At 45.6% G+C, this 115,343-nt stretch carries 91 protein-coding genes, 1 other RNA gene and 1 other annotated feature (2 of these 93 cut by a window edge); of the genes, 27 read left to right on the top strand and 65 right to left on the bottom strand.

The genetic code is table 11. From position 1 onward, the window contains the following. The 4 genes from L5M37_RS09660 to L5M37_RS09645 form a co-directional block, all read right to left on the bottom strand. Positions 1 to 164, bottom strand: partial view of a hypothetical protein gene (locus tag L5M37_RS09660; RefSeq protein ID WP_263200274.1) — the 5' portion only. 190 nt of this gene lie to the left of the window's left edge; the window shows 164 of its 354 coding nt (coding positions 1–164); the start codon lies at positions 162 to 164; the stop codon falls past the left edge of the window. Positions 165 to 273: 109 nt separating this feature from the next. Beyond that, positions 274 to 741 (bottom strand): DUF6386 family protein, encoded by a 468-nt coding sequence (locus L5M37_RS09655; protein WP_251071031.1) that lies wholly within the window; start codon positions 739 to 741, stop codon positions 274 to 276. Positions 742 to 862: 121 nt separating this feature from the next. Then, a complete protein-coding gene (locus L5M37_RS09650; RefSeq protein ID WP_263200272.1) occupies positions 863 to 2,374 on the bottom strand; it encodes a hypothetical protein in 1,512 nt (503 codons plus the stop codon). Positions 2,375 to 2,762: 388 nt separating this feature from the next. Further along, on the bottom strand, positions 2,763 to 4,118 hold the full coding sequence (locus tag L5M37_RS09645) for an MATE family efflux transporter (protein ID WP_263200270.1): 1,356 nt from the start codon (positions 4,116 to 4,118) through the stop codon (positions 2,763 to 2,765). Positions 4,119 to 4,518: 400 nt separating this feature from the next. Between L5M37_RS09645 and L5M37_RS09640 the strand changes: the two genes are divergently transcribed. Beyond that, a complete protein-coding gene (locus tag L5M37_RS09640) occupies positions 4,519 to 6,060 on the top strand; it encodes an MFS transporter (RefSeq protein ID WP_263200269.1) in 1,542 nt (513 codons plus the stop codon). A 100-nt stretch (positions 6,061 to 6,160) separates the two neighbouring features. Here the strand turns inward: L5M37_RS09640 and L5M37_RS09635 are convergent, their stop codons facing one another. Further along, positions 6,161 to 6,685, bottom strand: a complete 525-nt coding sequence (locus L5M37_RS09635) for a DUF3087 domain-containing protein (protein ID WP_263200267.1) — start codon at positions 6,683 to 6,685, stop codon at positions 6,161 to 6,163. A gap of 384 nt (positions 6,686 to 7,069) precedes the next feature. Between L5M37_RS09635 and L5M37_RS09630 the strand changes: the two genes are divergently transcribed. Further along, complete coding sequence (locus tag L5M37_RS09630; RefSeq protein WP_168823321.1) at positions 7,070 to 7,831, top strand: substrate-binding periplasmic protein; 762 nt, start codon at positions 7,070 to 7,072, stop codon at positions 7,829 to 7,831. Positions 7,832 to 7,909: 78 nt separating this feature from the next. On the opposite strand, the gene L5M37_RS09625 is transcribed toward L5M37_RS09630, so the two are convergent. The 9 genes from L5M37_RS09625 to malQ form a co-directional block, all read right to left on the bottom strand. After that, positions 7,910 to 9,016, bottom strand: a complete 1,107-nt coding sequence (locus L5M37_RS09625; protein WP_263200266.1) for a CobW family GTP-binding protein — start codon at positions 9,014 to 9,016, stop codon at positions 7,910 to 7,912. 240 nt (positions 9,017 to 9,256) lie between these two features. Next, complete coding sequence (locus L5M37_RS09620; protein ID WP_263200265.1) at positions 9,257 to 10,675, bottom strand: DEAD/DEAH box helicase; 1,419 nt, start codon at positions 10,673 to 10,675, stop codon at positions 9,257 to 9,259. A 129-nt stretch (positions 10,676 to 10,804) separates the two neighbouring features. Further along, positions 10,805 to 13,852 carry an EAL domain-containing protein gene (locus L5M37_RS09615; protein WP_263200263.1) on the bottom strand — a complete coding sequence of 1,016 codons (3,048 nt, stop codon included), beginning with the start codon at positions 13,850 to 13,852 and terminating at the stop codon, positions 10,805 to 10,807. A 128-nt stretch (positions 13,853 to 13,980) separates the two neighbouring features. Beyond that, positions 13,981 to 15,600 carry a glycogen synthase gene (locus L5M37_RS09610; RefSeq protein WP_263200261.1) on the bottom strand — a complete coding sequence of 540 codons (1,620 nt, stop codon included), beginning with the start codon at positions 15,598 to 15,600 and terminating at the stop codon, positions 13,981 to 13,983. Between the two features lie 103 nt (positions 15,601 to 15,703). Beyond that, a complete protein-coding gene (gene glgC, locus L5M37_RS09605) occupies positions 15,704 to 16,966 on the bottom strand; it encodes a glucose-1-phosphate adenylyltransferase (protein WP_006085131.1) in 1,263 nt (420 codons plus the stop codon). Positions 16,967 to 17,212: 246 nt separating this feature from the next. Beyond that, positions 17,213 to 19,747 carry a glycogen/starch/alpha-glucan phosphorylase gene (locus L5M37_RS09600; RefSeq protein ID WP_263200260.1) on the bottom strand — a complete coding sequence of 845 codons (2,535 nt, stop codon included), beginning with the start codon at positions 19,745 to 19,747 and terminating at the stop codon, positions 17,213 to 17,215. Then, the gene (gene glgX, locus L5M37_RS09595; RefSeq protein ID WP_263200259.1) at positions 19,740 to 21,956 is read right to left on the bottom strand and encodes a glycogen debranching protein GlgX; all 2,217 of its coding nucleotides are present in this window, start codon (positions 21,954 to 21,956) and stop codon (positions 19,740 to 19,742) included. The genes L5M37_RS09600 and glgX overlap by 8 nt, the downstream gene beginning before the upstream one ends. A 1-nt stretch (position 21,957) precedes the next feature. Further along, positions 21,958 to 24,192 (bottom strand): 1,4-alpha-glucan branching protein GlgB, encoded by a 2,235-nt coding sequence (glgB, locus tag L5M37_RS09590; RefSeq protein ID WP_263200257.1) that lies wholly within the window; start codon positions 24,190 to 24,192, stop codon positions 21,958 to 21,960. A gap of 128 nt (positions 24,193 to 24,320) precedes the next feature. Further along, positions 24,321 to 26,753, bottom strand: a complete 2,433-nt coding sequence (malQ, locus tag L5M37_RS09585; RefSeq protein WP_263200256.1) for a 4-alpha-glucanotransferase — start codon at positions 26,751 to 26,753, stop codon at positions 24,321 to 24,323. Between the two features lie 567 nt (positions 26,754 to 27,320). Between malQ and L5M37_RS09580 the strand changes: the two genes are divergently transcribed. Further along, a complete protein-coding gene (locus L5M37_RS09580) occupies positions 27,321 to 27,950 on the top strand; it encodes a peptidylprolyl isomerase (RefSeq protein WP_173497052.1) in 630 nt (209 codons plus the stop codon). Between the two features lie 128 nt (positions 27,951 to 28,078). Here the strand turns inward: L5M37_RS09580 and L5M37_RS09575 are convergent, their stop codons facing one another. From L5M37_RS09575 to betI, 6 genes are all read right to left on the bottom strand, one after another. After that, complete coding sequence (locus L5M37_RS09575; protein ID WP_006080852.1) at positions 28,079 to 28,555, bottom strand: MarR family winged helix-turn-helix transcriptional regulator; 477 nt, start codon at positions 28,553 to 28,555, stop codon at positions 28,079 to 28,081. Between the two features lie 101 nt (positions 28,556 to 28,656). After that, positions 28,657 to 29,361, bottom strand: coding sequence for a TorF family putative porin (locus tag L5M37_RS09570; protein WP_263200254.1), 705 nt, complete (start codon positions 29,359 to 29,361; stop codon positions 28,657 to 28,659). 14 nt (positions 29,362 to 29,375) lie between these two features. Beyond that, positions 29,376 to 30,593 carry a BCCT family transporter gene (locus L5M37_RS09565; RefSeq protein ID WP_263200252.1) on the bottom strand — a complete coding sequence of 406 codons (1,218 nt, stop codon included), beginning with the start codon at positions 30,591 to 30,593 and terminating at the stop codon, positions 29,376 to 29,378. A 372-nt stretch (positions 30,594 to 30,965) separates the two neighbouring features. Then, entirely contained in the window at positions 30,966 to 32,651 is a 1,686-nt protein-coding gene (gene betA / locus L5M37_RS09560; RefSeq protein ID WP_263200251.1) for a choline dehydrogenase, read from the bottom strand. A 9-nt stretch (positions 32,652 to 32,660) separates the two neighbouring features. Next, entirely contained in the window at positions 32,661 to 34,130 is a 1,470-nt protein-coding gene (betB, locus tag L5M37_RS09555; RefSeq protein ID WP_263200250.1) for a betaine-aldehyde dehydrogenase, read from the bottom strand. Beyond that, positions 34,115 to 34,714 (bottom strand): transcriptional regulator BetI, encoded by a 600-nt coding sequence (betI, locus tag L5M37_RS09550; protein WP_263200249.1) that lies wholly within the window; start codon positions 34,712 to 34,714, stop codon positions 34,115 to 34,117. The genes betB and betI overlap by 16 nt, the downstream gene beginning before the upstream one ends. A 600-nt stretch (positions 34,715 to 35,314) precedes the next feature. On the opposite strand from betI, the gene yiaY reads away from it, so the two are divergent. The 3 genes from yiaY to L5M37_RS09535 all read left to right on the top strand — a co-directional run bounded on the left by yiaY (position 35,315) and on the right by L5M37_RS09535 (position 38,174). Next, positions 35,315 to 36,463, top strand: coding sequence for an L-threonine dehydrogenase (yiaY, locus tag L5M37_RS09545; RefSeq protein ID WP_028760717.1), 1,149 nt, complete (start codon positions 35,315 to 35,317; stop codon positions 36,461 to 36,463). Between the two features lie 850 nt (positions 36,464 to 37,313). Then, positions 37,314 to 37,679, top strand: a complete 366-nt coding sequence (locus L5M37_RS09540; protein ID WP_028760718.1) for a hypothetical protein — start codon at positions 37,314 to 37,316, stop codon at positions 37,677 to 37,679. 288 nt (positions 37,680 to 37,967) lie between these two features. Next, the gene (locus tag L5M37_RS09535; RefSeq protein ID WP_028760719.1) at positions 37,968 to 38,174 is read left to right on the top strand and encodes a hypothetical protein; all 207 of its coding nucleotides are present in this window, start codon (positions 37,968 to 37,970) and stop codon (positions 38,172 to 38,174) included. Positions 38,175 to 38,254: 80 nt separating this feature from the next. Here L5M37_RS09535 and L5M37_RS09530 read toward each other — a convergent pair whose 3' ends face one another. The 3 genes from L5M37_RS09530 to aceB form a co-directional block, all read right to left on the bottom strand. Then, positions 38,255 to 38,623 carry an acyl-CoA thioesterase gene (locus tag L5M37_RS09530; RefSeq protein WP_006080843.1) on the bottom strand — a complete coding sequence of 123 codons (369 nt, stop codon included), beginning with the start codon at positions 38,621 to 38,623 and terminating at the stop codon, positions 38,255 to 38,257. A gap of 536 nt (positions 38,624 to 39,159) precedes the next feature. Continuing rightward, a complete protein-coding gene (gene aceA / locus L5M37_RS09525) occupies positions 39,160 to 40,485 on the bottom strand; it encodes an isocitrate lyase (protein ID WP_028760720.1) in 1,326 nt (441 codons plus the stop codon). A gap of 139 nt (positions 40,486 to 40,624) precedes the next feature. After that, positions 40,625 to 42,274 carry a malate synthase A gene (aceB, locus tag L5M37_RS09520; protein WP_263200248.1) on the bottom strand — a complete coding sequence of 550 codons (1,650 nt, stop codon included), beginning with the start codon at positions 42,272 to 42,274 and terminating at the stop codon, positions 40,625 to 40,627. Positions 42,275 to 43,134: 860 nt separating this feature from the next. On the opposite strand from aceB, the gene L5M37_RS09515 reads away from it, so the two are divergent. After that, a complete protein-coding gene (locus L5M37_RS09515) occupies positions 43,135 to 45,579 on the top strand; it encodes a TonB-dependent receptor (protein WP_263200246.1) in 2,445 nt (814 codons plus the stop codon). A 92-nt stretch (positions 45,580 to 45,671) separates the two neighbouring features. On the opposite strand, the gene L5M37_RS09510 is transcribed toward L5M37_RS09515, so the two are convergent. The 4 genes from L5M37_RS09510 to L5M37_RS09495 all read right to left on the bottom strand — a co-directional run bounded on the left by L5M37_RS09510 (position 45,672) and on the right by L5M37_RS09495 (position 50,631). Continuing rightward, positions 45,672 to 47,441, bottom strand: coding sequence for a monovalent cation:proton antiporter-2 (CPA2) family protein (locus tag L5M37_RS09510; RefSeq protein ID WP_105249794.1), 1,770 nt, complete (start codon positions 47,439 to 47,441; stop codon positions 45,672 to 45,674). A gap of 330 nt (positions 47,442 to 47,771) precedes the next feature. Beyond that, on the bottom strand, positions 47,772 to 49,505 hold the full coding sequence (locus L5M37_RS09505) for a GGDEF domain-containing protein (protein WP_263200304.1): 1,734 nt from the start codon (positions 49,503 to 49,505) through the stop codon (positions 47,772 to 47,774). A gap of 63 nt (positions 49,506 to 49,568) precedes the next feature. Then, positions 49,569 to 49,781 carry a hypothetical protein gene (locus L5M37_RS09500; RefSeq protein WP_105249796.1) on the bottom strand — a complete coding sequence of 71 codons (213 nt, stop codon included), beginning with the start codon at positions 49,779 to 49,781 and terminating at the stop codon, positions 49,569 to 49,571. A 58-nt stretch (positions 49,782 to 49,839) separates the two neighbouring features. Next, positions 49,840 to 50,631 carry an SAM-dependent methyltransferase gene (locus tag L5M37_RS09495; protein ID WP_028760726.1) on the bottom strand — a complete coding sequence of 264 codons (792 nt, stop codon included), beginning with the start codon at positions 50,629 to 50,631 and terminating at the stop codon, positions 49,840 to 49,842. A 428-nt stretch (positions 50,632 to 51,059) separates the two neighbouring features. Here L5M37_RS09495 and L5M37_RS09490 point away from each other — a divergent pair, with 428 nt between their 5' ends. Then, complete coding sequence (locus tag L5M37_RS09490; protein ID WP_028760727.1) at positions 51,060 to 51,551, top strand: outer membrane protein assembly factor BamE; 492 nt, start codon at positions 51,060 to 51,062, stop codon at positions 51,549 to 51,551. Positions 51,552 to 51,640: 89 nt separating this feature from the next. On the opposite strand, the gene L5M37_RS09485 is transcribed toward L5M37_RS09490, so the two are convergent. Beyond that, on the bottom strand, positions 51,641 to 51,973 hold the full coding sequence (locus L5M37_RS09485; protein WP_006080834.1) for an RnfH family protein: 333 nt from the start codon (positions 51,971 to 51,973) through the stop codon (positions 51,641 to 51,643). After that, entirely contained in the window at positions 51,963 to 52,400 is a 438-nt protein-coding gene (locus L5M37_RS09480) for a type II toxin-antitoxin system RatA family toxin (protein WP_028760728.1), read from the bottom strand. Before L5M37_RS09480 ends, L5M37_RS09485 begins: the two co-directional genes overlap by 11 nt. 278 nt (positions 52,401 to 52,678) lie before the next feature. Here L5M37_RS09480 and smpB point away from each other — a divergent pair, with 278 nt between their 5' ends. Together smpB and ssrA are read left to right on the top strand one after the other, a co-directional pair. Beyond that, on the top strand, positions 52,679 to 53,170 hold the full coding sequence (gene smpB, locus L5M37_RS09475; protein ID WP_006080832.1) for an SsrA-binding protein SmpB: 492 nt from the start codon (positions 52,679 to 52,681) through the stop codon (positions 53,168 to 53,170). 71 nt (positions 53,171 to 53,241) lie between these two features. Then, positions 53,242 to 53,597, top strand: a transfer-messenger RNA (tmRNA) gene (gene ssrA / locus L5M37_RS09470). Positions 53,598 to 53,771: 174 nt separating this feature from the next. On the opposite strand, the gene L5M37_RS09465 is transcribed toward ssrA, so the two are convergent. Both L5M37_RS09465 and L5M37_RS09460 read right to left on the bottom strand, forming a co-directional pair. Next, positions 53,772 to 55,010, bottom strand: coding sequence for a DEAD/DEAH box helicase (locus tag L5M37_RS09465; RefSeq protein ID WP_263160779.1), 1,239 nt, complete (start codon positions 55,008 to 55,010; stop codon positions 53,772 to 53,774). Positions 55,011 to 55,109: 99 nt separating this feature from the next. After that, the gene (locus L5M37_RS09460) at positions 55,110 to 57,818 is read right to left on the bottom strand and encodes a bifunctional diguanylate cyclase/phosphodiesterase (RefSeq protein ID WP_263200244.1); all 2,709 of its coding nucleotides are present in this window, start codon (positions 57,816 to 57,818) and stop codon (positions 55,110 to 55,112) included. A 519-nt stretch (positions 57,819 to 58,337) separates the two neighbouring features. Here L5M37_RS09460 and L5M37_RS09455 point away from each other — a divergent pair. After that, the gene (locus L5M37_RS09455; protein WP_263200243.1) at positions 58,338 to 60,755 is read left to right on the top strand and encodes a Lon protease family protein; all 2,418 of its coding nucleotides are present in this window, start codon (positions 58,338 to 58,340) and stop codon (positions 60,753 to 60,755) included. A gap of 76 nt (positions 60,756 to 60,831) precedes the next feature. Here the strand turns inward: L5M37_RS09455 and L5M37_RS09450 are convergent, their stop codons facing one another. Continuing rightward, on the bottom strand, positions 60,832 to 61,899 hold the full coding sequence (locus tag L5M37_RS09450) for an alkene reductase (RefSeq protein WP_028760775.1): 1,068 nt from the start codon (positions 61,897 to 61,899) through the stop codon (positions 60,832 to 60,834). A 133-nt stretch (positions 61,900 to 62,032) separates the two neighbouring features. On the opposite strand from L5M37_RS09450, the gene L5M37_RS09445 reads away from it, so the two are divergent. Next, a complete protein-coding gene (locus tag L5M37_RS09445) occupies positions 62,033 to 62,614 on the top strand; it encodes a TetR/AcrR family transcriptional regulator (protein WP_219250108.1) in 582 nt (193 codons plus the stop codon). Between the two features lie 176 nt (positions 62,615 to 62,790). On the opposite strand, the gene L5M37_RS09440 is transcribed toward L5M37_RS09445, so the two are convergent. Then, entirely contained in the window at positions 62,791 to 63,015 is a 225-nt protein-coding gene (locus L5M37_RS09440; RefSeq protein ID WP_028760777.1) for a TIGR02922 family protein, read from the bottom strand. Between the two features lie 332 nt (positions 63,016 to 63,347). Further along, positions 63,348 to 64,916: a methyl-accepting chemotaxis protein gene (locus tag L5M37_RS09435; RefSeq protein WP_263146127.1), complete on the bottom strand. Its 1,569-nt coding sequence runs from the start codon at positions 64,914 to 64,916 to the stop codon at positions 63,348 to 63,350. Between the two features lie 435 nt (positions 64,917 to 65,351). Here L5M37_RS09435 and L5M37_RS09430 point away from each other — a divergent pair, with 435 nt between their 5' ends. Further along, positions 65,352 to 66,074, top strand: coding sequence for a YebC/PmpR family DNA-binding transcriptional regulator (locus tag L5M37_RS09430; protein WP_028760779.1), 723 nt, complete (start codon positions 65,352 to 65,354; stop codon positions 66,072 to 66,074). A gap of 65 nt (positions 66,075 to 66,139) precedes the next feature. Here the strand turns inward: L5M37_RS09430 and L5M37_RS09425 are convergent, their stop codons facing one another. Then, positions 66,140 to 67,804 carry a carotenoid oxygenase family protein gene (locus L5M37_RS09425; protein WP_263200242.1) on the bottom strand — a complete coding sequence of 555 codons (1,665 nt, stop codon included), beginning with the start codon at positions 67,802 to 67,804 and terminating at the stop codon, positions 66,140 to 66,142. 14 nt (positions 67,805 to 67,818) lie between these two features. Then, positions 67,819 to 68,325, bottom strand: a complete 507-nt coding sequence (locus L5M37_RS09420; protein ID WP_263200241.1) for a DUF2141 domain-containing protein — start codon at positions 68,323 to 68,325, stop codon at positions 67,819 to 67,821. Positions 68,326 to 68,508: 183 nt separating this feature from the next. Here L5M37_RS09420 and L5M37_RS09415 point away from each other — a divergent pair, with 183 nt between their 5' ends. Continuing rightward, positions 68,509 to 69,702 (top strand): sensor histidine kinase, encoded by a 1,194-nt coding sequence (locus L5M37_RS09415; RefSeq protein ID WP_263200239.1) that lies wholly within the window; start codon positions 68,509 to 68,511, stop codon positions 69,700 to 69,702. A 30-nt stretch (positions 69,703 to 69,732) separates the two neighbouring features. Beyond that, positions 69,733 to 70,383: a response regulator transcription factor gene (locus tag L5M37_RS09410; protein ID WP_173246072.1), complete on the top strand. Its 651-nt coding sequence runs from the start codon at positions 69,733 to 69,735 to the stop codon at positions 70,381 to 70,383. Between the two features lie 92 nt (positions 70,384 to 70,475). Here L5M37_RS09410 and hpf (L5M37_RS09405) read toward each other — a convergent pair whose 3' ends face one another. Then, a complete protein-coding gene (hpf, locus tag L5M37_RS09405) occupies positions 70,476 to 70,832 on the bottom strand; it encodes a ribosome hibernation-promoting factor, HPF/YfiA family (protein ID WP_028760784.1) in 357 nt (118 codons plus the stop codon). A gap of 248 nt (positions 70,833 to 71,080) precedes the next feature. Further along, positions 71,081 to 72,649: a methyl-accepting chemotaxis protein gene (locus tag L5M37_RS09400; RefSeq protein ID WP_263180822.1), complete on the bottom strand. Its 1,569-nt coding sequence runs from the start codon at positions 72,647 to 72,649 to the stop codon at positions 71,081 to 71,083. Between the two features lie 428 nt (positions 72,650 to 73,077). On the opposite strand from L5M37_RS09400, the gene L5M37_RS09395 reads away from it, so the two are divergent. From L5M37_RS09395 to L5M37_RS09375, 5 genes are all read left to right on the top strand, one after another. Continuing rightward, entirely contained in the window at positions 73,078 to 73,452 is a 375-nt protein-coding gene (locus tag L5M37_RS09395) for a DUF3649 domain-containing protein (protein ID WP_212600001.1), read from the top strand. A 1-nt stretch (position 73,453) separates the two neighbouring features. Beyond that, the gene (locus tag L5M37_RS09390) at positions 73,454 to 75,124 is read left to right on the top strand and encodes a PepSY-associated TM helix domain-containing protein (protein ID WP_263200237.1); all 1,671 of its coding nucleotides are present in this window, start codon (positions 73,454 to 73,456) and stop codon (positions 75,122 to 75,124) included. Continuing rightward, complete coding sequence (locus tag L5M37_RS09385; protein ID WP_198572115.1) at positions 75,121 to 75,471, top strand: DUF3325 domain-containing protein; 351 nt, start codon at positions 75,121 to 75,123, stop codon at positions 75,469 to 75,471. The genes L5M37_RS09390 and L5M37_RS09385 overlap by 4 nt, the downstream gene beginning before the upstream one ends. Positions 75,472 to 75,558: 87 nt before the next feature. Then, complete coding sequence (locus L5M37_RS09380; protein ID WP_131523019.1) at positions 75,559 to 75,996, top strand: OsmC family protein; 438 nt, start codon at positions 75,559 to 75,561, stop codon at positions 75,994 to 75,996. Positions 75,997 to 76,220: 224 nt separating this feature from the next. Continuing rightward, positions 76,221 to 76,661, top strand: coding sequence for a hypothetical protein (locus L5M37_RS09375; protein ID WP_263200235.1), 441 nt, complete (start codon positions 76,221 to 76,223; stop codon positions 76,659 to 76,661). A 106-nt stretch (positions 76,662 to 76,767) separates the two neighbouring features. Here L5M37_RS09375 and L5M37_RS09370 read toward each other — a convergent pair whose 3' ends face one another. The 6 genes from L5M37_RS09370 to thrA form a co-directional block, all read right to left on the bottom strand. After that, positions 76,768 to 80,052 carry a S41 family peptidase gene (locus L5M37_RS09370; protein WP_263200233.1) on the bottom strand — a complete coding sequence of 1,095 codons (3,285 nt, stop codon included), beginning with the start codon at positions 80,050 to 80,052 and terminating at the stop codon, positions 76,768 to 76,770. A 346-nt stretch (positions 80,053 to 80,398) separates the two neighbouring features. Further along, positions 80,399 to 81,256, bottom strand: coding sequence for a substrate-binding periplasmic protein (locus L5M37_RS09365; protein ID WP_263200231.1), 858 nt, complete (start codon positions 81,254 to 81,256; stop codon positions 80,399 to 80,401). Between the two features lie 280 nt (positions 81,257 to 81,536). Beyond that, positions 81,537 to 81,830 (bottom strand): hypothetical protein, encoded by a 294-nt coding sequence (locus L5M37_RS09360; protein ID WP_028760793.1) that lies wholly within the window; start codon positions 81,828 to 81,830, stop codon positions 81,537 to 81,539. A 284-nt stretch (positions 81,831 to 82,114) separates the two neighbouring features. Next, complete coding sequence (thrC, locus tag L5M37_RS09355) at positions 82,115 to 83,398, bottom strand: threonine synthase (protein ID WP_263200229.1); 1,284 nt, start codon at positions 83,396 to 83,398, stop codon at positions 82,115 to 82,117. A gap of 70 nt (positions 83,399 to 83,468) precedes the next feature. Continuing rightward, a complete protein-coding gene (gene thrB / locus L5M37_RS09350; RefSeq protein ID WP_263200226.1) occupies positions 83,469 to 84,431 on the bottom strand; it encodes a homoserine kinase in 963 nt (320 codons plus the stop codon). Then, positions 84,428 to 86,896 (bottom strand): bifunctional aspartate kinase/homoserine dehydrogenase I, encoded by a 2,469-nt coding sequence (gene thrA / locus L5M37_RS09345; RefSeq protein ID WP_263200224.1) that lies wholly within the window; start codon positions 86,894 to 86,896, stop codon positions 84,428 to 84,430. Before thrA ends, thrB begins: the two co-directional genes overlap by 4 nt. A gap of 640 nt (positions 86,897 to 87,536) precedes the next feature. Here thrA and slyD point away from each other — a divergent pair. Further along, positions 87,537 to 88,193: a peptidylprolyl isomerase gene (slyD, locus tag L5M37_RS09340; RefSeq protein WP_028760797.1), complete on the top strand. Its 657-nt coding sequence runs from the start codon at positions 87,537 to 87,539 to the stop codon at positions 88,191 to 88,193. A 237-nt stretch (positions 88,194 to 88,430) separates the two neighbouring features. Beyond that, positions 88,431 to 88,802, top strand: coding sequence for a hypothetical protein (locus L5M37_RS09335; RefSeq protein WP_028760798.1), 372 nt, complete (start codon positions 88,431 to 88,433; stop codon positions 88,800 to 88,802). A 64-nt stretch (positions 88,803 to 88,866) separates the two neighbouring features. Here L5M37_RS09335 and trpR read toward each other — a convergent pair whose 3' ends face one another. Then, positions 88,867 to 89,142: a trp operon repressor gene (trpR, locus tag L5M37_RS09330; RefSeq protein WP_263200222.1), complete on the bottom strand. Its 276-nt coding sequence runs from the start codon at positions 89,140 to 89,142 to the stop codon at positions 88,867 to 88,869. A 190-nt stretch (positions 89,143 to 89,332) separates the two neighbouring features. Here trpR and L5M37_RS09325 point away from each other — a divergent pair, with 190 nt between their 5' ends. Beyond that, positions 89,333 to 89,782 carry a c-type cytochrome gene (locus L5M37_RS09325; protein ID WP_028760800.1) on the top strand — a complete coding sequence of 150 codons (450 nt, stop codon included), beginning with the start codon at positions 89,333 to 89,335 and terminating at the stop codon, positions 89,780 to 89,782. A 73-nt stretch (positions 89,783 to 89,855) separates the two neighbouring features. On the opposite strand, the gene L5M37_RS09320 is transcribed toward L5M37_RS09325, so the two are convergent. Next, a complete protein-coding gene (locus tag L5M37_RS09320) occupies positions 89,856 to 90,548 on the bottom strand; it encodes a cytochrome b/b6 domain-containing protein (RefSeq protein ID WP_263200220.1) in 693 nt (230 codons plus the stop codon). A 299-nt stretch (positions 90,549 to 90,847) separates the two neighbouring features. Between L5M37_RS09320 and hpf (L5M37_RS09315) the strand changes: the two genes are divergently transcribed. Together hpf (L5M37_RS09315) and L5M37_RS09310 are read left to right on the top strand one after the other, a co-directional pair. Next, positions 90,848 to 91,204 (top strand): ribosome hibernation-promoting factor, HPF/YfiA family, encoded by a 357-nt coding sequence (hpf, locus tag L5M37_RS09315; RefSeq protein WP_105249847.1) that lies wholly within the window; start codon positions 90,848 to 90,850, stop codon positions 91,202 to 91,204. A gap of 1,649 nt (positions 91,205 to 92,853) precedes the next feature. Continuing rightward, positions 92,854 to 92,970 (top strand) — a sequence feature (Phe leader region). Between the two features lie 41 nt (positions 92,971 to 93,011). Continuing rightward, on the top strand, positions 93,012 to 95,006 hold the full coding sequence (locus L5M37_RS09310; RefSeq protein WP_263200218.1) for a chorismate mutase: 1,995 nt from the start codon (positions 93,012 to 93,014) through the stop codon (positions 95,004 to 95,006). A 174-nt stretch (positions 95,007 to 95,180) separates the two neighbouring features. Here the strand turns inward: L5M37_RS09310 and L5M37_RS09305 are convergent, their stop codons facing one another. The 11 genes from L5M37_RS09305 to ffh form a co-directional block, all read right to left on the bottom strand. After that, positions 95,181 to 96,476 carry a cation:proton antiporter gene (locus tag L5M37_RS09305; RefSeq protein WP_263200217.1) on the bottom strand — a complete coding sequence of 432 codons (1,296 nt, stop codon included), beginning with the start codon at positions 96,474 to 96,476 and terminating at the stop codon, positions 95,181 to 95,183. 43 nt (positions 96,477 to 96,519) lie between these two features. Further along, a complete protein-coding gene (locus L5M37_RS09300) occupies positions 96,520 to 96,855 on the bottom strand; it encodes a hypothetical protein (protein WP_263200216.1) in 336 nt (111 codons plus the stop codon). A 156-nt stretch (positions 96,856 to 97,011) separates the two neighbouring features. Beyond that, complete coding sequence (locus L5M37_RS09295; RefSeq protein WP_263200214.1) at positions 97,012 to 98,187, bottom strand: hybrid-cluster NAD(P)-dependent oxidoreductase; 1,176 nt, start codon at positions 98,185 to 98,187, stop codon at positions 97,012 to 97,014. Positions 98,188 to 98,261: 74 nt separating this feature from the next. Then, positions 98,262 to 99,926, bottom strand: coding sequence for a hydroxylamine reductase (gene hcp / locus L5M37_RS09290; RefSeq protein ID WP_263200213.1), 1,665 nt, complete (start codon positions 99,924 to 99,926; stop codon positions 98,262 to 98,264). Between the two features lie 216 nt (positions 99,927 to 100,142). Beyond that, positions 100,143 to 101,282: a bifunctional chorismate mutase/prephenate dehydrogenase gene (gene tyrA / locus L5M37_RS09285; RefSeq protein WP_263200212.1), complete on the bottom strand. Its 1,140-nt coding sequence runs from the start codon at positions 101,280 to 101,282 to the stop codon at positions 100,143 to 100,145. 27 nt (positions 101,283 to 101,309) lie between these two features. After that, positions 101,310 to 102,401, bottom strand: a complete 1,092-nt coding sequence (locus L5M37_RS09280) for a 3-deoxy-7-phosphoheptulonate synthase (protein WP_168823416.1) — start codon at positions 102,399 to 102,401, stop codon at positions 101,310 to 101,312. Positions 102,402 to 102,661: 260 nt separating this feature from the next. Further along, positions 102,662 to 103,015 (bottom strand): 50S ribosomal protein L19, encoded by a 354-nt coding sequence (gene rplS, locus L5M37_RS09275; protein ID WP_006080791.1) that lies wholly within the window; start codon positions 103,013 to 103,015, stop codon positions 102,662 to 102,664. Positions 103,016 to 103,049: 34 nt separating this feature from the next. Further along, complete coding sequence (gene trmD / locus L5M37_RS09270; RefSeq protein WP_028760810.1) at positions 103,050 to 103,796, bottom strand: tRNA (guanosine(37)-N1)-methyltransferase TrmD; 747 nt, start codon at positions 103,794 to 103,796, stop codon at positions 103,050 to 103,052. Positions 103,797 to 103,811: 15 nt separating this feature from the next. After that, positions 103,812 to 104,342, bottom strand: a complete 531-nt coding sequence (gene rimM / locus L5M37_RS09265) for a ribosome maturation factor RimM (protein WP_006080789.1) — start codon at positions 104,340 to 104,342, stop codon at positions 103,812 to 103,814. Positions 104,343 to 104,362: 20 nt separating this feature from the next. Beyond that, positions 104,363 to 104,614, bottom strand: a complete 252-nt coding sequence (rpsP, locus tag L5M37_RS09260; protein WP_006080788.1) for a 30S ribosomal protein S16 — start codon at positions 104,612 to 104,614, stop codon at positions 104,363 to 104,365. 217 nt (positions 104,615 to 104,831) lie between these two features. Further along, positions 104,832 to 106,205, bottom strand: a complete 1,374-nt coding sequence (ffh, locus tag L5M37_RS09255; protein WP_006080787.1) for a signal recognition particle protein — start codon at positions 106,203 to 106,205, stop codon at positions 104,832 to 104,834. Positions 106,206 to 106,494: 289 nt separating this feature from the next. Here ffh and L5M37_RS09250 point away from each other — a divergent pair, with 289 nt between their 5' ends. Together L5M37_RS09250 and L5M37_RS09245 are read left to right on the top strand one after the other, a co-directional pair. After that, positions 106,495 to 107,283, top strand: a complete 789-nt coding sequence (locus L5M37_RS09250; RefSeq protein WP_028760813.1) for an inner membrane protein YpjD — start codon at positions 106,495 to 106,497, stop codon at positions 107,281 to 107,283. A gap of 99 nt (positions 107,284 to 107,382) precedes the next feature. Further along, complete coding sequence (locus L5M37_RS09245; protein ID WP_113940661.1) at positions 107,383 to 108,657, top strand: HlyC/CorC family transporter; 1,275 nt, start codon at positions 107,383 to 107,385, stop codon at positions 108,655 to 108,657. Between the two features lie 141 nt (positions 108,658 to 108,798). On the opposite strand, the gene L5M37_RS09240 is transcribed toward L5M37_RS09245, so the two are convergent. The 8 genes from L5M37_RS09240 to lepA form a co-directional block, all read right to left on the bottom strand. After that, positions 108,799 to 109,323: a DUF962 domain-containing protein gene (locus tag L5M37_RS09240; protein ID WP_131523031.1), complete on the bottom strand. Its 525-nt coding sequence runs from the start codon at positions 109,321 to 109,323 to the stop codon at positions 108,799 to 108,801. Positions 109,324 to 109,531: 208 nt separating this feature from the next. Beyond that, a complete protein-coding gene (acpS, locus tag L5M37_RS09235) occupies positions 109,532 to 109,915 on the bottom strand; it encodes a holo-ACP synthase (protein ID WP_263200210.1) in 384 nt (127 codons plus the stop codon). Beyond that, positions 109,915 to 110,652 (bottom strand): pyridoxine 5'-phosphate synthase, encoded by a 738-nt coding sequence (pdxJ, locus tag L5M37_RS09230; protein WP_113940663.1) that lies wholly within the window; start codon positions 110,650 to 110,652, stop codon positions 109,915 to 109,917. Before pdxJ ends, acpS begins: the two co-directional genes overlap by 1 nt. A 70-nt stretch (positions 110,653 to 110,722) precedes the next feature. After that, positions 110,723 to 111,433, bottom strand: coding sequence for a DNA repair protein RecO (gene recO / locus L5M37_RS09225; protein ID WP_263180810.1), 711 nt, complete (start codon positions 111,431 to 111,433; stop codon positions 110,723 to 110,725). 28 nt (positions 111,434 to 111,461) lie between these two features. Beyond that, on the bottom strand, positions 111,462 to 112,478 hold the full coding sequence (gene era, locus L5M37_RS09220) for a GTPase Era (RefSeq protein WP_028760819.1): 1,017 nt from the start codon (positions 112,476 to 112,478) through the stop codon (positions 111,462 to 111,464). After that, entirely contained in the window at positions 112,475 to 113,155 is a 681-nt protein-coding gene (gene rnc / locus L5M37_RS09215) for a ribonuclease III (RefSeq protein ID WP_263200209.1), read from the bottom strand. The genes era and rnc overlap by 4 nt, the downstream gene beginning before the upstream one ends. A 1-nt stretch (position 113,156) precedes the next feature. Then, complete coding sequence (gene lepB, locus L5M37_RS09210) at positions 113,157 to 114,074, bottom strand: signal peptidase I (RefSeq protein ID WP_168823422.1); 918 nt, start codon at positions 114,072 to 114,074, stop codon at positions 113,157 to 113,159. Positions 114,075 to 114,257: 183 nt separating this feature from the next. Next, positions 114,258 to 115,343: the 3' portion of a translation elongation factor 4 gene (gene lepA / locus L5M37_RS09205; RefSeq protein ID WP_028760822.1), read on the bottom strand. 705 nt of this gene lie beyond the right edge of the window; only the last 1,086 of its 1,791 coding nucleotides appear in the window; its start codon lies off the right edge, out of view — the gene reads right to left on this strand; it ends in the stop codon at positions 114,258 to 114,260.

The raw sequence follows: 115,343 nt of genomic DNA, 5'->3' as shown, positions 1-115,343 counted from the left end.
CTTTGCACAAAAAGACAATCAGTAGCCATGATCTCGGATAACACTTGATTTGAGGCTTCATAATCGAGAGGAAAGTCCTCTTCACCGACCAACTGTAGTTGCAAATACAAAGGACGAGAAGCTAACAGCGTCATACATTCGCGCCATTTAGTATTATTCATCATAGAACTCATAATGTTAAATTGCTTTTTTACCCCTGATGATTAACAAGTTACCTTTGGTGTTTAACAGCCCGTATAGGGATTAAAAATGGTAGCGAATAAAGTAAGCCGCTTAAAGTAATGGGCTAGACGTAAACTCGTTTAGTACATCTTCTGAGGTTGACTCATATTCAACCACCAGTTTATGGGGTGTAAGCCGATACACTCTCACCTCAATATTCCCTCGCACAGCATAAATTAAAGCGCCGCCATAGGTTGTTTCAGGCCCAAGATCTCCTGCTGGAACTTGCTCGGCGGCGCCAATATACAGGCACCCTGACAATACTGTTAAGTTTGCAGAGAGATAATTCGAATTGAGCCCAGCCTCACCTAGCTTACGGAAAATTTCAACCTCATAACAGCCATCGGCGCCAAGTCCTACGAATAGCACATGACCTTGATTGATTTCCAAAATTTCGTCACTCGGCACAGACCACCAATCAGCCGTATCTTCACAGCGATGAGTTAATGCCGCGGGATCAAATATCGCCATTGTGGCGGTATCTGTGTCAAACCGAGTTGTTGTATAGGGTTTACTCATCATCCTTGCCCACTAACAGAAATGATTCTGACTACCTGTTTTATCCTTGATAACTCCAAACCTAAAATAGAAAAATCGCCATAATTTTAGGCCGTTACTACCACTTACTTACAACAATCCTTTACATAAAGGCTTTGGTGAACGCTTCTTTCGACTGGCGAATGTAATTACGTGCGCTTTTTGCGTGCTGCTCCCACACGGCGCGATCGCTAGGATCGGTAAAGGGGTTTTGCTCGGCGGCAATTGAGCGCTCAAATTTGTCGTAGAAGGTCAGCATGACCGAAGTGATCTGATTAAAACGTTCCTTGAACTCTTGAAATTCATCAATCTTCTCAGTGGTTTTAATCATGTACTGCACTAACTCTGCATTGCTGTTCGAAGCCAATAGCGCCTCAGCTTTAGCACTGATATTGGCACTCGCCTCGGCAATCACCAGCGCGCGTGCCTGCTCGTCTTTACTCATCACTCGGCTGTAATTTTCAGGTGTGCGGGCAATACTGGCATGCTGTAAGTAACTGCGCAGATGCTTATCGAGATCCTTACGGAAATTATCTAAGTTCTTCTGCATACTGACTAAATCATTGTCAAGTGCAGTGACTTGTTGCAGTTCTTTTTCGATTTCAGACATAAACCGTTCGGCCTGCTGATAAATTTTCAGGCCATTTTCTTCAGCAAACTTTTTATCACTACGGCTTAAGTCACTGTTGTCATAATTAGAGCGATCAAAAGTCGCAGCTAAGAATGACTTAAAGGGTTCGGCAAAGGCGGAATACGCACCGGCACTAACCACGTTTAAGGTGGCAGTAGCCAAGTCACCAAAGGGTTTCACCATAGAGCCTAAACGCGCCTGTTGGAGAGGTGATGCCACACGTTTAGCGTCAGTTAAAACCGACCTAAAGGTGTTATATCCCATAGGGTTAGACATTTTATTGCGTTCAGACGTCGCCAACACAAAGGTGATACTTGAATAAATAGCATTCGAGTACTCGAGGTATTGTCTTTGGCTCTCTAGCTGGGCGGCATAATTTTTACCTAAAGTACGAAATGACTCAGACTGCACTTCGTAATTCTTGTCAGCTTTCAGCTTATCTAAAATCCCGCCGATAATTTTCTGCTCATTTTTTTGCAGGGCCATATCAAGGCGAATTTTACCTAAGCTCAAATCGTCCAAACTGATAGGGCCATTAATGGCCTCAATATCAAGACGGATATATTGGCGACTCGGATCATCAATAGACACTCGGTGTGCTAAATATTCGTTAGCCCCAGGGGTGATATCGATTAAAGCAACATGCTGCCACTGGGCATCGAGCTTTAATACCGGAGAGGTCAATACATTGATTCGATATTGGGTTTGAGTATTCTGGGTTTTGACCCAAAACTCTAATAGACCCGCTTCAGAAATAGGATACTTACTGACGATACTGCTATTGCCTTCGACGCAAAGCAGCGCACTTTCACCTGTGTGAGGTTCAGCGCCTTCAAATTGACAACCCATGATCCACGACCAAGGTTGAGATAAACGATTGCCTTCGAAGTCGCTGGCAAACACTAACTCATTCTCTTTGGCACTGGCATTAACTGTCGTTAACACGCCAAGCAACAGCATGGAAATGACTGCAGTGGTGCGCATAAGGGCCTCATAAAACATAAATTACTAAAATCAACGAGCGAGTCATTCGGCTCAATACCCAGTCATATCAACAATCAATCGACCCAAAAGCCTAAGCGAACTCAGTCTGTTAATTGAGGGCTATAGCCTCGGCTCAACAGCACACTTGGATAAGTCATTTTTGATTGCAGATTAAACCAGCGAAATGTACCAGAGGCCATCATCCCACGCTAGCCCTAAGTCATGTTTAACGACGAAAGATATGCAGGCAATTACAATCGGGGCCATTAATCGCCCCAATTGTAAAATTTACGTAAAACTAAACACTTATGCCACAGCTACAGGTTACTTGCCTCGCCCCTTGTCTTCTCAATATATCAGGCGAAACCAATACAACCCAAAGCAAGGATTAATGCAGACGTGCCTCGACTCGCTTCATGGCGTAAAACATCCATATCGTCAAGATAGTGCTACAGGTCGCGAGCGACACCCACACACCAATCACGCCGAACGCCCATGCAAAGCAGTAGATGATCGCAGCGATAAGAATAAGCTTAGCGCCCGTCAGCATAGAAGCTTGTTTCGAACAGTTAATAGCTTGGAAGAAACTCGCACCGACTAAGATTAAGCCTTCCATAGGCAAGCCCCAAAAATACCAGCGCATACCTTCAATCGCCACTGGTGTTAAATTCGGATTATCACCGGCAAACAAATACACTAACCATTCAGGGCGAGAATAAATCAGCGCTAAACCTAAAGCTGCGGTGAGTAACGTCATACCAAAGGCAATATTGCGCGCTTGTTTAACCCTATCGAAACGCCCAGCTCCCGCGTTGAAGCTATAAATAGGTTGAGTTCCAAGCGCAATGCCCTCAAAAATCAGATAGAAAAACGCTTCGGTGTAACTCACCACACCATAGGCGGCCACATGTAATGGGCCGCCAACCCACAAAAAAGCCGTATTATGCAGGGTTAACACTATCGACAAATAGAGATTCATCAAAAAGCTGGGGAAACCAACGCGGGCTATATTAAGGCAATTATCGAGCTTGAGCTTCATCTGCTCAAAAGTGATTTTAAGCTGAGTGTGCGGACTGAAAAAATGCTGCAAACACAAAAGCCCCGTTACCGCCTGCGACAACATAGTCGCAATCGCTGCACCTGCTAAACCAAAGGGGAAAACCACAATAAACAGCCAGTCTAAGAAAGTGTTTAATACACCACCCAAAATCAGTACCCAAGTCACCATGGATGGCCTGCCATCATTACGCAGCAGTGTGGTGAAGGTCATTGAAATTATGGGAAAATGACACAGTGCAAAATACCAGAATAAGTATTCGTTAGCATTTTCGAGCATCTCACCTTGCGCCCCAAGGGCAACCAAAATATCTCGCGAGAATATCCCACCAACAAGGGCAAAAAAGCATCCCGTTAATAAACATAACGTAAAGGCATTACCCAGTAGTTTACGGGCCTTGACTACATTACCTTGGCCAAGATTGATTGACACTAATGCCGCGCTACCCATACCTATCATGGCGCCAATAGCGTATAAAATCGCGCCTACAGGGTAAGCTAGCATCATCCCCGCTAGCCCTGTTTCACCTAAATAGTGGCCAACAAAGATGCCATCAATTGTCACATATACGCCCGTGACCAACATAGAGGCTATGGTGGGTATGGTATAGCGCCAAAAAAGCTTCGCAATCGGCTCCTCGAGCAAGCTCATATCCGCAGAAGCATGATTAGATGTTGTTGCTGTCATTAGCGTTTCTCACAAAAAGGGGGGCTAGAGTCGTATCTATCTAGAAAAATGATCGGGTGAACAAAAATGCGACAATGGATTGTACCTAAAAATAGCGAGAACTCAAAGCATGTTCATTGTGAATAATTAACAATAAAGATTAATCATCACAATGACTTAAGAAGAAACAGTCCAATTTCAGCCAAATGACAAACTCAGTACAGTTCAATAACAGATGTGGGTTAATTCATCATTTTCTGCTACTTTTTTGGTGTTTAAGGCCGAATTAGGTAAAGTATCCGTTCAAGCAAGCCCATTAACGTATTTAAGCAAGATGAAATCATTAACTTTATAAATTTAAGCTTTTGATAATTAATGGGTTAAATAGAAATAAATTCAATAACAATAATAAGGGAAGGACATGAGTCAGAATAGTCCAAATGCAGGCAACGATCTGCGAGAAGTCAAACAGCTCGGCATGTGGGCCTCCATTACTAGCTTAGGTTATGTGTTTTGGTTAGTTGGCGGTATGGAGTTAGTCGAGCGTATCGCTTACTACGGCGTCAAAGCCAGTGCAGGACTGTACGCTAAAGCGCCTGAGTCTGCGGGCGGCCTTGGGATCAGCCTGAGTGACTACGGCATTATTATTTCCCTCTGGGCGATCATGCAAACCTTTGTGCCCGTGTTCACCGGTGGCATGTCTGACCGAGTGGGCTACAAAGAAACCATCTTCGGCTCCACCATCATTAAAATCTTTGGCTATCTCGTCATGGCATTCTTCCCCAGCTTTTGGGGCTTCCTTGTCGGTGCATTACTCCTTGCCATAGGCACAGGGATATTTAAACCGGGCATTCAAGGCACCTTAGTGCTGTCCACTAATCGCAACAACACTTCAATGGCTTGGGGCATTTTTTACCAAGTTGTAAACATTGGCGGTTTCCTCGGGCCTTTAGTTGCCGTGCATATGCGCCAATTGTCGTGGGACAATGTATTTTTCGCCTGCGCCGCGATTATCTCACTCAACTTCTTATTCTTACTCACCTATACCGAGCCAGGTAAAGCCGAGCGACTGGAACGCAATAAGCAAATAAAATCGGGTGAAGTCGAACAAGAATCCCTGTGGCGTGATGCTTGGCGCGAGCTGAAAAAACCGATTGTAATCTACTATATGCTGGTATTTGCAGGCTTTTGGTTCTTGTACAATGCCCTATTCGATGTGCTGCCTATCCATATTTCCGAATGGGTCGATACCAGCGTAATCGTCACCTCTCTCTTTGGCAGCGAAGGCACCAGTAACGGTATTCTGCAATTTTGGCTTGGCCTCAATAACGAAGGCACTAAGGTGATGCCCGAAGGCATGTTAAACCTTAATGCGGGCATGATAATGACCAGCTGTTTTATCGTCGCCGCGCTGACGGCTAAATACCGTATTACTACCGCTATGTTTATTGGTTGTTTGCTGAGTATTTTAGCTTTTGTGTTTATCGGTGCTTTCCATGCGGCATGGTTTATCGTATTCGCGATAGCCATGTTCTCCATTGGCGAAATGATGATTAGCCCGAAGAAAAACGAGTTTATGGGTAATATTGCTCCCGAAGGCAAAAAAGCCATGTACTTGGGATTTGTGATGTTGCCCCAAGGGATCGGCTGGGGATTAGAAGGCTACTTTGGCCCTAAACTCTATGAGATTTATGCATCAAAGGAATTGTTTTCGCGGGATTTATTGCTAGAGCGCGGCATGAACAGCACTGAGGTCAGCGCCATTCCCCAAGGTGAAGCCTTTACCACTTTGGTGAGTTACACAGGTGAAAACGCACACGATCTCACCCAACTGCTATACCACAGCCATAACATTGGCATGGCGTGGTACATCATAGCCGCCATAGGGACTATCTCAGCGGTAGGAATTTACATCTATGGTAAGTGGTTACTCACACTACAAAGAGCCCAGCAAGCCGCCTAAGTGAAACTCGCTGACCTCATTCTGGGCAAGGACGACAAAGAAAAGATAAGGGCTAGATGATGGCAAGGTGAGGAGCGATCCTCATATTGCCTCATCAGTATCAGAAAGGACGCGTCAGCAATTCAGGCGTAAATTGTTCGGGCGACAGCAATAAGCCTAGGCTTTCGATTTGTGCATTCAAACGATTGAGATCTTGAGTCAGTGCCGGCAAGGTCAGCGTATTGTCATCGAGTTCATACACTTGCCTTAAACTGGTGTAATAAAACAGCAGTATAATCAAAGCATTCACGTCATTTTGCGCTGCAGCGGCTTTAATCTTTATCAACTTACGATAAATACGATTATGGAGTTGCTTTAATTGCCACACATAATAAATTTCACTGAAAAAAGGTCGGTCTTTTAAGTTGTAAATCACGGCGCTACACAGACCCAGACTGAAAATTACGCCTAAGAGATTCAAGTGAAAATTACCTGTTGGCTCACCTGGCACTGGCGTCGCCCCAAACAGCGCAATGAGTCCAGTACCAAAAATCAGCGATAACACGACTAAGCTAACAACTAGAATCACAATGAATAAATTCATGTTTTTACGATACAAGGTTTTATCTATTTCCTGCAGCTTCATAACATCCCGCTCAAATAAACCGCCCAGCATTGGCGTATAAATCAATCAATGGCAGAGCATACCGCAATCCCCTTTATTCGGCCTTAACTGATTTAAACGCATAACGAAAATACATTTCTCCCCCTTATCCGCGAGCGATACAAACTGAAACCTTTAAGCGTAACTAAGCAGGCTGAGGGATAGGATGATGTATCGATTGAAGATCAACGGCTTAATGCCCTTACGATTAATCTTCCATTTATTTCAAAACATTAAAATGTTAACGTGCAATCAAATCTGGGTAAAATTTGCTAACCTTAACCCTAGTGAATTGCATAATGATATCGCCGCTTTTACGAGAGACAGTGTTCTAACCCCCCGCATTCAAACCACACAAGGAATGCCATGATACTCAGCAAAGGCTTTGCACAAGTCGTCCTTTTGGCGCTCAGCAGCCTTTGCTTGACTGCACAGGCCAAAGACCTGCTCGCAGTGGGTTCGAGTTTCAGTCAAATTTTTGAACTACAAGCCAATGGAGAATATACCGGCTTAGGTGTCGATATTTTGAATCGCTTCGCCCAGCAGCAAAGTGTGAACATTCACTATCAAATTACCCCATGGCGCCGCGCTATCTCTATGGTTGAACGTGGCCAAGCGGATATTCTTATAGGTCCCTACGATACCCCAGAGCGTAATGCCAACTTGGTTTTTGCGGCGAAGGCATTTTACCGCGATGATATGGTGTTTTATGCTCGGGCAGACAATGAAATAGTGTGGAATGGCGACTATGCCAGTATTAAAACGCAACGGATTGGAAAAATGCAGGGCTGGAGTTATGGCACAAGGTTTACTGAACAAACTAAATCATTAAATATCAATGAATTTGTCGATATTAAAAGTGGCATAGAACGGCTTTCGCGGGGTGATTTAGATTTACTCGCCACCAATAGTCGCAATACAAATGCAGTGCTCGCCCAAATCAAAATCCCTAAAGCAATTACGCCAATCATGCCGATAATCGATGTGCGAGACGGCTTTATGGCTTTTCCGAAACAAGCTAAATTTGATCCGCTAAGAACTCGTTTTGACAGCTTCTTCGAGGAGATGATCCAGAATGGCACACTCACGACACTCGGCCAAAAATACCGCGTGACCTTGCCTTACTGATCCAACCTTACTGTTCCCGCCAAATCCGCCCCTCTTATCTTTGCTCACACCTGTAATAAAGAGTGATGGGGAACTCTGTTAGCTAAGACAAGCAATCAATTGCTGCTCAATCTCGTCCCAATTAACGTCGTCCATGGTAATCATTTCTAGTCTGGAATCTAAGGTGTCATCGAGTTCAACTACAGTAAACTCATGGTCAATCCAGTTAAATCCCGCAATTCCATCAGTAGTGATCATCACAGCCTTTAATCTAAGCAACACTTGCCCAACGTTGGATGACTGAGCTTGCCGCTGAATAAAATCCATTAATTTATCAAAATCAAATTCTTGACTCGGTTCAAACACCCAGCCGCAGCTAAAACAACCTTCACCTTGATTCTGCTTTCGCACTATACCGCGATCATCAAAATCAAGTGCGGCTTCGATTGCACCTTCGGCAAAGAGGCTCAACTCACTCAAGCGAGAAACACCAGCACGAAACAAGCTTGGGGCAGTCGTCGGTAGGCTGCCCAGCTTTAGGCCCGCGCTAGCATGCCCATTTATATTGAGTGACACGCGCCTTGGTTGGTTAAGATAGTCCAGCAAAGCGCTAGGTAAAGGCTGTTGATTTGAGTGGCTCACTACAGGAATATCAGTACGTTCAATATGGCTTAAATAAGTCTGCAATTCATAGAGTAACTTAGTATTTTCAGCATCATACAAGTCAGACTTAGTTGCGATGATCACATCGGCCACTTGCAACTGTTGGATAAAATTTGCATGTTCGCGATAGCGAGGATCGTGGATCTTACGCGCGTCCACCAAACATAGGGTGCTACGCAGTGAAATCACATTCTGATAATGGGGCGCACTCAGTACTTTAATGATTTCATTAGGATGCCCAAGCCCAGTCGGTTCAATCAATAAGCGGTCAGGTTTCGCTTTCGCAATCAACTGATTGATGGCCACTTGTGTAGGTACGCCTGCTGCGCAGCACATACAGCCACCCGCAACCTCACGAATTTGTATGCCGTTATCGGAGGAATTCAGTAACCCCGCATCAATGCCGACCTCACCAAATTCATTGACCAACACAGCCCAAATTTCATCCGCGGGTTTAGTCGCCAGCAATTGCTTAATCAGAGAGGTTTTACCTACACCTAAAAAACCTGTGATGATATTGGTGGGAATCGCTTTGATAATCATAAGGAAACTCGCTCGAATAGAAAGCTTGGCGCTCGAGTGTAGAAGTATTGGCTTCGAAGCTCAACAAAAAGCGCATCGGTGAGGATGCGCTTTTAGAATAGCGACAGGCTATGTAGCAAAATATGCAACTGACTATCCAACAGTCAAATCAACAAACTAGGTAACCGTTAAACGGCTAAGCTAATAGGCACTTTGCACTTATTAGCCTTGATTGTTGTGCTTAGCTTATTTTGACTTAACTTATTTTGACTTATTGGTGCGAGAGCCAAAACCTGACTTATTGCTCACCAAATTCGACTTAGGTTTAGTTGCATTAAACGGCTTACCTGAGCCAGAAGCTGGCTTAGCACGGCTAGAGGATTTCTCTGCACCTGCTTTGCTGTCCAGCGCTTTACCTTTCGCGTACTTCCCTTGACGAGACTGACCAATAGTACGATCCTGCGGCGCCTTATGGCTCCACTTTCCAATAGGCTTAATCGGTGCCGCGGGCACATCACGGTAACGGGCAGGCAAAGGCGTGCCTTCTTCATAACCCGGTTGTACCGACACGGGCAGTTTCTGCTCAATCAAGGCTTCAATTTCAGCGAGCATTTCATCGTCAGAAGGTGAAACAAACGAAATCGCGCGACCCGTTAATCCTGCTCGGCCAGTACGACCAATACGATGGATATAGTCTTCGGCGAGGAAAGGTAATTCAAGGTTGATCACCATAGGCAAGGCATGAATGTCTAAACCACGAGCGGCCACATCGGTCGCCACCAGCACCCGCAATTTACCAGCTTTAAACTCTTCCAACACCCGATTACGGGCGCCTTGTGTTTTATCGCCGTGGAATACACCTGCGGCTATGCCATCAAGCTTTAATTCTTGTAATAAATGCTCGGCGCTTTCTTTCGTGCTGGCAAACACCAGCACTTGGCGCCAATTGTTGCGGCCAACGAGTTCTGACAACAGCTCGGCTTTACGACGTTTATCAACGCGATAGACTTCCTGCACAACTGTGGATGCGGTAGTCGTGTCAGCAACATTCACCCACTGAGGTTCATTCAGCATTTTCTCGGCGAGTTGTTTGACAGCATCGCTATATGTGGCTGAAAACAACATGGTTTGATGCTGCGGCGCAATTAAGCGTTTCACTTTTTCAATGTCGCGCACAAAACCCATGTCTAACATGCGGTCGGCTTCGTCGATCACTAAGGTCGTGACACTCGACAAATCTAACTGGAATTGGCCGATAATATCGAATAAACGACCAGGAGTTGCCACCAAAATATCAACGCCCTGCTCTACCCCTTTACGCTGGGGATTCATGTTGGCGCCGCCGTAAACCGCTAAGGTTTTCAGTGGTAGGAACTGGCTGTATTTTTGGATATTTTCGCAGACTTGAATCGCAAGTTCGCGGGTTGGCGTCATCACCAACGCGCGTAAAATCGGTTTATCATTGCTGTCGCTTGTTAAAGAATCAGCCGCCAACTTTTCAAGTACAGGCAGAGCAAAGGAAGCCGTCTTACCTGTACCCGTTTGGGCGCAGGCCATAATGTCTTTGCCTTCAAAGGCAAGCGGGATCACTTTCTCTTGCACTTGAGTGAGTTGCTGATAGCCACACTCAGTTATCGCATTCAAAATAGGAGAAGATAAACCGAGTGTTTCAAATTTCATAGGGACTCTTTAGCTAAGTAGTAAAACTTTGATGCGAGGTGATACTCAATGCCCCAACGCGGGGCCGCGGAGTCTAGCAAAATCCGCGGCGTTTTTATAGGCAATTATCGCCACTAAGTTAATATCTCCTCAGACATGGGAGACTAAAAGCGGATCCTGTAAGTATTTTTGGCTAAATTCACCCGCAGGCACAGGTCTTGAGAACAAGTAACCTTGGCCGTAGTCACAACCTGCAGCCAACAACACTTGGCACTGCGCATCGGTTTCGACACCTTCGGCAATCACCTTCATTCCCAACTTGTGGGCCATCACGATAATCGCCTCGCAGAGAATTTGATCGTTTGAATCGGTATCGATATGGCGGGTAAAAGATTGATCAATTTTAAGATAATCAATGTCAAACTTTTTCAAATAGGCAAGTGACGAATAGCCAGTACCAAAATCGTCCAGCGACACTTGCACACCCGCATCGCGGTAGGCCAGTAGTTTTTCGGTTACACCCATACTGGCGTCCAATAACAGGCCTTCGGTAATTTCAACACAGACTCCCGCGCCTGTAATATTAAGATCTTGCAATAACTTCAACCAATCATTGAGCAGCGTGCCTTCATCACGAAATTGAATTGGGGATTTATTGACGCTGATTTGGATTTCAATCCCTAATTCATGACGCCACGCCGCACTCTGGCGAGCGGCTTGCTCGAACACCCAATTGCCGATTTCAACAATCAAGCCAGTATCCTCCGCCACAGGAATAAACTCAGCAGGCGACACAGCACCACGCTCCGCATGATGCCAGCGGATCAAGGCTTCAGCCTTAGTCACTTCACCCGTTGCTAAGGCAACAATCGGCTGATAATGCAGTTCAAATTCTTTATTCACGACCGCTTGACGTAAGTCTTGGATCAAGCGCATGCGGTATTTGGCGTATTCCTGCATCGATGGGGTGAAATAGTTGAAGCGATTACGCCCTTGATCTTTCGCCGCATACATAGCCTGATCCGCATGCTTGAGAAGCCCTTCAATACTGGTCGAATCATCGGGATATAAAGTAATCCCGATACTGACGCTGATATAAGCGGTTTCTTCCCCTAACACATAGGGTTCGGCAATTCTTCGCAAAATATTCTCGGCGACGCGCTCAATCCCCTTATGGTCTTCCATCGAACTTAACACCACAGTAAATTCATCGCCGCCAAGACGCGCCACGACGTCGGCATCACGCACACAGGATTTCAATCGACTCGCGGTTTCTATCAACAGTAAATCGCCCATGGCATGGCCTAAGGTGTCATTCACTTCTTTAAAGAAATCTAAATCCAAGAACAATAAGGCAAAGTGGTTGCGATTGCGGTCGGCATTTTTCACTTCACTGCTTAAATACTCCAACAACATGCGCCGATTAGGCAACCCCGTCAGCGTATCGTAGTTAGCCTGTTTCCAAATCAGATGTTCATTTTGCTTCTTATCGGTAATGTCTGAGAACAGGGCAACACGTCGATAGGGATGGCCTTCTTTATCATTAATCGTATTGATGGTTAACCAGATGACATATTCCTCGCCATTTTTGCGCCGCTGCCACATTTCCCCCTGCCATTGGCCCTTTTCACGGATCTCATTGTTCATTTGAGTGTAAAAATCACGGCCATTAAGGTCACAATAAAGCAGCCGAATATGTTGGTCCCGCACTTCAAATTCGCGATAACCCGTCATCACACTAAAGGCGGCGTTGACGGTAATAATCACGCCCTTTTCATCGAGGACACTCATGGCTTCAGAGCTGTTATCGTAAACCAGTGCCGACAACTTTAAGGATTCTTCGATAAGTTTTGCGTCGGTAATATCGGTATAGGTTCCACACATACGCAGGGCATTATCGTTGGCGTCGCGGCTCACGACTTTACCTGTATCAAGGATCCACCGCACCTTACGATTTACGGTATTTAAGCGGTACTCCATCTTATGTTGCGCCGTTTCGCCACGAATATGGGCCTCAATCGAATGCAGCACTTTAGGCCTGTCTTCGGCGACTATCGCATCCATCCATTGGCGACTATTAGCGTTGAGCATATCAACATCGCAGCCAAGAATATCGGCGCTGCGGGCGTTACGTTCGATACGATCATTGCGAATATCCCAATCCCACACCCCAAGATCGCTACTGCTCAGCACCAGTTCGAGTTGCTCACGACTAGCAAGTACCTCTTGGTCAGCAATGGCCTGTGAGGTGATATCTAAATATCCAGCAATAACAAGCAACACGGCATTATTACCACCACGCTTACAGGCGACTGTCATATGGGTGTAAACCACGCTACCGTCTTTAACGATAAAACGTTTATCCATCTCGTAATTATCGATATCCCCCCGCAGCATAAGCTCAAATTTCAGGGCATCCGCTTCTAAATCATCGGGATGAGTAATTTGTGCCCACGTCATCCGTAGCAATTCAGCTTCTGAATACTTGAGCATTTGACATAACCGTGGATTCACCTTTATCCACTTTTGATCTATCCCCGTTATTGCAATACCAATATTGCCCGCGTTGAATTGGCTCCTAAAAAGAAAATCATCCTGCAGACGAATTTGTTCATCACCCTCTAATTCAAAACGTCGCGATAACAAGCGGCTCAATAGCCAAGTCGCAATCGGGAAAATGGTCAATACTGGGAGGGTCACTTTGGCGAGTAATGGCATTGCTATGCCATCGGGTAGAAATAAGAACCACAACAACATCACGATATGAACGGTATAGGCAAAGAGAAAAATTTCTCCACCTGAAATATTGGCTAACAGAGACTTACGATATTGACGCCAGATCACCCCGATTAAACCGGATGACACTATCACGCCGACGCCAATCCATATACCAGCGCCACCGATACTGATGCGATACAGCGCCGTCATCACGACAGCAACCAAGGTCGGTAAACCACCGAAAAATAGACCAGAAATACAGAGAATAACCGAACGGGTATCGAAAAAAACGCCCGGTTGATATATCCAAGGCGTGCTCATGATGGTGATACCAATACCACCAATGAGCATCCCAATAATGATGCGCCACAGCAAGAAATACTGCCGCTGGTGTTTTTTAGGGATCACGTCGTACAAAAAGACCAACGCCAGCAATAAAGCCGCATTTTGTACTAACGGAAAGAGAATACCTTTATCCATAACTCAGAGAGCGACTCCAAAAATGAGGGGGCTTGATACCATTTTAACATTCCCCCACAAGTGTAGCAGAATCACTTAGAAATCATGCGTTAATTCCCTTTGCCGCATCACACTTTGGACTTACCACATTACATTTTGCAATAGAGTTGTTGACGATATTGCTCTGCAATAGAATGCCAGTCAAAACGCTGTGCCATGGCCGCAGCACGCACTTGTGGCCATGTTTTTCCCTCGAAACAATCAATGGCTTGCACCAACCTTTGCAAAAACGCTTCGGCTTGCTCATTTAAGCTATTGCCGTTAAAAGCAAAACCATTAACGCCATCCTCAACGGTATCCTTTAAACCGCCTACACTATGCACTAAACATGGCTGTCCCGCGCGCATAGCCAACATTTGACTGATGCCACAGGGCTCAAAGGAACTTGGCATCAAAAATAGATCGCCATGCTGATACAGCGCTTCGGATAACGCCTCGTTGTATCCTTGCAAAAATAATAGGTTATCGTATTTAGCCCCTAACGCTTGGAAAGACTTAGTAATCAATGCGTCGCCACTGCCGAGTAAAATCAGCAGCGCCGTCGGTTTTGTCTGCTTCAATGCTTTAAGTAAGGTCTCAAGCACAGATAAACCCGAGGGCAATTGATGGCGCAGCAGTAAGACTTTTTGATCGGTCAAGCGGCCCACCGAAGTCAATAGCAGACTCGGTACTTGCTCCGCCATCGCTTGACGCCAATGAGCTTGGGTGCGGGCAAAAGCAATCATGTCCACGCCACTCACTTGCGTTTGATGCCCCTGCCATTGCACTAACGCAGTTTCAACCGCACTCAGCAATTGCTTGAACTCGGGTACTTGAATACGCGCAGGTGGCTTAGCGGGTAAATCCGATACTGACGAATATACACAGCCATTTAAAATCCCCACCACTTTGTCATCATTGGCCTTGGCCTGTAAGTCTTGCTCTAGCCCTTCGCCACCAAAGAATCCAGCTTCTGGTCTGGAGGGCTGCAACACTTCCTTGGCATAACTGGGTGAGACTAAATGCACTTTGTCGCTTAACACTATGCCCATGCGCATAGGGTTAACACAGTAAGGATAACGGGGATCAGTAATTAACTGTTTTTGCCCCTGCGTCAAAGTGGCAAACAGCTCGGGAAACCAAGCAGCAAAAGAGGATGAATCTTGGCTTAAGGGACGTATCCCCTGCAGCGCAAGATTGTGGATAGAGAACACACACTCAATGTCTTTGAGAGCACTGAACTCAGGCACGAATGCTCTTAACATAGCTAAGCAGCCCGCATGCCAGTCATGTAAATGCAGCACAGTCGGCATAGGCACTCGGCCAGTAACTAATGCTGTCGCGACGCTCGCGCAAAGGAAAGCAAACTTAGTCGCATCGTCGGCGAAAGGACGCTCGGCACTGCCTTGGCTATAAATCTGCCCAGGTACGGATTGCCATAATGCATGTTCGAGCAGATAAATCATCGCCTCTGGCACATGGGGATGGGGCATGGAGAACACATGCACTCGCTCCAAGCGACCACCAAAGGCCACAGTTAACTCACCCAGATCTTGTGGTTGATTCGCTACCGCAGTTAAAAAGCCATAGCTTGGCATGATCACATCGGCGCACAAATCAACACCCGCCAGAGCGGCGGGTAAATCACGGATGACATCCGCCATACCGCCAACCTTGGCGCCCGCAAGGGCACCGTTTTCAGCCGCGACCATCAAAATGCGTTGTTTCAATTAATTGGATACTCCCGCTACTTCAACTGTGCAGCTTTTATTAAGCTGCCTATACCTAAGCCATTTTTACTTTAATAATCAATTTACTTTAATGATCAAAGCACTATTCATAGCCTACAGGCAAACCTAGCATGTCACGGGTCACTAAAGTCACGCCTTTTTCGGACACCCTAAAGCCTTTAGCTCTGTCGTGATCATGGTTATAACCTATCACCATGCCTTCGGGAATAATGCAGCCACGGTCAAGTATCGCATTCTTGATTTTGCAATGGCGCAGCACGACTACATCGGGTAGCACTACTGAATCTTCAACCAACGAATAAGAACAAACGCGCACTTCGTTAAACAATACGCTACGGCGCACTGTTGCCCCCGAAATAATACAACCGCCCGAAACAATCGAGTCCAGCGCCATACCGCGTCTGTCATCGTCATCAAACACAAATTTAGCGGGAGGTAATTGTTCTTGGAAAGTCCAAATTGGCCATTTGGCATCGTACAAATTCAGTGCTGGCGTGGGCGATAACAGTTCCATATTCGCTTGCCAGAAAGAGTCTAGCGTACCCACATCGCGCCAATAGGCTTGCTCATTTGGGAAAGCACTCTTAAAGGGATAGGCAAACACATTATGTTTTTCGATGATCGCAGGAATAATATCCTTACCAAAATCCCGATCTGAGCTTTCATTTAAGGCATCTTTCTTGAGCTGGTCAAACAAAAACTCTGTGTTAAACACATAGTTGCCCATAGACGCTAAACACATTTCAGGATTACCCGGAGAATGCTTAGGTTGCAGCGGCTTTTCTTCAAAGCCTAAAATGCGCATCTCTTCATCGACTTCCATCACCCCAAACGAACCCGCAGCTTCGGCAATCGGCACTTCAAGGCAAGAGACTGTCATATCTGCACCCGACTCGGCATGGGCGGCTAATAACCCAGCATAATCCATGCGATACACGTGATCGCCAGACAACACCATCACGTATTTAGGCAGCTCGTGGCGAATGATATCGATATTTTGAAATACCGCATCGGCCGTGCCTTGGTACCAGTTTTCCGAATAGCGTTGTGAAGCGGGTAAAATCTCCACCGACTCGCCCAGCTCCTTCTTAAAATGACCCCAACCGCGCATCACATGGCGGATCAAAGAATGCGACTTGTACTGAGTCACAACCCCGACACGACGAATACCCGAGTTGATACAATTTGAGAGCGGGAAATCGATAATACGAAACTTACCACCGAAATACAGTGCAGGTTTAGCACGCCAATCCGTGAGTTCATGCAAGCGAGACCCGCGCCCACCAGCTAAAATCAACGCATAGGTTTCACGAGTTAAATTACTGATATAACGAACATTAGACATAGGCTCTTACTCCGAAATCGGCAAACTGATTGCCCATAAATGGCTTATCGATACGGCAGACACTGCCGTACTCCCCCTGAGTATTTCTCACTTGCATCCCCCATTCCTTCCATTGATTTCTGCATTCCTTTCAAACACTTAACCTTTATATCCAAGCAACCTGAAGATAAGAGTCCTGCATCTTCAGGTTGTTTGGGTATATACTCATCCGCTATAACAAGAGACTTATAACCCAGAGCCCAACCCCTACAGTTTCCAAATTTCATCGCGATAACCCGCGATCGTCACATCACTCGAAAAACGCCCACTGGCGGCGGTATTGCGAATACTCATCTGCGTCCACACCTGCGGATCTTTATAGGCTCGCGCCACGGCTTCTTGCACGACTCGGTAACTGTCAAAGTCGGCGGCCGTCATCCATTGATCGTCGCTACTTTCGATGGCGGCAATAATGGGATCGAAAATCCCCGGCTCAAGCAGATTGAAGTGACCACTTTTGAGTAACTTCATCACCTCAGATAACGCCGGTGAATCGTCAATAATGCTGCGTGGATGATAGTGACTACGTACCTGCGAGACCTGCTCCGCATTGAGTCCAAACAGGAAAAAGTTCTCTGAGCCCACTTCCTCTAACATCTCGATATTGGCGCCATCCATAGTGCCGATTGTCAGGGCGCCGTTCATCATGAACTTCATATTGCCCGTGCCCGATGCCTCTTTGCCCGCGGTTGAAATTTGCTCGGACAAGTCAGTCCCCGGACAGATTTTTTCCATGGCGCTGACGTTGTAGTTTGGTAAGAAAGCAAAGCGTAGGTAAGGCGTCACCATAGGATCGGAATTGACCATATGAGCAACATTGCTGGCGAGCTTGATGATCAACTTAGCCATAAAGTAACCGGGCGCCGCTTTACCGCCGATCAATACACAACGTGGCACCATGTTTTCGGTGTGGCCTTGCTGGATCTGATGATAGAGATGAATCACATGCAAGATATTGAGTAACTGACGTTTATATTCGTGAATACGCTTCACTTGCACGTCAAACAGCATCGCCGGATCGAACTCAACCCCACATTCCTTAACAATCATCTTAGCCAGCAAAGCCTTGTTGGCTTGCTTCACATCACGCCATTTTTGGATAAACGCCTTGTCCTGTGTGAGAGCATTGAGCGCCGTTAACTGGCTTAAGTCTGTCACCCATTCTTGACCTAAATGGGCAGTCAGTAACTTAGCTAAGGCAGGGTTACAATGGGCAAGCCAACGCCTTGGCGTCACACCATTAGTGCGGTTATTAAACTTATGCGGCCACAACTCATAGAAATCCTTAAACAACCCAGATTTGAGTAGTTGCGTGTGTAAACCCGCGACACCGTTGACCGAGAAACTCGCCACAATCGCCAAATACGCCATACGCACATGGGGATGTGGACCATCTTGAATAATTGACATACTCGCCAATTTCTCACTATTTCCAGGCCAATGGTGGGCGACTATATCTAAGTAACGGGCGTTGATTTCATAAATGATTTCTAAGATGCGTGGCAACATTTGCGCCATCATACGCACGGGCCAACGCTCTAGTGCTTCAGGCAACAGGGTATGGTTAGTGTAAGCCATCGTCTGACTGGTGATCGCCCACGCACTGTCCCATTCCAAACCGTATTCGTCGATCAATAACCGCATCAACTCAGGCACGGCAATGCTAGGGTGAGTGTCATTCAACTGCATGACATTTTTAGCGGCAAACTGCGTAAAATCATGACCATGACGACTCACCCAACGTTTGAGTAAATCCTGCAAGCTAGCGGAGGATAAAAAGTATTGCTGACGTAATCGCAGCTCTTTGCCGTTCTCGCTCGCATCATTTGGATAGAGTACCATAGTGATCTGCTCGGCCAAGTTTTTACGGGCCACGGCTTCTGTGTAGTCGCCTTGATTAAACTCAGCTAAATCAAAATCATCGGTCGCTTCAGCCTTCCACAATCTCAAGGTATTTACCCGCCCATTGCGATAACCAGGAACTGGCATGTCATAGGCGACGGCGAGCACATCTTGGGTTTCAACCCAAATAATGTGCCTACGGCCTTGTTTATCGACATAGGATTCGGTATGGCCAAAAAATGGCACTATTACGTTGTGGGTAGGGACACGCACTTCCCACGGATTACCTTCGCGCAACCAACGGTCAGGGCGTTCAACTTGGTAACCGTCGACTATCTTCTGGGCGAACATGCCATATTCGTAACGTATGCCATAACCCGTCACTGATAAGTCCATGCTGGCGCAGCTATCGAGGAAACACGCGGCTAATCGACCTAGGCCGCCGTTGCCTAAACCAGCATCATGTTCGGCCTCTTCTAACTCTTCTAACGATACCGCATAGTTGCTCAAGGCATCACGGCTATCTTGTTGCAAATCTAAACTCAGTAGTGCATTACCTAGCGCCCGGCCCATCAAAAATTCGAGGGATAAATATGCCACTTGCTTGCGCTTAAAATGGCTGTCATCCACTCGAGTCTGACGCCAATTATCTAGCATCTGTTCTTTCACGCTGTATGCTAACGCTTGAAATAATTCGCAGCTCACGCCTTCGCCACGGCTGAGTCCATAACGTAAATGGCGCTCAAAAGAAGCGGGCAAAGCATCGCAGGGTTCACAGGGCTCAGCGGCTTTAGACTTAGTCTGACGTTTAGCGGGAGCTTTCTTGCTCGCGGCTTTTGACTGAGCTAGTGTTACTGGTTTTTCGCTGGTATTGGGGCTCAGCTCGCTTTTGTCACTCATAGTTAATTCCTTCATTTCCTATAAAATCAGCATGAAAAAGCATGAGACTACGATCTTGCAGTAAGTATCGCGTCGCAGAGATCTGAACATCCGGCGGCTCAGTTTGGGTATGAATAAGGCATTGCCACGGACTCAAGTGCTCGAAAGTCGGCAGGGTAAAAGCGAGAGGATTGTCGTCGGCATTAACCATCAACAGCAAAGCTTGCTGCTTGCCTTGATCTTCTAAATCACCGGAAAGCACCACAGACAAACTGCGGCACATAGATTCGGTCCACAAGCTCTTGGTCATTTGTTCACCTTGGCGACTAAACCAATCTAATCGAGTACCAATATCGGCTAAGGATTCAGCCAATAACTGTTCGTGAATGAAGCGCTTAGCACATAACAGCGGGAAACGTTTCCGCAGGGCGATAAGCTGTTGAGTAAAGGCCAACAGCTCAGTGTCCATGCCCTTTGCCGACCAATCAAACCAGTTCAGTTCATTGTCTTGGCAATAGGCATTATTGTTGCCTTGCTGAGTGCGGCCTGTCTCATCACCACTCAACAACATAGGCACACCTTGAGATAAAAATAGCGTAGTCAATAAGTTACGTTGTTGACGACTGCGAAGTTCTAGAATTGAGCTATCTTCGGTTTCCCCTTCAATCCCATAATGATGGCTGAAGTTTTCTTGGTGACCATCGCGGTTATCCTCCCCATTTGCCAAGTTATGGCGCTGGGTATAACTCACTAAGTCTTTAAGAGTAAAACCGTCGTGACTGGTTAAAAAATTAAGACTGGTCGCAGGTGGACGGCCACTGTGCTCAAAAAAATCCCCCGAGCCGTGAAAACGCCGAGCAAATTCGGGCAACATGCAGTGATCGCCGCGCCAAAAGCGGCGCATAGTGTCTCTATATCTGTCGTTCCACTCGCTAAAGGCCACGGGGAAATTGCCCAATTGATAACCACCGGGGCCGATATCCCAAGGCTCAGCAATTAATTTCACTCGGCATAAAACAGGGTCTTGCAACAGCGCATCGAAGAAACCTGAGCCGGGATCAAAACCATAGGCCTCGCGACCTAAGCAAGCCGCCAAGTCGAAGCGAAACCCATCGACGCCCATGATTTCTACCCAATAACGCAGCGAATCTAGTACGAGCTGTAACATGCGTGGATGATTGATATTTAAGGTGTTTCCGCAACCCGTATCATTAATATAAAAACGCTTATCATTCGGATGCAGACGGTAATAACTGAGATTATCTATGCCACGAAAACTAAAGGTCGGCCCAAGTCGACTCCCCTCGGCGCTGTGGTTATAGACCACATCGAGGATCACTTCGATACCTGCGCCGTGAAGTGCATCCACCATGGCCCGAAACTCACCAATATCGTCGGATGACAGATAACTCGGCTCAGGGGCAAAAAAGCCGATACTGTTGTAGCCCCAATAGTTAGTGAGCTTTTTCTCGAGCAAAAATGGCTCAGTGAAAAAGGCCTGTACAGGAAGTAACTCGACACACGTCACCCCAAGTTCGGCCAAATAATCGATAGCAGGCTGAGTCGCTAAGCCCGCAAAGGTGGCACGTTTATGGGGTTCAATCTCAGGATGCACCGCCGTAAAGCCTTTAACGTGCATCTCATAAATGATGCTGCGCTCTAGGGGTTTGGGCTGAAACCTAGTCGCAAGGGGCTGAATCGACTGCTTGGCAGCTATCTCGATTAATGGACGAATGTCCACGACCTTGCATTTTGGCACATGGGCAGCGTTATCTAACTTGCTGAAAGATAAGTCTTCATCCATGTGGTTCAGCTCGTAACCATAGTTAGACTCATGGTCGCGATATTCACCGACGAGCTGGCGTGCATAGGGGTCGAGCAATAATTTATTGGGGTTAAATCTGTGACCAAGCAGAGGCTCATAGGAGCCATAAACGCGATAACCGTAGAGTTGCCCCGCCTTAAGCCCTTGCACAAACACATGCCAGATTTGCTGGGTTTGTTCAGTTAACACAATACGCGCGATTTCTTGCTCGCCATTGTCATCAAATAAACATAACTCAACCGCTGTTGCGTTAGCTGAAAATAACGCAAAGTTGACGCCATCGCCCTCAACATTAGCACCGAGCGGAAAAGGCTCACCTACCCCTAACGCCCATTTTTCGCTTTGAAATGGGTGGTTTTTAGCGTCAGGGTTGAGCTTAATATCATCAGCCGTGGGCTTTTGCATGCTAGTTCGCCTCAGCCAATCCGGTTAACGCAGGCCCTATGACTAGACAGCCCAAGGGTGGCACAGTGATCAGCGCGCTCTGCGCCATTCCTTGCCACGGCAGCGACTCAGCAACCACAGTGCCCGCATTACCTTGATTACTGCCACCATAAATCTGGCTATCGCTATTAAGATATTCGCGGTAATCCCCCGCCAAAGGCAAACCAATACGGAACCCAGTGTGTAATTGGGGCGTCATGTTGATGACAAACACTAACGGCGCATCACCCGCTAACCCGTAACGCACAAAGGTAAAGATGCTGTCGCGGCTATTCTCACAATCTAGCCAACTAAATCCTGCGCCCTCGTAATCCTGAACCGATAAGGCTGGCATTTTTTGATATAAGTGATTGAGATCTTTAAGCCAACGCTGGACGCCTTGGTGCGGCTCGTAAGCCAATAAGTGCCAATCTAAACTCTGGTTATGGTTCCACTCATTTCGCTGACCAAACTCGCAGCCCATAAAGAGTAATTTCTTACCTGGATGCCCCCACATAAAACCGTAATAAGCACGCAAGGTCGCAAATTTCTGCCAATCATCACCGGGAATTTTATGCAGCAACGAGCCCTTGCCGTGGACCACTTCATCGTGACTCACGGACAACATAAATTGCTCGGTATAGGCGTACATCAAACTGAAGGTCAATTGATGATGGTGGAATTGGCGGTAAAGCGGATCTCGGCCTAAGTAGCTTAAGCTGTCATTCATCCAGCCCATATTCCATTTAAAGCCAAAGCCGAGACCTTGCTGATCCGTCGGCTTAGTCACCCCCGCAAAAGCGGTGGACTCTTCGGCAATCATGCAAATGCCGGGGAAAGCTTGGTACAGGCGTTGATTCAAAATTTGTAAGAAACTGATGGCCTCGAGATTCTCCCGTCCACCATAGGCATTGGGCAGCCATTGGCCCGGCTCGCGGCTGTAATCGAGGTACAACATAGAAGACACGGCATCGAGACGCAGGCCATCGAAATGAAACTCCCGCAGCCAGTAACAAGCATTACTCAACAAGAAGCTGCGCACTTCACCGCGATCATAGTTATAAATTAGGGTATCCCAATCGGGATGTGTACCCTTGCGAGGATCTTCATGCTCATACAGACATGTGCCATCGAAACGCACTAAGCCGTGGGGATCCTTAGGGAAATGCGCCGACACCCAATCGAGGATGATACCAATCCCCGCCTGATGGCAGGCATCCACAAAGGCCTTTAACCCATTGGCATCGCCAAATCTGTGGGTCGGCGCATAGAGACCCACAGGCTGATATCCCCACGAACCATCAAAGGGAAACTCGCTGATCGGCATCAGTTCGATGTGGGTAAAGCCTTGCTCCTTCACATAGGGAATAAGCTGTTCAATCAAGTCTTGATAATCAAGATATTGCTCGCCTTGCTCTCCCTTACGACGCCACGAACCTAAGTGGACTTCGTAGGCCGACATGGGCGCTTTATGCCAAGCTGTCGCCGCTCGCTTACTCATCCAAGCGGTATCATTCCAGCTATGGTGGGCTTTTTTGGGCACGATAGAAGCATTGTGGGGCGCGCATTCCATTTGGGTTGCCATGGGATCGGATTTAGTATGGCGCTCACCATTTTGATAAACCAAATCAAACTTATAGTGTGCACCTTCAGCCACATTGGGTAAAAATAGCTCCCATAAACCATTGGCAATATGTTGGCGCATAACATGGCGAGTATCGTCCCAATGGTTAAAATCTCCCACCACAGAAACCCGCTTAGCATTAGGTGCCCACACACAAAAATGCACGCCTTCGACGCCTTGGGTTTGACGCCAGTTGGCACCTAAAAATTCATAGGCGCGCTCGGCGCTGCCTTCACCAAACAGGTAAATATCGTCACTATTGAGCAGTGAATCAAACTGATAAGGGTCGACTATATCTAACTGACACAGGGGATATTCCACCCGTAGCAAGTAGAGAAACGGCTTGACGCGTCGTCCCAGAGTGCCGGCGAATAGTCCCTGCTCGTTGACCTTGTCCAGACTCGCCACTTTGCGGCCATCTTTAATGCTGATCACATCCACACTGAGGGCATTGCGAAAAAAACAACGAACAATTAATGCCTTACCCTCGTTGGCACTGTGCATACCTAAGAGCGAAAAAACATCAGTGTATTGACCATTAAGTAGGGCGACGTCGGCACCATCGTAGAAATAGGCATTGGCTTGAGTCATCATTTTTCTTCCGTTTATCAGTCAATTAAACTTGCAAATTGGTACTATTTACCCACATCCCCCCTAATAATCTCATCTTTAGGGATGGCATAATGTGGTGCGACTTAGGCAGCCTTTCGCTGGTGCTAGATTTAGCTCGGTAGCTGTCTCGCCACAGCGATATTTTGTAATCGCTGCAGTATCTCTGGCGAAGTCGACACTTGCGTTAAATTCAGCGGCAGGCGACGCTGCCAATTTGGATATTCGAGCCAAGTACCGGGAATATTCACCGCATGGCGATCGGCTAATAAATCGCACAGTTGCACGCTGTATAGCGCACTATTACCGCGAGCTCCTAAGGTCATCCAAGCCGTGAGCAAGGTTTGAATATCGAGTTCGGCTATCGCCACCTCGGCTAACAGACCTTGAGCGACTAACAGTGAAATGAGTTGCTGCTTTTCATGTTCACGCCCAGCAAGCGCCTCGCCTAGCTGCTCGTCAGTTTCAAACAGGGACAACTGCCGACGCAGGTGTAAATCGCTGCCACACCACCAAGCGACTAAAGTCGGCACATCGTGATTCGCCAGCATCATTAAGCTTTGAGACTTATATTGATCCGGTGATTTAAAGCCTTGATGGTCTTTGCAGAAATAGAACAACTCGTTGGAATAAATGCCAGAAGTGTAGAGACGATGAATAATGTCAGGTGGCACCAGTCCTAAATCTTCACCAATCACCACACAGCGAGCACGTTGGCTCTCAAGGCAAACGATGGCAAGCAAGGTTTCGACGGGATAATACACATAGGCACCGTGACCGAGTTGCTTATCCAGCGGCCACCACCAGAGTCGCAGTAAGCCCATCACATGATCGATACGCAAGGCGCCACAGCTTTCCATATTGGCGCGGATCAAGGCGATAAAATGGCTGAAATTATGTTGTTTTAACTTCACAGGATCGAGTGGCGTTAAGCCCCAATTTTGTCCTTGGGGTGCAAAGGGATCGGGCGGTGCACCTATGCTGGCATTCAAACAAAACTGCTCGGCATTAGCCTGTACTTCACTGCCCTGCAGCGCTGCACCGACGGCCAAATCACGGATCAATCCCAGCCCCATCCCCACCTCTTTAGCTTTTAGCTGACAGAGGTGTAACTGCTTTTCAGCCACAAATTGCAGGTAAAGATAGAAACCTTCCTCTTGCACAAACGCTTTAGGACTACGTAAATATTCCGCTTGAGCAAACTCTTGTAGTGCACTGCCCTGCTCACGCACAAACTCATGGAATCTTTGCGCTCTGGGCGTGTCATTCGCTAAATGGGTTTCACAAAAGACGCGATATAACTGCTCAAAGGCACGGTATTTCAGCTCACTCACTTTAGGATAATCGAGCCAATTATCACGATTCAGTAAAGCGATAGCCTCTACCCAAGTAGCGCTTGAAAATTCAGTGGCAAGAGCTTGGTATTCAGGAACGCTTTGTAATTGAATATAAAGAGGATTAAGTCTGCGGCGATCGCACGGACTGTAGGGACTCGGATGCTCTGGCGCCGCGATATCGAGGGCATGCAAGGGATTGAGTTGAATAAAATCCGCGCCCTGCGCCGCCACCAGCCCGATCAGTTGTTCTAAATCACCAAAGTCACCAATGCCCCATTGGCTCTCGCTGCGCAAACTGTAAAGTTGAACGCTGATCCCCCAAGGTTTATGGCGTTTACCTTGGGCAACAGCCGTGAGTACGCCTTGGTAAGCGGCCCGCGGCGCCACCATTAAGGTGCCAGAAAACAAAGTACGAGTATCAGCCTCTGCCTCTGCCGTCACACAGCCCTCTAGCGCAGAGCTTGCCGCTTGTGTACTTGTCGATAGGGTATGTTTTAAGCTTAAGGCTATGCGATGAAAGCCCAAACCTAACATAGATAAATCACTCGCATTTTTGTCGGCTGCATGCGCAAATGAGTCTTGGTTTTTTGTAAATGCAGGGTTGTTAGTGAACTCTTGGCTGCTCAGGAAATAGGACGCTAAATTCACCGCCTCAGTCTCGGCGGGCATTAAGTTGTCAGGGAAAGCTTGGGTCTTGGCCTCAGCTAAATCGAGGCGTGCGAATCCCAGTTGCGTAAGATCAAGGCGATAGTGTAGATAAAGCGTTTGTTCAATGCGGTAATCGCCAATGGACTTAAGCGCCGAGAAAGGCACATCGAATACGATGGACTCACCCTGTTCGCATTCAATCGCCACACTCAGATCTGAGGTGTAGGTTTCTGGTAAACAAAGGCTTATCCAAGGTTCATCCACAAAACACCAATGGAATTCAGGTAGCACCTGAGTCCAAGGACGGGCATCCAGCAAGTCAATTTGCGACGCGATCAATGCTTCGGTCAATACCGCATCGACACAGGTCAGCCCAGCATCACTCGATAACGCTTCTGTAGCAGGAGCATCAATGGCAGTCCCTGCCACGCTGTTTTTTTCCTGTAACATACAGGTCAAGATACCTTGCCTGTCTAGCTCGGAAATATGGATGTTTTGGCCAAAACAATCAGTAAATTCTGCTCCAACTCCCCGCAAATACAGCAACTTTTCCAGCCCCATATTTTGTCGCCCCCGCGACCGCTCATCCATAGCTTTAGATATACAGTAACCATGCCAACGAAAAGTAACAAGAAGATGACATAAATATTTCAGAGAAATAACAAAAAACTTTTTCAAAAAAATCAGTAACTTACTAGAAGCACTCAGTTAAGTTGGCGCTCAGTAGCTATCAGGATATAAAGAGTGGAATGCACTAAATTGGGGCATGCGTTCAGCAAGAGGGCAAGCATGGCTCCTAAAGCATGCAATAAGTGAAGAGCAAATGGGTAGAAATAACATGACAAGCGTAAGTCATTTTTATGTCATTGCGTTCAGACTAATACTAACAAATACGTCAGGTGACATATTAACCACAGACATCAGTGCAACACTTTGTATCAATTGCGTTTTATAACTTGAACAGCCTATCTCTCCTCTGTCAACATCTCGTCTCGCTACAGCATAGAAACATAATAACAACATTAAATTCATGGAACCTGATATGCCCTCGCATATACGCCAGTGGCTCGCTCCCATGGAATGCTAAAGCAAAAACACCCCAATGATGATTGAGAATAAGGATATGAAATGAAGAAGTTATCAGGATTACTATTTGTCGGCTGCATTGCCTTGACGGGTTGTGAAGGAAGTACAGATGGTGATTTAACGCCGACGCCACCGACGCCCGATCCCACTCCGCCAGCCTTAGCTGCGGATGTGTGTTATTTAATGAAAACGACGAAAGGCGATATCACACTTGCCATTGACTTAACTAACATGCCAATCACAGGTAAAAACTTTAAGCAGTATGTTGATAAGTCATTCTATAACGGCACCTTATTCCATAGAACCGTTAATAACTTTATGATCCAAGGCGGCGGTTTTACCACTGGGCTCAAAAGCAAACCAGGCGATGCCCCCATCAAGAATGAAGCCGCAGTCGGTATTAGCAACAAACGTGGCACTATCTCCATGGCTCGCACGGATGATCCTAACTCTGCAACATCACAGTTCTTTATCAATGTGTTAGATAATCCACATTTGGATGCGTCTGCGAGTAATTATGGTTATGCCGTGTTTGGCAAAGTGGTCGACGGCATGGATGTGGCGGATCAGATCAGCATAGTACCGACAAAAAACAGCGGTGGTTTTGCTAATACGCCAGTGCAAGAAATCCTGATTAACTCTGTTGCTAAAACAAGCTGCCCTGCTGCTTAAGCATCTAAAAGACGCACAGCTAAACGACATCTAACTAAAAGCAAAAAAGCACTGAAGATTCAGTGCTTTTTCATTTTAAAATCTAATCGATTTTAACGTCTAATTAATTTAAAGCATGAGCTAAACGATTACTCATCCCCTTGGATCTTCCCCACCAAGAGCATAGGCGCCGCATCAATTTTATCGGCGTCCATCATAGTCGCGATACGCTCAACGGCTGAGAGCAATTGACTCTGCTCCCATTCTTCAAGATTCTGATAACGCTTAATAAAATGATCCTGTAACGGTTTAGGTGAGTCCTGTAACAGTGCTCGGCCCGCATCGCTAAGATATAAATGCACCTTACGTTTATCAGTCTCACTGCGTAGACGGATCACTAAACCACGTCCCTCTAGACGATCGATAATGGTCGTCACAGTTGCAGGGCTGAGCGTAATTTCTTCCGCCACGGTTTTAGCCAATGGCGCATCCAATTGGGCGATTTTCTGCATCACCATCAATTGCGGCCCAGTTAGACCTGAGTGTTTGTTCAGCTGGCGAGAATGAATGTCGATAGCGCGTATCACTCGGCGCAGCGAAATAAGCAGTTGTTCGTACTTTTCCATCGTTCTTTTCATTCTCCCCATTCTAAGCAACGAGTGCACCTTACCAGAAAGCGCGACTGAACTCACCCACGGGAGGCGCTTTTACGGCAAAATTCCTGATGTTACAACATGAATTGACGCGATACTGACAACACTAGACGCTCGTCACTGGTATCTAAGTTCATGCTGGTATCTTCGGCGGCAAGACTGAAATCAAAGCCACTCCAACTGGTCAGATAGGCGATACGGAAATGATTAAAAGATTTGCCACCATCCCATGACCATTTATCCTCATCAAGTGATGTCGAGCGATCGACACTAAAGCGAATATCATGTCCTTCAGCGACACTGACAGTATGGCCAAGCAACATAGTGTAATGCTCACCACCCAAACCAAAGTAATCCCATGTATAGGTCAACTTAGCCTCAGAGTGACCCAGTGAACTATCATATCCTAACTTGCTATACAGCTCAGGATAGTTGTACTCATCGGAAAACGACTCGCCGTGGTAAGTATAATAAGCCAGTCCGACATCGAAACTCAGTTGCTCATTGAGCTGATAAAACTTACCCGCATAGGCATCGAGCTCCAACCAAGTACTGTCGTTTCCCCCAAAGTCGACGTTCGAGGTAAAGCCGCCCACGTACCATCCCGAATCAAAACCGTAATCCAAATTGCCTTGCAGTGCTGGGCCGCTGTCAGTTTGGCTGACACCGTTAAAAGTGTAATCCGACGTCGCCGTCACAGTGGCCGATAATCCGGCATTCGCCGCAGTCGACATCAATAACAATCCGCCGGTGACAAGATAAAAACATTTTGATTTCATTATTAATTTTTCCATTAGTTGGCTAGCTCAATTTTAGTAAAGTCGATTTTGTTCTCTTTTGGCGAGCGCTCAATGGCACGAACTGTTTGCAATTGCGTCATCATGATGTAACCAAAACAGCTAAAGATCAGGCCCAGTGCGATTGCACCAACCCATTGAATTTGAAGAAAGTCTAATTGAAAGAGTAATGTCAGACTGCAGAGCAAGACTAAGTTAAAACTGACATATTGAAACTTGCCTAACCGCTCAATGGTCAAATTAAGATTATCGGTATAGAGGCGTACAAGTGAGTCGAGGGAATTGATTACAAAGGTAATTCCCACGATCACCATCGCCAGATTATAGAAGCCCGAAGTATCTAAGCCATTGGCGCTGTAGTAATAAAGTACGGTGAACCAAATCGCGATGGGGATAGACGGAAACACCATCATGGCCAGCAGCACTTGATAGGTTTTCATCCCGCCGACAAAGCGCGAGGTAAATTGGCCTATCATAATGCTCCATGCAAACCACCAGAACAGATAAAACTCATGGTAGTCGTTGATGGGTAACACAAAATGTTGAATATTGCCGAAGTAGTCGCCCAGCATGGCAAAGGTCGTAAAGAACTCGCCCACACTCGAGTCAGCCGATAAAAATGCACTGGCCCACATCATGGCAATCAAGCCTAAAAATAACCAAGTGCTCGCCAGACTCAAGATACGCACATAACGTATGCTAGTGCTGGAATATACCGCCGCGGCGATCACCATAAATACGATTAAATAGAAGCTACCGACTATGGTTTCGCCATCACCTAATTCGGGTAAATACCAAGGTAAATTGCTCAATAGCAAATAGGCGGTAAAGGCGCAGGTGCCAATAATTACGATATTATTGATGAACTTAACCCAAGGAATATCGAAGAATCTCACCCTAGGCTCGATGACACAAAAATAAAAACAGGTTAAAAAATAGAAGCTCCAAATCAAGAAGGCCCAGAAGCCAAACTCAATCGCCAGCGGATTACTAAAGCCGTATTCAGGACTCGCCGCCACATTGGCGTAACCCGCAAACTCGGTGAGCGGAAACATGATCAAGCCGACATCAAGTCCTGAGGTAAACAGAATCGCGATAAAGGTAAAAGTACGCACAGGCGTCACGCCGATACAGCGAATATTGCCCCAGCGATAAATCACAAACGCAATCGCGGCAAAAGTGAACAGTATCCCTGCGGATAATAACCAAGTCATAATGAGCACTCAGTCCCAGTCGATACTGGGTATAAGTCGGCATCTGGATATAAACCCATAAAATGTAACTCCATGTTTTTATTTAATAATAAAAACTGAACCATTTTTAAAGGCAACGTTCTGCCCTCAAGCCTTAAATATCGCTACTTAAAAACACTCCGCGATAGTTAAACCCTGATAGATGATCAGTCGTGAAAGCGGTCATTTGCACACTCACTGCGGGCTGACCGACCCTTTAGATAAAATGAATCATGATCCTTTTGAGTAATCAATTAATGAGTTTTGAGCCATCAATTAATGAGTCACTTCAAAATTGAAGCCGCCAGTCCGTCGATACGACGGACTGAGCAGGCGTGTTGTTAACTTATGGCTTTAACTTGTCGCAGTACTTCTTTGTGTGGTTTGCCAAGCGTCGGCAACCACAACGGCGGAATCTGCTGGCACTAACATCTCAGCCTCTAAAATCAGATCCGCGGCGCGCTCGGCCAACATGATGGTCGGCGCGTTCAAATTGCCGTTCGGGATAGTCGGGAAAATAGAAGAATCCACCACCCGTAAATTCTGCAATCCGTGCACGCGGGTTTCGGGATCCACCACCGCCATCGCATCTGTGCCCATCTTGCACGAACAAGAAGGATGATATGCACTCTCAACCGATTGACGCACAAAGGCATCGATTTGCGCATCGGTTTGCACTTGTGTGCCGGGTTGAATTTCCTCACCGCGATACTCATCGAATGGCGCTTGATTGATGATCTCACGGGTTAAGCGCACGCAGGCCCTAAAGCCTTCAATATCATCGGGATGCTGTAAATAATTGAACTGGATCTTAGGTGGCGCTTTAGGATCTGCCGACACTAAGGTCACGGCACCACGACTCTTAGGCTTGTTATGGCCCACATGTACCTGAAACCCATGACCCGCAAAGGCTTCTTTGCCATCGTAACGCATGGCCGCAGGTAAAAAGTGGTACTGTAAATCCGGCCACTCCAGACCCGCTTTTGAGCGAATAAAACCACAGGATTCAAAGTGATTTGTGGCCCCTAGGCCAGACTTATCTAAGATCCAACGGGCACCGATTAAGAACTTGCTGAAAGGATCTAACTTGCCATTGAGTGAAATCGGTTTAAGGCATTTGAATTGGAAATAAAACTCTAAATGATCCTGTAAATTCTGACCAACACCGGGCAACTCATGTTGTAACTCGACCCCTGCATCGGCCAATACTTGGGGATCGCCAATGCCTGATAATTGCAGTAAATGCGGCGAACCTATTGAGCCAGCAGCTAAAATCACGTCTTTGTTACAACGAATATCTTCAACTTTACCTTTGTGTTCAATGCGAACGCCAACAGCCGTTTGTCCTTCCAATAACACTTTATGCACTAAAGCGTGGGTCACAACCGTGAGGTTACGTCTAGCCATCGCTGGGCGTAAATAGGCATTGGCGGTTGACCAGCGTACGCCTTTTTTGACCGTCATATGCATAGGGCCAAAACCTTCTTGCTGCGCGGCATTATAATCGGCGGTCGATAAATACCCCGCCGCAATGCCCGCATCCACAAAGGCTTGGTATAAGGGATTTTGCATCTGGTTGCCGTTATTCACGCCTAACGGTCCAGACTCGCCGCGATACTCATCACCACCAAAGGCCCAGGTTTCCGCCTTCTTAAAGTACGGTAAGCAGTGGCTATAATCCCAATCGGTCGCCCCTTGCGCCTGCCACTCATCAAAGTCCCTAGCATGACCACGAACGTATACCATGCCATTGATCGACGATGAACCGCCAAGCACCTTGCCCCGAGGACAATGCATCTTGCGATTATCTAAATACGGCTCAGGCTGCGTCTCAAACTGCCAAGCATATTTAGGGCTGTTCATCGGAATTGATAACGCCGTCGGCATTTGAATAAAGATACTCTTATCACTGCCTCCGGTTTCTAATAACAGCACTTCGTTTTTAGGATCCTTTGACAAGCGATTGGCGAGCACACAACCCGCTGAGCCTGCGCCAACTATGATGTAGTTATAATATTTTTGCTCTAATGACTGAGTCAAAATGCCTCCTTAAAATGGGCTTTCTAAGGGCTGTAGACCCACATAAACGGCTTTAACTTGGGTGTAATGCTTGAGTGTCTCGCTACCGTTTTCACGGCCAATGCCCGACAACTTATAGCCACCCACAGGCATTTCGGCTGGCGAGGCGCCATAAGCATTGATCCAGCAAATACCCGCCTGTAACTGATGAATGACCCTATGAGCACGGCTGATATCTTGGGTAAACACCCCAGCGGCTAAGCCCATGGCGGTATTGTTTGCCCGAGCAATCACTTCGGCTTCATCTTTAAAGGTAAGCACGGACATTACAGGGCCAAAGATTTCCTCTTTACAGATGCGCATCTCGTCGGTGCAATAGGTGAAAATCGTCGGGGCAACAAAGTAACCATTGGGAGCATTTTCAGGTGTTAATGCTGTGCCACCGGTGAGCAGAGTTGCGCCATCGTCGATACCTTGCTGAATATAATCGAGCACTTTTTGCTGGTGAGCTTTGGAGATCAAGGCGCCAAAGTTAGTCTCTGGCGCCATAGGATCGCCCACCACAATGTTGGCTTGGGTACGGGCGAGCAGTTTTTCGATAAAGCGTGAATAAACCGACTCATGAACAAACACTCGCGTCCCATTGGTACAGACTTCACCTTGGGTATAGAAGTTACCGAGCATGGCACCTGAAACGGCATTGTCGATATCAGCATCGTCAAACACGATAAGCGGTGATTTACCGCCGAGTTCCATAGTGACGTCTTTTAATGAACTTGCTGCTGCGGCCATGACTTTTTTGCCAGTACCGACTTCACCAGTGAAAGACACTTTGGCAATATCCGGATGTCCCGTTAACCAAGCGCCAACCTTGCCATCGCCCATCACGACGTTAAATACGCCATCGGGCAAACCCGCCTCACTTAAGAGTTGCGCTAATTTCAGTGCGCCAAGCGGCGTTTCTTCCGAAGGTTTAAAAATCATCACATTGCCGCTAGCTAAGGCAGGTGCGGCCTTCCAACAGGCGATTTGTAATGGGTAATTCCACGCGCCAATGCCAGCACAAATGCCTAAAGGCTCGCGGCGGGTGTAATAAAAATCCCCACCGACTTGCTGCTGCGCGCCTTCAAGCCCTGGGGCAATATGGGCGAAAAATTCGATAGCATCTGCGCCTGTGACCACATCAACCACTGAGGCTTCTTGCCAAGGTTTACCGGTGTCGCACACTTCGATTGCCGCGAGTTCATCATTACGAGCGCGCAATAATGCGACCGCGTTTAACAGAATACGGCTGCGTTCAGTGGCACTCATGGCAGACCAAATCACAAAGCCTTTTTTGGCGCTCTCGATGGCCGCTTGCTGAATTTTTTCATCGGCCACTTGCACTCGGTACGCCAATTGCCCGGTGGCAGGATTGACGACGTCGAAGGTTTCGCCGCTGTCGTTAGCGAGCAACTGACCCGCAATAAAGTTGTACTGAACTTCTACTGATACTGACATGTATTAACTCCATGCTGCTTTATCACGTTATGGATAAAGGTTTTGCATAATTTTTCGGCCTGAACAAAATCCTGCTCAGGGGTTTCACTTAAGGCGCTGCGTAACCAAAATCCATCGATCATCGCCGCCGTTTGCTCAGCAGCCATCAGGGCAAACTCTTTAGGCAACACGTGCCGAAAGGAAAAATATAAGTTGCTGTATAAGCGGCGACTATTGATATTCTGCAAACGGGCTAACTGGGGATCGTGGACGGCCTGTGCCCAAAAACTCAGCCAAGTGTGAGTGACATTTCGCGAGCGTTGTAACTCGGTAAAATTCGCTTCAACTATCATCATTAAGCGCTCTGTTGGCGCCAACACTTGTCCTTGGATTCGATTGAGCAACGCTTGCTTTAACTGCTCGAGCAAGTGGCGCAGCGTCGCTTGGATCAAGCCCTGCTTACCACTGAAATAATGACTGATGATCCCCGCCAACTGACTAATGCTGTTGATGGTCGTGTGCTGCAATCCATGCAAGGCAACCGATGCTAATGTCGCATCGATAAGCTGCTGTCTGCGTATCAATTTCATGGCGGCTTTAGGCATAAATACTCAAGGAATAACCACTCTCTCAATACTCTGAACGACGTTAATTGAACGTTCAATTAACAATCATGATAATGATTAGTGATGTAACTATCAACCTAAAATAGCACAGTGCTAAAGCTCACAAGTTAGTTATGTAAAAAAGAATTAATCTGTAAAAACAAGATAAATGTATAGATTTCTTTGACTTACGGCCCTACCACAACCACAGCAGCACGCATAAATTAATATTAGATGTCAAACTAATTAATTGGAATCAATGCTACAAATGAGAGTATTTATGAGGTTTAACCTCTGTTAGATTTAACAATTGAGCCGTCAAACTCTGGATAAGAAAGTGGGATAAAAAGCAAACGAAAAATGCACAGAAATGATGCATCACCAGGGGCGCTAACAACGCTAAAAAACCATATCGTACGCCAACACTAATACCCGTCATAAAAGTCCGAAATTTAGTTACCTAGTTCCAACTTTAGTGGGAAATTACCCTCAGATAAGCGCCGAACTCGATCAAGCTCACACTTTCACTACCTCCAAATTGGTAGCTTGATCACCAGAAAAGAACACAACTTAATCTTTACAAGCAAATAGGTGGATTTTATGGCTGCTAAATTTTTTATTCCTTCTGTCAACGTATTAGGCCAAGGCGCAGTGGATGATGCTATCGGTGACATCAAAACCTTAGGCTTTAAACACGCACTCATAGTGACAGATAAACCCTTAGTCAAGATTGGCTTAGTGGGTGAAGTGGCCGAAAAACTCGGTCAAAATGGCATTACCTCCACCATCTATGATGGCGTACAACCTAACCCAACCGTGACGAACGTCGAAGCGGGTTTAGCCCTGTTAAAAGCCAACAAGTGTGACTTTGTGATTTCACTCGGCGGCGGATCACCCCATGATTGCGCCAAGGGTATCGCCCTTGTTGCCACCAATGGCGGCAGCATTAAGGATTACGAAGGGTTAGATCAATCCGCAAAACCTCAGTTGCCGTTAGTGGCCATTAATACAACAGCAGGCACAGCCAGTGAAATGACGCGCTTCTGTATCATTACCGACGAAGCCCGACACATTAAAATGGCGATTGTCGATAAACACACCACGCCTTTGCTGTCGGTCAACGACCCTGAGCTCATGCTGAAAAAGCCTGCGAGCCTAACTGCCGCAACCGGTATGGATGCACTGACTCACGCGGTTGAAGCCTATGTGTCTATTGCAGCTAACCCGATCACCGACGCCTGTGCGATCAAGGCCATGGAATTGATTCAAGCTAACTTAGTCAACGCAGTTGAAAACGGTCAAGACATCAACGCCCGTGAACAAATGGCCTATGCCCAGTTCTTAGCGGGTATGGCGTTTAACAATGCCAGCTTAGGTTATGTGCATGCGATGGCGCACCAATTAGGCGGTTTCTACGATCTGCCCCACGGCGTGTGTAACGCCCTGCTGCTGCCCCATGTGCAGGAATATAACGCCCAGGTCGTCCCTGCACGCTTAAAAGACATTGCCAAGGCTATGGGTGTGGATGTGTCTGCGATGACAGATGAGCAAGGTGCCAGTGCGGCGATAGCGGCAATCAAAAAGCTGTCTGTTGCGGTTAAGATCCCTGAAAATCTGACCTTATTAGGCGTGAAAGCGGAAGATATTCCAACACTTGCGGATAACGCGTTAAAAGATGCCTGTGGATTCACCAATCCAAAACAAGCGACCCATGCGGAGATCTGTCAGATCTTCACTAATGCGCTGTAATTGTGCGCTGTAATCGCCATACCTTACCAATCGCAAGTTAGCACACAACAATCGTGCGCTAACTTGCTGGATAACGACTTATTGTCCTGCTAGTGCGTAAACACGACTTCATCCTCCAATGAATTCGTTTTAGGCTCCAATAGTGCACAGATTATTGCTGCACTATTGGGGCCTTTTTTACACCTGTATCAACAAGATGGTGAGGTAAGTTACTATCTTAAAAATTGAGTAACAAAAACCAACATAAAACTCAGTGTCTATGCACCTTTGCACTGACAAAACACTCACAAATCAGCATATTCAAGAAGAAAGGATCTGAACCTAAAATATTCATAGCAAAATGATATAAAAAACGTGATCTCTGTGGGTTACAGACTGTTACAGATCCGATAAGATGGCCCCAGTTCGCTTTTTCCCTGCAAAAGATGAAGCCAGCTGAGAGGCCCGTTCTAACGAATGGGCCTCTGTCCATTCTGCCTTCTGCGTTTCCTCTGCAACAACTTATGCTGCCACTTAATCGTATTGCGCCCACCAAAGCCTAATTAACCTATTTACTCCGCTGTTCGCTCTTTTTATCAATAAGACTTACTGACGACCAAGTTGTTGCTTTATTAATCAGTAATTCAGCAAAAGCGAAACTTCACCCAAAACTGAGATCTAGCACAAAGTTATTGGCATAAAACTCATGCTAAATAGAGACATGACAGATTAAGTAAATGGTTAATTTTCATGCAGTAACTATCCTTCTCCGTCAAAAAACATCAAGGCTATATAGACTTAATTAATGATTGACCGAATTCAAAAACGATGCCTATGATGGCAACAATATCCTCGAACAGGTAGGTACGCTATGACTGCAATCACCCATGTATATAACTACACAGTTAGATGTCCACATTACAAAGATCCTGAACATCCCGTTACTTGGTTAAATCATATTGAAATGAACCAGTCCTGTGAGATCGCGTTAAATCGCATCACTAAATGGCACGAGCTTTCTGGGGAAAAAACCTTCGAAACGAATAAGTTTGTGGTTCGTAAAGCCGAAAATGAAGATGCTTACTTCTCAATGCAGAGTGACAGACTCAAAAATGACGGCCATGCCTTAGTCACCTTTAAAATCTTTTTAGACGATTGCTGTGACGATGCGGCGCCTGAAGAAATCATGCAGCACCTGATTGAAGACTATCAACAACGCTTAGCCAAACTCGAATAATCTTTGCAGTATTATTTAGCGACCTTAGACGCCAGTGCGCAAAACGCCACTGGCGTTTTTATTTGTCGAGTTCGATAACTCAACCCACGACGTCATTTAATGCTCTTAGTTTCACTCACTCGGTTGACACTCGCCCAGAAGCATTGCAACAGCGGCTCAGCAGATAATATCGCCATAGCGTGATTCAGCTCAAGATCTGTTATATTGTCCCGAATGTCATTTAGCACAGTAAAAATGGCAAGGCCCAGTAAATTGAGTTACGAACTTAAATTGAGGATTGGCATCACAATGAATAAAGCGACGCTCATTATTATTCCTTTATTACTCGCTACATCCGCCTGTGCGGATTTAAAGGACGCAGGCCGTGCCATCGGCACAACGACTAAAGAAGTCACCACTGAGATAGGCCACGCGACTCGAGACACGACAAAAGCCATAGGTCATGCTTCACGGGATGCGGTCAAATCGGTAAAAGAGGATTTAACCAAAGACTAATGACAGTGACGCCTAGGCGTCACTGCTCATTTTAAGCATCTTATACATTTAAGCATCACGCATTTTAAGCGCCACGCCCCTTAAGCCGCATTCGCCCGAATACCATGGGGCACAGGCAATCCTTGGGCATTCACATGCACAAACACCATCTTATCTATACTCACCACTGGCGCCTGCGTCATCTTATTACGTACTTGGCAGCTTACGGTAATAGAACTGTGGCCGAGACTCACGAGCTCCAGACCAAACTCAATCACATCCCCTTGATGCGCTGGCGTCATAAAGTTGATTTCAGAAATCAGCTTAGTCACATGGCTCGTGCTCTTCATCTGACAGGCAGCAAAGATGGCGGCCTCCTCGTCTATCCAACTGAGCAACTGACCGCCAAACAGTGTATTTGCTGGATTTAAATGTTCAGGTTTAACTAAACGGCGACTGTAATATTTCATGGCGATGACCTCAATGTGAATGCCAATAATCAGCTTTAATACGCTATAACTTTCCACATTATTCAGAGCATTTTTCAGGCCACTATTGATCGCCATTAAATAACAATGAGATAGCAATAAGCTGCTGTAAAATAATCCGATTATTGCACCAAGTCGTATCAGAGTTGCACCATATTAATCAGCGTAATAGTGAACCAATAAGCAAAAAAATAGCGACTCATAGAGTCGCCAAGCTAAGGCAAGCAAAAACTTACTGGGTAGGAAGTTAAGCCACAAAATTTGACTTAAAAACCCGCACAGCACATGTAGGCGAACTGCACGGGGGACAACAGCTGCAGAGCAGCTAAACACAGGCTTACGGGTAACACTCTTTCATACTCGACTCGAGATTTAGGCTGCAAGGTCGGTAACTCATCACAGTCCGCCCTTGCCCTCTATTTCGAGTTTTACCACCACGCCTCACCACAAACATCAGCATAAGGCGTGCTAAGGATTGATCCACAATCACAATGGATCATCCTAAGCGCTTCTACTGCTTAAAACTGCTCTTCTTCGGTAGAACCTGTCAGTGCGGTCACTGATGAATGGCCACCTTGAATAACCGTAGTCACTTGGTCGAAATAACCTGTGCCCACTTCCTGTTGATGCGCCACGAAGGTGTAACCTTTCTTCGCTGCTGCAAACTCAACTTCTTGAACTTTCTCGACATAATGCTTCATACCTTCGCCGCGCGCATAGTCGTAAGCGAGGTCGAACATGTTGTACCACATGTTGTGGATGCCGGCTAAAGTGATGAACTGGTACTTGTAGCCCATGTCTGACAATGCTTGTTGGAAGCGCGCGATAGTGGCGTCGTCCAGATTTTTCTTCCAGTTGAACGAAGGCGAACAGTTATAAGCAAGCAGTTGATCTGGGTACTGAGCATGAATCGCTTCAGCAAAAACACGCGCTTCTTCAAGATCCGGTTTAGCGGTTTCACACCAAATCAAATCCGCATAAGGGGCGTAAGCTAGACCGCGAGAAATCGCTTGGTCAAGACCGGCTTTCACACGGTAGAAACCTTCATTGGTGCGCTCGCCAGTCACGAAATCACGATCGTATGGGTCGCAATCTGAAGTTAACAAATCGGCCGCGTTAGCATCGGTACGGGCAATAACCAGCGTATCGACACCGCTCACGTCCGCTGCTAAACGTGCAGCAACCAGCTTTTGTACCGCTTCTTGGGTTGGCACTAATACTTTGCCGCCCATGTGACCACATTTCTTCACTGAAGCTAACTGATCTTCAAAGTGAACACCGGCAGCGCCCGCGTCGATCATCGACTTCATCAGTTCGAAGGCATTTAATACGCCGCCAAAGCCCGCTTCTGCGTCAGCAATAATTGGCAGAAAGTAATCAACAAATTTTTCATCTTCTGGATTAACGCCATTGCCCCACTGAATTTGGTCAGCGCGACGGAATGAGTTATTGATGCGTGACACCACAGCTGGCACTGAGTTAGCTGGATATAAAGATTGATCTGGGTACATAGTGCCGGCTAAGTTAGCATCGGCTGCCACTTGCCAACCTGAAAGGTAAATCGCTTCGATACCCGCTTTCGCCTGTTGTACCGCTTGACCACCCGTTAACGCACCCAATGAATTCACATAGCCTTTTTTAGCGCCACCGTTAACCAATTCCCATAACTTAGCAGCACCGCGCTTAGCGATAGTATTCTCAGGCACGATTGAACCGCGAAGCGCAACCACTTCTTCTGCGGTATAAGGACGACGCACGTGTTTCCAACGTGGGTTTTCTGCCCAATCTCTCTTGATTGCATCAATCTGCTCTTGACGTGAAGTCTGAGTCGTTGCCTTAGTCATAATGTCGCTCCTTTCTCTTTGATGTTGTAGCTATCATGAAACTGCCCCCAGTTTCACTCTGCTAAATTGTTTGGTTGGCGGTAGCCCCGCCACAGCTAAATCTGGTTTACCTAAAACGGTTCAAGCAAATGAGTTCATTCTAAGCTGTCAGCATTTCGTAACCGGGTAAGGTTAAGAAATCGACCAGCTCGTCGGAGGTGGTAATGTCTTCAAGCAACACCGCTGCTTGGGTGAATTTGCCATGGGTGAATCTGTCGCTACCCACTTCTTTTTTCACGTTCGACAGCTCTTCAACCAACATGTCTTTAAAGAGTTGTTTGGTCACTAATTTGCCGTTTGACAGTGACTTACCGTGTTGGATCCATTGCCAAATTGAAGCCCTAGAGATCTCAGCCGTAGCCGCATCTTCCATTAAGCCGTAAATGGGCACACAACCATTGCCGCTGATCCACGCCTCTAAATACTGCAGGGCGATACGAATGTTCAGACGCATCCCTTGTTCAGTGCGCTCACCGTCGCAGGTTTTAAGCAGTTCGCTAGCCAGAATTGGCGCATCGACATCACGGGTAATATGTAATTGATTACAGTGATCTTGGCCTATGTATTCGTTGAAAATCCCCATAGCGGTGTCGGCAAGGCCAGGGTGCGCTACCCAAGTGCCATCGTGGCCGTTACGCGCTTCTAGTTCTTTATCCTTACGCACCCGCTGCAATACGGCTTCGTTCTGAGCAGGATCTTTAGCAGGAATAAAGGCTGCCATGCCGCCCATCGCTAAGGCACCGCGTTTGTGGCAGGTCTTAATCAAGAGTCTTGAATAAGCGCTTAAGAAAGGCGTATCCATAGTGACGGCTTGGCGATCCGGTAAGACTCGGTCGCTATGACGTTTTAATGTTTTGATATAGCTGAAGATGTAATCCCAACGACCACAGTTGAGCGCTACGATATTGGAACGTAATTCATAGAGAATTTCGTCCATTTCGAACACGGCAGGCAAAGTCTCAATCAAGCAAGTACATTTAATCGTGCCCGCTTGCAGACAAAACCGTTCCTCAACAAAAGCAAACACTTTTGCCCACCAGCGCGCTTCAATATGACTTTCTAACTTAGGAATATAAAAATATGGACCACTGCCCTTGGCCAAAAGTTGGCGATAGTTGTGGTAGAAATACAGTGCGAAATCAAACAGTGAGCCAGGAATCGCTTTGCCATTAAACTGCACGTGTTTTTCTTTAAGGTGCAGACCACGAACGCGGCAGATAAGCACTGCAGGATTTGGTCCTAATTTATAGTGCTTACCCGTGTCCGGTGCTGTGTACTCAATATCACCACGCACGGCATCACGTAGATTGATTTGACCTTCGACGACTTTTTCCCAGCTTGGTGCTAGGGAATCTTCAAAGTCGGCCATAAACACTTTGGCGTTGGCGTTGAGTGCGTTAATCACCATTTTACGTTCAACGGGACCTGTGATTTCCACGCGGCGATCGAGTAAGTCATCGGGAATACCGCGAATCTGCCATGCACCATCACGGATAGCGCGGGTTTCAGGCAGAAAGTCAGGTAATGTTCCTTTATCGATACGCGCTTGCTTTTCTTTACGCTTAGCGAGTAAGGCAGGTACTTCGTCGGCAAACTCACGACAAAGGGATTCGAGTAAGGCGACAGCCCCTTCGGTAAAAATGACTTCTTGGCCTGGAATGTCACGCCCCACAATATTCAGCGTGGCGTTTGCTGTAGCTTTACCCAGTGTTGAATTCAATTGCTGTTCACTCAAAGTGTGTTCCGTCATCTTGATGCCCTCCCAAGAGGCTCCACTATCACAGGCTTAACGCTGACATATAAAGCAGTAGCATCCCCAATCACCACTGCTTATAAACTCACCAAAAAACCATCAAATGTTTGTTTCGAACTAAAACTTACCGACAAACGTTTGTATTTGCAACAGTCCAAGATTGACAAAAACATGCATTAACCTAAGTGAAAACCATGCTAAAATTGGTCTGACCAAGTAATAAAATAAACAACAAATAACTGATAAATATACAATTAAACATTTTAATCACATATGACAATTGCAGTTAAATGAAACTTGTCAGACAACTTTACCAATCAATACGCAAAGTAATTAATTACGTAATTAAATAACTAATAGTAAATTTATTATTACATCATTTTTACTCTATTAGACCTAAGTAGAAAATGCTCAATGTTTTGAACTAACCTAGAGGTAAGTCAGATAAATTCATATAAATCATAATGATAAAGACTGTTGCCATTGCCATGAATTAAAACAACCGTTTCATTTTGACGTTTACGTAAACGAAATAAGTGTCATGTGCGATTCAAACTAAGTACCAGGTTGCGTTTCCCGATCAACAAGGTGGGATGTGATGGTTAACTCAAAAAATAAATCACTTTTTTATAAAAAAAATGAAACAAATTTGACATTACAGTGGGATGGAACTTAGACGCGACTTTTTATGAAGCTTTTCTCCTGCGAGAACCCATACCTTACTTCCTCAAATACATGCCTTTTCGTAACACTTATTCGCAGCACTGCACATTTCAACCACGACATCTGAAACATATGTTGCCAACTTAAATGCAAATCATTACTATTCGCGACCTATTTATTTGGGGGAACCATTAATGAAATCATTTCGTTTGTCACTAACTGCACTCGCCTGCCTTTCCGTTTTATCGCAAACTGCATCCGCCGAAGCTAACTCGGTATCAGCAAATACTGAAGCCAACGTTGAGCGCATCACGGTTTATGGCAGACAAAACTCAGTGGTGAAAAATTCAGGGCTAGCGACTAAATCCGACATGTCTCTCATGGAAACACCCGCTGCAGTTGTAATTGTTGACCAAGAACTGATCGAAACCCAAGGTACAGATAATCTGCAAGACTTGATCCGTAACATCAGTGGTGTGACTCAAGCGGGTAATAACTATGGCATCGGTGACAACATAGTCATCCGTGGTTTAGGCGCAAATTACACCTATGACGGTATGTATGGCGGTGCTGGCCTTGGTAACACTTTCAACCCCACGCGCTCTTTAACCAACGTTGAATCCGTAGAAGTATTAAAAGGCCCAGCGACTGGACTCTATGGCATGGGGAGTGCTGGTGGCGTCATCAATTTAATTGAGAAAAAACCGCAATTCGAGTCAAAAAACAAATTTACCGCCGAAGTTGGACAATGGGATACCTACTCCCTTGCTCTGGATAGCACGGGCGGTCTGAGCGATGATGTCGCCTACCGTTTAGTGGCAAAATCCGGCCGCAGTGATGGCTATCGCGATATAGGTACAGACAGAGACGAAATCTATGGCGCCTTAAAATGGGTATTAAGTGATAGCCAAGATGTAATGCTTTCAGGTGCTTACATTAAAGATGCTATCGCCGTTGACTCTATTGGCCACCCGATTCGAATTTACAATGCCGATTCAGTCGGCGGTAAGAGCGCGGGAGAGGTCACTTGGCAGGATTTGATCAACGATCCAAGTGGTAAGGGTCTACAACTGACCGATGCACAGCGTCAGCAGCTAGCGGACTCGTTGTCGGGCGCTGACGGCTTAAGGCCCTATTCGTTTGGTGATGCAGGGCTGATTTCGCCCATGGCGAAGGACAATGAAGGCGAAGAGTTAAGATTTAAACTAACCCATAATATTTACTTCAACGATAATCTGTTTCTTAATCAGCAATTACAGTATCGCGACTACACTTCAGGCTTCGCCCGCCAAACAGGTGCTTATAACTACGTCTACTGGAAACAAGGCAAAAACCCGATCAACACTGATCCCCGCGCGCCTTTAGTTGAAAACGGCGTGCTTTATCCTTTTGCTGCAAGACGTCAGGAATACCGTAAAGTGGATGCCGACGAGACTTCGTGGCAGTACTTTGCCGATTTACGTTATGACTTCCAAATTGGCAATATAGACAATGAATTATTGGTCAATGCCAACTATGAAGACCGTAATATTCGCTTCCAGCAATATTCTATCTACGATGCGGATCAAATCTTTAAAAACAAAGATGGCAAAATCATTTACCAAGGATCTCTGCCTTATATATACGACATCCGCAATCCTAATTGGGGCACAGGTAAATTCGAGGACTATGACCCACTCAAAACCGCTAACTATGACAAAAAAGTCAGCGCTTGGGGCGTAGGCTTACAACATGTCAGTTATCTGCCATACGGCTTTACCACGCGTATTGGTGTTGCCTTTAATGAGATTAAACAAGCCTATGAGCACTTTGGTGTTGATCCACGCTATAGCACTAGCCAATCCCAAGCGACACCAGAAGCCGATACCACAGATAACGGTATGACCTATAACCTAGGGTTAACCTACATGCCGATTGAGGATTTATCATTTTTCATCAACCATTCTAAAGGGCGAACCGCTTACAGTGTACTTGATGCAGTAAAAGATAATGCTACCGACCGAGATGATTCAGAATCAATTAGCAATGATCTAGGTATGCGCTTTAAAGCATTTGAGGATCAATTACTTGGCTCACTGGTATTCTTTAAAAGCTCGCGTACTAATGTCGCCTATAACAACCCTGATTATACCAATGGCATATTAACCCCTAATATTCCCGTGTATTTTTACGATGGCAGCGAAGATACTCAGGGGGTCGAACTCGATCTCAATGCCCACCTGAATGATCAATGGCGCGTTAACCTTAATGGCATGTACCAAGATGCAAGGGATAAGCAAAACCCGAATGACGTCGCAAATTACGACAGCCGTCAAAAAGGTGTGCCTTATGTCACTGCCAGTGCTTGGGTTACCTATGGCGCGGATTGGTTTAGATTATCAAGCCCAATCGAGCTGAGCCTTGGTGCAAAATTTGTCGATGATCGCAGTACGCACTCAAGCTCATTTGGTATTCCAGACGGTTACGTGCCTAGCTATACCGTCGTTGACTCGGCAGTGAGCTACAATGCGGATTCTTGGAAAATCCAGCTGAACATTAATAACCTTTTCAATAAAGACTATTACAGTAAAGCCATGTTCCTCGGAGGTATGCCGGGTGAAGAACGCAACGTCAAACTGCAATACAGCTATAGCTTTTAACACTTAAACATCAGCGTTAAATTTGATGTTGTAAACCAATAAAAAAGAGAGCATTTATGCTCTCTTTTTATATCCAAATCAGAGTGACAACATTAGCTCACATTCTCCCTATCGCCACGCATGAGGGATTCCAACTCTGCCTTACCCTTATTCGATAAATTGATTAACGTCGCTAAATCATTTTGATGAGCCGCACTCGCAATCACCAGTTTCTTATCATGTTCAGCAAAGATTTTTACCCGCTCGTTGGCTTGTACCTGCGATAAACCTAGGCCTTGGAGAATCTTCTCACTGGCCGATAGCGCCGAACCAAAGGTCTCACGAAACACATCCGTCACCCCAAGGCTCATCAAACGATAAGCATGGTTACGGTCCCTCGCCCGCGCGACTATGTTGATATGGGGAAAATGCGTTTTCACTTGCTGAGCAATTTCAATGGAATCCTCAACACTGTCAACGGCCAACAATAATAAACGCGAGCGCGCGATCCCCGCCGACATCAACATGTCTAAGCGTCTGGCATCACCAAAATACACTTCACCACCGTATTTACGAATAACATCCACATGACTCGCATCCTTATCCAAGGCGACAAAAGGGATACCTGATGAGGCCAAAATACGCCCCGTGATCTGGCCTACTCGACCAAATCCAGCAATCACCACTTCAGATTCGGTGACATTAATCGTATCTGGCAGACGAGTATCCACCACTTTGGCTTTAGTTGCTCGGAACAAAGTAAACAATAGAGGCGTTACTGCCATAGACAAACCAATAGCAAGCACAAGGACTTGCGCAATTTTATCGCCGACAATACCAGATAGCTGCGCCTGAGATAAAAGCACAAAGGCAAATTCGCCCCCTTCAGCAAGGATCAAACCTAGTGCAATACTAGGCCGCCATTTGTGGTGCCGAATGCGACCCAACACCATAAGCACAAAGGTTTTAATCAGCAACATAGCCATTAAAATACCCAGAATAAGTAACGGATCAGATATCAATAATTTCAAATCCATACTCATACCGACAGCCATAAAAAACAGCCCAAGCAATAAGCCTTTAAAAGGTTCTATGTCAGTTTCGAGCTGGTGCCGATAACTTGAGTTAGCGAGCATAATACCCGCCAAAAATGCCCCCATGCCCGCAGAAAGTCCCAACCACTCCATTAACTCAGCGCTACCCATGACCAGCAATAATGCAAAAGCGGTGAGCACTTCACGCACCCCACTGCTTGCCACTAGTTTAAGGAATTTAGGCAATAAATATTTCCCCACTAACACAAAACCAACGAGCGCAAGACACGTCCAGTACCAAGGCACCGCATGATGTTCAATCTGAGCAGAATTGGGCGCCAAATATGCTGTCAGCAGCAACATAGGGATAACCGCAAGATCTTGCATTAACAAGACCCCAAAAGCATCACGTCCAAGTGGGGTTGTGAGCAACCTATGCTCACTCATTAACTGCACGGCGAAGGCTGTCGATGATAAAGATAGCGCGGCACCAACCACTAAAGCCGCCTCAATAGACAAGCCAAAGCCCCAAGCCAAACCTCCAATCGCAGCCCATGACAACAACAGCTGACCACTGCCTAAACCAAAGATAGCACTGCGAAGTTCCCATAATTTACTTGGATTCAATTCGAGTCCAAGTACAAACAGCATAAGTACCACACCTAACTCGGCAAAATGCAACACGGCTGCAGGATCAGAAACCAACGCCATACCACCTGGGCCTAAAATAATCCCTGCGGCCAAATAGGAAAGAATAGGACCCGCGCCAAAACGTTTACCCAAGGGAACAAAAATAACCGCCGCCAATAAAAATAGCAGCACCGACGTGAGTAAACTCGACTGTTCCATGAAGGCTCCAACGGAAAAAGGAATGCGCATTGTTCTATGTAAGGACCCAGCAATAGCTAGGCAATTATCAGCTATGATATCCCATTTATTTATTAACAAGGTCAAGGCAATTCATTAAAAATAAGAAATTTTTGATACGGAAAACACTTAAGCGTAGGGGAAATCAACTGGAGTAACAAAGCAGAGTAAAAGTACGCTTAAAGACACCTTAGACTGTTATTGCATTTTAGTGAGTGGTTGCAAAATAAAAAACGAGCAATAACTAAGGAAGGATAAAACCAGTAAGGGCTTGCCAACTCTGGATGAGACTAAATGCTCACTCGACTTACATTACACAGAGGGCGATGTGATATGACGCCGTAAATCAGTCGCCTGCTTGTTACATTTTAATATGTCAGAATAGCGTACTACGGTGTTGCGGCCATTGGCCTTAGCGGCATAGAGCGCCATGTCGGCTCGGTGGAATAATGGATCCAAACTCAGATCATCAGCCATTAAACCGCTCACGCCAAAACTCGCCGTTATGACGAACTTATGCCCTGAATGTTGGGTATCAATGGCCTCGATACGAGCTCGACATTGCTCCGCCACTTCCATGCCTTTCGCTTCATCGGCATAGGGTAATAAAATTGCAAACTCCTCACCGCCGATACGAGCAAAAACATCACCATTTCGGATATGGGATTTAAGGGAGTCAACCACCTTTTTAAGCGCCCAATCGCCAGTTCCATGACCAAAAGAATCGTTGATGCGTTTGAAGAAATCTAAATCAAACAAAATGACACAGAAATCCCCGCTACGAGCCGTAGCTTGCACAAAAAGGTTTTCTCCCAACTCTTGCCCTGCACCACGATTCAATATGCCTGTTAAGGCATCCATTCTCGCCATACGCATAAACTTACGTTTCTGCATCTGACCTACGGCTAACAAAATCCCAAGGAAGAACAGCCCACCCACTAAAATAGTGATAAACATCAGCATATTGGTGTATTCCCGCTCTTTTACCATTTGCTGAGCGATGTAAAGTTCACGCTCTTTATTGAGTAAGTTGATTTCACGCGCCTGTTCATCGGCATTAAACTTAGCCGCCTGATAAGCGAGAGTTTTCATTCTAGATTGGTCAAAAATCAATTGATTATAATATTGTTCTTTTCTTTTGTATTCATAGGCTTGCTCAAATTGTTTATCTGCCGCCATCAGTTCGGCAAATACCTTATATGCAATATGCTTATGTTCGATGTAGCTATTATCATCGAGAAATGAAAGCACTTTAACGGCGTGACTTTTCGCTTGAACCTGCTCACCCATGGCAAAGTAATTCTCGGCAAGTAGTGCATGTACATGGCTAATTTCTAACTGAAATTGAAAAGCTTCATACCCTTTTAAAGCTAATAGCAGAATCGCTCTCGCGCCTAAAAAGTCGCCCCGCTCCTGCAAAACCATAGCTTTGCCTTTCATCGACATAGTCGCCAGAAGGGGGAATTGCTTCGCATCACAGTATTGACGGCTATCTTCGAAGGCATCGAAGGCGTCGGGATTTTTCACGCCGAGTAAATAAATAGCGCGCAACAATTTGGCATGACAAATATCGCGGACATCGGTTTCCTTTGCGAGTTGTAGCACTTTATTGGCATAAAGGCCCATATCGCTATAAGCATCCATTTCGGAATAAATATTGGCAATTCTTAAATATGAGTGCCGTTTAATCGTGACATCATCAATATTCACCACTAGGGCTAATGCTTGAGCGACTGCAGCCAAGGCTTTGTCATAGTCACGTATCCCTATATATACAGTGGCTTTGTAACTATAAACTGACGCTAATAAATCAGTATTTGTCACTAAGGTTTCGGCTTGGTGAAGATCATCTAACGCTTTAGTATATTCACCGATGAAAAAATAACCTATCGCTCTATCTATCCTCAGTCGTCCTTGTTGTATTGTAGTTAAACGACTGAATTCTTTCTCATATTCGGCAAGTTTTTTCTGCGCAGCACTAAGATCAGATTGCAGTAATACATCAAGCTCATTGAGTGCCTGATCAAAATAGAGAGAGTTAGCCATCAAAGCTGTCGAACACAAGGCGAAGATGGCTAATAGGGCACAACGTAACCGTTTCAAGATGAGTTAATTATTACCATGATTGACTAAAACAAATGTTTGATAATTTTGGTCGCCACTCAAAACTTTTAGTTTTGTCATATCCCCTGTCATTACAGCGCTAATTTCTTCATCAGTTAACCCATGGGCGCGCATTACGGCCTCCGGGTCCTGTTGATACGCTTCCATCAGTTGTGCATCTTGACCTAACTGGGTAAAAAAATCCGATAATGCAGACATACCTTTCCTTATTTATATGATGACTCCCGAATTCAGCTCAGAAGTACAGCACTCACAATTAGCCTAAATCTTCAGGTCTAATGCCTAATTTAGTTAAAATAGCATAGTTGTATTCGAGTTTTTTTGCTGGCGGGATCAGTAAAGTACTGATCGGAGACAAGTTTGCCTCGGGCAGCTTACTCAACGGCAAATACTCAATTCTAGGGGCTTGAACTGGCAGATTAGCAGCTTCGTAGATCACCACTTGATGATCTCGCGGATACCATTGATTCAGTTGTTCAACCAAAATCTGCAGCCTGTCACTCGTAGTATGAAACTGAGTTAAGGTATGTTCACCAGCAATCGCAATTTGCCATAACAATAAATGGGTTGTCGGATCGGGCACATGATTAAAAAACATAAACTGGCTAGCTTCAAAGCTTTGATGCCCAGAGCTGCCGGGGTCAATACCCAGATCAGCCCATAAACACGCCTCGGCCGAAATCCCCGGCTCCATCTTCGCTGAAAACCCTTCTGCCCTCGCCCGCGTAATCGCCATATGGGAAACACAGGCAAAGACTCCAGGATGACCATAGAGTGCACAAACGGTTTTTTTGCCAGCCCTCACCGCCTCCAATATAGAATTAACCATTTGTTCATAGGTTTCTCGGCGATTTTTAACTTCACCATTTTGTGCATAAAACGGCTGTAAATTGATGACATTGGGATTAATGTTCTGGATCCAACGCTGCGAAAAACCATCGGGCAAGAGTGAAAACACGACATCAGCGTGCTCAATATAACTACGACTCATCACACTGATCTGTCCGGCCAGTTGTAAACCCGTACCTACGCAAACTAAAGAACCCAATGCATCTATCCCACTATTTTATTTCGAAGACTGCAAACTCACGGTAAAAAGCCACAGAACAAGAACACAATAAAAACATATCGGTAACTTTAATCTGATTTTAATGAGATTACTATGTTTATCGCCACACATACTGTCTATCGACTTGCTAACTAATTGTTTGGCTTTAAAGAAGAAATAGCTCACATTTACTCTTTTCCCAATCCAGCCAACAGTAAACCTGTACGGCTCTGAAGCCTAAAATCATACTCATAGTCCCATATGAATTCAGCGAATAAATATCCTTAAAGATTGAGAACTAAAGCCGACATACTGGGTCGAAAAGTCACACAATTCGATCTATGACGGTTGCAAAGCCCGATTGCCCTTGTCATGAGGGGGAATGCTTGGGTATTATGGCCGCCAGATTTTCAGAAGTAGCGCATACAATGATCAATAAAAAGCAAAGTCTTACTCTACTGGGCGCTGTGGCGCTCTCTGTTTCGCTCAGTGCCTGTAGCGTGTTCGATTGGTTGATTTATAAGCCCGACATTCCACAGGGCAACTACATGGAACCGCAACAAGTTGAAAAGTTGCGCATTGACATGACCAAAGAACAAGCCGAATACATTCTCGGCCGTCCGGTATTACGAGATAGTTTTGCTGACGATACTTGGTACTATGTGTATCACTACAAGAGTGGGCGTGATGCCAGCATTACGCATAAAGAACTCATACTGCACTTTACGGGCGATAAACTTACCTCAGTGAAAGGCGATTATGAACTGAGCAAAGAATTTAGTACGCCGCTAGAGCAAAGCAGCTTACCAACAGGTAATAAAACTGAGCTAGTGCCACAAATTCCAGCACAGCGCGCCGATGAAAAGCCATTAGTTAAAGAAAATCAAGCTGAAGCGCAAGTTCAAAAACCAATTAAGTAATATCCTAAACTTTGCTTATGCTCTTCTCAGCCAATCAAATACAAAAAAGCGCCCAAGGGCGCTTTTTTATTGAGCAATGATGTCAGTATTTAAGCCCGTCCGCCCGTCACTTTATTCGCGCGGCCTTCATCTTTAGCTTTATCTGCTCGGCGACGACGCACATCCTTAGGATCAGCAATCAAAGGACGATAAATCTCAACCCTTTGCCCCGGCAAAATCACTTGGTCATGTTTAACCACATTACTAAACACACCAAGCTTAACCGTGTCTAAATCGATCTCAGGAAAAAAGCTTACGATGTTACTTAAACGCACCACCTCAATCGCCGACGTGCCGGGATTCACATTCACCGAAATCACTTTTTGCTGTGTAGGCAAGGCGTAAACCACATCAACTACAAACTTATCTGTCTCATTTGTCACTGTAAATCACCTTAGCGCGACTCGTAAATGCCGTCACCATTGATACCATAAGATCATTAAACACTTTACCAAAGGCCATATCGGCTAACGAACTTGAAAACTCAAAACTCAGCTCGAATTCTACCTTGCAGGCCTCTTCAGTCAGCTCAGTAAAACGCCACTGCCCCAATAAATGCTTAAAGGGCCCATTTTCCAATGTTAAATCAATACTCTTACCAGGAACCACTTGGTTGCGAGTCGTAAATGTCTTACGGATCCCCGCTTTACTCACATCAACAGATGCCAGCATAGTCTTGCCATCAAATTCTAAGACTTTGCCACCCACACAACCGGGTAAAAACTCCTTATACGACTCGACATCATTCACTAAGTCATACATTTGCATCGCACTAAAACGGACTAACACACTTCTAGAAATTTGCGGCATAGGACTTAGTACTCTTCACTAACGTATTCACAGCGACCTAAGCAAACTCAAACGCACGAAAAGAACACACGTGCAATAAACAACTTAGGCCAGCAATCAAAATTTGCACGGATTTTATCACGATACGTAAAAAACGCACCCCTTGTGCACTTAAGCTGATACTCAACACCCTAATCACGTTCAAAAAAACAGCAACAACACGATAGAGGCTTGAAATTAACTAAATAAACCCTTATATCAATACCAAATTGATTCACCGTGCGTATAATGGCGCCACTATGGTAAAGAAAAATTCAAGCAAAGCCGCGCCTGCGACTATCGCACGTAATAAGCGCGCAACCTTCGAATACCGTTTCGAAGAGAAAATGGAAGCTGGCCTATCCCTAATGGGATGGGAAGTTAAATCTATCCGTATGGGTAAGGTCAACTTGTCCGACTGTTACGTATTCCTGAAAAATGGCGAAGCCTTTATGCATGGCTGCACCATTATTCCCTTGAATACGGCATCGACACACGTTGTCTGCGATCCCCTGCGCTTGAAAAAGCTGCTACTCAGCCGTAAAGAGCTCGATAAACTGGCTGGCTTAGTCGAGCGTCAAGGCTACTCCATCATTCCTATTTCTATGTACTGGCGTAAAGGTGCATGGGTGAAAGTGGAGATTGGCTTAGGTAAAGGTAAGAAAGATCACGATAAGCGCGAAGATACTAAAGCGCGTGAATGGGAAGTTGAAAAAGCCCGCGTGATGAAAAAAGAAAAAACGCACGGATAATGAACAAACGATTGAACTTGAAGCAAATGATGCTAGGTGATCATTGTGCTACGGGTTACAATCAAATTCTTGGGGGCGATTCTGGATTCGACAGGATTCACGAAACCCTGGGAGCATGCCGAGGGGCGGTTGGCCTCGTAAAAAGCCGCACAGTTATAGTTGCAAACGACGATAACTACGCTCTAGCAGCTTAGGCTAGCTAGCCATCTGACACAGGTCTCTCAAATGGGCGGTGTATACAGATGGTCATCTTACATTTGATAGCGAGGGAACTCCGTCCGGGGGTGAACCGCGAAATAGTACCGGACTCGCCCGATGAAATCCTGTCTTTCGGAGTTTATTCGGGTTAATTAAAAGAGAGACTAAGCATGTAGTGCCTTGGATGTAGGTGTTCTGGACGCGGGTTCAAGTCCCGCCGCCTCCACCAATTTTACCAGAAGGGCTTAACCGCAAGGTTAAGCCCTTTTTGTTTGGGTGTTCAAATGATTGCTAACGATTCAAATGCGGCGGCGGGAACTGAACTGGCGTCGATAAATGAATTATGTCACCACTTGATCTAATCTCTATTAGATTCAGCCATTCAGACGCCGCACCTAAAAACCTACCTTTTCCCCTTTCCACCCAAAGCCCGTTTCTTCGCTCTTTGCTTCTGAGCCGCTTTGCCGTTACGTCTAGGTTCGGTATCCATCTTATTAAAGTCGGGTTCAAAGCCAGGTAACCATTGTTGTGGTAGACGCTTGTCGAGCACAACTTCAACTTCTTCCAATAATAGGGCGTCCTCTTGACTAAAGAGGGTGATGGCAAGCCCTGCACTACCCGCTCGACCTGTGCGACCAATACGATGAATATAATCTTCAGCGATAAAAGGCAGCTCAAAGTTGATCACATATTTAAGCTCGACGATATCTAGGCCTCTGGCGGCGACATCCGTTGCCACTAGCACTTGAATTTTGCCTTGTTTAAATTCCTGCAAAACTTTCTCGCGCGCGCCTTGAGACAAGTCACCGTGAAACGCCTGAGTGATAATATCGGCTTTATTGAGTTGCTGAACCAGTTTATCGACGCCTTGCTTAGTGCGGCTAAAAATCAACACTTGATGCCAGTTTTTACTGCGTACCAGATGGCTGACGAGTTCGGTTTTACGGTCGGCGTCGACGGCATAAACCACTTGTTCAATTTCGGCAGCGGTCGTGTTGCGCTTGGCAACTTCAATCAACTTGGGATCGCGCAGTAAGGTTTTACTTAAGCTGAAGATAGCGGCATCTAAAGTGGCAGAAAATAACAGGGTTTGTCTGTCACTCGGTACTTGCTTGAGCACGGCTTGAATTTCATCCATAAACCCCATGTCGAGCATGCGGTCGGCTTCATCAAAAACAAGCACACTCAATTGCTTAAGATTTAATGCACCTTGCCTAAGGTGGTCAAGTAAGCGACCCGGTGTTGCGATTAACACATCAATCCCTGCATTAAACACAGCGACCTGCGCATCGATACTCACGCCGCCGTAGGCGATACCGATACGAATATCAGTCCCTTTAGCGTACTTAACAAAACTCTGCTGTACCTGCACCGCCAGTTCACGTGTCGGCACTAAGACTAATCCACGTACGGGTCTCACAGCCGTTAACTCTTGCGAAGGGCTGAGTGTCATCAAATGATGCAAGATAGGCAAGGCGAACGCAGCGGTTTTGCCTGTACCCGTTTGGGCGCCAGCCATCACATCCCGTTTAGCTAAGATGGCAGGGATCGCTTCTAACTGGATAGGCGTTGGCGATTCATAGCCAAGAGCCGCTAAGGTATTCACTAACGTGGAGTTTAAGGATAAGGCACTAAAAGACATTGCGGTTAACCACTGAAAATAATGGCTAGAATTTTAGCAGACACAAACCCAAGCGACTAGCGGCATAGCGCTAGTCCTATTGTTATATGCAAACTTGTTTTACGATAAAAATGCGTCGAGATCTGCAGCTAGTTGCGGACGACTAAAAAGGTAACCTTGGGCTTGATCGCACTGGTTTTGTTGTAGGAAATCAGCTTGCTCTTTAGTTTCAACCCCTTCGGCGATAATTTCCAGCTTCAACGCATGTCCAAGCGCAATCACAGCCTTAGCAATCGCGGTATTGTTAGTATCGAAGGGAATATCCCGCACGAAGGATTGGTCAATCTTCAGTTTATGGATGGGCAGTTTTTTCAAATAATTCAGCGATGAATAACCAGTGCCAAAGTCATCGACCGATAATTCGATGCCCAAATCGCCAAGTCGCTTTAAGTCACGGATTGCAAGATCGGGATTTTGCATCATCACACTTTCGGTCACTTCAAGCTCTAAGTGTTTGGCGGGCAAGCCCGTTTCAGCTAAGACACGTTTTACATCATCCACAAAGGAGCTGCGCTGTAACTGCTGTCCGGCTACGTTCACTGCAATGCGGCCAAAGTGTTTGCCTTCACTAAGCCAACGCATGCCCTGACGACAGGCGGTTTCTAACACCCATAAACCTATCTCATGGATAAGACCAATTTTTTCCGCTACGGGTATAAATACCGCGGGCGAAATTAAACCCAGTTGAGGATCGTGCCAACGCAACAGCGCTTCAAATCCCACGGTTTTTCGAGTCACTAAGTCGAGTTTTGGCTGGTACATCAAGTACAAGGCATTTTGCTCAATCGCACCATAGAGGGCACTTTGCAGCTTAAGATGTTCAAAAGATTGCTGCGTTAAGGACTCAGTATAAAAAGCGTAATTATTGCGGCCATCATTTTTGGCGCGATACATAGCCGCATCGGCGTTACGCAGTAAAGTGTCAGCATCGGCTCCATCACTTGGATACAAGGAAACACCCATGCTCGCGGTCAAACGCAAGTGGTCGCCTGTGCTCACAATAAAAGGTTGCTCAAACACTTGGCGCAATTGATTTATGGCAACTGCGGCATCTGCACTATTGTCGATCCCTGAAATCAATGCCACAAACTCATCGCCACCAATCCGTGATAACACATCCTGATCGCCTACTTGGCTGCGTAAACGCTTGGCAAGCTCGACCAACATTTCATCGCCTATACTGTGGCCAAAACTGTCGTTGATATGCTTGAACAGATCGACATCAATCATCACAGTCGCTAATTGCAAATTCAGCCGCTTAGCTTGTCGCACTTCTTGCTTAAGCTGCATCATAAACTTCATGCGATTGGGCAAATGCGTTAGCGGGTCAAAATACGCTAAGTGCGTGAGTTGCGCTTCATTCTCTTTCTGGGCTGAAATATCGGCAAATACAGCGACAAAATAACGCACATCTCCAACGTCATCATAAATAGTGCTTATGGTGATATTTTGCGGAAAAATAGTGCCGTTTTTACGCCGATTCCAAATTTCGCCATTCCATTTACCTTGAGTAAGCAAGGCATTCCAGAGTTTATCGAAAAAATCTTTATCATGCCGACCCGAACTAAAAATCCGAGGATTCTGGCCGAGTAACTCTTCCCTCACATAACCTGTGATCTCAAAAAATGCACCGTTAACGTCGGTAATATTGCCATGCCGGTCGGTCACAACCACACCTTCAACCGAGTTTTTAAACACATTGGTCGCCAGTGTCAGTTGTTCTTCAACTGCTTTATGCTTGGAAATGTTGCGAGTCATACCGATAACGCCCACTAGCTCACCCTGGGCATTGAGTGTTGGGAGTTTTAGCGTTTCTAGCCAAAGATGATTTTTAGCTTCACTGCCATCTAAACACTCAGCGACAATGATAGGCGTACCTGACTCGATAGCGAGCTTATCACCCTCTAGAAAAATCTCTGCAATATCAGCACCAAAGAGTTCAACATCGGATTTACCAACAATCTCACTGCGGGGCATTTCCCACGCATTCTCAACACTACGATTGCAAAGAGTGTAAATGCCAGCGGCATTTTTCATCCAAATATGTTCGTCAAAACTATCGATAAAAGTTTGTAAATCGACCGTTTCGACACGACTCGGTGAACCTCGGCTTAATGTTTCAGCCGCATTATGTTGGCTCAATATCTCGCCTAACTGGTGTTGAATGCTATCGCTGATAAGCTTAGCGAGTTGTAGTGTTTTTGAATCTACACCTTGAGCTTCGTTGTGATAGAAGCATAAAAAACCAAAATTAGCCCCAGATGGCCAAGCGAGAGACAAACAAATCACGCTGCCGATTGCGCTACAAGTGTGCCAATCTGAGGGCTGCCGAGTATCCATAATTAACAGAGGCTCACGTACCTGCTCAGTTAGCTGTGATACAGATAATGCAGCCGTGATTTGATGACTGCCTAATCGCGGCAATGCTGAAATCGGCTCACTCAGGCTGGACAACTTAGCATTGCTTAGAGGGGAAATAGTAGGTTTATCAATAATATCAAAGGGATTGGAAACGATTTCTGATGGTGTGAGCATTGAGGGCATCACAACGGACTGGCTTATCGCAGGCTGGGGGTTGCCACTTAGGTGGCTAAGTATTGCCTGTATTTCACTTTCAGCCGCAGAGTCTGAACTTAACATGCAGCTAAGTTCACCCGCAGCATTCCATGCTAATAACATTGCTTTACTGCTTGATATCTCAGCGACTAAATTTAAGTCACTCAACCAGTTATCCAGCTGTTGCTGCGTAATAGGTACATCTATCATCATCTTGCCAACTCAGATCTCGTTACTGCTCAATCGGCCTACAGCGAGAATACCGTAAGACCTTAAACACATGCCCAATATTGCTACAGAGGGAAAACGTTAACCAAGCAGTAAAATCTCATAAAATTTTACGTTTAACATCAAATCAATACATCTCAATTGGCACTAAGGTTGGATCTAAAACTTACTCCATCATATCCACCTTTTAGGGTGGTAGAGGTCAAACCATCAAAATTCACACTAACTTACTCACACTCAGCAGACTGCTTGCACGGGTAAATCCAACTAACATTGCATTTGCTACTTTAGCACAAAATTTTAGTGTCAGTATCGCGATAAGTTTATTGAGTAACAATTAGTTAGACTTAATCAATTAAGTCTTCCCCCGATAATTCAGCACTTTCTTAGCGAGAGAAAACCATCCCTAAAGACATATATCAGCAATAACAGAGTTTTGATTGACAAAAATGCTATCTTATTGTCTACAATGGAAATAATAAGGCTGAAAAACCAAGGATATTTATGCCCACTGACGTCGTATCAAGCCAAGCTACCCTGCTCAACAGTAAACAATTATATCGCATTTGCGAACTCGACCAATTAAGCACAGATTGCCAATCGACAGCAGAACTCACACCTCTCAATGATATTGTCGGCCAAGAACGCGCCCAGCAAGCGGTAGAGTTTGCAATGGGAATTAAAGAAAAGGGTTACAACATCTACGCCATAGGTCAGAACGGTCTCGGCAAACGGACCATGATGCTGCGTTACCTAAGCCGTCACGAGCCAAACGACCATACCCTGTACGATTGGTGCTATGTGGTTAATTTCGACGATACCCGTTGCCCTAAAGTGCTGAAACTGAGCGCAGGGACTGGGCTTGAATTTAAAAAAGCCGTCGAAAAGTTGATGCTTAAACTTGTCAAAGCTATGCCTTTAGCCTTTGATAATGAAATGTATTATGCCCGGACTGAAAAGCTCAAAAGCCAATTATCACAGAAGCAAGAAGTCGCACTCACAGAATTAACCGAAGAAGCGAAACAGAAAGGCATCAGCCTCAGTTTAACCATGCAGGGCGACTATCAAATGGTAGCGCTCAATGGTGAAGAACCCCATGACGAAGCTTCATTCGAAGCATTGACAGAGACTGAACGTAGTCAATTTGAAAGTAATATCAATGGGCTAGAGGTTAAACTACGGGGTATTATTCGCCAAATCACTGAATGGGAAGAAGAATTCAGCGACAAGCAGCAAGAGCATGACGAACAAGTCGCCAAAGAAGTATTAATCCATTTTATTAAGCCACTCAAAGATAAGTTCAAGCACCAGCCCGAAGCACGGACTTTCTTAACCGGTATGCAGGCGGATATCTTAGACAATTTAGATATCTTTTTAGAAGAAAGTGAAGAACAACTGGGCCTAGCCTACGCTTCCCTTGAAAAGAAAATGCCCCGCCGCTACCAAGTTAACGTTTTGGTCGCTCAAGGGACTCAAAAATTCCCTATTGTCGTAGAAGAAAGCCCAAGTTATCACAGCCTATTTGGTTATGTGGAAAACGCTACCTTCAGGGGGACAGTGTTCACCGACTTCTCACTTATCCGCTCTGGCAGTCTGCACAAAGCTAACGGCGGCGTGTTATTGATGGATGCGGTAAAAGTGTTAGAACGCCCTTACGTGTGGGACGGGTTAAAACGCGCCCTGCGTTCACGCAAACTCGATTTAAGTTCACTCGAGCGTGAAGTGTCACTGTCGGGCACGATTTCATTGGCGCCTGAGCCTATCCCCTTAGATGTGAAAATTATTCTGTTTGGCGATCACGAAACTTATCAGCTGTTACAGCACTATGATCCTGACTTCAGTGAGTTATTCCGCGTTACCGCCGATTTTGAAGATGTGATGGACAGAACCTCAACTTCTGAGGCGCACTATGCCCGCTTTATTTCGAGCATAGTTCACGACAACAACATGCTGCACTGCGACCGCGCCGCCATAGCGCGCATCATTGAATACAGCTCGCGGGAAGCCGAAGACCAACAAAAACTGTCGCTACACTCGGCCAATATTGCCAACCTACTGCGGGAATCAAACTACTGCGCTAAATCGGCAGGCAGTCAGCAAATTTTAGTACCGCACGTTGAGCAAGCACTGCGAAATCAAGAGCAAAGAGTCTCGCGTCTTCACGATAACATAATGCAAAGCTTTACCAACGGCACGACCTTGATTAGCACTCAGGGCAAAGTGGTTGGGCAAATCAATGCCTTATCCGTCATCTCGACCTCAGATCATCAGTTTGGTATGCCCAATCGCATCACAGCAACCACAGCGTTTGGTAAGGGTGAAGTGATGGATATCGAGCACAGAGTCAAACTTGGAGGCCGGATCCATTCTAAGGGCGTGTTGATCTTAACCGCTTATTTAGCCTCAGTTTTAGGTAAGACGGCGCAAATCCCGCTCACCACTTACCTCACCTTCGAACAATCATACAGCGGTGTGGACGGTGACAGCGCATCGATGGCCGAATGCTGCGCTATTATCTCGGCTATTAGCGAGCAAGCAATTAGGCAAGATATTGCCATCACAGGTTCGATGAACCAATTTGGTGAGGCTCAGCCCATTGGCGGTGTGAATGAAAAAATTGAAGGCTTCTTCGATGTCTGCAAAATAAAAGGCCGTACGCCGGAGCAAGGGGTGATTATTCCGGCCTCGAACATGGCCAACCTTATGCTGCGCAAAGACATTGTCGATGCAATGGCACAGGGAGAATTCCATATTTGGGCTATTACCCATGTGACTCAAGCAATGGAGTTACTGCTCGGTAAAACCGCAGGAAGTTTGCCGCAAACGGCCACACCTAGCCAAGGGCAATATTCTCCCGAGAGCATTTTTGGCATAGCTCAGCAAAAGCTCACCGCGCTCAGATCCTTAGTTAAAACGGATTAAATAAAAGGCACGAGACAAAATAAACAAAAAGGGTTAGCCAATGCTAACCCTCTCTTTATAAAGCTATTAAGCGAAATTACACTAAGCTTGTAAGCATTTCATCGCTGTAAGGAACAAGTTCAACGCCATCACGCACGCGAGCAACATAGTCAGGGTTAGCAATGAATGGGCGACCAATAGCAATCAAATCAAACTTATTCGCCGCAATCGCTTCACTGGCGGTTTCAGCGCTGTAGCTTCCAACACCCACTAAGGTTTTGCCATAGTGTGCGCGCACATAGCTTGAAGCTCTGCCACCAAGATAGTCGAATTCCATGCTGTCATCGAAAATCCCAATATGCACAAAAGCGATATCGCGGGATTCCAGCTCAGGCAAGAAGTAATCGAACACTTCACGGTCACGACTATCTGCCGCCATATTGAAATAAGCCCCTGGAGAAATCCGTAAACCGGTTCTGTCTTTGCCGATACGAGCCACAACAGCATCGACAACCTCAAGCGCAAAACGGGACATATTGGCAGGTGTTCCACCGTATTCATCGGTGCGGCGATTGCTGTCATGGTGTAAGAAGGTATCAATCAAATAACCATTTGCACCATGGATTTCGACGCCATCAAACCCAGCTTCAATGGCATTTTCCGCCGCTTTGGCGTAATCACGCACTAGGCCTTGAATATCCTCAAGTGTGGCAGGTTTTGGCGTGACATATGTCAGTTCGCGCATTCTTGGCACGCTGCCTTCAATCTTCTGTGCTGATGCCGCAAGCACATCACCACCACCGAAAAAGTGTGGATGAGCAACACGGCCCGTATGCCATAACTGCACAAAAATCTTACCGCCATTGGCATGTACAGCATCGGTCACTTTACGCCAGCCAGCAATTTGCGCTTGAGTAAAAATACCAGGGGTATTTGGATAACCTTGAGCATCGGGACGAATAATCGTCGCCTCTGTGATGATCAAACCCGCTTCGGCGCGGCGTGCATAATAGGCGACCATATCATCGGTCGGCACTAAATCGGCATCCGCCATACAACGGGTTAAAGGTGCCATTAAAATACGATTATTTAAGGTAATAGTGTCATTAAGTGAGTAGGTATCGAACAGATTTACCAATGAATTTGGCGTGGTTTGTGTGGTCATTTTCTCAGTTCCATTCTTGAATATGCATTCAAGATATTATTATTTGAACGATCATTCAAGTTCATTTTTGAATGTTTGTTCAAATTTAGGTAGAATCTGGCCTAAGCGTTTCTATACAAGTGAATGAAATTCGATGCGTAATGCAGAGTTCGACCGAGAACAGGTACTTCGCGGCGCTATGGCCGCCTTCATGCACAAGGGTTACACCAAAACGAGCATGCAAGATCTTACTCAAGCCACGGGATTACATCCGGGGTCGATTTACTGTGCCTTCACCAATAAACGCGGGTTATTAATCGCGGCCATTGAGCAATATCAACTCGACAGAAACGAACAATTCAACAATCTATTCGGCAATGGCGAGAATGTGCTGACTAATTTGAAAACCTACTTAGACCATCTCGTTATTGAATGTCTGAGTTGCGATAGCGCCCAAGCTTGCTTACTGACAAAAGCGTTAAATGAAATTGCAGAGCAAGATGTTGAGATCCGGGACATCATCAATCAGTATCTACAATCTTGGCAGCAAGCACTCACACTACAATTTGCCACCGCGACGTTACAAGGACTCCTCCAAGGCGATCGCAGCAGCGAGCAAAGAGCCCAATATTTAATGATGGGAATTTATGGTTTAAGAACCTTCGCCCACACCCATCCTAATGCCGAAACCTTACAGTACCTTGCAGACCAATTATTGGCAGAAGTCTGCCATTAAAGTGCGTTAATTTGTGGGACAGCAAATATCTGAATGACTAACCGAATATGATTAGGCGAACAAGCGCTAACATTAATAGAAATAGATGGATTGAATAGAATTTTTGCAGAAGATGTCGGGACGATAATTTAGCAAAGCGAATTATTCGTCCCAAGAATGACGATTAGTTTAAAATGTTAACCTATATTAGCTTGAGCAAACACTCGCTCGCCTAATGAATTCAATATCTTACACTCACCTTCAAGTACAGCAATGATAGATTTTCCCTTGCGGAAACTTGCAGGTATCATCACACGCCCAGCTTCACTCACTGGCAAATTACCTAATACGGCGTTGTGCATAATTAACCCTACGGGCGCATCATAATATAAAACAGTTACAGTCGCTTGATTTGCTTGCATCACATTTAACTCACATTAAGCAGCATCTACTGCGTTATATTTACGTCGCAAGAGAGCTCCCTGTCCTCAACATTTTAAAATATCCAGAAAGACATTTTAAACATTTTAAATCAATTACTTAAGGTCTTATTCAAATTTTATGATTTTTTATTGGATACAATACTGTCTTATACTGTACACCTTGGGCTATTTAAGCACTTCGGCAAAAAGATGCCAATCTATTTCTATTATGTTAATCAATTACCCACTATCGATCACATATAAGACACAAATAAAGATGCGTTTTTATGCATTTTTTAGAGTAAATAACCTAAATTTGAGTTATCAGTAATCTACTTAGCTTTAAATCCCACTCGAAATCCGCCCCAATGTTTACCGTTTACAAAAATGGGCACCGACAAGTCGTGCATCACTTCGCCCGTATCGCGTTTATAAGTTTGCAATAGCACAGGTTCAGTATGGGCGCCGCAACGGATCCCTGTCGGATCATTAAATAAGCGTTTGGTTCGGTTGTGCACCATATCAACCTCAACTTTGCCTGTCAGCGCTTGGCTAAAGCGTTTATTATGGGTCGGAAAATAACCTTTCCTATCAACGGCTCCCGCATAAATAATTTCGCTGTGTTTTGCCAGAATGGGCTCTTGAATTGTTGGAAAATGCTGATCGGTATAACGATCGAAAGCCGTGCTGTATTTCTGCGGCTGAGTATTGGTAATAGGTTGGTATTTAGGATTAAACAAATCAGCCTCGCTAAAACTGCCACTGGCTAAACCTTGTGCTAACTTGTCACCGCAAGCTTTAGCGGCAACATTCGCCAATTGCAGAACCTGCTGATCGAAGGTTTGTGTATCCCATTTAGACAGCGCTTTAAAAATACCCTCAGTGGTCAAGGATAAAGTAAAGGCCTGCTCGGATACGCTATGACTCTGTTTACCCGTCGAATTTAACGAGTCACGTATTTGAGTCACCGAGCGGCTAATGTCGTTAGTAGTGTTGTTATATTGTTTGAGTGAATCTTCCATATCACCTAAGGCATGGGCCGATTGGGTCACAGAAGCCGAAATCTCAGTGAAGTGCGCGTCTAACTCGCCCATAGCCGCGACCACATCGGCGGTTTGCGTTACGACCCTTTCCATCAGCCCAGAAGTTTTATCCGTTTCACTGCGGATTTCTAATAGCATTTTGCCAATATCTTGGGTTGCACCCGCGGTTTTACCCGCAAGGCTGCGTACTTCGTCTGCCACTACCGCAAAACCTCGACCCTGCTCTCCCGCACGAGCCGCTTCGATGGCCGCATTTAACGCCAACAGATTAGTTTGCTCGGCAACGGAGTTAATCACTTCGGTAATTTTTTGGATTTCTTCGGCTCTTGATTTAAGCGCCTGCACTTGCTCAGCGGCAGTATCAATATCCGTACTCAGTGAACGAATAGCCGCAACACCTTTCTGAGCTTGACTTCGTCCCTGCACGCTAACGCGCTCAGCCTCTTGAGCTTGGCCTAAAATATCGGCGGCATTATCACCAAGTTGGGCCGTAGTGTGGCTCAATTGCCCTGCAGCAACCGCAATGGCACTGGCATGCTCGCCATTTGATTCAATTGATTTATTCAATAAATCAATAAAATGCGACACCTCAGCCGAACCGATAGCAATTTTGCTGGTTTGCACACTAATGTCGTGGGCGGGAATGCTTTGCTCTTGTAATGCCTTAATGTTTGCCTCATCGGTGTCGAGCTTAGCCTTAGATGCGCGCAAACACACCCACACCACTAAGCCACAGGCAAGAACGCCCAAGATCAACGCCTGCACAATACTCGGAAGATGCAGTCCCTCAAGTAATAAACTCCCTAGAGTGACCAGTATGAAACTGATGAAAATTAAAATTTTGTGCTGTATTTCCATATACTTCCCGTAACTGCGCAAGGTAAAAATGAAAGGGAAATGCTAAGAGTCGAATCATTAGCCTTCGTTCAGTTGGTATCAATTACAGCGGCTATTGCTTACAACTGACGAGGGAGGGCTAACTATGATAGCGCTCAAGATTTATAGTTTTAGTCTATTTCTCTGAATAAGCTAGATAATTTATCTCGCTAAATAAACAAAGTAGAAGTTAGCTATCATCAACAGTCTCACGAGCGTATGGCATTAGACATTAGTATTAATCTATCGCGATATAGTCCTAGCCTATCTAAAAGCGGATCTTCCTTGATAAAACCAACTTTGCCCTGAAATGCGTGCCCCGTCGCCTTCTAGGTAATAAATCACATAGGGACGACTGCACTTATGCCAAGAAAACTGCTAATATCGGCGCAATTTTTTTGAGCTAACGAGATCAAGATGGGCAGAGCATATCAAAACAAGAAAGAATCCATGGCGAAAACAGCCGGTCAAAAAACCCGCATTTATTCACGCTACGGTAAAGAGATTTACGTTGTCGCTAAGCAAGGCGGCGTTGAGCCCGATGGAAACTTATCACTGCGTCGCTTAATTGAACGCGCTAAGAAAGACCAAGTGCCTGCGCATGTTATTGAACGCGCAATTGAAAAAGCCAAAGGCGGCGGTGGTGAAGATTACGATACCGCCCGTTACGAAGGTTTTGGTCCTGGCAACTGCATGGTCATTGTTGACTGCTTAACCGATAACGTAAAACGTACCTTCACCGAAGTGCGTCAAGCCTTCGTGAAAAACGATGCCAAACTCGGCGGCCCTGGTACAGTTGGCCACATGTTTGATCATCAAGCCGTGTTCGTGTTTGCGGGTGATGACGAAGATGCGATTTTAGAACTGCTGATGATGGCTGACGTTGATGTAAGCGATGTTGAGCTGGAAGATGGCTTAATCACAGTTTACGCGCCGCACACTGAGTACTTTAAAGTCAAAACAGCGCTGACCGAAGCGATGCCAGAGGTTAACTTTGAATTTGACAATATCACCTTCGTACCGCAGGACATGACTAAAGTTGAAGGTGAAGATGTCGTTATGTTTGAAAAGTTTATTGCCGCACTTGAAGATTGTGACGACGTACAAAACGTCTATCACAATGCGGAAATTGATGACTAAACGTTTCTTTCGCCTGAAACAAAAACGCAGCTAAGAGCTGCGTTTTTTATTTATAGATCAAAATATTAAGCTTCAATAAAGCAGCCATGAAACCCTAGTGGCAATACCCTGTTCATTTGAGCCGAAGCTATGGGGCCCGCACTGATATCACTGGCACGAAACAAAGACAAACCAGACTGTGCATTATGGTAATCGAGCCAAGTCATCAGTAAATAGGCTTCGTGCTGCTCAGTGGCGGGGATATAGAGCGGCTCTTCGGCAATCTTGCCTTTGCCAAGATAAAACGCGCTATAGCTCGCGTCGCCAAGTGTATCCGCACTGTGCTTGCTGCTGTCTTTTGCATTATGAATACAATACAGAGTGTTACTTAGCCCTGATTCAGAGTCAGATTCTGCTTCATATTTAAAGTTAGAGCTGGAGCCAGAGTTAACAGCTGAATCTGATCTTGCTCCAACGCCAAATAACAGAACAAACTCCGAAGCCCCACCTGTTTTCTCTGCAAACGCTTTTTCACCGCTAGTTTGTTTCTTACTCATAATGTGCTGCGAAAACTGGGGGAACTCCATCATCACGCCGCTGCGCTTAATACGTGCAGAGAAAGACAAGGTCTCCGCAAACTGCGCTTTGCTAGCTGCTGTAAATGCTACTGTGAGCGGTACTGTGATCGTCACTAACTCTGCATGAGGTGTCTTAGTTTTACGCTCCCCCGTCAGTAACCCCTTCATCCCTTGGGTTAAAATAGCTGAATTGGGATAGAGGCAAAGCTGCACAGAAAGTTCGTCATTCTTCTCAATGGCTTGACCAAAGTGAAACACAAATCCCGCAGGCAGCGGGTGTAACTGGCGCGCTTTAAAGTCGGCTTTGTCGATAACCAGTAATTGCGATGGCAATTCGGGGCGCCATTTAAAAGCATCAATATAAGTTTCGCCCTCTTCATACACGCAGGATGAAATGTAAAACACCAGCTTATTCTCACTCTGCGCGAAGGCATGTAAGTAACTCGCCTGTGGTAATTCAATCACTTCCATTCTGGCTATGCTGTCATCGGGCGCCACTTGATACACAAGTAATTGCTTCTCACCGCCGACATACCAGACGCCAAAATTCCATAGTCCACCTTGTCCGTCATCGAGTGGGTGAGCAGAAAAGGGCAAGCCCTTAAATTTGTCACCAAAGCTTTTCACGCCAAGCGTGGTTAAGGTCTGAGCATCAAGTCGATAGGGTGAACCCGCCTCCCATAAAGCGAGCAACTCGCCGTGGCGCGGCAATAAACTAGTATTGGCCACATTCAAATCGTCGTTATTTCGAATAGGTAAAGCATTGGGGATCACTGTGCCTGCAGTCGTGTACTTAAACGCGCCAGCGGCCTCTTCCACTTTAAACTTCTTTGTTTGGATAAACTTAGCCTGATGCTGAATTTGCCTATTGCTCACACTAAACTGCTGCACCATGCCATCGCCATCGAACCAATGCTGATATGCCTTACCTGCCCGAGACATTTTCGCTGGCCCATTACGATATAGATTCCCACTCAACTGCGCTGGCCACTCGCCCGAAACCTGCATAGTGAGTGGCGGATAGTCGCCTTGCGCCCCGTTAAAACCTATGGCCCATGGCTCACGTGCGACCGTTTGTGCGCTATCCAGCACCAATAATTTATCAACCGAACTTGCCCAAACAGCACTCGTCATGAGGGCGGTAGAGCCTGCTAAAAATTGACGTCTATCCATGGTGCAGCCCTCCCTTAGCGAATATGTATAGTGATTTGAGTATCGGCCTGCAAACTAATGCTGGCGTCTTTAAAGCTCGCAGGCCCAAAGCTGCCGGCGTTATTGCTAAAGCCATAGCCTTCACTCGGCACTCCTAACATATTGGTATCTAAGCTGTGATTACCGTTTTCATCGTGAAAGACCTTGACCGCATATTGGCCATATACGAGTTCGCTAAATACCAGCCTATGCTCTGTCTTAGTGACGGGCTTTATCATAGATGCGCTAGGATTGTGGCCTGCGGCGTAATCCTCGGCATTGGCGTAAAGCTCAACCATTAAGGCGCCCGTTTGTACTTGAATATTATCGATATTGACAGTCAGGGTATGTGTCTGGCTGCCTGTGGACATGGAGCCTGCCGACATACTTCCTGCAGACAAGAGTAAGCAAGCTAAGCCTGCGCCCCAAATCGCCGATAACGTCCTTTTCGTCTTATTAGCTTGGCGAACCTGTGTTGTCATAGCCGAGTTCACGTGTTTCATGTCTTACTCCTGTTATTTGCGCTGATAAGTGACTGCGATGGAGTTAGCTTAAAAAATCACAGGACGAAAAACAGGTGCCAAAAGTCATGAAACAAAAATTTAACAAGATGACTTTTGGCATAGTGACATCTGGCGCTGATACCTTAGAATGGTCGGCAGAATTGGATTAAGGAATCGTCATTCGTGCTAGAAAATCGATTAGCAAAAGAAGAGAACATGTTAATTGCCGCAGGAGTGCTCACTTGTGCATTAGTGGCTTGGGTTGGGATAAATCAAGCCGCATTACATACATGGCAAGGCATGCTCAATGCAACGCTTTATGGGTTGTATTTAGTGCAATTTATACTGATAGCTACCGATAAAGTTGCGCATAATAATATTCAACTTCGCCGCATAACCACGCTAGCGATGCCGTTGATCGTGTTGAGCTTAATGCTCACAGCAAACAACGCATTACTGCCTATCCTCTTCGTCATTTGGGCGTCACTGTTGCCTGAGTTTTTCAATCGCCGCCAAGCTATTTCACAGCTGCTGCTAGCCAACCTTGTTTATTACGCGCTGCTGAAATGGCAATTGCATGAACAAAGCAATGTGTTCAATATTTTGATTTATCTTGGCTTTCAACTCTTTGCCTACAGCAGTAGCCAAGCAAGGCTTTCTGAACGTAAATCACGTTTGATACAAGAACAGCTAAACCAACAGCTTATTGCCACTCGCGCCCTACTGAGCCAAGCCAGCGAACAGCAAGAAAGATTAAGGATATCACGCGATTTGCACGACATTCTCGGCCACCAACTCACAGCGCTTTCCCTGCAATTGGAAGTACTAAGCCATACCGCGCCCGAGGAGCTCAAACCTCAAGTTAACCAAAGTAAATCCTTAGCTAAAGAGCTACTTGAAAGTATTCGCGCCGTCGTCAGGGCTCAAAGAGTGCAAATGGGATTGGATTTAGTCCCACCTTTAGAGGCACTGATGACCCGCTTACCCAGCGTGACTCTTAACTGCAAAGGGATGAAGCCACTGCAATCAGCCGAACTGACTCAGGCACTACTGTTAGTGCTGCAAGAAGGCATCAGCAACGCCGTACGTCACGGCAAGGCGAATCAACTGCAACTGAGCATGCAAGACTCCCAAAGCGCGCTGGTATTGCAACTAAGCGACAACGGCGTTGGGCTAACACGGGGAGCCGCGCGAAACGCATCAGCTAAAAGCGGTACAAGGCTAAACGGTACAGTGCAGTTCGGCACTGGACAGTTCGGTACAGGGCTCGGCGGCATGCAGGAAAGGCTACAACCCTTTAATGGCAGATTGGAGTTAAGGGCAAATGACTCGGCGTCCGGCTGCCAACTCACCCTCACACTCCCTGCACTCGCTTAACTTTTTATAAAAAAAATCTTTGGAATAGCTATGGATATGCAAAACAACATCATCAGTGTCGGTTTAGTGGAAGATCAGCAATTGGTTCGCCAAGGGATCGCTAGCCTGCTCGCTATTTCCGACAACATTCGCGTGTTATGGCAAGCCGAAGACGGTCAAGATGCACTCAAAAAGCTTGCCAGCAATCCCGTCGATGTGCTGCTCAGTGATATCCGTATGCCAAATCTTGATGGTATCGCTATGCTCAAACAGATACGGCAAAGTGCCAATCGCTTACCTGTCATCATGTTAACCACCTTCGATGACAGTGAGTTATTCCTCAATAGTTTGCAGGCGGGAGCCAACGGCTTTTTGCTCAAGGACGTGTCACTCGACAAGTTACTGCACGCCATCGAAACCGTCGCCAAAGGCGGCTACTTGATAGAGCCTTCGGTACTCAAACAGATGAGTGAGCCTAAACCTGCACCTAGCGTTGGGGTAACTAGAAATGAATTATTGTCGGAACGGGAGCGGGAAATTCTCAGTTTTATGGCGGGCGGCTTCTCCAACAAGGAAATCGCCAATGCGGTATTTTTAGCCGAGGGCACAGTGAAGAATCATGTCTCTAACATACTCACTAAACTCGATTGCCGAGACCGTACCCAAGCTGTGCTCAAGGGATTGCAACTGGCATTGATCTAACCTAATAGCATTCTGCAAAAGCAAATTGCCAACAAAAAGGGCCATTTAAGGCCCTTTTGTGCTCATCTAAAGCGATGAGTTATGACTAAAACCTAACGAAGATCCATCTCTTGGATAATTTCATGGGCAATAGCTGGCGTTGTACAGCTCGGGGTTTCATGCAAATCCGCTTTTAGCTGACCTTTACGGTGCTTAAGTGCTGCATCTAATTTTTTCGATGCGGCTTTGATTGCTGGGTACATAACCTCATCGGTACCTGAAGCAGAAATACGGCTTCCTTCATAATTCGTACGAAGCTCAACCTGATACTCGCCATGCTCTTTCGCAATAATAATGTCCAGTGCGATCAGAGAGGGGAAATGGGTGGCGATTTTTGCAAATTTTTCGTTAACATCTTCTCTAATAGAATCAGTAACATCGACGTGGTGACCAGAAATATTTATTTTCATAGGTTGTCCCTTTTAGTGTCATTACTTTTATTTTTGCTTCACTAATAGAGCTTGGGGCATGCAGGATAAAACACAAGGGTTATTGGCAAATATTTCGGTCAACTCAGGTATTAGCATCTCCTAAATGTGACCCCCATCAAGAAGTCAAAAATAAAACAGCGAGAAAAACATGATTAAGTGATTGATTTATAAACAGGCATTAATAATAAATCAATCACAAAATACAATACGACATAAGGTAAATACGCTTAATATTTACGTTGAACACTCTGCTGCCAAAACTGTTGGGACAAATGATGCGTCTTGGTCGATAAACGCGACACTTGATCACCCCGCGCTGCCGCATCGAGCGTCTGCTCTAAACTCTGCTGAGCCAAGTCGCTGATCACATGGATAGCTCGGCTAATTTCTGCGGCCACCGAAGTCTGCTGCGTCATCGCCGCCGCATTATCATCACTCAAAGAATTAATTCGCGAAATAGATGAAAGCAACTCGCCAAAAGCCACACTCGCATCTTGCGCTAAGCTTACCGAACGTTTTACCTGCTCCTGCCCTGCCATCATGGTCGAGGTTGCCCTTTGAGTGCTTTCCCTAAAACGGCTAACAATTAACTCAATTTGCGAGGTGGATTGGCTAGTACGGCTCGATAACTGCCTGACCTCATCGGCCACCACGGCAAAACCACGACCACTCTCCCCAGCCCGCGCCGCTTCAATTGCCGCATTTAAGGCTAATAAGTTAGTTTGGTCGGCAATGGCACGTATGACTTCGAGCACTTGGTGAATCGCACTGCTATCTTGTTCAATAGCTTGTACAACATCGGAAAAGTGGCTCACTTGTACACTTAACTGATGTATCGCATCAATAACCGTTTCTAAACGTGAATGACCGCGTTGAGCCGCCTCATGGCTCGACACCATTTCCGAGGCAGTGCGATGAATGTTTCCCGTTACTTCAGCAAAACTGGCACTCATCTGCTCCATCGCAGTCGCAGCTTGCGTGGTTTGTTCACTCTGACTATCGGCATGCTCCCAAGTGTTTGTAATGGTTTGTTTAAGGCTGACACTTTGTGCTTGGATCTCACTGGCAGAATCAGCCATACGGCCAACAACGCCACCAATTTCAGTGATCAAAAAACGTAGGGCGAGGTCTAATTTACCGATCTCATCTTGGCGGCCGGTGTACACGCCCGTAGCGACGGGATCGTCAATAATGTTGGTTGCCATAGACACAAGCTTTTGCAGCGGCTGCATCAGGTAATACCATGCTAGGCACGCGAGGCTCATCCCTACCATCGCGGCAACTATGGGGGAATAACTGGCAATCATCGCCGTAGCCGTAATCGAAACCAACATGGCCAGCAGTATTTTGCCACTGAAACCTAACCTATCTTTACGCAATACTTTAGGTTGCTTGCCCTGATTAATATCACGGTAAATACTCTCAGCGGCTTTAATCTGCTCAGGGGTAGCTTGGCGACGAACAGATTGATACTCATGAACTTTACCATCTTCATACACAGGCGCGACGTAGGCATTCACCCAATAATAGCCGCCCGTTTTGGTGCGATTTTTAACTATCCCCATCCAAGGCTTGCCCTGCTTAATTCGCTCCCAGAGGATCTTAAATGCAGCCGCAGGCATATCTTGATGGCGCACTATGTTATGTGGATTCCCTTGCAACTCAGCAACACTAAACCCACTGATCTGCGAAAAGGTCTGATTCACATATTTAATGTTTCCCTTCAGATCCGTCGTTGATAGTAAAATCGCATTATCTGACAGGTGTGTTTCACCATTTGTAGAATTTTTATGCATAGGGTTATCAGGCTAGGTCTCGGTAAAAAAGATAACGCATTCTGCCAAAACCGTCGTCTATCAAAATTGATAAAGCTCACATTGGCAGCATAAAAATTAACCTAACGCTAAACAAGCAGTAACCACTAAACACATATCAACAAATAAAAACAAACAATTGTGACAGGGCGCTCGTTACGTTACATACGTTAAACTCGTCACCCTACACTCGCTAAAGCAGATCAGCTTAAGATCACAGATTCACATTCGAATCTAAATGATATCGTTTATCATTTGAATTAACTAAGTTATACTTCTCGCGGTTAGCTATCTACTGCTATAGAAATGCATTCGTCGTTAAGCCAAAAAGCTCAAGCACACTTTGCAGAATCAACAGTAACGGATAGCCATAACAGACCCATATTGGCTCGAAATGAGAAGTGGCACTTATGTCTAATACACCCGCGTTTGAAACCTCAACGCAATCTTCTACAACTCAAATGCGCTCGTTCTCGCTGATTTCGCGGGGAATTGTGCAATGGTTTAAGCAAGAGCAATCGCAGTTTGCCTTCAAAGTCTTTGCCCGTGCGAGTGCCGCTCTAGTGGCGGGTTATGTTGCGGCAGCAACCTTGGCTTGCCTGCTGACTTTAGTGCTACCTATGCCGCGCTTTGAAAGCACGATAACGGCCAATATGTTAGCTTTCCTGTTTTATGCCATTGCTATTATTTATGCCTTTTGTGTGCGCAAAACCTGGCATGCGTGGCGAGATTTAGGCTTAGTGAGTTTGTTATGTTTTGGATTGATCAAGGTATGTGGGCAATAAGATGAAAGAGACATTTTTTAGAACTTTATCTTGGCTACATACCTGGGCAGGCTTGCTGGTATGTTGGGTATTATTGTTGATCTTTTTTGCGGGTAGCTTGAGCTATTTTCGCCATGAGATCAGTCTTTGGAATGAACCCGAATTACACAAAGGGGTTTATCAAGACTACCAAGCCGATACCCTCGAAAACCAATTAGATAAAGGGCAAAGTTACATAGAAGCGCATTCGCCGGCAACAGCGCAGCGCTGGATGATAGGTTTTCCAACTGAACGAACCCCCTTTCAAAGCGTTAGCTGGCAACTGCCACCTGAAAAAGGTCAGCGTCGTGGCAAGACTGAAGAACATGTAGCCTTAGCAGATGGCAGCGGCATGATCTCTGAAGTGCGTGAGAGTCGCGGCGGTGATTTCTTCTATCGTCTGCACTTTGACTTGCACTATATGTCCGCTATTACAGCGCGTTATATCGTCGGCGTTTGCACTATGTTTATGCTGATCGCCCTTATCAGTGGCATAGTGATCCACAAACGGATCTTCAAAGATTTGTTCAGTTTTAGACGGGATAAAGGCGCTCGCTCTTGGCTAGACGCGCACAATGTGAGCTCTGTCATCGCCCTGCCCTACCATTTGATGATCACTTATACAGGGCTTATTACCCTAATGCTTATCTATATCCCATGGACGGTTAATACCGCCTATTCGGGTGATAACCAAGCTTTTTTAAAAGAACTTAATCCCGCCAGACAAACCGAGAAAGCCGCGGGGATTAGTGCGCCACAGGTGCAACTGAGCCAATTACTACCTCAAGTGAAAGCCGCATGGGGCGATGCGCCAATTAAGCAAGTGATAGTGTCATACCCTAAAGATCAAAATAGCCAAGTGACCTTTTACCAAAACACAGGTAAAGATGTGACCGATGAAGCCAATATTTTGATATTCAACGGGGTAAATGGTGAGCTTAAATATGCCAGCCCGCACGAAGCCTCTGGAGCCTCCGCGACTTACGATACTATGATGTCGCTGCACACGGCACGTTTTGCCGCACCGCTGCTAAGATTTTTATTCTTTTTCTGCGGTTTATTAGGCTGCGCTATGATCGCGACAGGCACTTTGATGTGGGCCATTCGTCTACGTCAAAAACAGCAAAAATTGATCGATAAAGGCGAGAAACCAAGCTTTGGATTACGTTTAGTTGAAGGGTTAAACTTCATGTTTATCTTAGGATTACCCTTAGGCACTGTAGCCTTCTTTTACGCCAATCGTCTCTTATCGACAAGTTTTGCAAGCCGCTCTGAATGGGAAGTTCACAGTTTCTTTATCGCGTTAGCGGCAATGGGAGTTTGGGCTTTCTTGGGTCGTTCACGTCGCCAGTGGCAAACCGCATTACGACTCACAGGGATTTTGTGCTGTGCGCTGCCTGTGCTCAATGCCTTCACATCACCAAGCAATATCATCGACAATATCCAATCCCATCAATGGGCTTTAGTCGGATTTGACGTGCTCGCAGTGCTACTTGGTGGCGCTATGCTATTTGCCAGTAAAAGAGTGACTTTGATTGCTAAGGCCCCCACTAAACGCCCAGAAAAAGCAAAAAATGCACATAGAAGCGAATCCCAAACATCCCTTGCCAGCGACCTTAGCTCGTCATCTTCATTGGAGGAAGCCAAATCATGATGCCAGAACTTATTCCCCTACTTGGGATCTTAGGTTTGAGTTATCTTTCCCTCGCCCTGTTTGCTTTAGCTAAATTTGGTCACTTCAAGGATGTGTTCAATCGTCCACCAGCACAATGGCAAAGTCGTTTGCTAACCTTGTTTGCTTGGTTACTACTGGCATTTAGCTTAAGTGCCTGCGCGAGCGATCAAGGCTGGGCCTACGGGAGCATTTTGTTTATGGGAATAATTTCCCTCGCGGCAATGCTGGTCATCCTAACGTTAAGCTACAGCCCGCGCCATTTACCGATAGGAATCGTCACTGGCAGCGTGCTCACTGGCACTCTATTACTGAGTGCTGGGATCTAATGTCCAGCTAACACTGACATGGCGATCATGGCTAAGTGAGCACCGCTAGGCTATAGTGCCCTGATGTCCTTCAGATAGGAGAAAATAATGGGCTTTAACTTAACGGTTAACTGGCAAACCTCGCCCGCCGAAGAAGGCGAATTTTGTCGAGACCACAGTATTACCTTTGGCAGCGGCCAGACGATTCAAGCCTCGTCGGCACCGGAATACAAAGGCAATGGGCAAAATGTCAATCCAGAGGAAAGCCTGTTGGCTGCATTATCCTCATGCCATATGTTGACCTTTCTAGCAATTGCACATCTTAAGCGCTTACCTGTAACCTCTTATGTGGATAATGCCACTGCAGAGCTAGGTAAAAACGATGCGGGCAAGTTGGCCGTGACAAAGATGGTGCTTAATCCTAAGGTCATTTTTGCTGAAGGGGTCGAAGTCAGCCAAGAAACCCTTGAGAAAATTCACGAGAAAGCACATGCAAATTGCTTTATCGCTAATAGTTTAGCAACAGATATTCAAATCAAGTTTTAGGATTTGAGCAGATCTTTATGGCCCGCTGATGGTTTTCTTAAGCGGGCTTTTTTATTGCCGCACCGTAACTTAATAGCTGTCTGAATCATTGCTATCATCGAATTATCCGCACCACCTAACCATCCACATAGTTTAACTTTTCACCATTATTCAGCTCAGGTCCAGCTTTTAAACAGTACGATAGAAGCCAATCTTAGCTTGGTATCATCTGTTGGAGTTAAAAGATGCACATTCAACCACTGCGAAATTCCCCGTCTGTCAGCCCACAAAAAAATGTCTCCACTGCTGAATTCACACAAGTTAACAATGCCGTTCAAACCAGCGCACCCGCGTCAACTGATACAGTAACGCTTTCTAACGATGCAAAACAATTGGCGGCGAATGCGCAAAAACCAGCAGAAATGCCAGCACTGAGGGATAACATAGAAACCTTAGTCGAATTGAAACACGCGAAGATGAAGTATCAAGTGATCGCCGACATGACCAATTTAGCGACAGGAACTAGCCAAGGGATTTCAGCGCCAACGGCCTATTATCTAAGCCATAACGAAGACGCGAGAGCAATGACAGTTAATCACCTTGCCCAACAACAGCAAGTGAACACTATGCAAACCTATGCGGAAACAAGTAAAAATGGGAATAGAAGTATTAATGAATGGGCATAAAAATGGGTGTTGTCTCGGGAACCAAGAGACAACACCCTAACTTTGTACGCGGACATGCTAGCCGAGATACCTTAAATTTCGGTTAAATACTGAATTTAAATATCAATTACTTAGCTTTAATATCCTGTGCCATACCTTTTACAGGCAAAGGTTGCACTTTTAAGGCTGGGATTGGCTGTTTAACCAACTCATCCTTTAAATAACTTATTGCAGTTTCAAGCTGCGCATCTTTTCCATTAAAGGTAGCAAAAGGTAAGTTATCGACTTCAATATCCGGCGTTACGCCATGGCCTTCAAGCACCCAGCGGCCATCCATTGCATACTGTGGATACTCCGCCACCCGCGCCATCCCTTTATCGGTCAACGCATTTCGCCCAGATAACCACACACCCGCACCTGCCGTTTGCTTACCAATTAAGGGCGCAATACCGAGTGCTTTAATCCCTGCGGAGAAGGTTTCGCCGTCGGAATAGGTCAGTTCATCGGTTAACACCACTAAATGACCGCGGAAGGTTTGTTGCATATTGGTGTTTGGCGTGCCGTGGGTCGGTTGCCAAAACGCCCAAGCGCGGCGTAGTAACTTCTCGATAATCCAACTGTCAATATTGCCACCGCGGTTACGGCGAACATCGATAATCAAACCCTCTTTATCGTAGTTGGCATAAAACTCACGGGCGAAACTTTCAATATCACCACCGCCCATGGCATATAAGTGCAAATAACCCATCTTGCCCTGACTTGCATCCTCGACCACAGCCGCGTTATAGCTCACCCAATCTAAGTAACGTAATTGACTGTCCACCACAGCGCTAACGGGCATGACGATGGTTTTATGGGTTTGGCTACCACGCTTAAGCTGTAGTAATACTTGCTTATCCAGTTGATTGCGCAGAAGACGCGTGACGTCGGCCACATTCACCACTGGCGTGCCATTAATAGCCAACAGCATATCGCCTTCTTTAGCATCGACTTCGATACGATTTAACGGTGAAGCATTAGCCGGTAACTCAGGATCGTTACTGTAAATGTGCGCGATTTTAACGCCATCTGCAGTTTGTTGTAGGCGCGCGCCAAGGCTTGCCGCTTTAGCCGCATCGGGATCTTTAGGCAAATCACCACCGCGCACTTGTGAGTGCAAAGAATCTAACTCGCCCATCATTTGCATGAAGATGTCATTCAGTTCGTTACGATCGGTCAGGCGGTCGAGCAAAGGCTGATACTTAGCCTTAGTGGCTTGCCAATCGAGGCCGCGCATTTTCTTGTCGAAGAAAGATTCTCGGTGCATCAACCAAGCATCTTCAAACATTTGTTGCCATTCAAGCTGGGGATAAATCGCTAACTGCCATTGTTCCGTTTGCACTTTGGCATTATCCGTATCACCTAATTTATCACCGCCGTCCACAATCAGGAGTGATTTATCATTACTGTGCTTGCGTAGCATCAGCTTCTTACCATCGGCAGAAACCTCATATTGGCCAATGTCCTCGGCAAAAACCTCGGCTTTGGGGCTTAATCGGTCAAATTTGATGGTCATTAAATTAGGTGCGACATCGTCGCCAATAGCTTGATCTAACAAATAAAGTCTATCATCGACGACGCGCAGCTTACTGTAATTGCCTGAATCGACAGGCACTTGCCATAAACGCTGAGAGATCCCCGCCCAATCGATTTTCACTGGACTCGGTTTATCCTTAGCATCGGTTTTTTCAACTTGATTCGATTCGAGTTCATTGGGTTTACTAAAGGGAAATTTGGCATTTTTGACCAGTGCGATGGCAAAAATTTGGCTGCGTTTATCAAACACAGGGCCCATGTTTCTATCGCCCCAAGGTGAACTTGGTGTTGCGCTGAATTGGCGGTTTGACAGGAAATATAGCCACTGGCCGTCACTGCTAAAGGTTGGCGAATAGGACTCGTATTTGTCGCTGGTGAGCGTCTCGGCCTTATTTTCATCCACAGAATACAGAACGATTTGCGGACGTTGTTTACCGATTTCCGACTTAGTGAATGCAATAAAACGGCTGTCACCGGACCAGCGGATATCGGCGTAAGGCCCAAGTCCCTCGCCGTTAGTGATGATTTTTTGATTGGTATTTTTCTTTAAGTCGAGCAGCCAAACGTTACCATCGTTATCGTCATGGGCGATAAATCGACCGTCACTGGACAAATTAAGACTCATTCTTAAAGTATGACTGTCTTTGGTTAACTGTTTAGCGCCACTGCTGCCATCAGCAGGGAATTGCCAAATTTCCTGCTGACCTGTCATGTCGCTAATCGCATAAACCGACTTGCCATCTTGGCTCAACACAGCTTCCCTTACGCGATAAGTTCCCGGCAGTGCAACTTGAACTAAACGCGAGCCATCAATACCCGCGATCGCCACGTGGCTGCGGGCGGTGATCACTACTTTATCGCCAGCGGGGGCCAAATTAGTTGAAGAAGCGTAATCCATAGGATCTTTTACCCAATGCTCACGGCGCTCGGCAAAATCGGAAATGAGTTCAATATTGAGTAACGAGTCTTTAGCGGCCGCAATATCAAACACATGGATGTCCGCACCTAACTGGAATACCACTTTGCCTTGGTCCATCCGCGCACCGCGGACTTGCCAATCTTTAAATTGAGTCAACTGTTTTGCACCTGAACCATCGAGCGCACTCGACCAGAGGTTGTCGCTGCCATCGCTGTCGCTAATAAAATAGAGTCTGTCCTGCCATAGCATAGGTTGGCGCACTGAGCCGTCGTGTTGGCCGCTGAGCAACTGTGCTTCGGTTTTGCTGCCGAGTTTAAAGCGCCATAATTCACCTTTTGCACCGCCACGGTACACTTTGGCATTATCGCCAGTCACTTGCAGACCAAAGCGGGTGAAGTACACGTATTCGTTGCGATCATCAATCACACCTTCAACTGCATCGGCTAAGGGTAAATCTGTGGTGGTGAGGGTTTGAGGATCGACGCTGCGCAGCATCCAATTATTAGCAGGACCAAAGCCCGTGTCGGTGGAATATAAAATCTCACCTTTGGCAGTCCAGCCCTGAACTCGTACACGGCTATTCTCAAAACTCACCCGTTTAGCCACACCGCCCGTAATGGGGATCACATACACTTCGCTCGCGCCTTCATAGTTGGCAACATAAGCAACCCACTTACCGTCGGCCGAAATAGTCGCCCCTAGCTCTTCCGCAGGTAAACTCGTTAAGCGAGTAGCCGCTTTTTGACCTAAGGTCTGAGTCCATAAATCCCCTTCTGCAGTAAAGACTAAGGTTTGATCGTGCAACGCGGGCGCACGGTAATAACCTTGATTGCTCACCGCATCGGCAGCGATGGTTTGGAACGCTGTTAATGTGCCTAGGGCAAGCATACAGCAGGCGACAGAATGGCGAAGTTTCATGTATGACCTCTATCCTATTGTTATTTTTAGCAATAGACTCTTTACTACGAGATTTTGCTAGCAGATTTAGCGAAGAAATTCTTGCCATGGGCTTTTGTAAAAAACCACAATCAAGTCCAAAGCATGACAATTGAGCCCAACAAGCTAGCAGAATTTGATAGAGAGTTCAGTAACTTCGAGTCAGAGAAGTTTTAGCAAATGTGTCACATCTTAAATCGCGGAGGAACAACTGAATAAAAGACAGGATTCATTAGAGGAAAACATCAAAGATCATAGCGTTACCATATTGCACTAGGATAAAAATATACCAGAGTCGGACATGAGTGGCTAACGTGAATGGCTAATGTTAAGGGCTGACATACAGCGTCTTTAGCGGACTGTTTAGGCGGCTCATATTAGACTGTTTCGCCAGTGTCATTTGTTGCCATTTATTGATCACTCGTGCAATTTCACCGTTATCCATCAAGGCCTTAATAGCATGATTAAACTGCTCTAACTGGCTTGGCGTCATACTCGCTTTGCTGAACATTAAATGAATATGGTTTTGATCTAACACTAACTTAAGTGGCACTAGCTTGATGCGTTGATGCTGGCTGGCGATATAGGGCATAGCTAAGGTATCTCCGACTATCATATCTCCTCTACCGTAGATAAGCATTTGCACAGACTTATCTGAGTCTGGACTTAATACTAACAAGTGCTCCTGCTCTAATCGATATTGAGATTCTTGATAATCTGCACCATACCAACCGCTAGAAGGGACAAGTAGACGCAATTTTTGGGTAAAAATGTCCTCCCATTTATCGATATTAATCTGATCTTTTTGCTCATCGAGTACAAATAAGCGCAGCTCTTCATCCCGGTAATAGGTTGAAAAAAGAGCATAGTTTTGACGTTCATCCGTCGTAGTCGCTCCCATCAACACATCTAACTGTCCTGCTCGCAACATCTGATGCGAGCGCTTAGCGGGCACATTAATAAAATGAACTTCACAACCAAGATACACGGCAAATGCCCGCATCAGATCCACATCTAAGCCTTGTGCTTCTCCTTGAGGATCTTGCCAAGCATAGGGAGGCCAATCGTTGTAACCGACTTTAATCGTGTTCTTACAAGGTAAAGGACTATTGACCTGCGACGCACTTACAGCGGGCAAGACTAAAAAAAGCAGCAATAAGACAGGAACGTATTTAAACCATGGCATAGGCTAAGTTACTTGCCTCTTAAGTTGACGATCCTCTCTTGATTAAGATGAAGTATAACGATTCAGCGTCAGACTTCCGCGAGGGGGTTCTACCTCAGTAAGCGTAGTTGTCACTTAGATAGTGCGCCATAAACACCGGCGAGATCACAGTAATTAGCCTAAAAAAGGGCGAGGAATTATAACAAAAAAGCACAACAGCCAAGAGTGAGATCTAAACGACTCACTATGCTGCGATAAAGGCTAAGCCTGAACGCAGGAGATAAAATAAAGTTTTATAAATTTAAATCAGACACTTATAAATAATAGCAACAACTTTAGTGGGATCCCCCATATCGACTTGTAACCAAACTATGTGTGTCCCCCCCAATTCCTCACCCTGAGCCGTGGCGGACTCTTTAGCTTCATCAAGCCGGTTTTCATGGCGGCTCACCCCAGTGACTAAAGCAAAACTATCGCAGTGGGTGACTTCAAAATCGTAGGCCACGTTAATGCGACGATATAGTTCATGCTGCTTGGTCGCACATCCAGATATTAAAACGCAAAAACATGTACTTAACAGAAAAAATTTAGACAAATCAATTAACCCACAGATTAAACACGCGGGTGAACATAACTAATTGCAACCGATAAAATTGTGAACAATGTCACATATAAGAAACCAAGGATAATACAGAAAGTTACAAATATTAATTAAATATCATGTAGTTAACTAAGGGTTGTTTTATGTTCACTGGTAACACAAGCTCATCAATTCCCCACCATAAAACTCACACTTGTAAAAAAAGGGAGCCAAGCTCCCTTCCTGCTTTTACGCCATGTTATTCCACTGCTAGGCAGACATCAGTAGGGCTAAAGCCCTTAAGCTAATATTTTGAATAAATGCACTTTTAATGCAGCAAAATCTGCCGCTAATTCCGCGGATAAGATGGGCTTACTCGCAACAGCTTCAAGCTCAGGCGGCAAGGGTAAGTTAAGCGTTAATTCTCTATCCACAACATCCTTAAATTTAGCGGGATGCGCCGTCCCCAAGAATATGCCCACTTCATCGGGCACTAAAGTTAAAGATAAGGCCTTAGCCGCAATCGCCGCGTGGGGCTCAGACACATAACCTTGAGCGTGTAACTCGGCCAGCGCCTGTGACGTTTGTTCCTCCGATAAGCGAATACCCACTAAGCTACTCAGTGGCCAGCCTAATTTCTCACAAATGGCTTCCACACGCGGCCAGTTGCTGGGCTCACTCACATCCATGGCATTGGACATAGTCGCTTGAGTCGGATTGGGCTGCCATTGGCCATTGTCTAAATAACGCGGCACAGTATCGTTGGCATTGGTCGCGGCAATAAAGCGTTTAACCGGTAATCCCATCGCTTTAGCGAATAAACCTGCGGTGAGGTTGCCAAAGTTACCACTTGGCACTGAAATCACAGGATCGGCTTCATGCCGTTGTTTAGACTGGGCAACCGCTTCAAAGTAATAGCAAATTTGCGCGAGTAACCGGCTGATGTTGATAGAATTTGCCGAGTTTAAGCTCAGCCCATCGCGGACTTCGGGATCATCAAAGGCGCGCTTAACCAGATCTTGGCAGGCATCGAAATCGGACGAGACGGCAACTGTATGGATATTTTTGCCCAACGTAGTGAACATCTTTTCCTGCAGATCACTGATCTTACCCTTGGGATAGAGCACCACCACATTGACTTTCTCAAGCCCATAGAAGGCATCGGCAACCGCTGCGCCAGTGTCGCCCGAGGTCGCAGTCAAAATGGTTAAACGCGTGTCACCCACAAAGGCATTGACACATTGCGCCATAAAACGCGCCCCAAAATCTTTAAACGCCAGTGTTGGACCGTGGAACAATTCGAGGCAGGCACGCTGCTCATCGACGGCAACCAAAGGTAAATCGAAGTTAAAGGCACGCTCAACTAATTCATCGACCGCATCTTGGCCTAACTCAGAGGCAAGCCATGCGCCGAGTACTTTTTTACTGCGCTCAACGAATGGTAACGCCAGCAGCCCTTCAATATCGTCTAATACGGGTATTTGACTAGGAAAGAACAAACCTCTGTCTTTACCTAACCCCAGCTGTACCGCCTCTTTAAAGCTCACTTTCTGCGAAGGGTGTTTTAAATTATATAGTTCCATGCTCACTCAACCTTTTGATGCTAAACCTTAAATGCTAATTTGGGGTACTTAGTCTTAGCTAAATTAACTATTAATCGACTCTACGCGTACCTTGCTCATCGAGGCGACACACGTGGGCAAAGCCACCCACCTCGGTGAGATAATGCGCCTCTAACCAGGCTTTAGCAGTATTTGCCGTGGCTAAATCATCGGTAATCGAAAACAGCGTTGGGCCGCTGCCCGAAATCCCCGTCGTCAACATGCCTAAATCGGCTAAAGCGGCTCTGGCCTTGTCGTAACCCGGGATCGCGGCGGCGCGATAGGGCTCGGCTAACACATCCTTTAATACGCTGATCGCAAGCTTGGCATTCTGCTGGTAAGACGCATGAACAAAGGCGCTTAAATAACGGCCAAAATCGATAGTGACACTTTTATCATATTGATCTGGCATGAGTTTGCGCATCATTGCCGTTGAAAGTGAAATTCCTGGATAGGCCACAACCCAATACCATTCTTTAAAGCTGGGTATCGCTTCGCATACAGTGCCTAGCACATTGAGCATCAATTGCATGCCGCCCAAATAACAAGGGGCGACGTTGTCATAGTGCACACTGCCGCTGATCTTACCTTCAAACTCGCCCATCAGTTCCAGCAGGGCTTGCTCGTTATAGGGTCTATCAAAATGTTCATTTAAGGCATATAACGCCGCCACGACTGAACTTGCACTCGAACCTAAACCACTGCCAACGGGTAGGTTCTTTTCCAGTGTCAGCGCTACGCCTTCATCTGCTTTACCAAGCGCTTCTAAATACTCCTTACTCAGGGCGGTTAAGAAGAATTCGGCACATTGGTACACTATATTATCTTGCGGATTTTCAGGCAGTTTATGGGCCCAAGCACCAGTCAGCACCAGACTCACACCCGACTCTGCCGCCGCGATAGTCACTCTGTCGCCGAGTAAACTGCCATCAATCGGCGCCAAAGCGGCGCCCAGTAAATCAAATCCGACTCCCACGTTACCCATAGAGGCTGGAGCGTAAACAGTCAAACTCATACACTCACCTCACGAGTCCAATTCAAGGTTCTTAATACATCGGCAAAGGCACCAGCAGCGGTCACTTCAGTCCCTGCGCCATAGCCGCGTAGCACAAAGGGAATGGGCTGATAATAGCGGCTATAGAACGCCAAGGCATTTTCACCGCCTTTAACGCTATAAAGCGGATCCAGTGCATCCACTTCGGCGATACGCACACGGCACACACCATCCTCAATTTGCCCAACATAACGCAGCACTTTACCTTGGGCTTTGGCCTGCGCCACTTTTGCGGCAATTGCAGCATCAACTTGCGGTAATCGTGCCATAAAGCTTTCAACATCACCTGAATCATCAAACTCGGCTGGCAATACAGATTCAACCTGCACATCACTGAGCTCTAACTTTAGTCCCACTTCACGGGCAAGAATGAGCACTTTACGCGCCACATCCATACCACTCAAATCATCACGGGGATCAGGCTCAGTAAAACATTTTTCCCGCGCAAGACCAGTTGCTTCAGAAAGTGTCATGCCTTCATCGAGCATGCCGAAGATAAAGGATAAAGAGCCCGATAAAATACCGTTAAACTTATGCAGTTTGTCACCCGCAAATAACAGTTTTTTCAGGTTATCGATCACAGGTAAACCCGCACCGACTGTGGTTTCGTATAAGAATTGGCGACGCTGTTTTAATGCCGTTTGGCGCAGTGCTTGATAATAAGCATAATCGCGAGTGTTCGACTTTTTGTTCGGCGTGACAACATGCAAACCTGAGTTCATCACATCCAAATACAGATCCGATACTTGCTCGCTCGAGGTGCAATCCACCAGCACTGGATTAAGCAATTGTTGCTCTTTTGCCCATGCGAGTAATGCTGGGATATCACAAGCTTGCTGGCTATCGGCAAGCAAGCTAGACCAGTTGCTTAAATCGATGCCTGCGCTGTCGAGTAACATCTTGTTCGAATTCACTATGCCGCATACACGGATACTGATGTGCTGCTCTTTGAGCATGGCAGACTGTTGTTTTATCTGCTCGAGCAGGCCAGCCCCCACATTGCCGCAACCCACTAAAAACACATCTAAATACTGCTGCACATCGAAAAAGCCTTGATGACAAGCCGCCACCGCATGCTTAGTCTTACGCTGCTCAATCACCGTCGAAATAGACCGTTCGGACGAACCTTGCGCGATGGCGATAATGTTCACGCTCGCCTGTGCTAACGCTTGGAAGAAACGCGCCGCTACCCCTTTATGGGTGCGCATACCATCACCAATCAATGACACAATTGCCAGCTCATGACGCATAGCAATAGGTTCAAGCAAGTCACTTTTTATTTCTAATTCAAACTCTTGCTCTAAGGCCCATTTCACTTTGGCCGAGTCAGACGTCGCCACACAGAAGCTAATACTGTATTCAGAGGAGCTTTGGGTGATTAAAGACACAGACACGCCGCTGCGGGAAATCGCAGCTAAAGTACGGCTCGCCATGCCAACCATGCCTTTCATGCCTGGGCCTGAAATATCGAACATGGTCTGGTTATCTAAATTGGAGATAGCTTTAACCTGTAAGCCGGTTTCATCGGCTTGGTTTGATACCAGAGTGCCGGGCGCATCGGGGTTAAAACTGTTTTTGATATAACAGGGAATATGGAACTGGGCGATAGGCGCAATCGTCTTAGGATGCAGCACCTTAGCGCCAAAATAGGAGAGTTCCATCGCCTCTTGATAGCTGAGTTGTGACAACAACTTAGCATCGGCAACCACACGGGGATCGGTATTATAAACACCGTCAACATCGGTCCAGATTTCACAGCTCGACGCATCTAAACAGGCGGCGAGCACGGCAGCAGAATAGTCAGAACCATTACGGCCTAACGTCACCACTTTGCCCTGTTCGTCGGCGGCGGTGAATCCCGGCATTACCCATACGCGCTTTTCACCTAATGCCAACGCACGAAACCTTGGCTTACTCACAGCGATATCGACCACGGATTCTAACGGCCGACCACGACCTAGAAACAAGGCGCGCGGATCGAGTTGAGCAGACGTGATCCCCTTAGATAGCATCACTTGTTCCATCAAGGCAGCAGATAAACGCTCACCTGCCACCACGATTTCAGCACGTATGCCATCGGGACACTCTTGCAGTAAGCTAATGCCACGTAATCTATCCTGCCAAATCACCAGCTGCGCATTAAGTCCAGAAAAGAGCTGTTCACTCTGCTCACTCGACAACATTGAAGTAACAGCATCTTGGTATAGCGAGGTAAATACCCGCTCAACATGCTGCAGCACAGACGAATAATCTTCACCTTTAACGGCTACATCAACCATTTCTAGTAACGCATTTGTCACAGTCGCCGGGGCCGATAGCACAGTCGCTATGGGTTCAAGCTTAGATGACTTAGCAACGATATCCGCCGCCATCGAGAATCGCTGCCAATTTGCAAGCGAGGTACCACCAAATTTCATTACTTTCATCTTGTTCTCCTGTACCGCGCCCGACTTAGAAATAAGAGCTAGAAACAAAAAAGCCCGCTTCTTTGTGGGAAGCGGGCTCATCGTTAAAATTCTTTAGGGTGTATCAGCCCGCCCCCACTGTTGTTGTAGTGGTGGTTGTAATAATGGTAGTTACTACGAAACCTAGGCTATGCATGTGTTTGGGCTAATCCATGTTAATTTCTTGATAAACAGAATTGCTTTTTTTACCCGCGCTTGTCAACCCCTAAAATGGATTATTTATAGGCAAATATTAACGCTCGATAAAATACTGCATCAAGATTCGTTAATATGAAGTTTTCTAGGGGTAAAAATGCGATTTACGCAATGGATAACTGTTAACGTCAACGTAATATGGCACGAAAACCATTAGATAATCACTTGTTTTTCATCTAATTATTTATAATACACTTTCAAATAATGCGTTATTTGTTCTACCTCATCACTCAGGCTAAATTGACAGGCTAACGAGCAAAAATCACATTACTCATCCTTTCTACCGTAAAGCACCGACAAATTTGCCTAAAAAAACCTGTGCGATATCTAACATAAGCCACTTCAAATTATCGCCAGCACTAAAAAAGCACGTTATTATGCGCGCACATTACGAATTGGAGGCGATATGAAGATCACTCAACACAGCGCGGTAACCATTCATTACCGTTTATCAGATCAAGAAGGCAGACTATTAGAAGACTCTTTCGACTCTGAACCTATGCTATATCTACACGGCACTGAAAACCTGATCCCAGGTTTAGAAGCCGCATTAGATGGTAAAAGCAAAGGCGAAAAACTCGATGTCACTATTAGTGCCGAAGAAGCCTATGGCCCTTATCACGATGGCCTACGTCAAGCCGTGCCATTAGAAGCCTTTGGTGATATCGAAGATATCGTCCCAGGTATGCGCTTCATCGCTGAAACTGAAATGGGTCAACGCCCTGTTCAAGTCATGGAAGTGAAAGACGATGTGGTTATCGTCGATGGCAACCATCCTTTAGCGGGCCAATCGCTCAATTTCAGCGTCGAAATCGTTGACGTTCGTGAAGCCTCAGCCGAAGAAATCGCTCATGGCCACATTCATGCCCAAGGCGGTTGTGGAAGCCATGGACATGATCACGACCACGGCGGTGGATGCTGTGGCGGTTCAGGTAAACAAGAAGCGGGCGGATGTTGTGGTGGTTCAGACCACGATCATGGACACCACCATGAAGAACACGAAGCCTGCGACACACCTAAAACAGGCTGTGACGGCAATGGCGGCTGTGGTTGCCGCGGCTAAACAAAGCCTGATACCAGAAGTTAAACGAGAAGTTGTTTATCCGTAAGTGATTAAACAGCCATTGTTTAACCTTTTAAGATGCACGCTCTTAATTTAAGGTCGTGCATTTTTTATACACAAGCGTTTATAATATTCGTAATAGATAAATAACTGACTGGTAAATTGAAGTATTCAAATTTTATATGAATATTTTCAATTAGATATTGATATCAACCTAAGTTAAGCGACGGAGTGCTTATGTTAACCAAACCCCTTTACGAAATTTTGCCTTTTGGCTACATGGCGCTTGGTAGTTCGAGTTTTATTGCACTCGACATCAACTATGCCTTGATAGCGGCAACTGTGGTATTTGTATTAGGTGCGAGGATCTACGTTATGCGTTCTCAAAACCGTCGAACAGACTCGGCTAAGCGGCGTAAATCGGGTTATCTTCCCGAGATAATTTATAACTTCCTACCTTTTATCTATCTCTTAGCAGCGCTGGCTATCTTTAAATTCCTTCCCAAGGATCTTTACCCAATTCTGGCTATCTGTTTACTCAGCTACGGCTTATACATTCTGGTTCGTCGTTCCCTCTATCGTCGTCATAAGCTTCCCATCACGCCTTAAGACTTAGTTCTATTCACCACAGTAGGAGCAGATGATATTCACAAAAGTTGTATCCACATGAACACTAACCAATTAATTTTTGAACTTTCGCCCTATGCTCAGAAGACATATTCTTCAAATAATTAGAACAACGTGTAATCGTTGCAATACTGACTTCATATTCCGCAGCGATATGCCTTTGACTCATTTTCCCGTCTAGCAGCAATTGAAAGACCTTCAAACGTCCAGCAACGGCACTACGTTCTTCTTCGGTTAACAGTAAATGAAACAACACAGAAAGATCTTCATAATTGCTGTGGCTCAAAATTTTTTCTAATACTAGATCCCAGTTAGCTCGCATAATCACCCTCATAAGTACTGTTCAAGCATTACATTAGCAGTCTAACAGATTTCGCCTACTTACAAATAAATTGTTACGTTTAGCCGTCTTATCCAAACAAAAACTGACAAAATTGCTTCTAGTACATCAAGTTAATTTGTGTACAATAGGAGTGCAATGTCACACTTCGACGCTAATTTGTGAGAATACGATGAAAAAATTACTACTTACTCTCGTTGCCAGTACCTTATTGGCTTCAACTGCTCAAGCACACAATTTCGAAGACTCTAAAGATGCAATTGAATACCGCCAATCTGCATTTGGTCTTATTGCTTATAACTTCGGCGATATGGCTGCCATGATGAAAGGCAAAAAACCTTTCGAAGCAGAAACCTTCGCAATGCGCGCAACGAATGTTGCTGCATTATCCAAAATTCCTTTCGAAGGTTTTATTGATGGCTCAGACAAAGGTGATACCGAAGCCCTAGCCAAAGTTTGGCAAGACAGAGCTGATTTTGATGCAAAAATGAAAACCTTCCAAGAAAATGCTGCCATTCTGGCTACTGTAGCTCAAAAAGGTAATCAAGCTGAAATCAAACAAGCCTTTATGGACACAGGAAAAAGTTGTAAAAGTTGTCACGACATTTATAAGAAAGATTAGTTTGACGTTGTTTTTCCCATCAAAAAGCCTGCTAAATAGCAGGCTTTTTGTTGTTCCCAAACTAAGTATAAATCTACAGAACTTGCACTATTGGCCACATTAAATAGCCAAAGACCACAGCGGCGCATACTGTGAACAGCACTAAAGCAAGCCACTCAGACTTGAATCGAAGCTCGCTCTTCGCACTTGATGAAAAAGCAACCTTCGAGACTTTCTTGTAACCACTGATCATAGCACCAACTAACTTATCCCCTTTCATGGCATGAATAATCACAGCCAGTACATGAATGGCACTCAGCAAGAGAATAAGGTTAAAGTTCGTTTTGTGTAACCAAGTCAAAAATCCACTGATATCTGAACTGACGTAGCTATATAGCGGACCTTCGGTAAAAATATCATCGGTCGCAAAAAGGCCTGTAACTAATTGAAGGCTAATGATCCCAATCAACGCGATGACCATATAGCCACCGATAGGATTGTGTCCAAGTACCACAGACATCCCTTTAGTTCGAATCGATCTCAAGTAGTCGAGTACAACTTTGGGGTGATGAACAAAGTGGCTAAACCTTGCCGTATCGCTACCAATGAGCCCCCAGAGGATCCTAAATCCAATAAGGATCAGCAAACTATAAGCAAAAATTTGATGCCACTGCATTTCGCCCGCATCGGCACTCCACCATAAAAGTGCCAACAGACACACCATGCCCCAATGGAAAATTCGCGTGGGTAAATCCCAGACCTTAATTTTAACGTGTTCAGTATTCATAAAATGGGCAAACTCAAAGTGACCGAATGGAATAAGTAGAGGTATTTTATCGGGATTCGGGATGAAACTTAAAGTAAATATAAGTAAATAAGGGCAAAGACTGCGGAGTTATCCCATCGAATATGACCCCATTTAGCTAGCAATACAAGGCTTTTGGGCCAAGAATTATTGATATTTGTCTAAGTGATCAAATATCCAACGAACAGTATCTAATGGGCACAAAAACGTGATCTACATCTCGTTTTATAGTGCGAACCTTGGTAATCTGAAATCCAAGGAAACAACAGAAGGTTCGAAATATGCTAAAGATTACTAGCAAGCAACTTGAAGTCACATCTCCTATTCGCGAACGCATTGAAAGCCGTTTTGAAAAACTTTCAAGGCATGATGTGCAAATGATAAATCCCCATGTAATCATTACGGAGGAGAAACCTGGTTTCAAAATTGAAGCATCGGTTGGCATCCCAAATGGAGAACTCTTCGCTCAAGCAAAACATGAAAATTTATATACTGCGATTAACGCTATGGGCCAAAAATTAGAGAAGCAGCTCAATCGCATAACACACAAACCTGAAGCTCAACGCTCCACATCACTAACACCGACTAATAATGTTGTTGAAATTGACGACGAGTACGAGGAGGAAGATGCGGCATAATTTAAATCTGGTGAGTGCGAGAAACGCATCACTTTGAGAGCAATAAAGTAGAAATATTTAATCAGATCACAGTTTTTAAAAAAGCTTAGTGCAATCATTTTAATGATGAAAAAAACAGTTCTTTTGACTAAATACCTACTACACTTTACAAAGTGACAGCAAGAATCGAAGTGGTGCGGATTTAAATCGTTTCAAATGTTGATTTACTTTAAATTTTGATTTACAAATATTGATTAACAGATCTTAAGTTCTAAGTAACGTTACTGGATATAACTAAGGAGCACTACTAATCTAAGCTATATAGTTTTAAGTACTAAGGTTTACTGTTAATGATTAATTTTACTTATAATTTCTACGTTTAAAAGTTCAATTTTTATTTTCAACTAGGTTCCACTTTCAATAGCAAGTTTGGAAAGGAGGCAACACAAGAGCGAACAATTTGATTTTAGAAACAATCAAGTATGTTGGCATTCACTAAAAGTAGTACTCAATTTTGACCCAATATCAGGATGACCACCAGAAACAAGCGGCATTGCTGAATACCAGAGTTAACATAAGGAGCCGAGTACAGTACAACGAGTACATTAGCAAAACCTTTAACTATCAAATTGATTATATTCACAATGGAGGCTCAGGTAAACATAAACAAAAATCACATTTACAAAAGCTACATGAATAAAAGCGTTTATTGTAAAATGGGCCGGCACCAATGCGTGCTAAACACTGAGATAAATGAGGTAACAACTGTCACGTTTAGTTAGATGTAGAGATGTAGATTATTTATATAAAGAGAGTCATATTTACACTGATATGATAAGTTAGCGTTTTTAGCGTGAGATTTAATGTAGGTGTTTAATGTAAGTGCAATACGTTGGTTTGATTAAAAGTCATTAGTTTACTTAGTGTTATTTGTATAGTAAAAACTGTAAAACGTATAAATGTTTATTTATGTAATGTGTTAACGTTTACCATTAGTTGAGTTTTGATATTTATAGACACCTTAAATAATGTTTACTTATCAACTAAAAAGGAGGAAATCTAGACTTGACGAAAATTGTAATAACAGTAAATGAGAGCTTTTTATACGCTCCATGTATTAACATGCTAGGTTTTAAAGTAAAAAGTAATAATGGTAATAATGGTAATAATGTAAGTAGCAAGACCTAAACGCGTGACAAGGCTAAGCTGTTCTTACAGCAAAATGTACCTAGTACAACCAATGAGCCGTAAATCGTTTATTTTTAAATGTTCGTTTTGTTAGTGTTAGTTTTTAATGTTATAGCTCCATGCAAGTGTTAATTGTTAATTGTTAAAATATAAGTGCAAGACATGTCAACGTAAGTTCGCTGGTACTGCAAACTGCATAGTTTCAAGGTTATACGCTATGCTGCATAAAGTACTTGTTAATGTTCATTATAAATGCAAGTCGTTATCTAGTGAGTTGTCAACGTTTTACTGTTACACGTAAATGTAAGATAAACGAATGTGTTACCTTGTCCCACACTGACCATAAGGAGGATAAACTCGCTTGACCATATATACATACTTGAACCAAACCAGCGCACCCTCGGGTGCGCTTTTTTTAGATTACCTTTAAGAAAGTTTTGATTGACAGCTAAGCCCTAGCCCTTTAGTTTTAAGACCATGAAAATGATAACAGCAGCTTTTTTTACTTTCTTTTTTACACCCCCACTCTAGGAGGCGGATTTACTGTGTAAAAACGAAAGTAAAAATCCAAAGCCTCCCAACTGGGAGGCTTTTTTGTCTTAAACGATTGATAAAATACATGGCGGCAATTGAGGTCAGAATGCATACACCACAGCCTTTAAATCAAACCCGAGAGCAGATCACCCATCTGGATAATGAACTGCTGGCATTACTCGCTGAGCGCCGTCGCTTAAGTTTAGAAGTAGCCCGTAGCAAAGAAGTGGATGTCAGACCCATCAGAGATACTCAAAGGGAAAAAGAACTGCTCGCTCGCCTCGTGAAAGAAGGCAGAGAGAAAGGATTAGATGCCCACTATGTTATGTCCCTTTACCAGAGCATCATTGAAGATTCAGTATTGAATCAACAAGCTTACCTTCACGGCCGCGCCAATCCAGAGACACAAAAACAACAGTATTGTATCGCTTACCTAGGTGCTAGAGGTTCATACTCTTATCTCGCAGCTACACGCTATTGCCAACGTCGCCAAGTTGAAATGCTGGACTTAGGTTGCCAAAGTTTCGATGAAATAGTGCAAGCCGTTGAGTCTGGACATGCTGATTATGGTTTCCTGCCGATTGAGAACACATCTTCAGGTTCAATCAACGAAGTCTACGACGTGCTACAGCACACCAGTCTGTCGATTGTTGGCGAAACGACGATTGAAGTCAGCCATTGCCTACTAGGAAAAGCTGGCAGTAAATTAGCTGAGATCAAAACTGTCTATGCCCACCCTCAGCCTATTAGCCAATGCAGCAGATATTTAACTCAACACAAAGACTTGAGACTGGAATACTGCTCAAGCAGCGCAGAAGCAATGGAAAAGGTAAACCAAAGTCCAGATAACAGTGCAGCAGCGATTGGCAGCGCCGAAGGTGGTGCACTCTATCAGCTTGAGTCCATAGAAGCAGGTTTAGCGAATCAAAAAATCAACCAAAGTCGCTTTATCGTTGTTGCCCGCAAAGCCGTTGCCGTACCAGAGCAGTTACCCGCTAAGACTACATTGATCATGGCAACAGGCCAAAAAGCTGGTGCTTTAGTGGAAGCCTTACTGGTTCTAAAAGCGCATCAGTTAAACATGAGCAAATTAGAGTCACGCCCAATTCCAGGAACACCTTGGGAAGAAATGTTCTATTTGGATATCGACGCGAATATCTCCAGTGAATCTATGCAGGCAGGTTTAAAGCAACTAGAGCGGATCACCCGTTTTATCAAAGTATTAGGCTGTTATCCTTGTGAGACAGTCAAGCCCACACAGCTGAGCAACAGCCAGCTACTGATTGAGCCCAGCACCTCTAAGGATCAAGTCATCAGCGAAAATGGTGCTAATGCCAGTCCAGTTCGATATAGCAAAGCCTATAAAGAGCAAGCCAGTGAAATCAACTGCGGCGCAATGACAATCGGTGCAGGGCATGTCTGTGCCATAGCCCAAATCACACTGAATAATGACATTTCACATTTAGCATTATCGGCTTTCGAGCAGCAAGTGAAGCAGCTTAAAGAAGCGGGATTCCAAGCCGTTTTGCTCAGCGCTGTTAATCAACTGACTATGGCAGAAATTACTCTCGCTAAACTACGCCAAATCCTGCATCAATATGGCCTAGTGTGCATTATTGCCATAGCGCAAGAAGCTGATATGCCATTAGCAGTCCAGCACGCCGATATGTTATTCCTCGCAGGCAAGCAGATGTTTAACCAAACTTTACTGACTCAAGCTGGAACCCTACCGATACCATTAATACTTGAGCGTAACGATATGGCAAGTTTTGAAGAATTACTCACGGCAACAGAAGTCATTTTAAGCCAAGGCAATCAGCAACTGGTTCTGTGTGACTCAGGCATTAGAACCTTAAATAACGCCAATCTACCTTCACTCGATTTAGCGAGTCTGATCCAGATTAAAGCCACGAGCCATTTGCCGATTTTAATCAACCCAAGTTATGCCGTATCAGATGATGCCCTATTGGTTCAAACACAGGGAATTAAACAGCTTAAAGTGGATGGATTGATACTCAATTGTCCACTATCTAGCAGTGATGACCATGAGTCGCTTAACTTAATAAGCGCTGTGGTACGGGAATTATATCGGGCAAATTAAAGCTTTGATCTTGAGTGATTTAATTTAAAGTGAAATGTGGTTAGTTCGAAGTGTGTTAAGGGATAAATGAGGCTTCTTTTATCCCTAATTGACTCAGACAAGCTTGCTAGCGAGTGTGATGACTAGCAGGCTTAATATTGTTTAGTATTGCAGCGCAGTGAGCCTTTATGCATTTTAAGAAGAGCCAACAGCACTCGATGGTTCAGTAACGGCATTACTCCTACGGATAAGCCCTGTCATAGTAGAGCCCTGCACTAGAATCGAAAATACGACGACGGCATAGGTCATCACTAACAACAACTCCCGCAGCTCCACACCACCAATAGCATCTATGACGATACCCTCTGGCAAACTCATCGCCATAGCGAGGGCTAATCCTCCCCTTAAGCCACCCCAAATCAAAATCGTCTCTGCATAGGGGTTGTATGACTTAAACAATCGAAAGCCCAAATAAGGTAATAACACACTCATTGCACGCGCCAACAAGACTATTGGTATAGCCACAAACATAAACCACCATAATGGCGCTTTGAAAGTGACTAACAAAAGTAATAAACCAAGCAATAGGAAGAGTAAGGCATTAAAGAAGGATTCAATCAGCGACCAAAAAGTAAATAGTTTCACTCGCTCGTTGCGAGCAAAAAACTTAGGCACACTGAAATTTCCTATGATGATCCCCGCACTCACCATAGCTAAAGGACCAGAAACACCAAGCACATCCGCCATGACATATCCCGCGGTTGGGATCAGCAGGGTAACCAGCATTAATTGCGTTTCTTCCTCGCAGTAGCGGAAAAAATGATGCAGCAGAAAACCAAGCACGCCACCGTAAATAACCCCACCTACCGCCTCACGAATAAATAACTCAGAGATATGGATAAACGTCAGAGGCTCGGTGGAGAAAGCCAATTGCGATATTGCCACAAAAATCACTAACCCTATGCCATCGTTAAATAAAGATTCTCCTTCTACTTGAATCGCAATATCTTCCGGCGCCCCCATTTTCTTTAAAATAGCCAAAACAGCGATAGGATCGGTGGGCGAAATCAAAGCGCCGAACAGTAAGCAGTGGCTGAATTCTAGCGGGAGACCTAGCATAGGCGCGAACCAAAATAACAGCCCACCTATAATAAATGTCGACAATAAGGTGCTTATAAAAGCAAGGATTAGGATCTCCCACTTTTGATGCCTCAGTATTTTTAAGCGGATTTGTAATGCGCCGGCAAAGAGTAAAAAACCGAGCATGCCATTGAGCAGTAAAGCTTGAAAATCGAGTTTCTCTAAGCCAGAGACAAAATACACATAAATGTCCCCACCTAAAGCCTTTCCCCCAAGGAGCAACAACAAACTCATTCCTAGGGCAATAGCAGTAATGGCCACAGTTTCCTGCAGTTTATGGACGCGAGAGGAAATAACCGAAGTCACTAGCGCCAACGCGCAGAGGACACACAGAATTTGGTAGCTGGACATAAGAGCCTCTAAAAATCATCAATTTAGAGACTCTAGCACAAGTTTAGATTTCTAAACCATCCAATAGACTTAACCACCCTTTAATGATCCTGTGGCAAAACCAAATGATCCCAAAGAGATAAATCGAAAGACTGAGCCAAGTCAGTGGAACGCAATAGCCGAGCACTAGCAAGCTAAGAAAGGCGAGATTAGAATGCCGTTGCCAACGTAAATGCGACGCCAATAATGGATTACCATGGAATTGGCGTTGGGAAACATTAATGAACAAACTTAGCAGCACAGGAAGTAATAATAAGGGAAAAACCGACATCAAGGCGTACAACAAATGTCCCAGAGTACGGTCTTCAATTTTTGCGGCATAAGTGGTTGTCATTGTCATTGAGAGACTCCAGCCAGACTAATAGACTGGGCGCAAACATCATACGCCCTTGTCATTAACCTTACGTTCTCACTGAGATAAGCGCAACTAAGGATTAGAAATATTTCCATCCATTTAAAAATAAGTCACAAGTAAATGACGCTAATTAGCAGCGCGTTAAAGTTTAAGCGTCACGTCGGATGCTAATGTTGTGGAGCAAGCGAGTACAAAACCGGCCTCAATTTCTGCAGCAGTCAGTGTCATCACGCTTGTCGATACCGTTTCTCCTTCCAAGACTTGACACTTACACGCGCCGCAAACGCCCGAACGACAGGCCGCAATAATCGGCAAACCTTCGGCCTCAATTCCCTCCAGCAGACTTTGCCCTTGATTTAGCGTCGTGCTTCGATCGCCAATAGACAAGGCGAAAGCCACTTCTGGTGGGTTTTCACTCGTTCCATCTGACGAGTTTGCTTGCATAAGCTGACTGCGAGCAACTTTCTCGGCCGTGGCAAAACTCTCATGGTATAACCGACTCATATCAAAATTGAGTTCGACCAATAAGATTTTTACCGCTTGCATATAGGGTTCTGGCCCACAAAGGTAGATAGTACGCTCTGCAAAATCAGGTACTAAGGTTTTTAGCATCTGCGCACTTAACCGCCCGAAATCGAATGCTATCTTTGGTGAACACCCCAGTGTTTCAGTGACAGTCTCAAGTGCGTAGCTGAGCTTAAATGCATTAAAACGGTTGGCCATAGTCGCCAATGATGACTTAAAAATAATATCATTCTCTGATCGCGCACTGTGCACAAAGGCAATATCGGCATCAATTTGTGTATCAGTCAGATAACGCGACATAGAGTACATGGGGGTAATACCGCAACCAGCACTCAAAAAAAGGTATTTCTGCGCCGTTATAGCTAACAGATTAGCATCTAACTTTTCAGTCTCTGGCTGTTTATGGCTTAGCCGAGCAATATCAAACAGATTAAATTGCCCCGCGGGCGGCAGCACTCGTACACTCTGGCCGAGTAATAGATTGTCGATAAGATAATTAGATACGAGTCCACCCGCAACACGCTTAATCGTCACCATCAAGGAATAGGGCCTAGATGGCGATGATGACAAGGTATAACTGCGGCACACTTGCTCGCCATTAATCTCAAGCACAAAGGTCATAAACTGACCGGGTTTATAGTCAAACTTCATCGGCTCGCCCGCTTGAAAACGAAAACTCACGACATCCGAGGTTTCATTCCAGCGTTCGACGCACACTAATTGATTAACACTTCCGGGTTTATGGGGCGAAACCGATAATGCCCGCGCTCCCGCTATCACACTCATGTTCATAGCATTTACCCACAAAACACTGCGGCCTCAGTAAACAAGCCAAAACCGCAGTTCAGCAACAATTCTTGGTTGATTTAAGCCACGTTTAACATATTTTTTAAATCGGCTTCGACTGTCGTGGTATTACGCAAGCCAAACTTATCTTCCAAAATTTTGGCTAAATTGGCCGTCAGGAACGCAGGTGGCGTCGGGCCTGTTCGAATATTTTTAACGCCAAGTGACAACAGCGTCAGCAGTACTACAATGGCTTTTTGCTCAAACCAAGAAAGCACTAAGCTCAGAGGTAATTCATTGATATCACATTCAAACACTTCAGCTAATGCAATCGCTAACTGAATCGCTGAATAGGCATCGTTACATTGGCCCACATCGAGCAAACGTGGAATACCGTTAATGTCACCAAATTCGAGCTTATTGAATTTGTACTTACCACAGCCTAGCGTCAGGATTATTGAATCCTTAGGTGTGGATTTAGCAAGTTCAGTGAAGTAGCTTCTGTCAGCTTTGTCGCCATCGCAACCGCCAACAAGGAAGAAATGCTTAATCGCACCACTCTTCACATTTTCAACCACCGCGGGCGCTGCGGCCATCAAGGCATTACGGGCAAAACCAATAGTGATAGTGTGTGGGATTTCATCATAGATAAAGCCTTCTAAGGCTAACGCTTTATCAATGACAGCCGAGAAATCATCTCCTTCGATATGCACCACACCAGGCCAGCCCACTATGCTGCGAGTAAAGATACGATCACTATAACTACCCACATTTGGATCGATAATACAGTTAGAAGTCATCACCACAGCGCCAGGAAAATTGGCAAATTCTTGCTGTTGATTCTGCCAAGCACTGCCGTAATTTCCGACAAGATGTGCATATTTTTTAAAGGCTGGATACGCCAGTGCAGGAAGCATTTCACCGTGGGTAAACACATTGATACCCTTGCCTACAGTCTGCTCGAGAATAAGCTCTAAATCCTTCATGTCATGGCCAGAGACTAGTATGGCTTTGCCCTTAACTGACTTAGTGTTGACCACAGTTGGCTCAGGATGACCAAAGGCCTGAGTTTCACCCGCATCCAGCATTGCCATTATGCGGTAGTTCAACTGACCTATGTCCATAGCCGTAGTAAACAGCTTATCGCCATCAACACTCGGCTCACCTAAGAAAGACATGATTTCATGGAAGCGCCCTGCCACATCAGCATCAGTCTGGCCCAACACGCGAGCATGCTCCATATAAGCAGCTGCACCCTTAAGGCCATATAAACACAATAACCTCAATCCCATGATGTCTTCATAAACTTCATGCTTATCTTTATTCAGCAGTGCAATCGGCGCCTGCGCTAGCATTTCAATCTTACTGGTCCCCAGCACTAACTGAGCGACTTGCGGCACTTGCTCAGCAGCAATACCGGCTTGTTCACAAGCCGCTTCGTAAGAAGCTTTTAACTGAGCACGATACTTAGCCGCCTGCTGGGTATAGGCCATAATGCGCTCATCATCGAAGTTGACGTTGGTGAGGGTCGCGAAAAAGGCTTTAGGCACAAAACTATCAATTTCAGCATCGATAATGCCCAGCTCGCGAGCTTTAACCGCATATACAGACACGCCTTGCAGCATGTAAATCAGCAAGTCTTGCAGATCGGACGTTGCCGCCAACTTGCCACACATACCTTGGGAATAACTACAACCATTGCCAGCGGGTGTACGAATGGTTTGCTCACACTGAATACAGAACATGGATAGACTCCTAATTTAAATTCATGCTTTATATTTGCATGTTTAAAACTAGTCTACCTAAACGTGCCATAAGCGACAGTCATTTCTAAAGTGAGATGCTAAATTTTAGAGAAAGATCACCTTAAGCAATTGCTAATTAATACAATGTGAACTGTTAAAAATCCATAAAAAAACGCCCATCAATGATGGGCGTTTTAAAGAGTAACTGTTTATTTATTAATTGGTTTTCATATCATTAACCGATTGCAGCATAATACGACTTTCGCGCTGGAATTGAGGTGCAAAATCCCCAAACCATTTGGCGACACTTTGGAACTGCTTAATAAACTCGTTCCTGTCACCCCGTTTTAGTAGTTCTAACGCTTCACGGTAGTTATCTAAATAATCACCAATAGCATGCTGGCTATTTTGCTGGGCAAAAATAATATCGGCGTAAAGCTCTGGGCTTTGGGCGAATAAGCGCCCTACCATAGCCAATTCTAATCGGTAAATCGGCGAGCTAAATTGCAGTAAAGTATCGATATCTGCCTCTTCCTTACACAGATTCAAACCATACACAAAGGTCGAGAAGTGACGCATTGCCTGCACTAGCTGCATCGCATTGTCGTGACGCTCTGGTTCTGCTTCGACAATCCGCGCGCCCCAAATGGCGATCTGCTCAAGCAACCACTGGTATTTTTCCGGCGAGCGACCATGACACACCACCACGACTTGCTTCGCCAGACTGCCCACATCAGGACCAAACATAGGATGAAAACCAACGACGGGACCAGAATGCGTCTCAAGCATGGCTTTAACTGGCTCAGTCTTGATGGAGGTCAAATCTGCCAGAATGCAGTCGGCTGGTAATTGGGTCAGCTTTTCACGAATAAGCTCGCAAGTAATCGCAATCGGCACAGTCACTAACACCATCCCCGCATCGGCAAATAGGTTATCCGCTTGCTGCCAATCATCTTTATCGAGCAGATTCACTTGGTAGCCAGATAAGGTCAGCATTTGTGAAAACAGTCCACCGAGTTGCCCTTTACCGCCGACAATCACCACTGAGCCGAGATCTTTTTTAACTTGCTTAAAGCCAACATCTTTTTCATTGAGATAAGACTCACGCATCAAGCGACGCAAAATATCTTCGATCAACTGCGGCTCGATCCCCATAGTTTTTGCTTCTTCACGGCGTTTAGCCAGCATGGCTGCTTCACGCTGAGGTGCATAAATCGGTAAACCCGCGCCGTGTTTCACCGTGCCCACTTGCGCAACGAGATCCAAGCGCTTACGCAGTAAGTGCAGTAATTGCTGATCAACACCATCAATCAGGCCGCGAAGGTGTTCTAATTCGGCCGTTGTTTTTTCATTCATACCTGAGTCCATTAAGCTGTAGCCAATTTAAGCGTTAGCTACTTTAAGCATATCGAAACGCGTTGGAAGTATTGAAGATAACTTCGCTGCGCCTTCCCGTAAAATGGTTTCTGTTTTTTCCCAATTAATACAAGAATCTGTTACAGAAACACCGTAAGCAAGCTCGCTTAATGGCTTATCACAACTTTGATTGCCTTCATTTAAATGACTTTCTAGCATGACGCCAATAATCGACTTATTGCCGTTAAAAATCTGCTCGAACACATCTTCACAGACAGGCTTTTGGCGGCTGTAGTCTTTGGATGAATTGCCATGGCTGCAATCGATGATCAAACGTGCATTGAGTTTGGCTTTATGGAGCTGCGTTTCACACTCTGCCACACTCGCCGCATCATAGTTGGGCGTTGCACCGCCGCGTAAAATCACATGACCATCGGGATTGCCCGCAGTTTGCAATAATGCGACTTGGCCCTGCTGGTTTATGCCCATAAATCTGTGGCTACTGGCCGCCGATTTTAGCGCATTAATCGCTACATCGAGCTTACCATCGGTGCCATTTTTAAAGCCCACCGGCATAGAAAGACCCGATGCCATTTCCCTATGAGTCTGCGATTCAGTGGTGCGAGCACCAATGGCAGACCAAGTGACAAGCTCAGAAATGTACTGAGGACTGATAGGATCGAGTGCTTCGGTGGCAACAGGCAGTCCTAACTCGGCCAACCAAATCATTAGCTCACGGGCCATTTTCAGGCCTTTTTCGACATCGAAGGATTCATCCATATCGGGGTCGTTGATCATGCCCTTCCAACCTACCGTGGTACGCGGCTTTTCAAAGTACACTCGCATTAAGATATAAAACTCATCACTGAGTTCATCGTGCAGAGTTTTAAGCCTTAAAGCGTATTCTTTTGCGGCGGCGATATCATGGATGGAGCATGGCCCGGTGACGATCAATACTCGATTGTCACGCTTATGAACAATATCAGCCACGGTTTTGCGAGCATTGAGGATATAGCGATAAGCATGCTCAGAGAGTGGCAAGGCATTTTTAAGCTCTTGCGGCGTGATTAAGACTTTCTCTGAACTGATGTGTACGTTGTTAATCGTATCTTGTTGCATGCTTACCACCTAAGACTTAGTGTTTAACCCAGTTGTCGAAGCAGGACTTCAAGTCAGCTTGGGCATTCATTTCGGATATAAAATAGCGTAAATCCATCGCAATGTACTTTTGTAATGCTACACCATTACAACCAGGCGACCACTATGCCTGTTCATTCTCTTTAGATCAAGTATAAATACTCAAAAAACAGCAACAAAAAACCGCCACTAGGGCGGTTTTCTGTGCGAACACTACGTCTTGTTTTCTGTAGCGGTAACTATTACTTAGTTGCCAGCTTCTCACGGATACGTGCAGATTTACCTGAACGATCACGCAGATAGTACAGTTTGGCGCGACGAACGCGACCACGACGCTTAACTTCAATGCTAGCGATCAGTGGGCTGTGCGTTTGGAAAGCACGCTCAACACCTTCGCCATTAGAGATTTTACGTACTGTGAATGCAGAGTGCAGACCACGGTTACGCTTAGCAATTACAACGCCTTCAAAAGCCTGTAAACGCTCTTTATCGCCTTCTTTAACACGAACCTGAACGACTACTGTATCACCAGCACCAAACGCAGGTACGTCTTGTTTCATTTGCTCATCGTTGAGCATTTTAATGATGTTGTTCATAACTTACTCCGTTCTAGAATTAACTGAGCTACGACTAAGCATGCTTGTTCATTGCTTCAACGAACTGCGCTAATAGAGTCGTTTGTTCGTCAGTCAGAGCTAGATTTTGCAATAATTCTGGCCGTCTAAGTAAAGTCCTACCAAGGCTTTGCTGTAAACGCCAGAGTCTAATTTGTTCGTGGTTGCCACTTAGCAGCACTGCCGGTACGTCAAGACCATCCAAGCTTTCAGGGCGAGTGTAATGTGGACAATCCAGTAAACCGTCGGAGAAAGAATCTTGCTCCGCCGAAGCTTGTTTTCCTAGCACGCCAGGAACCAATCTCGATACTGAATCTATCAGAGTCATTGCCGGTAATTCGCCGCCCGAAAGCACGTAATCCCCTATCGACCACTCTTCATCCACTTCCGTTTGAATAATCCGTTCATCAATACCTTCGTATCGACCACAGACCAAAATCAAACGTGATGACTGAGCCAACTCAGTGACGCCTTGCTGATCCAGCTTGCGTCCTTGAGGTGACAAATAAATCACCTTCGCACCTTCACCCGCTGCGGCTTTCGCTGCATGGATAGCATCGCGCAAGGGTTGCACCATCATCAACATTCCGGGACCACCGCCGTAAGGCCTGTCATCTACCGTATTATGTCTATCATGGGTGAAATCACGGGGATTCCACGTGTGCAACTCGAGCAGGCCGTTTTTCACGGCTCGACCCGTAACACCAAAGTCTGTCACGGCACGGAACATCTCTGGGAACAGGGTTATTACCCCTAACCACATCTGTTGTACCTCGACTTAGAAGTCAGGATCCCAATCCACTAAAATCTGTTTACCTTGCAGATCCACCGTTTTGATGAACTGCTCAGGGACAAAGGGGATCATACGTTCCACTTTGCCGAAACTATCTTTAGCGTTGGCTTTAACGAGTAATACGTCGTTCGATCCTGTTTCCACGATCTGATCGACAATCCCCATGTTATAGCCTGTTGTATTGACCACTTCGCAACCGATGAGATCACGCCAGTAGAATTCATCTGCTGGCAAATCGTTCATCTGTTCCGGCAAAATCGCAATCTCACAATTTGTGAGCATTTGCGCTTGCTCCCGTGTTTCTACGCCATCAAGTAAGGCAACAACGGCCTTGCCTTGATAACGCCACTGGGTGACCTTTATTTCGCGCCACTCACCATTTTCTTTAATAAGCCAAGGTGAATAGTCAAAGATACCTTCAACAGAATCGGTATAGGCGGTGATTTTCAGCCAACCTTTAATGCCATGACAGGAGCCTAATTTCCCCAGTACGACTGGCTGTTGGTTACTGCTCATCAATCTATACCTTAACGCTATTAAGCTGTTGCTTTACGAGCGTCTTTGATCAGTTTTGCTACACGTTCTGTAGCAGCTGCACCGTTAGAAACCCAGTGCTCAACGCGAGCTAGGTCTAAACGTAAAGTTTCTTCTTGGCCACGGGCCAATGGGTTGAAGAAACCAACACGCTCGATGAAACGACCGTCACGAGCGTTACGGCTATCAGCAACAACGATGTTGTAAAATGGACGCTTTTTTGCGCCGCCACGAGCTAAACGAATGGTAACCATGCGTTTTCAATCCTCTAATGATTTGCTTGAAGCAAAAATAAAAACTGAAACCCCGTGTTCGCGAAGAGTCCCAGATAGAAAGCCGGAAGATTTTACCTGACTTTCCAACGAATGCAACCAAAGATGGCGATTATTACGCCTGCGCCCTCAGTAAGCGGTTCATTGTTGCCAGATTCAACCGACTGATAAAGTGCTAAGTTTAACTAAAAATGCCCGATTAACGTCCCGGAAATTTCATTCCTGGCGGCATCATGCCACGCATTCCGCGCATCATTTTTTGCATGCCGCCCTTAGCAGACATTTTTTTCATCATCTTTTGCATTTGAGTAAACTGTTTCAATAAACGGTTTACATCTTGAATTTGCGTGCCAGAACCAGCTGCGATGCGACGTTTACGTGAGCCCTTGATTAAATCAGGGTTCTTACGCTCCTTGGAAGTCATCGAATTAATGATGGCTTCCATTTGACCTGTCATCTTGCCGTCTTGGATTTGCGCTAAGGCTTCTGGGGGCAATTGACCGACACCGGGCAGTTTTTCCAGCATATTCATCATGCCGCCCATATTTTTCATTTGCTGTAACTGCTCACGGAAATCTTCTAAATCGAAACTGCCACCTTGCTTCACTTTCGAAGCCAGCTTCATGGCCTTTTCTTTATCGACGCCGCGCTCAACTTCTTCGATAAGCGATAACACATCGCCCATGCCCAAAATGCGTGAGGCAATACGGTCTGGATGGAATGGCTCTAACGCGTCGGTCTTTTCACCCACACCGAGGAATTTAATCGGCTTGCCCGTAATGTGGCGAATCGATAACGCCGCACCACCGCGCGCATCACCATCGACTTTGGTTAAGATAACCCCTGTCAGTGGCAAAGCTTCGTTAAACGCCTTAGCGGTGTTTGCCGCATCTTGACCTGTCATAGCATCAACAACGAACAAGGTTTCGATAGGCTTAACCGCTGCGTGTAAGCCTTTGATCTCGTCCATCATGGCTTCGTCGACATGCAGACGACCAGCGGTATCGAGGATCACCACATCGATAAACTTTAATTTAGCGTGGGCAATCGCCGCTTTCGCAATGTCGATTGGCTTTTGGCTAACGTCCGATGGGAAAAACTCCACCGCCACTTCTTGCGCTAACGTCTCAAGCTGTTTAATCGCCGCGGGGCGATAAACGTCAGCACTGACGACTAATACCGATTTTTTATGGCGTTCGCGTAAAAATTTACCCAGTTTGGCCACACTGGTGGTTTTACCCGCACCTTGCAGACCTGCCATCATAATCACAGCTGGCGGCTGAGTGGCTAAATCTAGGGCTTCATTCGCCTCGCCCATGGATTTTTCAAGTTCACTTTGAACTATCTTAATAAAGGCTTGACCTGGGCTTAAGCTTTTAGAGACTTCTTGTCCAACGGCACGTTCTTTTACGTTATTAACAAATTCGCGCACCACAGGCAGGGCAACATCGGCCTCCAGCAGTGCCATACGCACTTCGCGCAGGGTTTCCTTAACGTTTTCTTCAGTTAAGCGACCACGGCCACTGATATTTTTCAGTGTGCGTGACAGTCTGTCGGTTAGGTTCTCAAACATCGTCCTGTTCTATACCTTTAAGAATCTCGATTGATGGGCTGTATTATAACGATGCATGCGCATTATGCTACTGCTGCACCCATCTTGATTGTGGTTAAGTGTTTTACTTGCGCTGAGTCATGTTTTATTGTCGTCGACACACTATTTAACCCTAACAATAAGAATCTGCTAAATTTTGCAACTCATGTCACTGCCCATTTGCCGACAGCTCATGTTATTCTAGGGGAAATATTGATCTGTATGCCCCGTTTTTAAGGCACCTTTAACTACACAAATAGGTTAATTACCCATGGTCATCTTTTCTGCCTCAGCCATGTTTTTTTATTGCATTGCATTGGTACTAGTGACGAGTAGATTGTTTCACCCAGACGGTCCGAATCGCCGTGCTGTCGCAGGCTTTGCCGCTATTGCGGTTATTTTACATGCCGCAGCATTATCACAAGTGATTTTCACCACAGATGGCCAAAACTTTAGCCTGACGAATGTGATTTCCTTAGTGAACTGGATTATCGCTTTTACTTTTACGATATTGATGTTCAGGCTGAAAGTCATCGTCGTCGTGCCCGTGGTTTACGCCTGCTCAGTGCTTTCGGTTGCCCTACTCTGGTTATTGCCGCCTAAATTCATCACGCATTTTGAGCTTTATCCTGAAGTATTAGCCCACGTCGTATTGTCACTCATGGCCTATAGCGCCCTGATGATTGCCGCCCTATATGCAATACAACTGGCGATGATCCAAAATAAACTGAAGAAAAAACAATTTATGCTGAGCCCTGGCATTCCGCCGCTGATGACAGTTGAAAAACAACTTTATCACCTGGTGATTATCGGCGTTATCTTGCTCAGTTTGTCGCTCGCGACTGGTTTTATCTTCCTTGAAGATATGTTCGCCGATGGTAAAGGTCATAAGGCAATTCTGTCGATAATGGCTTGGTTTGTATACATTACTATGCTGTGGCAACAGTATTGGGTCGGTTGTAAAATTCGTACCGCAGTCATTTACACTCTGACTGGCGCATCCTTACTTTCGCTCGCATATTTTGGCGCGCGCATTGTCAAAGAGTTAATCCTCAACTAAACATTTAAGTCGGCTGGGGCAGTTATTGCTGCGGCCGACTTGACACTTTTTTTAAATGTCGGTATTTACTTAAGTTTACTGGCCACATTGGAGCCTTTTTTGGACGCTATATCGACAAGCGCACTCCTGATCGTTTTACTAGTGCTTATCCTATTCTCGGCCTATTTTTCAGGCTCAGAAACCGCAATGATGACTCTCAACCGTTACCGTCTACGCCACTTAGCCAACAATGGCCATAAAGGGGCGATTAGAGCCTTGAAGTTACTTGAGCGTCCTGACCGTTTGATTGGATTGATCTTAATTGGCAATAACTTAGTCAATATTTCCGCATCTGCTATTGCGACTATCATTGGTATGCGTCTTTGGGGCGACTTAGGGGTCGCTGTTGCAACTGGCGTACTTACGTTAGTCGTGCTCGTTTTTGCTGAAGTCACGCCAAAAACCATCGCCGCGCTAAATCCTGAGCGTATTGCTTTTCCCTCTAGCATACTGCTACTTATACTTTCCTCTACCTTTGCCTATGTTGTCTCAAGCGTTAATTTAATAACCACAGGCATCTTACGTTTGATGGGGATAAAAACCGTTAATAGTAGCGATGCGCTAAGCCAAGAAGAGTTGCGCACTGTGGTACATGAGGCAGGGGCACTCATCCCCCGACGCCACCAAGAAATGCTGTTATCTATCTTGGATTTAGAGAAAGTCACCGTTGAAGATATTATGGTGCCACGCTCAGATATCTACGGAATTAACGTCAATGACGAATTTAAGGTTATCAATCGTCAGGTGATCCAAAGTCCACATACTCGAGTGTTAGTGTATCGCGACACCATAGACGATGCAGTGGGCTTTATTCATCTACGTGATGCCCTGCGCCTCCAATCTAAAGAGCAATTTAGCAAGTCATCTTTGCTACGTGCGGTGAAAGAACTCTACTTTGTGCCAGAAGGTACGCCACTCAATGTGCAGCTAGCTAACTTCCAACAAAATAAAGAGCGCATCGGCTTAGTCGTTGATGAATATGGTGATATTCAAGGTCTAGTAACACTCGAAGATATTCTCGAAGAGATTGTCGGCGACTTTACCACTTCTATGTTGACCACCCCGAGTGAAGACATTAAGGTCCAGCAAGATGGTAGCTACTTAGTTGATGCGGGTATTACGATCCGCGATTTGAATAAAGAAATGAAGTGGAACTTTCCCACCGATGGCCCTAAAACCCTCAATGGTCTGATTCTGGAGTATCTGGAGGAAATTCCTTCTGCGAATACCAGTTTACGTTTAGCAGGTTATCCATTAGAGATAATTGATGTGTCAGAGAATATGATTAATACAGTGAGAATTATCCCGCTGTATTATCATCCCCCTAGAGTTTAATCCTCAATTTTGAGTATAAAAATTGGCCGAACCACACAAGTTAAGATGTGGTCCGGCCGACAATTCCCTCTAAGCGATGATGCTCCCCCGAGCTATACCTTTAGCGCTAATCTATCTACTCTAATTCACTATCTAGCCAAGCTATGCAGACTTTTTCGCCTCAAGCATACGACGCTTCTCAAGCGCCATTGGCGTTATCTGGGCATTCAGCGCCTTTTCTAAACCCAACATAAAATACACTTCCGCCATTAAGAAAAATGGCCCAATTAATAGCTGATTTAAGTCATCCACAAAGGCAGGCTTGGCTTTTTCATATTGATGACCAATTAGCTGGAACACCCAGCCCACTACAAATACTCCTAGGGCAAGCCAAGTGGCACCGGCGATATGTGCCGCCCACTCAGTCGTGAGCAGCACTGGTACCATGAATAATATGAGCCCCATTGAAAGCCTTAAGTGTAAACGGACATAATAGGCCAACACGAATATACCGACTATCACTGCTAAACTTGTCTCCCCCATACTGCCCAGCGGAATACGCACTGTGGCCAACAACAGGAAAGCAGACCAAATAATCAGTGGGATGCCAATAAAATGGGTCTGAATATTACGCTGATTTAAATGCACACTTTTGTAGGTCGATAACTGCTCTGCGGCGGATTTCATGCGGGTTCCTCTTCATTTGCCCCTGCTTTTACGTGCGCCAAATTGAGCGACGCGCAAGCCATAAACTAGCGTAAAACAATTAAACTGAACAGTAAAAGTAAATAAATTGTTGCATTCAGTAATTTGGCACTGATTTGGATACCCATCCAGAAATGAAAAAAGGAACCCTAAGGTTCCTTTTTTACCGCCAACAGACACAAACTCGGGTTTATTGAGACTCTATGATTACCGTCGCAATCGCATAGGACTTCTCATCGGCAATAGAGATATGCCCAACCGTCGCTTTAAGCTGCTGTAAGCGCGTCAGCGCACCCTCGGTAAAGTGAATCGTCGGTGCACCATCCTCATTGTTGCCAATGTGAATATGCTGAAACGACACGCCGCGGCCAATACCCGTACCGAGCGCTTTGGCTGCGGCTTCTTTTGCCGCAAAACGCTTGGCAAGATAACGACTTGGCTGACTATGGGCAGTATAAATGGCTAACTCTGCCTCGGTCAGCACACGCTTAGCTAGCTTATCGCCTGCGCGTGCCACATGGACCTGAATACGCTCAATCTCGACGATATCTGTGCCTAGGCCGACAATCGCCATTATTCGCCTCGACGACCTTCAAGCATTAACACTTTCATGTCTTTCACTGCTGTCGCCAAACCGTCAATGGCGGCACGTGCGACAATCGCATGGCCGATATTGAGTTCATATAACTCAGGAATCGCCGCGATGGGTTTCACGTTGTGATAATGCAAACCATGACCCGCGTTAACCACTAAACCTTTGCCATGGGCGTATTTTGCCATTTCGCTAATACGCGCTAACTCAATAGCTTCTTCTGCTTCCGTTTTTGCATCGGCATAACAGCCTGTATGAATTTCAATAAGCGGTGCGCCAGAAGCAACAGCGGCATCAATTTGGGTTTTATCGGCATCGATAAATAAGGAGACTTGAATACCCTCAGCAGCTAAACGAGTCACTGCAGCAGTGATTTTATCTAACTGCCCCGCCACATCTAAGCCGCCTTCAGTGGTGACTTCTTGACGTTTTTCTGGCACTAAACAGACATAGGTTGGCTTAATTTCACAGGCGATGTTAAGCATTTCTTCGGTCACAGCGCATTCAAAATTCATGCGGGTTTTCAAGGTTTTTGCCAACAAATATACATCGCGGTCTATGATGTGGCGTCTGTCTTCACGCAAATGGATAGTGATGCCATCGGCGCCAGCATGTTCAGCAACGGCAGCAGCATGCACAGGATCAGGATAACTGGTGCCACGGGCTTGGCGCAGAGTAGCAATATGGTCGATATTCACGCCCAATAAGATACGGCTCATCGGGAACTCCTTAATGTTTAACGCTGATATTGCGGCCTATTGTACTGAGGCTCACGCTAAAAAACAGGAGCTAGGGCGAATTATTCCCATCAATCTTAGTTGGTACGGCTGTGCTGGCGAACAATTGTCGACTCAACAAAGGTTTAGTCCCGAGTAATGGCGTTAACAGGGAGCGCATCAACAACTTGGCGCTCAAAAAATGTGCGTCGGTGAGCTGGTTATCGTTAAGCGCCGTCAACATTGCCCCTTGGTAGGCGTTGCGAGCACGGGAGTTAAGCACAAATTGAAAACCTAACTCAGGCACGAGTTGGTAATAATCATCAGGTACGAGTGGTTCACCTTGAGTATCGCGGCTAAGAGAAGGCATAAAACCTAATTCCCGCAGCAAGGCGAGCTCAATATAACGCAGTTGGGATTGGCAAAACTTCGCGGCAAGGCCGACTAAGGCTTGATGATAAATGAGGAACAACTCTTCGGCATTGTGCTGTACAGACAAAGTGCGAACCAATAACTCATTGATATACATACCAGCAAACAAACTTTGGCCAGAAAGAGGCACAGCAGGCGCAGCGGCTTCGACTTGAGTTAAGGTTTTTAATTCAGACTTACCGCTAAATTCGAAGATCAGCGGTTGAAAGGGCTGGAGAATACTCTTGATAGAGCGCTTACCGCTGCCGGTTCGGGCAACCACATCGACCCGTCCAATGCCGTCAACTAAAAGGTTAACTAAGACACTGGACTCTCGATATGGGCGATGATGTAGAACGTAGCCACGTTTCATCGGTAAGCGCGCTCGCTGGAATTAATGCTTAATCGTCGCCGTAACCTAAGCTACGCAGGGCGCGTTCATCGTCGGCCCAACCGGATTTCACTTTCACCCACACTTCGAGGAAGACTTTATTATCAAACAAGGTCTCCATGTCTAAGCGAGCTTGAGTTGCGATAGTACGAATACGTTCGCCCTTGCTACCGATCACCATACGTTTTTGACCTTCACGCTCAACGAGGATCAAGGCATTAATTTGATAAACGCCATTTTCCATCATCTTGAACTGTTCAATCTCAACTGTCGCATCATAGGGTAATTCATCACCTAAGAAGCGCATCAGTTTTTCACGCACAATTTCCGACGCCATAAAACGTTGCGAACGATCGGTAACATAGTCTTCAGGGAAGAAGAAAGGTCCTTCAGGAATCGACGCCGCCGCCAGCTCTAAAATGCGCTTAACGTTAGTGCCTTTACTGGCAGAAATCGGCAAAATTTCATCGAAAGGATATTTTTTAGCAACTTCTTCCAAATACGGGAATAGCGATTCTTTGTCTTTGATATTGTCGACTTTATTGATCGCCAGAATTGTCTGACGCTCTTCACCGCCACGGCGTAATTTACTCAACACCATCTCATCATCGGCGGTCCACGTCATGCCATCGACCACAAAAATCACCATAGCTACATCGGCAAGCGAACTGGCTGCTGCGCGGTTCATCAGGCGGTTAATCGCCCGCTGCTCTTCTATGTGTAAACCTGGTGTATCGATAAACACAATTTGCTTCGGACCATCGGTATGAATACCCATGATACGGTGGCGCGTGGTTTGTGGCTTTTTAGAAGTAATACTTACCTTCTGACCAAGCAAACGGTTGATTAACGTTGATTTACCGACGTTAGGGCGACCAATGATCGCCACCATGCCACAATAAGTGACATCGTATTGGGCCGACGGCGTTGGCGCGGCCGCATTCATCCTTGCCAGTAATTCATCTAAACTCGGCTCAGTTGCCGCTTTTGCAGCATCGATACCTGACAAGTCTGTTTTTTTGGTCATTTCTTTAGTAACTCCAATACTTGAGCGGCCGCGATTTGCTCGGCTTTGCGGCGTGAACTCGCCACACCAATGACGCTTTGGCTCAAGTTTTCAATACGACATTCAACGGTAAATGTCTGATCGTGGGCATCGCCTTCTATGTTGATTACTTGGTAATCAGGCAGCGGCTTTTTAAACCCTTGTAAATGTTCTTGCAGTAATGTCTTAGCGTCTTTCTGGCTGATCCCAGGTTGGATTTCGGCCAAACGCTCGGCATACCATTTCAGCAGTAATGCACGGCAAACTTCGAGATCGGAATCAAGGTAAACGGCGCCAATAATGGCTTCAACCGCATCGGCAAGAATCGACTCGCGTCTAAATCCGCCACTTTTCAACTCGCCAGGACCGAGATATAAATAATCGCCGAGCTTAAACTCTTGGGCGATGATAGTTAAGGTATCACCGCGAACTAAGGTGGCACGCATCCGGCTTAAATCGCCTTCGGTTGCCTTCGGAAACTGATGATACAAAGCATCAGAAATCACGATAGATAAAATTGAATCACCTAAAAACTCTAAGCGCTCATTATGCTTATTTGCCGCACTTCTGTGGGTCAGCGCTTGAGTCAAAAGCTCAATATTCTTGAACTCATAACCTAAAGTACGACACAAACGTGGCAAATTTTTAATCGGTTCCATGCTATTTAATTCCACCTACACGCTCAAAACGCACACCGCTTGGCACCCAAGTTGGGAGGAAGTCGGCTTTTGAACGGTCAAATTCAAAACTAATCCAAATCGCTACCGCTTTACCAACAAGGTTCTCTTCTGGCACAAAGCCCCAGAAACGACTGTCGGTACTGTTATCGCGGTTATCGCCCATGGCAAAGTAATGGCCTTCTGGCACTAAAAACTCACCCGCAGGTAAATTACCTTCACGCTTAAAATACCCCAGCATGTCAGGACGACTTGGGTTGATCAAAATATCGTGGGCGACATCACCCAATTCCTCTTTATAACGCAGCAACGGCACACCATCTTGGCTGTAATCACCACGACTGATCTCAGTGCGGGCGATAACTTGCGGTTCTGGGCAAGCTGTTTGCTCAACGCCACAGGCCTTCTGTATCATCAACTGCTTGTTACGGTAAATAATTCTATCACCCGGCAAACCGACAACACGTTTAATGTAGTCAATTTGCGGATTTTCAGGGTATTTAAATACCACCACGTCACCACGTTTTGGCTCGCCAGTTTCAACCAGCTTGGTTCGCCATACGGGATCTTTAAGCCCATAACTAAATTTTTCCACCAGAATGAAGTCGCCCACTAAGAGGGTTGGCATCATAGAACCCGATGGGATTTGAAATGGCTCATAAATGAATGAACGTAGGATCAACACAAAGGCTATTACAGGGAAGATAGAGTGCGCGGTTTCGACTATGGTCGACTCACGAATGATTTGGTACTCAGCTTCTTCAGTTAAATTCGCTTGTGATGCCTTTGCTAACGCTAAACTCTCACGACGCTTTGGGGCGAAAACGAGCACATCGACTAACCAAATAAGTCCTGAGATCAGGGTGATTAGCACTAGAATAATGGAAAAATACGCTGCCATTGCTTATTGAACTCCTGCCTTAAAAATAATTAAAGGTGCCTAACTCAGCGAATATCATACTTTAGTTAACTTACCGTATTCGACCTTGGTAAATCAAAGTGATAAACCAATGCGATAACCTAACTAAAGCGCCGCAAACAGCGGCGCAATAGTCAACTAAATTGTCACTTCTTATGCTAACGATTACTCGTTTAGCTTAAGTACCGCTAAGAATGCTTCTTGTGGCACCTCAACGTTACCTACTTGCTTCATCCGTTTCTTACCCTCTTTTTGTTTATTTAAGAGTTTTTTCTTACGAGAAACGTCGCCGCCATAACACTTAGCCGTTACGTCTTTACGCAGGGCTTTCACGGTTGAACGGGCAATAATTTGACTGCCCACCGCCGCTTGAATCGCAATATCAAACATCTGACGTGGAATAAGTTCTTTCATCTTATCCACTAAGGCTAAACCACGGTGACGAATGTTTGATCTATGGATAACCATAGCCAAGGCGTCGACTCGGTCGCCGTTGATGAGAATATCTAAACGCACCATGTCTGCAGGATCGAAACGAATAAAGTTATATTCGAGTGATGCATAGCCACGGCTAGTGGATTTCAAACGGTCGAAGAAGTCCATGACCACTTCCGCCATTGGCAGATGGTAAGTCACAGCCACTTGGTTACCGTGGTAAACCATGTTCACTTGAGTGCCACGTTTTTCAATACACAGGGTAATCACGTTACCTAAGTATTCTTTTGGCACTAAAATGTTGGCCTCAACAATCGGCTCACGCATTTCTTCAATGTTGTTAATCGCAGGCAGATCAGACGGGTTATCAACGTAAATCGTTTCACCGCTGGTCATGACGACTTCGTACACTACGGTTGGCGCAGTGGTGATCAACTCTAGGTTGTATTCACGCTCTAAACGCTCTTGTACGATTTCCATGTGGAGCAGGCCTAAATAGCCAATGCGGAAACCAAAACCGAGTGCCGAAGAACTTTCAGGTTCAAAGAATAATGACGCATCGTTCAGGCTGAGTTTGTTCAGCGCATCACGGAAGTTTTCATATTCGTCGGTCGAAATGGGGAATACGCCAGCGTATACCTGTGGCTTCACTTTCTTAAAACCAGGTAACGGCTTTTCAGCACCATTTTTGGCTAAAGTTAACGTATCGCCCACGGGCGCGCCGTGAATTTCCTTCAGACCCGCAATCACAAAGCCGACTTCACCGGTTTTAAGTTCGGTTTTGTCAGTTTGTTTTGGAGTGAAAATACCCACGCG

The organism is Shewanella sp. SM69, assembly GCF_025653985.1.
In the GTDB taxonomy this organism is placed as follows: Bacteria; Pseudomonadota; Gammaproteobacteria; order Enterobacterales; family Shewanellaceae; genus Shewanella; species Shewanella oncorhynchi.
Note: the sequence above shows the minus strand (reverse complement) of the source record. Positions and strands in the feature narration are given on the sequence as shown.

Bases quoted from the DNA above. Each gene is read 5' to 3' on its own strand.
- L5M37_RS09240 (WP_131523031.1), bottom strand. From the start codon at position 109,323: ATGAAATCCGCCGCAGAGCAGTTATCGACCTACAAAAGTGTGCATTTA.
- L5M37_RS09395 (WP_212600001.1), top strand. From the start codon at position 73,078: ATGTCTAATACACCCGCGTTTGAAACCTCAACGCAATCTTCTACAACT.
- rplS (WP_006080791.1), bottom strand. From the start codon at position 103,015: ATGAACAACATCATTAAAATGCTCAACGATGAGCAAATGAAACAAGAC.
- lepB (WP_168823422.1), bottom strand. From the start codon at position 114,074: ATGGCAGCGTATTTTTCCATTATTCTAGTGCTAATCACCCTGATCTCA.
- L5M37_RS09375 (WP_263200235.1), top strand. From the start codon at position 76,221: ATGCACATTCAACCACTGCGAAATTCCCCGTCTGTCAGCCCACAAAAA.
- L5M37_RS09440 (WP_028760777.1), bottom strand. From the start codon at position 63,015: ATGCAAGCAAATCAAGCGACTGTAACTGTTTTATATTATGATGCGCCC.
- L5M37_RS09580 (WP_173497052.1), top strand. From the start codon at position 27,321: ATGAAGAAGTTATCAGGATTACTATTTGTCGGCTGCATTGCCTTGACG.
- L5M37_RS09425 (WP_263200242.1), bottom strand. From the start codon at position 67,804: ATGGATAGACGTCAATTTTTAGCAGGCTCTACCGCCCTCATGACGAGT.
- L5M37_RS09455 (WP_263200243.1), top strand. From the start codon at position 58,338: ATGCCCACTGACGTCGTATCAAGCCAAGCTACCCTGCTCAACAGTAAA.
- L5M37_RS09365 (WP_263200231.1), bottom strand. From the start codon at position 81,256: ATGCCATGGTTTAAATACGTTCCTGTCTTATTGCTGCTTTTTTTAGTC.
- ffh (WP_006080787.1), bottom strand. From the start codon at position 106,205: ATGTTTGAGAACCTAACCGACAGACTGTCACGCACACTGAAAAATATC.
- L5M37_RS09510 (WP_105249794.1), bottom strand. From the start codon at position 47,441: ATGGAACAGTCGAGTTTACTCACGTCGGTGCTGCTATTTTTATTGGCG.
- glgC (WP_006085131.1), bottom strand. From the start codon at position 16,966: ATGTCTAATGTTCGTTATATCAGTAATTTAACTCGTGAAACCTATGCG.
- L5M37_RS09300 (WP_263200216.1), bottom strand. From the start codon at position 96,855: ATGACAATGACAACCACTTATGCCGCAAAAATTGAAGACCGTACTCTG.
- L5M37_RS09640 (WP_263200269.1), top strand. From the start codon at position 4,519: ATGAGTCAGAATAGTCCAAATGCAGGCAACGATCTGCGAGAAGTCAAA.
- L5M37_RS09505 (WP_263200304.1), bottom strand. From the start codon at position 49,505: ATGGCTAACTCTCTCTATTTTGATCAGGCACTCAATGAGCTTGATGTA.
- L5M37_RS09600 (WP_263200260.1), bottom strand. From the start codon at position 19,747: ATGAGTGACAAAAGCGAGCTGAGCCCCAATACCAGCGAAAAACCAGTA.
- tyrA (WP_263200212.1), bottom strand. From the start codon at position 101,282: ATGAATGAAAAAACAACGGCCGAATTAGAACACCTTCGCGGCCTGATT.
- L5M37_RS09430 (WP_028760779.1), top strand. From the start codon at position 65,352: ATGGGCAGAGCATATCAAAACAAGAAAGAATCCATGGCGAAAACAGCC.
- L5M37_RS09320 (WP_263200220.1), bottom strand. From the start codon at position 90,548: ATGAATACTGAACACGTTAAAATTAAGGTCTGGGATTTACCCACGCGA.
- aceB (WP_263200248.1), bottom strand. From the start codon at position 42,274: ATGACGGAACACACTTTGAGTGAACAGCAATTGAATTCAACACTGGGT.
- L5M37_RS09460 (WP_263200244.1), bottom strand. From the start codon at position 57,818: ATGATGATAGATGTACCTATTACGCAGCAACAGCTGGATAACTGGTTG.
- L5M37_RS09570 (WP_263200254.1), bottom strand. From the start codon at position 29,361: ATGAAATCAAAATGTTTTTATCTTGTCACCGGCGGATTGTTATTGATG.
- L5M37_RS09295 (WP_263200214.1), bottom strand. From the start codon at position 98,187: ATGAACATGAGTGTGATAGCGGGAGCGCGGGCATTATCGGTTTCGCCC.
- L5M37_RS09400 (WP_263180822.1), bottom strand. From the start codon at position 72,649: ATGCATAAAAATTCTACAAATGGTGAAACACACCTGTCAGATAATGCG.
- L5M37_RS09535 (WP_028760719.1), top strand. From the start codon at position 37,968: ATGAATAAAGCGACGCTCATTATTATTCCTTTATTACTCGCTACATCC.
- betB (WP_263200250.1), bottom strand. From the start codon at position 34,130: ATGTCAGTATCAGTAGAAGTTCAGTACAACTTTATTGCGGGTCAGTTG.
- hpf (WP_028760784.1), bottom strand. From the start codon at position 70,832: ATGAAAATAAATATTTCTGGTCACCACGTCGATGTTACTGATTCTATT.
- smpB (WP_006080832.1), top strand. From the start codon at position 52,679: ATGGTAAAGAAAAATTCAAGCAAAGCCGCGCCTGCGACTATCGCACGT.
- L5M37_RS09655 (WP_251071031.1), bottom strand. From the start codon at position 741: ATGAGTAAACCCTATACAACAACTCGGTTTGACACAGATACCGCCACA.
- L5M37_RS09420 (WP_263200241.1), bottom strand. From the start codon at position 68,325: ATGAAACACGTGAACTCGGCTATGACAACACAGGTTCGCCAAGCTAAT.
- era (WP_028760819.1), bottom strand. From the start codon at position 112,478: ATGACCAAAAAAACAGACTTGTCAGGTATCGATGCTGCAAAAGCGGCA.
- L5M37_RS09435 (WP_263146127.1), bottom strand. From the start codon at position 64,916: ATGGAAATACAGCACAAAATTTTAATTTTCATCAGTTTCATACTGGTC.
- L5M37_RS09500 (WP_105249796.1), bottom strand. From the start codon at position 49,781: ATGTCTGCATTATCGGATTTTTTTACCCAGTTAGGTCAAGATGCACAA.
- L5M37_RS09445 (WP_219250108.1), top strand. From the start codon at position 62,033: ATGCGTAATGCAGAGTTCGACCGAGAACAGGTACTTCGCGGCGCTATG.
- L5M37_RS09635 (WP_263200267.1), bottom strand. From the start codon at position 6,685: ATGAAGCTGCAGGAAATAGATAAAACCTTGTATCGTAAAAACATGAAT.
- trpR (WP_263200222.1), bottom strand. From the start codon at position 89,142: ATGCGAGCTAACTGGGATCTAGTATTAGAAAAAATTTTGAGCCACAGC.
- L5M37_RS09650 (WP_263200272.1), bottom strand. From the start codon at position 2,374: ATGCGCACCACTGCAGTCATTTCCATGCTGTTGCTTGGCGTGTTAACG.
- aceA (WP_028760720.1), bottom strand. From the start codon at position 40,485: ATGACTAAGGCAACGACTCAGACTTCACGTCAAGAGCAGATTGATGCA.
- L5M37_RS09465 (WP_263160779.1), bottom strand. From the start codon at position 55,010: ATGTCTTTTAGTGCCTTATCCTTAAACTCCACGTTAGTGAATACCTTA.
- L5M37_RS09335 (WP_028760798.1), top strand. From the start codon at position 88,431: ATGTTAACCAAACCCCTTTACGAAATTTTGCCTTTTGGCTACATGGCG.
- thrC (WP_263200229.1), bottom strand. From the start codon at position 83,398: ATGGAACTATATAATTTAAAACACCCTTCGCAGAAAGTGAGCTTTAAA.
- L5M37_RS09490 (WP_028760727.1), top strand. From the start codon at position 51,060: ATGATCAATAAAAAGCAAAGTCTTACTCTACTGGGCGCTGTGGCGCTC.
- L5M37_RS09370 (WP_263200233.1), bottom strand. From the start codon at position 80,052: ATGAAACTTCGCCATTCTGTCGCCTGCTGTATGCTTGCCCTAGGCACA.
- rnc (WP_263200209.1), bottom strand. From the start codon at position 113,155: ATGGAACCGATTAAAAATTTGCCACGTTTGTGTCGTACTTTAGGTTAT.
- L5M37_RS09450 (WP_028760775.1), bottom strand. From the start codon at position 61,899: ATGACCACACAAACCACGCCAAATTCATTGGTAAATCTGTTCGATACC.
- L5M37_RS09385 (WP_198572115.1), top strand. From the start codon at position 75,121: ATGATGCCAGAACTTATTCCCCTACTTGGGATCTTAGGTTTGAGTTAT.
- L5M37_RS09390 (WP_263200237.1), top strand. From the start codon at position 73,454: ATGAAAGAGACATTTTTTAGAACTTTATCTTGGCTACATACCTGGGCA.
- trmD (WP_028760810.1), bottom strand. From the start codon at position 103,796: ATGTGGTTAGGGGTAATAACCCTGTTCCCAGAGATGTTCCGTGCCGTG.
- L5M37_RS09625 (WP_263200266.1), bottom strand. From the start codon at position 9,016: ATGATTATCAAAGCGATTCCCACCAATATCATCACAGGTTTTTTAGGT.
- L5M37_RS09530 (WP_006080843.1), bottom strand. From the start codon at position 38,623: ATGAAATATTACAGTCGCCGTTTAGTTAAACCTGAACATTTAAATCCA.
- L5M37_RS09280 (WP_168823416.1), bottom strand. From the start codon at position 102,401: ATGCAACAAGATACGATTAACAACGTACACATCAGTTCAGAGAAAGTC.
- acpS (WP_263200210.1), bottom strand. From the start codon at position 109,915: ATGGCGATTGTCGGCCTAGGCACAGATATCGTCGAGATTGAGCGTATT.
- glgB (WP_263200257.1), bottom strand. From the start codon at position 24,192: ATGATGACTCAAGCCAATGCCTATTTCTACGATGGTGCCGACGTCGCC.
- L5M37_RS09410 (WP_173246072.1), top strand. From the start codon at position 69,733: ATGGATATGCAAAACAACATCATCAGTGTCGGTTTAGTGGAAGATCAG.
- L5M37_RS09630 (WP_168823321.1), top strand. From the start codon at position 7,070: ATGATACTCAGCAAAGGCTTTGCACAAGTCGTCCTTTTGGCGCTCAGC.
- thrB (WP_263200226.1), bottom strand. From the start codon at position 84,431: ATGAGTTTGACTGTTTACGCTCCAGCCTCTATGGGTAACGTGGGAGTC.
- thrA (WP_263200224.1), bottom strand. From the start codon at position 86,896: ATGAAAGTAATGAAATTTGGTGGTACCTCGCTTGCAAATTGGCAGCGA.
- L5M37_RS09575 (WP_006080852.1), bottom strand. From the start codon at position 28,555: ATGGAAAAGTACGAACAACTGCTTATTTCGCTGCGCCGAGTGATACGC.
- L5M37_RS09645 (WP_263200270.1), bottom strand. From the start codon at position 4,118: ATGACAGCAACAACATCTAATCATGCTTCTGCGGATATGAGCTTGCTC.
- betI (WP_263200249.1), bottom strand. From the start codon at position 34,714: ATGCCTAAAGCCGCCATGAAATTGATACGCAGACAGCAGCTTATCGAT.
- malQ (WP_263200256.1), bottom strand. From the start codon at position 26,753: ATGGGGCTGGAAAAGTTGCTGTATTTGCGGGGAGTTGGAGCAGAATTT.
- pdxJ (WP_113940663.1), bottom strand. From the start codon at position 110,652: ATGAGCCGTATCTTATTGGGCGTGAATATCGACCATATTGCTACTCTG.
- L5M37_RS09480 (WP_028760728.1), bottom strand. From the start codon at position 52,400: ATGCCGCAAATTTCTAGAAGTGTGTTAGTCCGTTTTAGTGCGATGCAA.
- hcp (WP_263200213.1), bottom strand. From the start codon at position 99,926: ATGTTCTGTATTCAGTGTGAGCAAACCATTCGTACACCCGCTGGCAAT.
- slyD (WP_028760797.1), top strand. From the start codon at position 87,537: ATGAAGATCACTCAACACAGCGCGGTAACCATTCATTACCGTTTATCA.
- rimM (WP_006080789.1), bottom strand. From the start codon at position 104,342: ATGAGCAGTAACCAACAGCCAGTCGTACTGGGGAAATTAGGCTCCTGT.
- hpf (WP_105249847.1), top strand. From the start codon at position 90,848: ATGCTAAAGATTACTAGCAAGCAACTTGAAGTCACATCTCCTATTCGC.
- L5M37_RS09310 (WP_263200218.1), top strand. From the start codon at position 93,012: ATGCATACACCACAGCCTTTAAATCAAACCCGAGAGCAGATCACCCAT.
- L5M37_RS09620 (WP_263200265.1), bottom strand. From the start codon at position 10,675: ATGAAATTTGAAACACTCGGTTTATCTTCTCCTATTTTGAATGCGATA.
- glgX (WP_263200259.1), bottom strand. From the start codon at position 21,956: ATGCAAAAGCCCACGGCTGATGATATTAAGCTCAACCCTGACGCTAAA.
- L5M37_RS09305 (WP_263200217.1), bottom strand. From the start codon at position 96,476: ATGTCCAGCTACCAAATTCTGTGTGTCCTCTGCGCGTTGGCGCTAGTG.
- L5M37_RS09380 (WP_131523019.1), top strand. From the start codon at position 75,559: ATGGGCTTTAACTTAACGGTTAACTGGCAAACCTCGCCCGCCGAAGAA.
- recO (WP_263180810.1), bottom strand. From the start codon at position 111,433: ATGAAACGTGGCTACGTTCTACATCATCGCCCATATCGAGAGTCCAGT.
- L5M37_RS09515 (WP_263200246.1), top strand. From the start codon at position 43,135: ATGAAATCATTTCGTTTGTCACTAACTGCACTCGCCTGCCTTTCCGTT.
- L5M37_RS09325 (WP_028760800.1), top strand. From the start codon at position 89,333: ATGAAAAAATTACTACTTACTCTCGTTGCCAGTACCTTATTGGCTTCA.
- L5M37_RS09540 (WP_028760718.1), top strand. From the start codon at position 37,314: ATGACTGCAATCACCCATGTATATAACTACACAGTTAGATGTCCACAT.
- L5M37_RS09615 (WP_263200263.1), bottom strand. From the start codon at position 13,852: ATGGATAAAGGTATTCTCTTTCCGTTAGTACAAAATGCGGCTTTATTG.
- L5M37_RS09250 (WP_028760813.1), top strand. From the start codon at position 106,495: ATGGTCATCTTTTCTGCCTCAGCCATGTTTTTTTATTGCATTGCATTG.
- rpsP (WP_006080788.1), bottom strand. From the start codon at position 104,614: ATGGTTACCATTCGTTTAGCTCGTGGCGGCGCAAAAAAGCGTCCATTT.
- L5M37_RS09565 (WP_263200252.1), bottom strand. From the start codon at position 30,593: ATGACTTGGTTATTATCCGCAGGGATACTGTTCACTTTTGCCGCGATT.
- yiaY (WP_028760717.1), top strand. From the start codon at position 35,315: ATGGCTGCTAAATTTTTTATTCCTTCTGTCAACGTATTAGGCCAAGGC.